The 111,719-nt window shown below is 61.8% G+C and carries 118 protein-coding genes and 3 pseudogenes (2 of these 121 only partly in view); 47 read left to right on the forward strand and 74 right to left on the reverse strand.

Features of this window, described 5'->3' with window-relative positions; genetic code table 11:
- The 11 genes and pseudogenes from JOH52_RS11880 to JOH52_RS11935 form a co-directional block, all read right to left on the reverse strand.
- Positions 1-653 carry the beginning of a phage portal protein gene (locus JOH52_RS11880; protein ID WP_014529184.1) on the reverse strand. Its footprint begins 766 nt before the window's first position, so the window shows 653 of its 1,419 coding nt (coding positions 1-653); its start codon is at positions 651-653; its stop codon lies off the left edge, out of view.
- A 3-nt stretch (positions 654-656) separates the two neighbouring features.
- Positions 657-971 carry a hypothetical protein gene (locus JOH52_RS11885; protein WP_014529185.1) on the reverse strand — a complete coding sequence of 105 codons (315 nt, stop codon included), beginning with the start codon at positions 969-971 and terminating at the stop codon, positions 657-659.
- Positions 972-1,046: 75 nt separating this feature from the next.
- Positions 1,047-2,984, reverse strand: a complete 1,938-nt coding sequence (locus tag JOH52_RS11890; protein ID WP_014529186.1) for a phage major capsid protein — start codon at positions 2,982-2,984, stop codon at positions 1,047-1,049.
- Between the two features lie 41 nt (positions 2,985-3,025).
- The gene (locus JOH52_RS11895) at positions 3,026-3,235 is read right to left on the reverse strand and encodes a helix-turn-helix domain-containing protein (RefSeq protein WP_014529187.1); all 210 of its coding nucleotides are present in this window, start codon (positions 3,233-3,235) and stop codon (positions 3,026-3,028) included.
- A 390-nt stretch (positions 3,236-3,625) separates the two neighbouring features.
- Positions 3,626-3,841: pseudogene (locus JOH52_RS11905) on the reverse strand (IS21 family transposase); the annotation flags it as partial.
- A 184-nt stretch (positions 3,842-4,025) separates the two neighbouring features.
- Entirely contained in the window at positions 4,026-5,258 is a 1,233-nt protein-coding gene (locus JOH52_RS11910) for a hypothetical protein (protein WP_014529190.1), read from the reverse strand.
- 374 nt (positions 5,259-5,632) lie between these two features.
- Complete coding sequence (locus JOH52_RS11915) at positions 5,633-7,579, reverse strand: RiPP maturation radical SAM C-methyltransferase (protein WP_014529191.1); 1,947 nt, start codon at positions 7,577-7,579, stop codon at positions 5,633-5,635.
- On the reverse strand, positions 7,576-9,033 hold the full coding sequence (locus JOH52_RS11920; protein WP_014529192.1) for a radical SAM family RiPP maturation amino acid epimerase: 1,458 nt from the start codon (positions 9,031-9,033) through the stop codon (positions 7,576-7,578). Before JOH52_RS11920 ends, JOH52_RS11915 begins: the two co-directional genes overlap by 4 nt.
- 49 nt (positions 9,034-9,082) lie before the next feature.
- The gene (locus JOH52_RS11925) at positions 9,083-9,442 is read right to left on the reverse strand and encodes a Nif11 family protein (RefSeq protein ID WP_088194192.1); all 360 of its coding nucleotides are present in this window, start codon (positions 9,440-9,442) and stop codon (positions 9,083-9,085) included.
- A 288-nt stretch (positions 9,443-9,730) separates the two neighbouring features.
- Complete coding sequence (locus tag JOH52_RS11930) at positions 9,731-10,090, reverse strand: Nif11 family protein (protein WP_017271704.1); 360 nt, start codon at positions 10,088-10,090, stop codon at positions 9,731-9,733.
- 288 nt (positions 10,091-10,378) lie between these two features.
- Positions 10,379-10,738: a Nif11-like leader peptide family natural product precursor gene (locus JOH52_RS11935; RefSeq protein ID WP_014529194.1), complete on the reverse strand. Its 360-nt coding sequence runs from the start codon at positions 10,736-10,738 to the stop codon at positions 10,379-10,381.
- A gap of 25 nt (positions 10,739-10,763) precedes the next feature.
- Here JOH52_RS11935 and JOH52_RS11940 point away from each other — a divergent pair, with 25 nt between their 5' ends.
- A complete protein-coding gene (locus tag JOH52_RS11940) occupies positions 10,764-10,988 on the forward strand; it encodes a hypothetical protein (protein ID WP_017275726.1) in 225 nt (74 codons plus the stop codon).
- A gap of 909 nt (positions 10,989-11,897) precedes the next feature.
- Here JOH52_RS11940 and JOH52_RS36480 read toward each other — a convergent pair.
- The 3 genes from JOH52_RS36480 to JOH52_RS11950 form a co-directional block, all read right to left on the reverse strand.
- On the reverse strand, positions 11,898-12,065 hold the full coding sequence (locus tag JOH52_RS36480; RefSeq protein ID WP_014529198.1) for a DUF6900 domain-containing protein: 168 nt from the start codon (positions 12,063-12,065) through the stop codon (positions 11,898-11,900).
- Between the two features lie 426 nt (positions 12,066-12,491).
- Positions 12,492-12,671, reverse strand: coding sequence for a hypothetical protein (locus tag JOH52_RS11945; RefSeq protein ID WP_014529199.1), 180 nt, complete (start codon positions 12,669-12,671; stop codon positions 12,492-12,494).
- Positions 12,672-12,697: 26 nt separating this feature from the next.
- Positions 12,698-14,332 carry a terminase large subunit gene (locus JOH52_RS11950; RefSeq protein WP_014529200.1) on the reverse strand — a complete coding sequence of 545 codons (1,635 nt, stop codon included), beginning with the start codon at positions 14,330-14,332 and terminating at the stop codon, positions 12,698-12,700.
- Positions 14,333-14,379: 47 nt separating this feature from the next.
- Between JOH52_RS11950 and JOH52_RS11955 the strand changes: the two genes are divergently transcribed.
- Positions 14,380-14,796: a DUF3489 domain-containing protein gene (locus JOH52_RS11955; protein ID WP_014529201.1), complete on the forward strand. Its 417-nt coding sequence runs from the start codon at positions 14,380-14,382 to the stop codon at positions 14,794-14,796.
- On the opposite strand, the gene JOH52_RS11960 is transcribed toward JOH52_RS11955, so the two are convergent.
- The 13 genes from JOH52_RS11960 to JOH52_RS12020 form a co-directional block, all read right to left on the reverse strand.
- Positions 14,786-16,021 carry a site-specific DNA-methyltransferase gene (locus JOH52_RS11960; RefSeq protein ID WP_020479476.1) on the reverse strand — a complete coding sequence of 412 codons (1,236 nt, stop codon included), beginning with the start codon at positions 16,019-16,021 and terminating at the stop codon, positions 14,786-14,788. The genes JOH52_RS11955 and JOH52_RS11960 overlap by 11 nt on opposite strands.
- Positions 16,018-16,473, reverse strand: coding sequence for a phage terminase small subunit P27 family (locus tag JOH52_RS11965; RefSeq protein ID WP_014529203.1), 456 nt, complete (start codon positions 16,471-16,473; stop codon positions 16,018-16,020). Before JOH52_RS11965 ends, JOH52_RS11960 begins: the two co-directional genes overlap by 4 nt.
- A gap of 275 nt (positions 16,474-16,748) precedes the next feature.
- Positions 16,749-17,147 (reverse strand): HNH endonuclease, encoded by a 399-nt coding sequence (locus JOH52_RS11970; protein ID WP_017271710.1) that lies wholly within the window; start codon positions 17,145-17,147, stop codon positions 16,749-16,751.
- An 84-nt stretch (positions 17,148-17,231) separates the two neighbouring features.
- Positions 17,232-17,624 (reverse strand): hypothetical protein, encoded by a 393-nt coding sequence (locus JOH52_RS11975; protein ID WP_017271711.1) that lies wholly within the window; start codon positions 17,622-17,624, stop codon positions 17,232-17,234.
- Between the two features lie 232 nt (positions 17,625-17,856).
- Positions 17,857-19,074, reverse strand: a complete 1,218-nt coding sequence (locus JOH52_RS11980) for an AAA family ATPase (protein ID WP_014529206.1) — start codon at positions 19,072-19,074, stop codon at positions 17,857-17,859.
- Positions 19,064-19,606 (reverse strand): hypothetical protein, encoded by a 543-nt coding sequence (locus tag JOH52_RS11985; protein ID WP_014529207.1) that lies wholly within the window; start codon positions 19,604-19,606, stop codon positions 19,064-19,066. Before JOH52_RS11985 ends, JOH52_RS11980 begins: the two co-directional genes overlap by 11 nt.
- Positions 19,599-20,840 carry a DNA cytosine methyltransferase gene (locus tag JOH52_RS11990; RefSeq protein WP_014529208.1) on the reverse strand — a complete coding sequence of 414 codons (1,242 nt, stop codon included), beginning with the start codon at positions 20,838-20,840 and terminating at the stop codon, positions 19,599-19,601. The genes JOH52_RS11985 and JOH52_RS11990 overlap by 8 nt, the downstream gene beginning before the upstream one ends.
- Positions 20,833-21,609: an adenine nucleotide alpha hydrolase family protein gene (locus tag JOH52_RS11995; protein WP_014529209.1), complete on the reverse strand. Its 777-nt coding sequence runs from the start codon at positions 21,607-21,609 to the stop codon at positions 20,833-20,835. Before JOH52_RS11995 ends, JOH52_RS11990 begins: the two co-directional genes overlap by 8 nt.
- On the reverse strand, positions 21,606-22,172 hold the full coding sequence (locus JOH52_RS12000; protein WP_014529210.1) for a RuvC family protein: 567 nt from the start codon (positions 22,170-22,172) through the stop codon (positions 21,606-21,608). Before JOH52_RS12000 ends, JOH52_RS11995 begins: the two co-directional genes overlap by 4 nt.
- Positions 22,166-23,137, reverse strand: a complete 972-nt coding sequence (locus tag JOH52_RS12005) for an MT-A70 family methyltransferase (protein WP_014529211.1) — start codon at positions 23,135-23,137, stop codon at positions 22,166-22,168. The genes JOH52_RS12000 and JOH52_RS12005 overlap by 7 nt, the downstream gene beginning before the upstream one ends.
- Before the next feature lies 1 nt (position 23,138).
- Positions 23,139-23,513, reverse strand: coding sequence for a hypothetical protein (locus JOH52_RS12010; protein WP_014529212.1), 375 nt, complete (start codon positions 23,511-23,513; stop codon positions 23,139-23,141).
- Positions 23,506-23,763 carry a hypothetical protein gene (locus tag JOH52_RS12015; protein ID WP_017271713.1) on the reverse strand — a complete coding sequence of 86 codons (258 nt, stop codon included), beginning with the start codon at positions 23,761-23,763 and terminating at the stop codon, positions 23,506-23,508. The genes JOH52_RS12010 and JOH52_RS12015 overlap by 8 nt, the downstream gene beginning before the upstream one ends.
- 62 nt (positions 23,764-23,825) lie before the next feature.
- Positions 23,826-24,050 (reverse strand): helix-turn-helix domain-containing protein, encoded by a 225-nt coding sequence (locus tag JOH52_RS12020; protein ID WP_014529214.1) that lies wholly within the window; start codon positions 24,048-24,050, stop codon positions 23,826-23,828.
- A 99-nt stretch (positions 24,051-24,149) separates the two neighbouring features.
- Between JOH52_RS12020 and JOH52_RS12025 the strand changes: the two genes are divergently transcribed.
- The 20 genes and pseudogenes from JOH52_RS12025 (at position 24,150) to JOH52_RS12115 (ending at position 33,955) form a co-directional block, all read left to right on the forward strand.
- Positions 24,150-24,563, forward strand: a complete 414-nt coding sequence (locus JOH52_RS12025; protein ID WP_020479477.1) for a helix-turn-helix domain-containing protein — start codon at positions 24,150-24,152, stop codon at positions 24,561-24,563.
- A gap of 141 nt (positions 24,564-24,704) precedes the next feature.
- On the forward strand, positions 24,705-25,013 hold the full coding sequence (locus JOH52_RS12030) for a hypothetical protein (RefSeq protein ID WP_234705625.1): 309 nt from the start codon (positions 24,705-24,707) through the stop codon (positions 25,011-25,013).
- Entirely contained in the window at positions 25,010-25,915 is a 906-nt protein-coding gene (locus JOH52_RS12035) for a YqaJ viral recombinase family nuclease (RefSeq protein ID WP_017271714.1), read from the forward strand. Before JOH52_RS12030 ends, JOH52_RS12035 begins: the two co-directional genes overlap by 4 nt.
- A complete protein-coding gene (locus tag JOH52_RS12040; RefSeq protein WP_014529217.1) occupies positions 25,912-26,466 on the forward strand; it encodes a hypothetical protein in 555 nt (184 codons plus the stop codon). Before JOH52_RS12035 ends, JOH52_RS12040 begins: the two co-directional genes overlap by 4 nt.
- Positions 26,466-26,936, forward strand: a complete 471-nt coding sequence (locus JOH52_RS12045; protein ID WP_014529218.1) for a hypothetical protein — start codon at positions 26,466-26,468, stop codon at positions 26,934-26,936. Before JOH52_RS12040 ends, JOH52_RS12045 begins: the two co-directional genes overlap by 1 nt.
- The gene (locus JOH52_RS12050; protein WP_014529219.1) at positions 26,933-28,039 is read left to right on the forward strand and encodes a hypothetical protein; all 1,107 of its coding nucleotides are present in this window, start codon (positions 26,933-26,935) and stop codon (positions 28,037-28,039) included. The genes JOH52_RS12045 and JOH52_RS12050 overlap by 4 nt, the downstream gene beginning before the upstream one ends.
- 2 nt (positions 28,040-28,041) lie before the next feature.
- Positions 28,042-28,722: a hypothetical protein gene (locus JOH52_RS12055; protein ID WP_014529220.1), complete on the forward strand. Its 681-nt coding sequence runs from the start codon at positions 28,042-28,044 to the stop codon at positions 28,720-28,722.
- Positions 28,715-29,194: a hypothetical protein gene (locus JOH52_RS12060; RefSeq protein ID WP_014529221.1), complete on the forward strand. Its 480-nt coding sequence runs from the start codon at positions 28,715-28,717 to the stop codon at positions 29,192-29,194. The genes JOH52_RS12055 and JOH52_RS12060 overlap by 8 nt, the downstream gene beginning before the upstream one ends.
- On the forward strand, positions 29,191-29,517 hold the full coding sequence (locus JOH52_RS12065) for a hypothetical protein (RefSeq protein WP_014529222.1): 327 nt from the start codon (positions 29,191-29,193) through the stop codon (positions 29,515-29,517). Before JOH52_RS12060 ends, JOH52_RS12065 begins: the two co-directional genes overlap by 4 nt.
- Positions 29,507-29,782 (forward strand): hypothetical protein, encoded by a 276-nt coding sequence (locus JOH52_RS12070; RefSeq protein WP_014529223.1) that lies wholly within the window; start codon positions 29,507-29,509, stop codon positions 29,780-29,782. Before JOH52_RS12065 ends, JOH52_RS12070 begins: the two co-directional genes overlap by 11 nt.
- Entirely contained in the window at positions 29,779-30,036 is a 258-nt protein-coding gene (locus JOH52_RS12075; protein ID WP_014529224.1) for a hypothetical protein, read from the forward strand. Before JOH52_RS12070 ends, JOH52_RS12075 begins: the two co-directional genes overlap by 4 nt.
- Positions 30,033-30,410: a hypothetical protein gene (locus tag JOH52_RS12080; RefSeq protein WP_014529225.1), complete on the forward strand. Its 378-nt coding sequence runs from the start codon at positions 30,033-30,035 to the stop codon at positions 30,408-30,410. Before JOH52_RS12075 ends, JOH52_RS12080 begins: the two co-directional genes overlap by 4 nt.
- The gene (locus tag JOH52_RS12085) at positions 30,407-30,682 is read left to right on the forward strand and encodes a hypothetical protein (protein ID WP_017271716.1); all 276 of its coding nucleotides are present in this window, start codon (positions 30,407-30,409) and stop codon (positions 30,680-30,682) included. Before JOH52_RS12080 ends, JOH52_RS12085 begins: the two co-directional genes overlap by 4 nt.
- Positions 30,666-30,824 (forward strand): hypothetical protein, encoded by a 159-nt coding sequence (locus tag JOH52_RS12090; RefSeq protein ID WP_020493252.1) that lies wholly within the window; start codon positions 30,666-30,668, stop codon positions 30,822-30,824. The genes JOH52_RS12085 and JOH52_RS12090 overlap by 17 nt, the downstream gene beginning before the upstream one ends.
- Positions 30,824-31,051 (forward strand): hypothetical protein, encoded by a 228-nt coding sequence (locus tag JOH52_RS12095; protein ID WP_014529228.1) that lies wholly within the window; start codon positions 30,824-30,826, stop codon positions 31,049-31,051. Before JOH52_RS12090 ends, JOH52_RS12095 begins: the two co-directional genes overlap by 1 nt.
- Positions 31,048-31,302, forward strand: coding sequence for a hypothetical protein (locus JOH52_RS35025; RefSeq protein ID WP_014529229.1), 255 nt, complete (start codon positions 31,048-31,050; stop codon positions 31,300-31,302). Before JOH52_RS12095 ends, JOH52_RS35025 begins: the two co-directional genes overlap by 4 nt.
- Positions 31,303-31,367: 65 nt before the next feature.
- Positions 31,368-31,646 carry a helix-turn-helix domain-containing protein gene (locus JOH52_RS12100; RefSeq protein ID WP_014529230.1) on the forward strand — a complete coding sequence of 93 codons (279 nt, stop codon included), beginning with the start codon at positions 31,368-31,370 and terminating at the stop codon, positions 31,644-31,646.
- The gene (locus JOH52_RS12105) at positions 31,643-32,842 is read left to right on the forward strand and encodes a tyrosine-type recombinase/integrase (protein ID WP_014529231.1); all 1,200 of its coding nucleotides are present in this window, start codon (positions 31,643-31,645) and stop codon (positions 32,840-32,842) included. Before JOH52_RS12100 ends, JOH52_RS12105 begins: the two co-directional genes overlap by 4 nt.
- Before the next feature lie 66 nt (positions 32,843-32,908).
- Positions 32,909-33,295: pseudogene (locus JOH52_RS12110) on the forward strand (type II toxin-antitoxin system HicB family antitoxin); the annotation flags it as partial.
- 417 nt (positions 33,296-33,712) lie between these two features.
- Positions 33,713-33,955: a putative metallopeptidase gene (locus JOH52_RS12115; protein ID WP_014526951.1), complete on the forward strand. Its 243-nt coding sequence runs from the start codon at positions 33,713-33,715 to the stop codon at positions 33,953-33,955.
- Between the two features lie 8 nt (positions 33,956-33,963).
- On the opposite strand, the gene JOH52_RS36120 is transcribed toward JOH52_RS12115, so the two are convergent.
- The 5 genes from JOH52_RS36120 to JOH52_RS12135 form a co-directional block, all read right to left on the reverse strand.
- Positions 33,964-34,572 (reverse strand): DUF6678 family protein, encoded by a 609-nt coding sequence (locus JOH52_RS36120; RefSeq protein WP_324603395.1) that lies wholly within the window; start codon positions 34,570-34,572, stop codon positions 33,964-33,966.
- Between the two features lie 95 nt (positions 34,573-34,667).
- The gene (locus tag JOH52_RS12120; protein WP_014529234.1) at positions 34,668-36,554 is read right to left on the reverse strand and encodes an HAD-IIIC family phosphatase; all 1,887 of its coding nucleotides are present in this window, start codon (positions 36,552-36,554) and stop codon (positions 34,668-34,670) included.
- Between the two features lie 38 nt (positions 36,555-36,592).
- The gene (locus JOH52_RS12125) at positions 36,593-36,841 is read right to left on the reverse strand and encodes an acyl carrier protein (RefSeq protein WP_010969848.1); all 249 of its coding nucleotides are present in this window, start codon (positions 36,839-36,841) and stop codon (positions 36,593-36,595) included.
- A 60-nt stretch (positions 36,842-36,901) separates the two neighbouring features.
- Entirely contained in the window at positions 36,902-38,131 is a 1,230-nt protein-coding gene (locus JOH52_RS12130; protein WP_014529235.1) for a hypothetical protein, read from the reverse strand.
- Positions 38,132-38,134: 3 nt separating this feature from the next.
- Positions 38,135-39,646: an MBOAT family O-acyltransferase gene (locus tag JOH52_RS12135; protein ID WP_337925550.1), complete on the reverse strand. Its 1,512-nt coding sequence runs from the start codon at positions 39,644-39,646 to the stop codon at positions 38,135-38,137.
- Between JOH52_RS12135 and istA the strand changes: the two genes are divergently transcribed.
- Both istA and istB read left to right on the forward strand, forming a co-directional pair.
- Positions 39,605-41,134, forward strand: a complete 1,530-nt coding sequence (gene istA / locus JOH52_RS12140) for an IS21 family transposase (RefSeq protein WP_014531024.1) — start codon at positions 39,605-39,607, stop codon at positions 41,132-41,134. The genes JOH52_RS12135 and istA overlap by 42 nt on opposite strands.
- 12 nt (positions 41,135-41,146) lie before the next feature.
- Entirely contained in the window at positions 41,147-41,884 is a 738-nt protein-coding gene (gene istB / locus JOH52_RS12145; protein WP_012477343.1) for an IS21-like element helper ATPase IstB, read from the forward strand.
- A gap of 127 nt (positions 41,885-42,011) precedes the next feature.
- Here istB and JOH52_RS35030 read toward each other — a convergent pair.
- The 3 genes and pseudogenes from JOH52_RS35030 to JOH52_RS12155 all read right to left on the reverse strand — a co-directional run.
- Positions 42,012-42,308 (reverse strand): annotated as a pseudogene (locus JOH52_RS35030) (MBOAT family O-acyltransferase); the annotation flags it as partial.
- A gap of 374 nt (positions 42,309-42,682) precedes the next feature.
- Positions 42,683-43,150: a VOC family protein gene (locus JOH52_RS12150; RefSeq protein ID WP_010969845.1), complete on the reverse strand. Its 468-nt coding sequence runs from the start codon at positions 43,148-43,150 to the stop codon at positions 42,683-42,685.
- Between the two features lie 48 nt (positions 43,151-43,198).
- Entirely contained in the window at positions 43,199-43,423 is a 225-nt protein-coding gene (locus JOH52_RS12155; protein WP_033052129.1) for a hypothetical protein, read from the reverse strand.
- Between JOH52_RS12155 and JOH52_RS12160 the strand changes: the two genes are divergently transcribed.
- The 3 genes from JOH52_RS12160 (at position 43,357) to JOH52_RS12170 (ending at position 45,772) form a co-directional block, all read left to right on the forward strand.
- A complete protein-coding gene (locus JOH52_RS12160) occupies positions 43,357-43,968 on the forward strand; it encodes a DNA helicase (RefSeq protein ID WP_013844672.1) in 612 nt (203 codons plus the stop codon). The two genes, JOH52_RS12155 and JOH52_RS12160, sit on opposite strands and share 67 nt — an antisense overlap.
- 196 nt (positions 43,969-44,164) lie before the next feature.
- Complete coding sequence (locus JOH52_RS12165) at positions 44,165-44,791, forward strand: hypothetical protein (RefSeq protein ID WP_010969843.1); 627 nt, start codon at positions 44,165-44,167, stop codon at positions 44,789-44,791.
- A gap of 180 nt (positions 44,792-44,971) precedes the next feature.
- Positions 44,972-45,772: a Stf0 family sulfotransferase gene (locus JOH52_RS12170; RefSeq protein WP_013844671.1), complete on the forward strand. Its 801-nt coding sequence runs from the start codon at positions 44,972-44,974 to the stop codon at positions 45,770-45,772.
- A 19-nt stretch (positions 45,773-45,791) separates the two neighbouring features.
- On the opposite strand, the gene JOH52_RS12175 is transcribed toward JOH52_RS12170, so the two are convergent.
- The 7 genes from JOH52_RS12175 to JOH52_RS12200 all read right to left on the reverse strand — a co-directional run bounded on the left by JOH52_RS12175 (position 45,792) and on the right by JOH52_RS12200 (position 50,855).
- On the reverse strand, positions 45,792-46,130 hold the full coding sequence (locus tag JOH52_RS12175; protein ID WP_014526947.1) for a hypothetical protein: 339 nt from the start codon (positions 46,128-46,130) through the stop codon (positions 45,792-45,794).
- A gap of 115 nt (positions 46,131-46,245) precedes the next feature.
- Positions 46,246-46,770, reverse strand: coding sequence for a GNAT family N-acetyltransferase (locus JOH52_RS12180; RefSeq protein WP_010969840.1), 525 nt, complete (start codon positions 46,768-46,770; stop codon positions 46,246-46,248).
- 102 nt (positions 46,771-46,872) lie between these two features.
- On the reverse strand, positions 46,873-47,508 hold the full coding sequence (locus JOH52_RS12185; protein WP_010969839.1) for an HAD-IA family hydrolase: 636 nt from the start codon (positions 47,506-47,508) through the stop codon (positions 46,873-46,875).
- A gap of 46 nt (positions 47,509-47,554) precedes the next feature.
- On the reverse strand, positions 47,555-48,124 hold the full coding sequence (locus JOH52_RS35035) for a P-loop NTPase family protein (protein WP_010969838.1): 570 nt from the start codon (positions 48,122-48,124) through the stop codon (positions 47,555-47,557).
- Between the two features lie 131 nt (positions 48,125-48,255).
- Positions 48,256-48,876: a hypothetical protein gene (locus JOH52_RS12190; protein WP_010969837.1), complete on the reverse strand. Its 621-nt coding sequence runs from the start codon at positions 48,874-48,876 to the stop codon at positions 48,256-48,258.
- Between the two features lie 121 nt (positions 48,877-48,997).
- A complete protein-coding gene (locus JOH52_RS12195) occupies positions 48,998-50,092 on the reverse strand; it encodes an alpha-hydroxy acid oxidase (RefSeq protein WP_013844668.1) in 1,095 nt (364 codons plus the stop codon).
- A gap of 133 nt (positions 50,093-50,225) precedes the next feature.
- Complete coding sequence (locus JOH52_RS12200; RefSeq protein ID WP_010969835.1) at positions 50,226-50,855, reverse strand: hypothetical protein; 630 nt, start codon at positions 50,853-50,855, stop codon at positions 50,226-50,228.
- A gap of 124 nt (positions 50,856-50,979) precedes the next feature.
- On the opposite strand from JOH52_RS12200, the gene JOH52_RS12205 reads away from it, so the two are divergent.
- Positions 50,980-51,216, forward strand: a complete 237-nt coding sequence (locus tag JOH52_RS12205; protein ID WP_003534173.1) for a hypothetical protein — start codon at positions 50,980-50,982, stop codon at positions 51,214-51,216.
- Between the two features lie 102 nt (positions 51,217-51,318).
- On the forward strand, positions 51,319-51,810 hold the full coding sequence (locus JOH52_RS12210) for a GNAT family N-acetyltransferase (RefSeq protein WP_014529241.1): 492 nt from the start codon (positions 51,319-51,321) through the stop codon (positions 51,808-51,810).
- Positions 51,811-51,959: 149 nt separating this feature from the next.
- Here JOH52_RS12210 and JOH52_RS36485 read toward each other — a convergent pair whose 3' ends face one another.
- Entirely contained in the window at positions 51,960-52,166 is a 207-nt protein-coding gene (locus JOH52_RS36485; RefSeq protein ID WP_107010514.1) for a nuclear transport factor 2 family protein, read from the reverse strand.
- Positions 52,100-52,918 carry an AAC(3)-IV family aminoglycoside N-acetyltransferase gene (gene aac(3)-IV, locus JOH52_RS12220; RefSeq protein WP_010969832.1) on the reverse strand — a complete coding sequence of 273 codons (819 nt, stop codon included), beginning with the start codon at positions 52,916-52,918 and terminating at the stop codon, positions 52,100-52,102. The genes JOH52_RS36485 and aac(3)-IV overlap by 67 nt, the downstream gene beginning before the upstream one ends.
- Before the next feature lie 558 nt (positions 52,919-53,476).
- On the opposite strand from aac(3)-IV, the gene JOH52_RS12225 reads away from it, so the two are divergent.
- From JOH52_RS12225 to JOH52_RS12240, 4 genes are all read left to right on the forward strand, one after another.
- The gene (locus JOH52_RS12225; RefSeq protein WP_010969831.1) at positions 53,477-55,303 is read left to right on the forward strand and encodes an AfsR/SARP family transcriptional regulator; all 1,827 of its coding nucleotides are present in this window, start codon (positions 53,477-53,479) and stop codon (positions 55,301-55,303) included.
- Between the two features lie 17 nt (positions 55,304-55,320).
- A complete protein-coding gene (locus JOH52_RS12230) occupies positions 55,321-55,536 on the forward strand; it encodes a hypothetical protein (RefSeq protein WP_010969830.1) in 216 nt (71 codons plus the stop codon).
- The gene (locus tag JOH52_RS12235) at positions 55,533-56,747 is read left to right on the forward strand and encodes a YcaO-like family protein (RefSeq protein ID WP_013844666.1); all 1,215 of its coding nucleotides are present in this window, start codon (positions 55,533-55,535) and stop codon (positions 56,745-56,747) included. The genes JOH52_RS12230 and JOH52_RS12235 overlap by 4 nt, the downstream gene beginning before the upstream one ends.
- Positions 56,748-56,871: 124 nt before the next feature.
- On the forward strand, positions 56,872-57,105 hold the full coding sequence (locus JOH52_RS12240; RefSeq protein ID WP_013844665.1) for a hypothetical protein: 234 nt from the start codon (positions 56,872-56,874) through the stop codon (positions 57,103-57,105).
- Between the two features lie 322 nt (positions 57,106-57,427).
- Here the strand turns inward: JOH52_RS12240 and JOH52_RS12245 are convergent, their stop codons facing one another.
- Positions 57,428-58,222 (reverse strand): DUF1194 domain-containing protein, encoded by a 795-nt coding sequence (locus tag JOH52_RS12245; RefSeq protein WP_013844664.1) that lies wholly within the window; start codon positions 58,220-58,222, stop codon positions 57,428-57,430.
- A gap of 234 nt (positions 58,223-58,456) precedes the next feature.
- Between JOH52_RS12245 and JOH52_RS12250 the strand changes: the two genes are divergently transcribed.
- Positions 58,457-59,770, forward strand: coding sequence for a glucoamylase family protein (locus JOH52_RS12250; protein WP_010969828.1), 1,314 nt, complete (start codon positions 58,457-58,459; stop codon positions 59,768-59,770).
- Between the two features lie 49 nt (positions 59,771-59,819).
- Positions 59,820-60,299, forward strand: coding sequence for an anthrone oxygenase family protein (locus JOH52_RS12255; protein WP_010969827.1), 480 nt, complete (start codon positions 59,820-59,822; stop codon positions 60,297-60,299).
- 52 nt (positions 60,300-60,351) lie between these two features.
- Here JOH52_RS12255 and JOH52_RS12260 read toward each other — a convergent pair whose 3' ends face one another.
- Positions 60,352-61,143, reverse strand: coding sequence for a crotonase/enoyl-CoA hydratase family protein (locus JOH52_RS12260; RefSeq protein WP_017266180.1), 792 nt, complete (start codon positions 61,141-61,143; stop codon positions 60,352-60,354).
- Positions 61,144-61,227: 84 nt separating this feature from the next.
- Between JOH52_RS12260 and JOH52_RS12265 the strand changes: the two genes are divergently transcribed.
- Complete coding sequence (locus JOH52_RS12265; RefSeq protein ID WP_003534197.1) at positions 61,228-61,824, forward strand: TetR/AcrR family transcriptional regulator; 597 nt, start codon at positions 61,228-61,230, stop codon at positions 61,822-61,824.
- Entirely contained in the window at positions 61,821-62,183 is a 363-nt protein-coding gene (locus tag JOH52_RS12270) for a glyoxalase superfamily protein (protein ID WP_003534198.1), read from the forward strand. Before JOH52_RS12265 ends, JOH52_RS12270 begins: the two co-directional genes overlap by 4 nt.
- A 258-nt stretch (positions 62,184-62,441) precedes the next feature.
- On the opposite strand, the gene JOH52_RS12275 is transcribed toward JOH52_RS12270, so the two are convergent.
- The gene (locus JOH52_RS12275) at positions 62,442-63,725 is read right to left on the reverse strand and encodes a cystathionine gamma-synthase family protein (protein WP_003534205.1); all 1,284 of its coding nucleotides are present in this window, start codon (positions 63,723-63,725) and stop codon (positions 62,442-62,444) included.
- Between the two features lie 236 nt (positions 63,726-63,961).
- Between JOH52_RS12275 and JOH52_RS12280 the strand changes: the two genes are divergently transcribed.
- Positions 63,962-65,641, forward strand: a complete 1,680-nt coding sequence (locus tag JOH52_RS12280; protein ID WP_010969825.1) for an alpha/beta hydrolase — start codon at positions 63,962-63,964, stop codon at positions 65,639-65,641.
- 228 nt (positions 65,642-65,869) lie between these two features.
- On the opposite strand, the gene JOH52_RS12285 is transcribed toward JOH52_RS12280, so the two are convergent.
- Positions 65,870-66,715, reverse strand: coding sequence for a LysR family transcriptional regulator (locus tag JOH52_RS12285; RefSeq protein WP_010969824.1), 846 nt, complete (start codon positions 66,713-66,715; stop codon positions 65,870-65,872).
- A 122-nt stretch (positions 66,716-66,837) separates the two neighbouring features.
- On the opposite strand from JOH52_RS12285, the gene JOH52_RS12290 reads away from it, so the two are divergent.
- From JOH52_RS12290 to JOH52_RS12300, 3 genes are all read left to right on the forward strand, one after another.
- A complete protein-coding gene (locus tag JOH52_RS12290) occupies positions 66,838-69,285 on the forward strand; it encodes a GcvT family protein (protein ID WP_017266242.1) in 2,448 nt (815 codons plus the stop codon).
- Positions 69,282-71,729 carry a GcvT family protein gene (locus JOH52_RS12295; protein WP_014529243.1) on the forward strand — a complete coding sequence of 816 codons (2,448 nt, stop codon included), beginning with the start codon at positions 69,282-69,284 and terminating at the stop codon, positions 71,727-71,729. Before JOH52_RS12290 ends, JOH52_RS12295 begins: the two co-directional genes overlap by 4 nt.
- 83 nt (positions 71,730-71,812) lie before the next feature.
- Positions 71,813-73,357 carry a trimethylamine methyltransferase family protein gene (locus tag JOH52_RS12300; protein WP_013844661.1) on the forward strand — a complete coding sequence of 515 codons (1,545 nt, stop codon included), beginning with the start codon at positions 71,813-71,815 and terminating at the stop codon, positions 73,355-73,357.
- 211 nt (positions 73,358-73,568) lie between these two features.
- Here the strand turns inward: JOH52_RS12300 and JOH52_RS12305 are convergent, their stop codons facing one another.
- From JOH52_RS12305 to JOH52_RS12320, 4 genes are all read right to left on the reverse strand, one after another.
- Positions 73,569-74,090 carry a hypothetical protein gene (locus JOH52_RS12305; protein WP_010969820.1) on the reverse strand — a complete coding sequence of 174 codons (522 nt, stop codon included), beginning with the start codon at positions 74,088-74,090 and terminating at the stop codon, positions 73,569-73,571.
- 106 nt (positions 74,091-74,196) lie between these two features.
- Positions 74,197-75,330 carry an ABC transporter substrate-binding protein gene (locus JOH52_RS12310; RefSeq protein WP_010969819.1) on the reverse strand — a complete coding sequence of 378 codons (1,134 nt, stop codon included), beginning with the start codon at positions 75,328-75,330 and terminating at the stop codon, positions 74,197-74,199.
- A 2-nt stretch (positions 75,331-75,332) separates the two neighbouring features.
- Positions 75,333-76,064 (reverse strand): siderophore-iron reductase FhuF, encoded by a 732-nt coding sequence (gene fhuF, locus JOH52_RS12315; protein ID WP_010969818.1) that lies wholly within the window; start codon positions 76,062-76,064, stop codon positions 75,333-75,335.
- 29 nt (positions 76,065-76,093) lie between these two features.
- Positions 76,094-78,268 (reverse strand): TonB-dependent siderophore receptor, encoded by a 2,175-nt coding sequence (locus tag JOH52_RS12320; RefSeq protein WP_010969817.1) that lies wholly within the window; start codon positions 78,266-78,268, stop codon positions 76,094-76,096.
- A 320-nt stretch (positions 78,269-78,588) separates the two neighbouring features.
- Here JOH52_RS12320 and JOH52_RS12325 point away from each other — a divergent pair, with 320 nt between their 5' ends.
- On the forward strand, positions 78,589-79,752 hold the full coding sequence (locus tag JOH52_RS12325) for an IS4-like element ISRm16 family transposase (protein ID WP_003537933.1): 1,164 nt from the start codon (positions 78,589-78,591) through the stop codon (positions 79,750-79,752).
- Between the two features lie 126 nt (positions 79,753-79,878).
- On the opposite strand, the gene JOH52_RS12330 is transcribed toward JOH52_RS12325, so the two are convergent.
- From JOH52_RS12330 to JOH52_RS12355, 6 genes are all read right to left on the reverse strand, one after another.
- Positions 79,879-81,306, reverse strand: coding sequence for a gamma-aminobutyraldehyde dehydrogenase (locus tag JOH52_RS12330; protein WP_003534222.1), 1,428 nt, complete (start codon positions 81,304-81,306; stop codon positions 79,879-79,881).
- Between the two features lie 27 nt (positions 81,307-81,333).
- The gene (locus JOH52_RS12335) at positions 81,334-82,149 is read right to left on the reverse strand and encodes an ABC transporter permease (RefSeq protein WP_010969816.1); all 816 of its coding nucleotides are present in this window, start codon (positions 82,147-82,149) and stop codon (positions 81,334-81,336) included.
- Positions 82,139-83,089, reverse strand: a complete 951-nt coding sequence (locus JOH52_RS12340; protein ID WP_010969815.1) for an ABC transporter permease — start codon at positions 83,087-83,089, stop codon at positions 82,139-82,141. The genes JOH52_RS12335 and JOH52_RS12340 overlap by 11 nt, the downstream gene beginning before the upstream one ends.
- A complete protein-coding gene (locus JOH52_RS12345; protein WP_013844659.1) occupies positions 83,086-84,084 on the reverse strand; it encodes an ABC transporter ATP-binding protein in 999 nt (332 codons plus the stop codon). Before JOH52_RS12345 ends, JOH52_RS12340 begins: the two co-directional genes overlap by 4 nt.
- 201 nt (positions 84,085-84,285) lie before the next feature.
- Positions 84,286-85,446, reverse strand: coding sequence for an ABC transporter substrate-binding protein (locus tag JOH52_RS12350; RefSeq protein WP_010969813.1), 1,161 nt, complete (start codon positions 85,444-85,446; stop codon positions 84,286-84,288).
- A gap of 123 nt (positions 85,447-85,569) precedes the next feature.
- Positions 85,570-86,478: a LysR family transcriptional regulator gene (locus JOH52_RS12355; protein ID WP_003536639.1), complete on the reverse strand. Its 909-nt coding sequence runs from the start codon at positions 86,476-86,478 to the stop codon at positions 85,570-85,572.
- A 119-nt stretch (positions 86,479-86,597) separates the two neighbouring features.
- Here JOH52_RS12355 and JOH52_RS12360 point away from each other — a divergent pair, with 119 nt between their 5' ends.
- Together JOH52_RS12360 and JOH52_RS12365 are read left to right on the forward strand one after the other, a co-directional pair.
- Positions 86,598-87,521, forward strand: coding sequence for an alpha/beta hydrolase (locus JOH52_RS12360; protein WP_010969812.1), 924 nt, complete (start codon positions 86,598-86,600; stop codon positions 87,519-87,521).
- A gap of 7 nt (positions 87,522-87,528) precedes the next feature.
- Complete coding sequence (locus tag JOH52_RS12365; protein ID WP_010969811.1) at positions 87,529-87,933, forward strand: ACT domain-containing protein; 405 nt, start codon at positions 87,529-87,531, stop codon at positions 87,931-87,933.
- Between the two features lie 140 nt (positions 87,934-88,073).
- On the opposite strand, the gene JOH52_RS12370 is transcribed toward JOH52_RS12365, so the two are convergent.
- A complete protein-coding gene (locus tag JOH52_RS12370; RefSeq protein ID WP_010969810.1) occupies positions 88,074-90,071 on the reverse strand; it encodes a CocE/NonD family hydrolase in 1,998 nt (665 codons plus the stop codon).
- 79 nt (positions 90,072-90,150) lie between these two features.
- The gene (locus JOH52_RS12375) at positions 90,151-91,740 is read right to left on the reverse strand and encodes an ABC transporter substrate-binding protein (RefSeq protein WP_013844656.1); all 1,590 of its coding nucleotides are present in this window, start codon (positions 91,738-91,740) and stop codon (positions 90,151-90,153) included.
- Between the two features lie 123 nt (positions 91,741-91,863).
- Between JOH52_RS12375 and JOH52_RS12380 the strand changes: the two genes are divergently transcribed.
- The gene (locus tag JOH52_RS12380) at positions 91,864-92,658 is read left to right on the forward strand and encodes a helix-turn-helix domain-containing protein (RefSeq protein WP_017272324.1); all 795 of its coding nucleotides are present in this window, start codon (positions 91,864-91,866) and stop codon (positions 92,656-92,658) included.
- A 29-nt stretch (positions 92,659-92,687) separates the two neighbouring features.
- Here JOH52_RS12380 and JOH52_RS12385 read toward each other — a convergent pair whose 3' ends face one another.
- The 9 genes from JOH52_RS12385 to bcoG form a co-directional block, all read right to left on the reverse strand.
- Positions 92,688-94,319 carry an ABC transporter ATP-binding protein gene (locus tag JOH52_RS12385; RefSeq protein ID WP_014529246.1) on the reverse strand — a complete coding sequence of 544 codons (1,632 nt, stop codon included), beginning with the start codon at positions 94,317-94,319 and terminating at the stop codon, positions 92,688-92,690.
- Positions 94,312-95,139 (reverse strand): ABC transporter permease, encoded by an 828-nt coding sequence (locus tag JOH52_RS12390; protein WP_003536650.1) that lies wholly within the window; start codon positions 95,137-95,139, stop codon positions 94,312-94,314. Before JOH52_RS12390 ends, JOH52_RS12385 begins: the two co-directional genes overlap by 8 nt.
- Positions 95,136-96,260 carry an ABC transporter permease gene (locus JOH52_RS12395; protein WP_017268503.1) on the reverse strand — a complete coding sequence of 375 codons (1,125 nt, stop codon included), beginning with the start codon at positions 96,258-96,260 and terminating at the stop codon, positions 95,136-95,138. Before JOH52_RS12395 ends, JOH52_RS12390 begins: the two co-directional genes overlap by 4 nt.
- Complete coding sequence (locus tag JOH52_RS12400; protein WP_014529248.1) at positions 96,245-97,834, reverse strand: ABC transporter substrate-binding protein; 1,590 nt, start codon at positions 97,832-97,834, stop codon at positions 96,245-96,247. Before JOH52_RS12400 ends, JOH52_RS12395 begins: the two co-directional genes overlap by 16 nt.
- A 340-nt stretch (positions 97,835-98,174) precedes the next feature.
- The gene (locus JOH52_RS12405) at positions 98,175-98,957 is read right to left on the reverse strand and encodes a carnitinyl-CoA dehydratase (protein WP_013844655.1); all 783 of its coding nucleotides are present in this window, start codon (positions 98,955-98,957) and stop codon (positions 98,175-98,177) included.
- A 5-nt stretch (positions 98,958-98,962) separates the two neighbouring features.
- The gene (locus JOH52_RS12410; RefSeq protein ID WP_010969805.1) at positions 98,963-101,026 is read right to left on the reverse strand and encodes an acetate--CoA ligase family protein; all 2,064 of its coding nucleotides are present in this window, start codon (positions 101,024-101,026) and stop codon (positions 98,963-98,965) included.
- Between the two features lie 317 nt (positions 101,027-101,343).
- Positions 101,344-102,504, reverse strand: a complete 1,161-nt coding sequence (locus JOH52_RS12415; protein ID WP_010969804.1) for an acyl-CoA dehydrogenase family protein — start codon at positions 102,502-102,504, stop codon at positions 101,344-101,346.
- Positions 102,505-102,755: 251 nt separating this feature from the next.
- Positions 102,756-104,246: a carnitine 3-dehydrogenase gene (locus JOH52_RS12420; RefSeq protein WP_003537893.1), complete on the reverse strand. Its 1,491-nt coding sequence runs from the start codon at positions 104,244-104,246 to the stop codon at positions 102,756-102,758.
- A gap of 175 nt (positions 104,247-104,421) precedes the next feature.
- Positions 104,422-105,324 carry a 3-dehydrocarnitine:acetyl-CoA trimethylamine transferase BcoG gene (gene bcoG, locus JOH52_RS12425; protein ID WP_010969803.1) on the reverse strand — a complete coding sequence of 301 codons (903 nt, stop codon included), beginning with the start codon at positions 105,322-105,324 and terminating at the stop codon, positions 104,422-104,424.
- Between the two features lie 109 nt (positions 105,325-105,433).
- Between bcoG and JOH52_RS12430 the strand changes: the two genes are divergently transcribed.
- Positions 105,434-106,405 (forward strand): GlxA family transcriptional regulator, encoded by a 972-nt coding sequence (locus tag JOH52_RS12430; protein ID WP_014526942.1) that lies wholly within the window; start codon positions 105,434-105,436, stop codon positions 106,403-106,405.
- 91 nt (positions 106,406-106,496) lie between these two features.
- Here the strand turns inward: JOH52_RS12430 and JOH52_RS12435 are convergent, their stop codons facing one another.
- The 5 genes from JOH52_RS12435 to JOH52_RS12455 all read right to left on the reverse strand — a co-directional run bounded on the left by JOH52_RS12435 (position 106,497) and on the right by JOH52_RS12455 (position 111,436).
- Entirely contained in the window at positions 106,497-107,258 is a 762-nt protein-coding gene (locus JOH52_RS12435) for an SDR family NAD(P)-dependent oxidoreductase (RefSeq protein ID WP_003536404.1), read from the reverse strand.
- A 4-nt stretch (positions 107,259-107,262) separates the two neighbouring features.
- Positions 107,263-108,081, reverse strand: coding sequence for an ABC transporter permease (locus tag JOH52_RS12440; protein WP_010969801.1), 819 nt, complete (start codon positions 108,079-108,081; stop codon positions 107,263-107,265).
- Complete coding sequence (locus tag JOH52_RS12445; RefSeq protein ID WP_010969800.1) at positions 108,081-108,947, reverse strand: ABC transporter permease; 867 nt, start codon at positions 108,945-108,947, stop codon at positions 108,081-108,083. The genes JOH52_RS12440 and JOH52_RS12445 overlap by 1 nt, the downstream gene beginning before the upstream one ends.
- A gap of 152 nt (positions 108,948-109,099) precedes the next feature.
- Positions 109,100-110,263, reverse strand: coding sequence for a polyamine ABC transporter substrate-binding protein (locus JOH52_RS12450; protein WP_010969799.1), 1,164 nt, complete (start codon positions 110,261-110,263; stop codon positions 109,100-109,102).
- Between the two features lie 51 nt (positions 110,264-110,314).
- Entirely contained in the window at positions 110,315-111,436 is a 1,122-nt protein-coding gene (locus JOH52_RS12455; RefSeq protein WP_013844651.1) for an ABC transporter ATP-binding protein, read from the reverse strand.
- A 142-nt stretch (positions 111,437-111,578) separates the two neighbouring features.
- Here JOH52_RS12455 and JOH52_RS12460 point away from each other — a divergent pair, with 142 nt between their 5' ends.
- Positions 111,579-111,719, forward strand: the 5' portion of a protein-coding gene (locus JOH52_RS12460) for a helix-turn-helix transcriptional regulator (protein WP_017266167.1). Its footprint extends 663 nt past the window's final position; only the first 141 of its 804 coding nucleotides appear in the window; it begins with the start codon at positions 111,579-111,581; its stop codon lies off the right edge, out of view.

The raw sequence follows: 111,719 nt of genomic DNA on the forward strand, positions 1-111,719 counted from the left end.
TGCGCGGCTATGGCCATTTCGGCATGGCGCAGCGGCGGAATGCCGACGAGCGGTTCGCCGGGTTTTGCTTCGAGCTTGATGTGCAGCACGTCGCGGGCAGGGGCGACGCCATATTCGCGGGCGCGGCCTTGGCTTTCGAGCACGTTGTTTCCGGCGAGTTCGTAAAAGATGCCGCCTTCCGTCGAGATCACCGGCTTCGACTGTCTCGGATCAAACGGGTGCAGCTGATCGACCTCGAAGCGGTTGTTGCGCTCGGCCAGATGGTAGGTGTTGCCTTCGATATAGAGATCGCGAACGAGGTTCATGACGAAGTCGGATCGCGACTGATATTCGTTCGGGCTTCTGAGGATCCGGGACAGCGCCGAATTGGTCACGCGCTCGCGCCCGCCGTTTGGCAGCGTCTTCCAATGGTCGCCGGGGCATTGAGCGATGGTCTGCGCATAGGCCGCGACGCATGCCTCGACGACGGCCCCGCGAGCGCCTGAGACGGGATCGTATCCCATCTGCCAGAAGTTCGAGTATTGCCCCCATGCCTGCGGCAGGACGCCATCGGGGTTCATGACCACCCAGGGCCCCTCGCGATATTCACCCTCGCGCGGCAGCTCGGACGACCGCCGGAATGGTTTCAGCAGTTGCTGAATGATCCCCGGCATCGATCATTCTTTCGTTTCGCTCTGGCGTGTCTTGTAGGTTGCGCCCTTCTCGGGCTCGGGCGTCGCCGCCTTTTCGGCTGCCGTCTGTTCCTGCTTTGCCTTCGGCTTTGACGGCTCGTCTTCGCCGCGCAGTTTGCGCGCCGCCTTTTCCGCCGCCGCTGCCGCCTTGTTGTGGTCGACCTGTTTTGTTTCGGCTGCCGGACCGTAAGGGTCGCGCGCCCATCCGTCCGAGATCGCCGACTTCGCATCGGCCTCGTCGAGCGCGATGATGCGACCGGCATAGGGGCCAAACAGCGCTTCGACATGTTTTGTCGCCATGATCGTTCCTCCAGAAAAGAACCGGGCGGCGCGTTAGGAGCCACCCGGCGAAGTGGGGGAGATTGGGGTTTCCCCTCACCAGGTCACATTTTCCATCCATGCGACCATGCCGGCACGGCGCATCGACCAGTTCATGTCGAGCAGCATGCGCACGCCGATGGAGGCCGTCTGCCACAGCGAGCGGACCGGGCTCGCGGTGACCGGAGTGCCGCCGCCGCCGACGATGGGCAGTGGCGTCGTGTCTTCCTCGTGGATCGTCGCCTGGTCGGAGACGTCGTATTCGGGCATGTCGCCGGTCGCCGAGGCGAAGTCGGCGGCATCGACGGCGATCACCGTGTTGACGGGCACGGTCGGCGAGACAATGAACCGCAGATTGAGACGGCGGCCTGCCTCATCGGTCGACGAGAACATGAACTCGCCGGTGTTCGTCTGCTGGAAGGCAATCGCAATCGCCTGTGCCGGATTGATCAGCACGGCGATGTTGCGACCGCCGCGGCTGGCGGTAATTGCGGTCACCAGTTTCTTGAGATCGGCGATCATTGCCAGCGGGTCGGTTTCGTCGTTTGGCGTCAACGGCGCGACGCCGTTCAGCAGTCCAGCCGGACGGATTGCCGTAGCCGGGTTTGCGTCGATCAGCGTCGTGTCGACGGTGACCGCCGTATCCTCGGCCATGGCCTCGCGCAGCACACCTTCAATCGACGGAGTCGAATGCGCGGCAAGCTCGCGGGTGAAGGTCGAGATGACGCCGAGTTTCTTCGGCACCAGGGTGATCGACGTGAAGCCGACCCGGCGGACCGGAATGGGTTCGCCTTCACCGACCCACGCGCCCGAGACGTTCGGCGTAGCGGCGCGCGACGGGATCTTGATCTGGCCGTTGCGCCCGAAGGTGAAACGCGCGCCCATTGACGACAGCGCCGGATAGATTGAGTCGCGCGGCAGCAGATCGAGATAGTCGCCGACGGCCTGCTGCACCAGTTCCTGTGCCCATGTCGGCACGTCGGTCTTGGCCGGGTTGACCGCTGCCCGGACCATGATCTGCACGGCATCGTCGTTCGGATAGACCGCCTTCAGAATAGCGTCCGGGGCCTGCTTGTGGACATGCGCCAGGAATTGCACGACCGCGCCGCGAACGAGCAGATCGCGGGGCTGAAATTTCTTTGCCGGGACGGCGTAGGGCCGTTTTTCCGACAACGCTGCCTGCTTGGTCTCTGGCGGCGGTTGATGTTCGATGGCGCGGACAGCAATCGCCTGTTCGATCTTCCTGTCGCGCTCCAATCCAGCTTCAAGGTCGGCGATCTGGTCCGGCAGTTCCGCCATCAGGCCGCTTTGATCCTCGTCGGGCTCGTCGAGATTCGACAGTTCGACGAGCTGGTCCTTCAGATTTTTGATGTGTTTTTGCGCGTCCTCGATGCGCTTTGCGAGTTTAGACATGGTATTTGCCCCGGACTTTGCGGGTGGCTGACTGGCGAGCTTGCCGGGGGAGGGAGCCGACGCGGGCAACGGCGCACGGGCGATCTTGCCGCGCAATTGTTCGCGAATTTCGGCGGAAAGTGCGAAGCTCCTGCCGACCTGCAGCGCGTTCGGATTCGCCGGAACGGCGACGAGCGAGCATTCGACGAGCTTGTTCTTGATGTAGCGGAACGGCCCCCAGTTGGGATCGGCCTTGGAATCCAGCGGCTCGGATTCGAGCGGATAAAAGCCGACCGAGACGGCGCGCAGGATGCCCTGGTCGCGCAGGCGGCGGACTTCGTCGACGAGCCTCGACGTGCCTTCGACGGCGAGCCGCAGTCGGCCTATCAGCCGTCCCTTTTCGACACGGACGTTTTCCCATGCGCCGACGATGGCGCTCTGGTTGTGGTTGAACAGGGCAATCGGGTTGCGCTTGAATTCACCGAGATCCCAGCCGTCGGCGGCGATCACGTCGCCGTAGCGGTCAACGGTCTCATCCGAGAGCACGTATTCGAGCGGGTCGGTTTCGGATTGCTTCGCAGCGCGGTAGACGAGACCTTGCATGGTGCCAAGCCTTGAAGTTGCTTGGCTGGTTCATTTACACCCTACCGGCGTAACATGTCCGTTACAGCGGTGCGGCGAACGGCGAGCGATTTCAGGCGGATCACGGTGTCGTAGGAGGGCCGGGAGGTTTCGCCATTGGCGATCCGCCACACGGTCATGCGCGAGAGACCCGATTCTCGGGCGATCTCGGTCGGCGTCATGCCTTGGCTTTCCAGTCCGGCAATGATGGCGGCGAATTCTTCCGGCTTCATAAATACCGAGTATAGCAGCGGAAACGTGTCAAGCGGAAATCGGTGTTATGATCGCCTTGTGCCTGAGAGGTACAGCGGAAGGGCAGGGAGGACATCATGGCCTCAGCGCTGGTTTATCTGCTGGTCGTCGCGGCAATCGCGGCACTGGTCTACTGGGCGGTCGACGCGATGCAGGTGCCGGAACCGATCAATGCATCGTCAAGGTGGTAACCGTCGTCATTGCCGTCGTCGTGGTCATCCTCGTCGTGCTGCAATTGTTCGGGCTGGCCACGCCGGTCGAAGTGCCGCCAGTAACGCAATAGCAAAAAAGAGCAGCTTTTGCCGCCCCGGATCATTCGGGTTATTCTCGGTTTGTTCCTCCCTAAAGGAACGCTCCTCTGGTTAGTTGTGCGGAACGACCTCCGCATCAAAGTCATGCTCAAGCGGGTCGGGGCGACGCCGACCGCGCGGCGGCTTGGTCTGCGACGGAAGGCGCTGCTCCTTCTCCATGCGGAAGGCCGTCGCCCGGCTGATCGACGCCTTCGCGGCGGCGAGCTCAACAGAATGCGTTTGTCGGTACTTCATGAATAATCTCATCTGATGATCGGTTACATGGCGACTCGGCACAAAGGTGGTTCTCCATTCCAGAAAACCGCCACCGTAGTGGGCGACCGCGATCATGAGACGCCTAAAAATTGCGCCGCGGCGGGGGTGTAACTCCGGTCGGGCTACGCCCTCCCTTGGTCACACCCCCGCCGCCGAGTCTCATCCTGATTGACGCTGAGTCTCACCTTGGTTGTCGGCCGCGCAATCAATTGTTCCCTTCAAGCGGCAGTGACCAGAGAAAATCTACCTTTGTGCTGTTTCTAAAGATGGGATCATTTGCAGGCGCAGCCCCCCTTGTGATGGGAAGGAAAGTGGCGTCCGGTTCAGTCCAGACGGCACGTTGGTGGCAGGTCATACAGTTCGAATTGACGCCGTTTTCAAAGTGGGCCTCGAGCCAAGGGTTGAATACGGCGTTGGGCGTGCCGTTTGTCTCTTTGGGAAGATCCATGTCATAGGCGACATCCATCAGGTAATTTCGCCAGGGTCCCCTGATCTTGGTGTCATCGAGCCGGTCCGCTGCATAGGGGCCGTCGTTCGGCTTGTCATGCCACCAAAACGTAGCCCAAAACCAATTTGGGATCTCCTTGGTTGTGTAGTGCATGGCCACCAAGACAGCATAGTCGCCTTCGTCGCCGCCGAACCTCGCTGCTTGTTCAGCGTCGAGTTTGAAGTGATGAAACGCGGTGAGCGGGACAACCCTTGATCCGGGAAATCCCGGCAGATCGGTTAGTTCGCCCTCGGGAACCGAACTTCGGCTCGGATCCACGGCCACCCGACGTTTCCAGGATGACGGGGGGAAAGCCCCGGCAACGTCCGTCACTGGCATTCCGTCCCAAATAGGCATCGCGGTCATGCCGTTCTTCGCCACTGGCATCCACACCAATTTGAGCGACATTGCGCCGCGTGGATAATCCTTCACCTTCCGGTTTTCGACCGGGGTTTGCGCTGGCCAACCATCGTTGATGGCTTTCATCGTTCTATGAAGATACAACTTCTCCGACCGGGTGTGATCCTTCAGCTCTTGATTGAACAGGGTGGATGATAATTGGGACTCGCCGACCGCTTTCAAATGTGCACCGCCATGCGGGGAGAATTGACGTGGCGCGACGAGATCTCTCTTCAGAGATCTGAGACCTTTTGGTGCGCCCGTTTCTGCAGAGAAAACCTCATCGCCCGTGTACCAGGTCTCCCAGACTGTTTCACTGTTCGGATCGTTCTGCCGAGTTTTTTGCGTCAATCCTGCAAATACCGCCCACGCATGCGTGCGCAATTGTTCCTCATCGGCCCTATTGACGGCGTCCAACAAGACGCGCTCATCTGCCGGGAAGTCAAAGCCGGATGGCACCGGAGTGTAGGAGAGGTCCTGCGGCAGAGTCAGATTTCCGAGTAATAACGACGTGTATATGGCAAAAACCGTAGCAATTTTTCCGCCGCTCATTTCATCGTCCCCCGGTAAATATTAGGTGGATCACAAATAGCCCCCAAACGATCTACGGAACCCGAGCAGCAAAGGAACAGAAGACTTACATAAACTGTCGAGTCCATGCTTCCCGGACGGCCCAGTCGGCTTGAGGCTGAGATTTTGGGCAAGTCTTAGTCTAAGTCTAAGAACGGATGAGCGACGCTGACCTTGCTGGCTCCCGCAGCGAATGCCTTGAGTATGCTAGGCACGATTGCGTCGACAGACCCCCGACGCGGTCTATGGCCTGGGTGGAGGTTCACTCGCACTTCCCTGCGCATTGATTAATGGTGCACCGTCGACCACCGACTGCGAATTGCACATTGCACTTGTCCTCGTTCACGTGGCGGCACTCATGGTCCCTTGTCGAAATAGCCTCCCGGAAACGCCGTGTGGGGGGGCATTGGTGTGTGGGGATTCCAAAGGGCAAGCCCAACCAGTCGCGCGTCCAGCCGCACGATCAGCTTGCGAGCAATCATGTCGGCTATTACCCCGTCAATCTCACTCTGCATCACATTCGCCGTGCTCAGCCGCCCGCGCAGGCGGGCCTCTGGCGTGCCTTCGTCAGCAGCTAGAAGAATTTCGCGCGCGAGGCCTTTGACCCGATGTTCACGCTCCACTGCTATGGGGCGCGTGTCCTCGACTGTTATCTCGTCGCCGCTGTCGCGCATCGATAGCATGGGTTCAGTCGGGTTGAGCCAGGCTTCCTTCCAGGCCTCGGCACCCTTGACAACGGCATCCAGCCCTGGGCGGCGGTTCGCGTCGAGCGCAGCGGAATAAGCGGCGACATCACTGTCTTCACTGTCTTCGAAGGAGTAAACCAGATTCGCGAGATCGGGCTCCGAAAGCGGATAGAGGTAACGATAGGCGGCGGCCGGGCGGAGCTTCAGCCCATGCTGTTCGGCTGCGCGATGATAGGGGCTGAAGCGGTGGTAGCGCAATGGCACCACACCTACCGGTGGCCGCAGATGATGCAGTAGCGGCAACAACGGGGCCATTTCCGCATACCAAGCGTCGCTCTCGCCGGGGAAGCCCCACAGTATGCTCCAAATGACCCAAACGCCATACTGGCGGCACCATTTCAAGAGCTGAACATTCTGGGCTGACGTCGTTCCCTTGCTCATCAGCTTCAAAGGACGGGTATCCAGGCTCTCGATACCCGGTTGGATCCAGCGGACGCCGCCTGCAGCCAGCTTCTCGATTTCACGGCGCTTCAGATTGGCTTTGACTTCGAAGAAGATGGCAAGCTTGTCGGGTAGGGCCATTAGGCGGGGCAGGGCTTTTTCGATGTAGTCAGTGGCCAGGATGTTGTCCACTGCTTCGATGCGCGACGAGCCGTAACGCGCCGACATCTCAATCATCTCCTCTGCGGCCTGCTCAGCTGGTTTCTGGCGGTAGGTCATCGATCCGCCGTTCAGCCCGCAGAACTTGCAGTGGCTGCGCTGCCCCCACCAGCAGCCGCGAGAGAACTCCATCGGCAGCCCGGGATAGACGCGGTCGGCGTAGAGCGACTGATCGAGTTCGGCAAAATAGTCCGAGAAATCGGGCAGCGGCAGGTCATGCATATTCTCGACCACTGCGCGGGGCACCAAGTCGCCCGTTGTGGTCGCAGGATAGCCGGCCTTGCGATGTGCTGGACCAAAGACGCCGAATGGTAGGTTGGCCGGCGGAATATCTTTACCGTGCTTTAAAATGTTGCGACAAAGCGGGCCGATCAGTGCGTCGGCCTCGCCCGACACGACGTAGTCGACCCACGGGAAACTCGCGTGAGTGGTACGTCCCATCACCGATTCGCAGTTTGCGCCACCCATGAGAGTAACCAGCCCCGGTGAGCGCTCTCTCAGTCGACGCAGCAAGGCGAGCGAGGGAACATGTTGGGCAAAAGTGGAGGTGCATCCGACGATGGCCGGCCGTTGCTCCAGTATCTTGTTGGATATCCAATCGATGAAGCCGCCGATGAGCGAGCGCAGCTCGAGGATATTGGCACGCTCGGCCATATTTTTATCGGGGTGTCTCGGATGGCCTTTCAGATACCGGTCGAGGAAGGCGTCGTCGTCCGCTTTCCAATCAGGGAAAGCGATACCTGCGAACAGCCACTCGGCAAGCGCAAAAGGGGAACGCTCAAGCAGCTGATAGTTGGCGAGACCGGCATATTCCAGGAACGAGATGTTGGCATACATTGTCTTGGATCGCAGTCCGGCCCGCGTTAGCACCGACTTTAGGAGACCAAGCGCTAGCGACGGCCGCTCAATTGCCGACATCGGCATATTGACTAGCACGATTGGCACATCGGCACTCATCTCGTGCCCTCGCTGGTCTGCCAAGCAAAGCGGTCATCGATGTCCTCTTCGAGGAGCCCCTCCGTGTGCAACTCTTCGAGCAGATTGGGGACTGCAAGGGCACTCGCTCCGTCCGCTATGACTCGCACAGCTATCTCCGACGCTGTGCAATCGCCGCACGCGATTAGATCACCAACGGAGATCGGAGCCACGTCGTCGAGGATCACATATTCATTGTAACGTGAGCGCAGGTGAAAGTGGCGGTTCCCGGCCTCGTAATGCAGGTCTCCGCGAAAGCGGATCGGCAGGTTGGGAGATGGGCTCTCGCGCATATGCTGGTCGATCATACTCTGGAGTTCCTCCCGGAATCCGTCTGGCGTCTTGAAAAAGCGTTCATCCAAGATGCGGTAGCCGAGTGGCCAGCGTTTGCTCGCTGGTACTGGCGTGACCAGCTGTACCCGTCTTTGCAGCATGTTCACGAGGAAGCCGGAAACGCAGGCGATTGTCGTGGAACGATACTCCGGTACCGCGATTGCATCCTTGTTGTTGACTGCCCTGAGTGTTACCTCGCGACTGCGCCCAGCGAGAGCTTTTGGGGCCTGCGCCTCCTTGCCCTGCTGGACGAGTTCGACCCCCATCAGGTCCTCGGGCGAAAACGCCGCGTGAATCTGATTGAGGTGATCGGTGCTTAGCACGGAGAAACGATTTGTAACGCTTCGGTAGCGGTCGAATAGTTGGAACAGGCGTTCAGTGAGTGCCCGATCCTTGAGGGGGGCCGCCGTCGTCGTTTGCGGCAGTGCGCCCGTGATTTGATAGTAGTCGGACAGAAAGCGGTCGTAGTCCGGGTTATCCATTGGCTCGGTGGCCCAGTAGCAGAAGCCGGTGCGGGCAGCCGAACCAAACATCTCGCTCGCGACACCGACCACGCCGCGCCAAAGCTCGGCATGCTCTTCGTTATATTCAAAGTAGCCCTTGAAGCGGCCAGCTGACAGGCCGCAAAACCAGCAACCGACGGTGCAGCCTTCGCTCAGCTCGAAAGCGATAATGGGGTGCGTGATCGCCCCCGCTGATCCGACGTGGCTATTGCAGCGGCGGATCTGGCGCTCGCGCCACACGTGAAAACGAGGGGCGACCATCGCCATTTGGCCCTCATCGCGCAGGATGTCGCGATGGCGGATCATCTCGTCGATATACTCATACCATATTATAGCCAGCGGCCAGGACGAACACTCGGGCTTAGAGCGATAGTTCATGTAGTCGCGGCGCCAGAGCGGTAGCATCTCCAGAGGGTCGACGTCGATGCCGTAGCGCTCGGTCACCTTTCGAGGGTTGTCGAGGTTCTCGTTGAGCTCGGTGCGGAACGCGAGGTCGCCGGTCAGGCGCTCCATGAAGCGCTTAATGTGCGCCAGCGTACGAAGCTGTTTGGGTGTGCGCCGGTCAAAGATCTTTCGGTAGTACTCCGCAGCGTTTGGCATCACTTTTGGTCCCCCTGTCCCACTTTCGTCACGGGTGAATGCCGCTTGCTCAGATCACCACCACAACGACGGTGACAACGGCTTCGGCTCCTGCAAGGACAGTCGTCGCTGCCTCCGCGGCCTGGACCGCGGTGGTAGCGACGACAGCCGCCTGAAAGACCTTGGTCGAGGTCGCAACGTCCGACTTTAGCTTGCCGTCGACGACCGCATTGACCTGCTTGACGTTCGGATCGCCTGGGCTTCGCGATTGGATGTAAGTTTTAGCTTCATCGAGCGTGAACTCGTAGCCGCGCTCGTTTGCGGCAGCTACCAGCGCCGCGAGACCCGTGGCCTTCGGCTTCACCGCTTCAAGCAGATCATCGTCTTTTTCCAGGTCGTCGACGAACCGATATAGGTCAGCTTTCGTCATTGCATGTCCCTCCTTTTAGGGGCGATAGGAAAAATTTGGCTCGAGGAATGGACACATGACTTGGCAAACAAGCCTGTCTCGCGGAACCGACAAAAGTGACTGCCACGCCAGAACGCACTCGAAGTTAAAAGCCACGCCGCGTGAGGAGCGGCCGGCGTGGCCAGCTGCGAAGCTGTTGCGGCGTGCGCCGGTCAAAGATCTTTTTCGGTAGTACTCCGCAGCGTTTGGCATGACTGTTTGGTCCCCCTCTCACACTTTCATCTTTCATCACGGGTGAATGCCGCTTGGTCAGACCACCACCACAACGACGGTGACAACGGCTTCGGCTGCTGTAAGCACAGTCGTCCCTGCCTCCACGGCCTGGACCGCGGTGGTAGCGACCGCAGCCGTCTGAAAGACCTTGGTCGAGGTCGCAACGTCCGATTTTAGCTTGCCGTCGACGACCGCATTGACCTGCTTGACGTTCGGATCGCCTGGGCTTCGCGATTGGATGTAAGCTTTAGCTTCATCGAGCGTGAACTCGTAGCCGCGCTCGTTTGCGGCAGCTACCAGCGCCGCGAGACCCGTGGCCTTCGGCTTCACCGCTTCAAGCAGATCATCGTCTTTTTCCAGGTCGTCGACGAACCGATATAGGTCAGCTTTCGTCATCGTTTTGTCCTCCTTTTAGGGGCGATAGGAAAAATTTGGCTCGAGGAATGGACACATGACTTGGCAAACAAGCCTGTCTCGCGGAACCGACAAAAGTGACTGCCACGCCAGAACGCACTCGAAGTTAAAAGCCACGCCGCGTGAGGAGCGGCCGGCGTGGCCAGCTGCGAAGCTGTTGCGGCGTGCGCCGGTCAAAGATCTTTTTCGGTAGTACTCCGCAGCGTTTGGCATGACTGTTTGGTCCCCCTCTCACACTTTCATCTTTCATCACGGGTGAATGCCGCTTGGTCAGACCACCACCACAACGACGGTGACAACGGCTTCGGCTGCTGTAAGCACAGTCGTCCCTGCCTCCACGGCCTGGACCGCGGTGGTAGCGACCGCAGCCGTCTGAAAGACCTTGGTCGAGGTCGCAACGTCCGATTTTAGCTTGCCGTCGACGACCGCATTGACCTGCTTGACGTTCGGATCGCCTGGGCTTCGCGATTGGATGTAAGCTTTAGCTTCATCGAGCGTGAACTCGTAGCCGCGCTCGTTTGCGGCAGCTACCAGCGCCGCGAGACCCGTGGCCTTCGGCTTCACCGCTTCAAGCAGATTGCCGTCTTTTTCCAGGTCGTCGACGAACCGATATAGGTCAGCTTTCGTCATCGTTTTGTCCTCCGTGGATCTCTAGGTGATCGTGTCGATCGAGGCGTTCGCCATCTCGCCTTTGGCGACATGGTCGAGCATGGGGCCGACTGGTGGGTCGGCTGTGGGCGGCGGCCATCAAGATCGCCCCTTGCTCGTGACGTGTCAGCACGAGCTCGTCCAGGTTTTCCTCGCCGGGGGCGCCGTAGATGCGATCGAAGAACGCCATCTTGCTTCCTTTCGTGCTTCAAATCGTTTTCATGAAATCTGATCGTGCAAAAGTCGTGCCAGGCCGCAGGAGCGACTAAAATAATGCTAATGGCTTTCTTTCAGATAGTTAGGTCTGGAAATTGACCCACGGTTGAAGGAACAATCTGTGTCGTTGATGCGACAAGGCGACGGACTATGTCGTATAGGCGCCGGCAGTCATCCGCTCGACGCCGGCATGGAAAGAGCAGGCATGTCAACTGCGGATAGCTGTCGCCTTCTCGCCTTCGCCGACATGGTCAAGCATAAGGCAGCCGGAGGCATTGCGGTGGGATTGGCGACACCTTTCCCGCATTTCCGGGGCCGAGCCGTGCACCGCCTAAAAGATAGCCGCACCCGGACCGCTATTGGCGCCCAGCGTCATGCCGAGGCCGGCGATTTGGTTGGCGCCGAACAGATTGGTGGTGATGGACATCGAACTGATCCGGCTTCATGACGAACTGCATGGCGCAGGCGTCGACGATGCGCTCATCCGTGGCTAGCCGACTCGCCAGCGCGGGTTCGAGGCGTAGCGTATAATCCGGCGGCATTCGGCCCTCGTGCTTATGTCGTGCGAGCTGGCGACCGCCTGACGATCGTCGCCGACTGCGATGAAGTGCTGGACGGCGACATAGAAGCCTTCGAGGTTCGGATTAGCACGATATCGATATCCTCGTGGCCCGCCCCGAAACGATGGTCTTTGCGGGGCGCACATTGGCGTAGGCGTCGAAGCTTTCGCGCAGCCACACGTTGACAGAGCGAAAGCCACCGCCGACTGCCGTTGTCAACGTGTCCTTAAGCGCCAGCTTGTGTAGCGGATCCTCTCGAGATCGCCTGCGGCATGGCCTCGCCGCTCTTTTCAATTCGGCGAGGCCGCCGAATTGACGACCTGACCTCCGTCAAACGTTTCTGCCAGAAAGTCCGAATTTCGGATTCAGGTGACTAGCGCGCTTTCGACCTGCCAAACGGAAACGTTGTGAAAATCGAGGGCGTCTGAATTTCTGGTCACCAGCGAACGGATGCCAAGAAAAGTCCTCTCGATTCTGTGGCTGAATTCGTATTCATCCATGCTCAAGGTGTGCCTGTACTTGTGTCGTGCCATAGTTCAATACTCCATGTATTTCGGCCAGATAGGGTAGGGGGTGAGCCTGCCGTCCTCTGCCGCCAGCCTTTGATGACGACGCCGTGGCGGCGCATACAAGCTTTGGCATCGACAATAAGGCCGGTCACGTCGACGTTCTCGAGGCCGTAGGCCATGGCCCGATTGGTGGCCTTGGAAGCGTTCCTCGCAGCGGGCCTTGGCATGGGCGAGCATGTTGGCCGGAACCGGTCCCGCCGGAAACCGATGCGAATTCAGCCTTGAGGCCTTGCGGGCTGGCGATACAATCGGCGAGCGGAAGGGCGGCGAAAACTGTAAGCAGCGGCTTTCCTCATTGATACTCTTTCTTGGCGAGTCGTTTGTGTGCGGATTTGGCGTGGCCGCTGACCACCTTGACGGTCATGAGGCGGGCGGCTGGATCCTTCCAATTCATAGCCTGTCCTTCGGATTAGGCTCTGTGGAGCAACTGCCTTGGTAGGACTTGCCGTCGAAGTCGGCATGATCGTCATAGATCGTGATCTGCTTGCCATCGGCGGTCCTGGCCGATCCGGAGACATTGCCAGCGAAATACCGGACCGGATCGGCCTTGCCGATTGTCAGGTAGCGCAAGGAGACGTCGGCAAGGCACGAACTTTTTAAGCGACCAAGTTGGCGATATCCAGCTCAGCTTCCGTTCTCAGCCGACAGGCGGCGACCGCCATCACCGCAGCGACGCCCGCGTCGATCCTGCCGAATGATTTGGCCTTGGTGAGCTTGCGGTTCCCGGCGGCGTCGCTGTCAATCACTGCGTTCGATATGCACCAGCGCAGCACCGGGTGCCCGCCATGGAACAATTTGCCTTGCACCGCCAGTTCCTCGAACGACTCGATGGCCGGTGACATCGATTTATAACCCTGACCAAACGGCGACAGCGGCACGTCGACGCCGAGCCGCGCGAACGACTGTTTCAGGACGTCGATCCGCCACATGTCGTAATTGACGTTGGCAAACGGAATGGTCGACGACAGTTCGCCGACGTCGGCTGCGAGAGAATCATAGTCGAGCACCTGTCCGGGCACCGGTATCAGAAACCCCTTGTCGGCCCAGACGCGGTAGGGCGCGCGGTCGCGTAAGCCGCGTTCGTCGAGCGTATCGCCAGGCGTCCAGATGCGCGGGACGAGGTGGATGTTGCTCTCGTCGTCCTCGACCGCCATGACGAAGGCGGAGAGGTCGGTGCGGGCCGACAGATCCAGCCCGCCATAGACCGGCCTGCCATCGTAGAGCAGATCTTCGACCGTCGGCTTTGCGCCACGCACCCATACGTTCGGCGACAGAAACGGTGCTTTGGCCTGGACGCGCTGGTTGAGGTAGAGATTGCGCAGCCGGTTCTCGAGCGACGGCACCTTTTCGGCCCGCTTCATGGCGGCGCGGAATTCGCCGATGTCGCGGTAATCGCCGAACGCCGGGTTGGCCTTTTTCCATTCTCTCTCATCCAGCAGCTTGCAGCCGGATTCGGCGGCATAGAGATGGACGGTAAAGGTATCGTCCTCGATCTCGCCCGCGCGGATCTTCAGACCGTAGTCGATCAGCTCCGACAGGATGTGGTCGTCGGCGGGAGCCTGGGTGGAGATAATCATCATCAGCGGCTCGACCTGCGCGCCTAGCGAGGTCATCAGCACGTCGTAGAGCAGCGCGTTCTTCGCCTGCGAAAGCTCGTCGTACACCACGAGGTCAAGCCCTTCGCCGAACTGGCCACCGGCTTCGGCGGCGATGGCCGAATAGAACGAGCCGTCGCGGCGGTGGGTGACGTGCTTGGTCGAGTCGACCACCTTCAGCCGCTTGGCGAGCACGACGTTCATTTTCACCATGCGGGCGACGAAGCGGTAGACGATCGAGGCCTGCTTGCGGGTGGTGGCAGCCGAGGCGATCACCGAGTTCGGCTTCTTGAACGGGCCTACCAGGTGCAGAAGGATTATCACCGCAGCCAGCAACGTCTTGCCGTTGCGCCGCGCCACCGAGAACACCGCCTGCCTTCGCTTGCGCTGGCCATCCTTGTCTCTCGGATTATAGACGTCGCGAATAAACTCGATCTGCGGCTTGGCCAGCCGGAGCGGCTTGCCGACGTGCTTGCCCGCCGGGACGATCAGCGAATGCGCAAACGCAATCGCCCTGCCGGACGGCAGGCCCCAGTCCTTTTTTGGCACTTGGCGCAGCACCATGAGATGGCGCAGTTCGGACGTCAGCCCGATCTGAGATTTACCAGCGGATGGCGCTTGCTTGTCGATAAACACAATCGTATGTCCACAACCACAACCACAACACGAGAACTAGCGTACAGATGATGCATTTTAAAATCGTAGGTGGTGGCGGCGAGGCGGACGAAGCCCGCGACACCAGCCCGGATGCGGTGGTCGATTTCGGCCAAGCGCAGGAAGCGGTAAAGGGCAAGCGCAAGGCCAAGGCCACGAAGACGGGTGGCGGCGACACCAAGGCGGAAAAGCCGAAGCGGGCGAAGAAGGAAAAGCCGGTGAAGGAGCCACGCGAAAACAAGACTGACGCGCTGGCGTTGATGCTGCTCGAAGCAAACGGTGCCACAGTCGCGGAAGTCGCCAAGGCCTTTGGCTGGCAGCCGCACACCACCCGCGCGGCGATCTCGACACTGCCGAAGAAGAAGCAGTTTCCCGAGGGCCACACGCTTTCCTCGGAAAAGGTCGAGGAGCGGGGCGGGCGGGTCTACCGCATCGTCAAGGTCTGATAGTACCAGCAACATCGTCGAACGAAGGCCCGCCGTCCAAGCGGGCCTTTTCTCCTGTGAAATCCTGCCAGCGCGCCACCGCGACGTCGACATAGGCCCGATTGATTTCTAGGCTGAGCGCCACCCGCGCCTCCATCTCCGCCGCGATCAGCGTCGTGCCGGAGCCGACGAACGGATCGTAGACCGCCTGTCCGGCGCTTGAATTGTTCTGCATCGGACGGCGCATCGCCTCGACCGGCTTCTGTGTCGAGTGGCCGTGGCCGGAGTCGTCGCGGCTCGGGATCGTCCATAGCGTCGATTGCGAGCGGTCCCCGCACCAGTTTCCCTTCTGCCTGACGGCATACCAGCACGGCTCGTGCTGCCAGTGATAATCGCCACGCGAAAGCGCGAAGCGGTCCTTGGCCCAGATGATCTGCGAATGGATCTGAAAGCCGCAAGCCTCCAGCGACGCCTGCACTTCGCTGGCGTATTTCCCGGCGTGCCAGACATAGGCGACCGCGCCGGGAAACAGGTCGTAAGCCTGCCGCCAGTCTGCGCGTTCGTCGTTGACGACCTCGCCCATCTTTTTCCGGTTGTTGTTGACGCCTGCCTCGGCCCGCCAGTGCGGATCGTAGTCGACGCCATAGGGCGGGTCGGTCACCATCAGGTTCGGTTTCACGCCGGACAAGAGCCGCTCGACGTCCTGCGCATTGCAGGCATCGCCGCAGAGGATGCGGTGCTGGCCGCACAGCCAGAGATCGCCTGCTTTTGACGTCGGGACGTCGGGCAGCGCCGGGGCCTCGTCGGGATCGGTCAGCCCCGGATTGCCGGTTAGACGGCCAAGGCGGCGAAGCTCGCTTTCCGAAAAACCGATCAACGCCGCCATATCCGGCAGCGTCTCCAGTTCGGCGGCGAGCAGCTTGACGTCCCAACCGGCATTCAGTGCCAGCTGGTTGTCGGCCAGCCGGTAAGCCTTGATCTGCTTTTGCGTCCAGCCGCGGGCAACCATCACCGGCACCAGTTCCAGGCCGATCTCTTGCGCCGCCAGCGCGCGCCCATGTCCGGCGATCAGTTCGCCCGCCTCGTCGACCAAGAGCGGGATGGTAAAGCCGAACTCACGGATCGACGCGGCGATCTGCGCCACCTGCTCGGGCGAGTGCGTGCGCGCGTTGGCGCCATAGTGCTTCAGGCTTGTAAGCGGTCTGCGCTCGACCGCGTCGGCGGGCCACGGCAGGTTCATCGTCATTCTCCCAGAAGCAGCGTGATCGGGTCGCTGTCCCATTTTTCGGGATGCGCCAGCCGCGCCCGACCGGCAGGCGTCAGCCCGAGTTCCGAGCCGGTGGACATCATCGCCTTGACGGCGTTGTTCATCACCACCAGCAGCGGATTGCGGACCGGCCCCTGCGGCGACTGGACCAGCAGGCCGGTCTTGTCGAGCTTCTCGCGGGCCTGCCGGAACACCGACCAGTTGACCGCATAGGCTTCCAAAGCCGCTTCATCCGCCCGCGTCAGCACGCCGTCCGGCAGCGAACTAACGGTGTACAGCCACATCTCCTCAGCCAGCTCATTTAGCCCCGGAGGCATGCGCGGATGGCCGAGTCCCTGCGGCTCGTCGTAGATCCGATGGATGCCGACATTGCTGCGGTTGCCTTCGGCCAGTTTGACTATTTTCGATTTCGGTTTTTCGCCTTTTGGCATTTTCGCCGCCTTTGCTTTGCGTAACCATCGAAAATATAGGCCAAAAAAACCCGTCCTGAAATTACAACGAGACTACGGGCGCGCCTCCGGCCCCCTTGGCGAGGATTTCTGGCCAGTCCCCCCCCCGGCCTGGGCCCCCGAGGGCCTGCGCTCCGAGCGGCGATGGTGAGCGGTCGAGGCCATGCCTCTCGGGCACGGCTCAAAGCAGGCACCAGAGCGCAGCGGCGACCACCAGCGTCAGAACGGTTGCGTTGAGCCACGCCTCGATGCTCATCTCACCGCCTCTCGCCACGCACATAGCCGCGCTTCAACCGTGCTGCCGTCTCGGGGTCGGCGACAGGCTCACGGTTGGCAGCGGCTATCGCTTCCCGCTGGGTTGGCTGCGCCCATGGGTGGTTGGGGTCGACAGGAAAACCGTCCTCGTCGCAGGCACCCGTCAGCCGTCCCTGATCGTAAGCATGTGTCAGCCTGGAATGGTGGCGGTGACAGAGCGCCTGCAGGTTCGTCCAGTCCAGCCTGCGCTCGGGCGCTGCCCTGACCGTGACGACATGGTCGACGTGCTCTGCGGGTCTACTGCAGCCTCTGACCGAGCACAGCGGGAACACCTTCAGGAACCGACGGGCCAGTCGGTGCCATTCGTGGTCGTAAGGGATGTTGCGTGGGCGCTTGCGCATCGCCTCATCCCGCCAGCAGCCACAGCGCCAGCAGCACCGCTGCGACGACGAGCACGGTGAAGGCGAAGGTGTCGTGGTGCTCGCTCATAGCCTTCGCCTTACCGTATCGATGGCTTGCAGCATGGCGTCGAGCTTCTTCTCGATGAGCGAAGCCTGCCAGTCGATCTGACCGGCGAGACCTCGGCTGCCATCGTCCTTGCCGGGATCCTGGTCGAGCGCCTGGACGCCGGTCACGTGCTGGCAGAGCGCCTGCGCCTCGGTAAGCACCGCCTGCGCCTTGTCGACGACCGGCGCGAGCCGCTTGCCAAGCGGCTCGGTCTTCACCGGTTCGCCATAGCCGAACAATTTCCTCGGAGGCGGTGGCGTCGAAGGCGTGGTGGTGATCGAACTCATTCTGGCTTCCTCCTTCGGTTTGAAGTCGTTCAACGCGGCTCCAATCGCCTTTTCGGTTGCGTTGTCGAGGTCTGGGTTTGGCATGGTGTTTTCCCTTTCCTGTTGTCATGGCGGCGTCCCGTTTGGTCGCGGGTTTTGCCCTGTCCTTCCCCTTCGTTCCCGTGTTCCCTTCCCGGTAGGGAAGAAGGGAACCGGGAGATACCGTTCCCGGTTCTCCCTCCCTCTCCGAAGGAGAGGGCAAAAAAGAAGAACCGGGACATGTTTTCAGAGCGGTTTTCCCGGTTCTGCCCGGTTCCCCGGAATGAGAACCGGGACATCACGTTTCAGCGGTCGCCGAGGGGCGCTTGCTGTTGTCGACGAACACTCCTTTTTTCAACCTTGACTTGCCGCCGGGGTATTCCTGCTCAAAGAGCAAACCCGACTTCTTCCAGCACTTGGCGATGCGGTCGGCGCGCTCCTCGCTGACGTCGAGCACGCGGACGATAAGGATGCCGACGTAACGGTCCCTCGATTGCGGCGCGAGCGTGTAACGCTCGTGTTCAAGACCGTCGGCGGACTGGATCAGGTCAAGCACCCGGTCGATCTGCTCATAAGCGAGATTCTCGAACAGGCCGGGTGGCTGCCACGCGACGAGAATGCCGACCTTGTCCGAGTCGGGGTAAGCGGGCGGGCTCTCGTTTTCGAGATCGATGGACAGGAATTTGAACCAGCTCGCCTCGCCGGGATCGGGCAGATAATTGCCTTTGGCAAAATCGACGCGGACGATGCCGCGCGGGTTTTCGACGCCGAGCGAAGCTGCGGCATCCGCCGTCATGTTGGTAATAGTGTGCGCCAGCCGGACGATGCCGCCGAGCGCACCAGCGCCGCGACCGGCATCGATATCGCCGGGGGTGACGAGGCCCTTCTTGACGTGGTGCATCAGCAGGCACCCGGCGTCGAGGCGACGGATGACGCCGCGAATGACGGCGACTGCCGCCTTGACCTGTCCGTTGTCGTTTTCCGCGCCCGACCATAGTTCGATGAAGGGATCGAGGATGAGCACGTCGACGCCATGCTGGCCGAGTTCCCATTCGAGGCGGCGAAGCTTCTCGGTGGCATGGATAACGCCTCGCTTGTCCACCTGCGCCAACAGCGGCGGATCGTCGATCTCGACGATGAAGACGCGGTCGGACTCGTCTTTGCCGAAGCCGAAATGCTTGGCGATGGCGGCGAGCCTGCGGTCGATCTCATCATCGTCCTCCTCGACCGTCAGGATCGCGACGCGTTTCGGGCCGTGGACGGTCTTGAACGGACCGAAGGAGATGCCCGCAGCGAGATGCAGCGCGACGCAAAGCCCGAAGATCGACTTGCCCGCGCCTCCGGCGGCGATGATCGAGGTGATCTGTTTTCTGAGGATGAGACCGCGCATGATCCATGGCCGTGGCGGGATGGTCTTGCCGTCCCGGAAACGGTAACGGCGTGCCTTCACCGGAAAGCGGACGACGTTTTCTTTGTTCGGCGGGCGGTCGCCGGGGAAATCGTCCTCACCCTTCATGGCGCGGACCCAATTCGTTGAAGCGCGCAGCACGGCGCACGGCCCAGAACAGCGTGTCGCGGCGCATGCGCGGAAAGCCGATGGCCTGGACGAAGACGAGAAGCGCAGTGAGGTCGTCGCGGCAAAAAGCCCGCATCTCGAAGTCGGGCTTATCTATCCGCCAGTCGCCGGGGAGCGGTGCCTTCAGCATCATGCGGCCTGTCGACAGATCGTAGCCGACGAGGCCGGAAAGCTCCGGGCATTCGCTCATGCAGAGATAGGCGTTGTACTGGTTCGGCAATGGCAGGCCGAGTTCATCGTGTTGCATCGGCTCGCGCCAGTCGGTGTCCTTAACCGGGCGCGCGGGCTTGCGGGCTGCGGCGATCCGCTGGTAGCGGTGGTGGTTCTTGCGGTACTCGGCGCAGAAACGGTGCAGCTGATAGCGGCGGGCGAGCACCTCTGCGCGGCCTTGCCAGCGGGCCTCGAAAGCGAGCTTCGTGCGGTGAACGCGGAAAAGAAGCGCATCGATGCGCTCGCGGCGCTCGTCATCCATGCCACACCTCCCATTCGGTGATGCGGCTGGCGATCCAATCAGCGACGTTCAATGGCCATGCATTGCCGATGGCGCGATAGCGCGGGCCGTCCGGTGCGTGGCGTGCACCGCGCCACGGAATGTCGGTCCAGTCGTCGGGCAAGCCCTGCAGCCGTTCGCATTCGCGCGGCGTTAGCCGCCGGACGCCCCAGTGCGCTGCCACCGCTTGGCTGTAGCCGTCCTCGTCCAAGCTACCAGGCACGTCACCAGGCACTGGATCCTGTCGCGCGTTGAAGGACACCGCGACCTGTCCGCCGGCATTGGCGTGGCTGCCGGAAAATTCCATCGCGCGCAGCGTCGGCGAGACCTCGCCGCCGGAGCGGTGGCTTTTCGAATCGAAGGCAATCGGGATCAGCGAGTCGTGCATGTCCGCGCCCATGGTTCCGGGCGGGCGGTCGCCACCGGTCCGGTTGGCAGCACCTGAAAGCGTCGGTGCCACGACCGGGATCAACGGCTGGCCTCTGCCGGTGCCGTCTATTTCGTATTCGCCGAAGGAGACGAGGCGGTCGGCAACGACCGGATCCTGTCCGCGCGGCTCGCCGGGACGCTCGACGCCGCGGCCACTTGCGACAAGGCTTTGAGCAACATCGGCGAAAGCGCCTTGCCCCGGCGTGCGGCGCGGCGGAGAATCCCCGCGCATGCTTTCGGGCTCAAGTAGTATTTCGGCGGGACCGCGCCAGTCTCCAAGACATCCGACAACGAAGAGACGCCGTCGTCGCTGCGGCACGGCGCGGGGAAGGCGTTGTGTTCGGACAAACTGAGCGTCAAGCACCCGCCAGGCACAGCAATACCCGCATTCTTCCAGGCCCCGGAGGAAGGTCGCAAAAGACCGACCATCGTTGTGCGACAGGGCTCCGGCGACGTTTTCCCAAACCAGCCAGCGGGGGCGGTAGCGGCGAGCCACGGCAAGATAATCGAGCATGAGGACGCCGCGCGGATCGGCGAGCCCCTGTCTGAGTCCGGCGACCGAGAAGGCTTGGCAGGGCGTGCCGCCGGTAACAAGGTCGATGTCGAGGTCGGGCCAGTCGCGGTAGCCATTGACGTCTCCGAAGTTCGGCGTGTCGGGGAAGCGGTAACGCAAGAGCGTCGCGGCGAAGCGATCGATCTCTGCATGGGCGACGCAGTGCCAGCCATAGGGCTCGAAGGCGAGCTTCGCGGTGCCGATGCCGGAGAACAGGTCGAGCAGCTTAGACACCGCACATGCCCTCGCACTCGTTGATGAACAGATTGAGCTGGCCGCGATCCTCGGCGTTGTCGAAAGTGACCTGATCGAGCGGTTGGCAGGAGCGGTGCAGATATGCCTTCTTCGACAGCGCCTTGAAGCCGGGACCGGCAGGCCGCATCAGCAGGTCGATCTCGACCGCGTCGGCGAATTCCTGCGGGCGGTTGATCTTCATGTCGCGCCAGAGCGCGTTGTCGTGGAACGGGCAGCCGATGCAGGACGACTTCGGCGGCTCGGGATATCCGTGGCGCTCCAGCCAGCGCAAGCAGTCCCACCGGCTCATGCGAAGCTCGATCAGCGGCCAGCGGTTGGCCCACCAGCGTTCGTAAGCCGGTTTCATCCGCGACGCCTCGTCCCATGAGATGCCGATCCATTGCGTGGCGGCTGGCTCCTTCGGCGAGCGCCTGCCGACGATGCCGAGCAGTTCGCGCACCTTCCGGCGGATAGGCACGATCTTGTATTCCTTGGTGCACTGGCGGCGGATCGAGGCGGGGATCGACGCCCAGCGGTGTCCCTTGGAACCGGCGACCAGGCCATCGCGGATGTTGCCTGCGGAGACGATGTGGACAGGGAAGGGCAGTTGCGGCATCAGCCAGTCGAGATGGCGGTAGACGGCGGCGGGCTCCCAGCCGGTGTCGGCGAAGATGGCGCAGTCGGGCATCGGCTTGATCCAGCCTTCAGCCGCCATCAGCGCCATGGTCGACGATTGCACACCCGCGCCAAGGGACAGGATCGTCATCATCCGGCCAGCCCCGCGCGCATCAGTTTCAGGCTTTGCGAGCAGCGCGACGCCCAGATGGCGACGCAGGCGGCTTCGGCCTCGTTGTGGTTCTTGGCCGTGATGCCGAGCCAGCGGCAATAGTCGCGGGCGCGACGCTTGGCCTCGTCCTTTCCAAGCGAGCCGCCGCCGCGCCCATAGAGAGCGGCCCGCCATGTCTTGACTGCGACCGTCTCGAAACCGATGCCCCGGTCGATGGCGAGCTGGCGCACATGACCCTGGATTTCCGGCAGCACCATCTGGTCGGCGTTCGGCGTCCAGTAGCCGGTGGTCTTGCCGCCAAGATCCGTCTTTACCCGCTTCTGGTAACCCGCGATCAGCCGCATCGCCGCTTCAAGGCAGATGAAATCGGGTCGGCGGGCCAAGCAGATGTCATGCAGGCGCAGGCCGAAGAAGGCGCATTTCTCTTCGGTCGTATCGCCTTGTGACGTAAACGACAGGCATTCGATCTCGCGCTCGGAACCGGGGAAGCGGTAGAGGGCCAGCCCGCATTGGGTGACGGAAGGATCGACGCCGAGGATCAGCATGGCTCGGCCTCGTTGCCCCATGCATCCCATCCGTTGCGAGGTGAGCCACGTCGGTTGAGTTCGATCTTTGGAATGTTCGGGAAGTAGCTTTCGAGGATTTCAAGGATCCGTTCCGGCTTGGCCGAATGCTGGATCGCTGGCGAATAGACGACGGAAGGAAACTGGTCGCCCATGGCCGGTGCCGGAACATCGCCGCGAGTTCCGATCAGCAGAAGTTCATGCTGATTGCGGAACCAGTAACCGGTGCCGATCTTGTCTTTTACCCAGACAAGATTGCTCTTGTACTCGAAGCCCCACGATTCCATGACGAACAGCGCCTGCGGCAGCATCGGCACGGTCGCCCATAATGCCAGCGTGCTATCGGCGGCGGCAATCCCGGCGATTGGCCTAGAGGCGATGATTTCTGTTGCTGATGTCGGATAGTGATTGTCGGCGGCGCGATCCATGCCGCTTTCCCGGCTATAAGGCTCAAAGCGCCATTCGGGATCGGCGAGGATCAAACCATAACGTTTTGCCGGCAGCGCTTCGATCTTTGCGGAAAGTTCTCGCTCGCGAACAGCGCGCTTTTTCTTCTTCAGGAATTGAGTGATGGTAGCGCGTTCGCATTCTGGATTGATCGTGCCGTTCTCGACGAGCATCTGAAACGTGCCATCAGGCAGTTTTGTCATTTCATAGAGCGTGCCCCACGACGGCGGTAAAAGCGACACATGTGTCGAATTTACTAATCGTTGGTCGCATGCGATTGCCATTAACCGTTCGGTTGTTCTGGGACTGAACGGCAGTTGCTCAACCACTGCCAGCCATTCGCCGTGCCGCAATTCTGCCTTGGCGGCGATCAGCAACCGTCCGGTCTCGAAAATGCCATGGATCGTCGATTGCCACGCCTCGGTGACACTAGTCACCCATCGCGAGACAGTTTCATACAGGATCAATTCGCTGTCATGATTGGATGCGACCCGCCTCATCTCAGCCGCCCTTGTAGAGTTCACGCTTGCGCTCGGCGATGGCGCTGTGGAATCGCCGCTGCATGTCGCGCGCCGCCTCGGTCGGATTGCTCGCGACATAATCAGCGACCGCCGGGATCGCCGCTTCGAGGCCATCGAGGATGATGTCGCGCTCGGAAACGAAATTCAGGAAGTAGGGACCGGGTGGTGGCAAATCCGATTGCGGCGCCGGTATGATCTCGCGCCCGCGTTCCTTGCCGTTCGGCTTGTCTTTCATGCCGTTGGCAACTTCGGCCACTCGACCAGCATTGATGCCGAAGAGCGCGGCGATATGGTGCTGGTCGTCGCCGCGGCGCAACATGCCTTTCATGAGGCCGATCTGATAATCGCTAAGCATGGCGGAGCCTCCGCCGCACCGGCTTCACCGGCTGACGGTCGAACGGCTCGTGTCTGCCGCGCCAGCAGAGCGCGTGGTGGTAGGGACAGAAGGTCTTGCCGAGCGCCGTAGGCAGCCCGCAGAACAGATGTTTTCCCGGCACGTTCGCCGCGACGATGGGATAGCGGCATTGCAATTCAGAGACCTTGAACAGCGGCACGAGGCGGGGCGCGGCGGGTAATCCGGCGGCGATCTGTGCTTCGTGTCTCATGACGGTCTTCCCCAAAGGTGGATGGGCGGTCAGCCGTCATCGTGGCGGGAGGCCGTCAGGCGTCAGCGGGCTTCATCTGGGGCGGGCAGAAAAATATCGGGGCGCAGGACATAGCGCGGGATGCCCGTAATCTTTTCGTAACGGTCGAGTTTCTCAGCGGGAATCTTGCGCTTGCCGGATTCGTAGCGCGACACCTGCGCCTCCGTGACGCCGAGCCGACCGGCGACCGCCTGCAAGCTCCGTTGGCCTTCGGGAAGGCCCTCCCGCCATTTTTTCAAAGGATGCATGCGGCCAACTTACCTCATAGGCACAAGCGGCGGCAATAAAATTCTTTAACAGACGTGTTGCAGAATATGGCGCGAATGTGAAATCTAGGAATGTTGCACATGAATGCTGAAGAGAAGGGACAGACAGCCATGAAGGCAAAGTCTCCAACCGGCCCCGTTTACTTCAAGGAATGGCGCATCCACGCAGGTTATTCGCAGGAGGAACTAGCGCTCATTCTCAACGTCAACGCCGCGACGGTATCCAGAATCGAAACACAAAAACGCGATTTTGTCGGGTCTTATCTGTTCAGATTCGCGAAAGCCTGCAATTGCCCCAGCCCCGGCGATCCGGTTGGCCGCCCCCCGTCGCAGATATCCATCGATGCCTTGTTTCGAGGCAACGCCGAGGATCGCAGGCGCGCCGAAGAGATCCTGACTGCCGCGATCCGCTCCTCGTTATGGTCTTCCGACGAGTCGTCGCTATGGAAGAATGACGGCAAGGGCGGCGAGGACGGGAACGACAAGCCAAGCTGATTCGGCTTGTCAACCTTGCCTCCTAGGTATATCGTCAATTTCCATATCGAATCTTCTTAATTACCACTTGCTGTTGCGTTTTGATCGCCCGCCGAATTTCGACGGGCGAATGGCTCTTTCATCGCGGGGAGGAAACTTGCGATGTCGACTGAACGAGGGAGCCGAGCGTTGCGCGTGCGGCTGCGCGACGTACCGGAAGAATTTCGGGAAGATCTTCATTCTTTCATTGAAGATGGGACATTGCCGTTAAAGAATGCCGTTTTGATGCAGATCCTTATCGGGCTCGACGTACTCGCGGCCCGTTCCCTGCACAATCGTCACCAGCATCTTTCAGCCATCCTTGCTGCGCTCGCCTATGAATGTCCCGACCATGCATGGTCGTCGATTGGCGCGTGCATCCGGTGGGAGCGGCGCGGAGGCCTGTCGGGCTGTCGCCGTCAGCTGCAATGATCGAACGTCGGGCAATCACAACCGTCCCGTTGTGGCTGGAATGGCGGCGGTCATTTCTCTGTGCCTCAGAGGTAGCCGCAGCCGTCGGCGTCGACGAGTATCGTTCGCCGTTGTCGCTCTACGCCGAAAAGCTGGGCTTAACCTCTGTCACCGAGACGCCGATCATGCGGCGCGGCAGGCACTTCGAGTCGGCGGCGGTTTCATACCTTGCGGAGGAGCACCACGACTGGCGCATCGCCCGCCCTCACGTCTTTGTCATGGACACCGAAAGGCGGCTTGCCTGTACCCCGGACGTGCTCGCCGAGGTGCCTGGAAAGGACGGCATCTGCAACGTCCAGATCAAGACGATCTCGGCACCGAAATTCGAGGAATGGCACGGTGTCCCGCCAGCGGGATACACGCTGCAGGTCGCGACCGAGAACATGCTGCTCGACGCCGCGCACGGCTATCTGGCAGTGCTGGCGGTGTCGACCTACGAGGCAAGCCTGCATCTTTTCGAGGTGCCGCGTCACGAAGCAGCGGAAAAAAAGATTGCCTCAGTGGCACAGGATTTCTGGCAAAACGTCGAGGCGGGCCGATTGCCGAAACCGGACTATCGCCTCGACGTCGACGTGATCGCCGAAATGCATCCGCAGGCGAAGAAAGGCGAGACCATCGATCTTTCCGGTGACAACCGGCTGGCGGAGATCCTGCCATACCGGCGGCACCTGAAAGAGCGCCAGAAGGCGGTGGCCGACGAGTTGTCGGCGCTCGACGCCGAGATCCGCGACAAGATCGGTGACGTCGAGGAAGCCGAGTTTCCCGGCTGGCGGATCACCTACCGAAACCAGACGCGCAAGAGCTACACCGTGCCGGAATGGTCAGGGCGCAAGCTCAACATTTCCGAAAGGGGCAGGGAATGACGCCGAGGATCTATCAGGTGGAGGAGGGCGCTGGCGGCATTTCCCGCGAGGCGCTGCACGAAAAAGCGGTGGCCTTCGTCGAGGAGCGTTATCCGAGAACCGGCGACGTGCCGTTCCTGTGGATCATCGACGACGGCGAGGCGCTGGTCTGGATCGAGACCGGCTGGGAAAGTGAAGCCGAGAAGCTCCTGTCCTATGACGCCATTGCGTTGGCGCTGATGATTTCCGAGGCGCGGCAATACGCGTCGATCGTCGAAGTCTGGATGGCGTCGCAGAAGCCCGCCGCCGACGGCTCCTTCGACCACGACGAACCGCTGCCATCGGAACGGCCCGAAAACGAGCGCGACGACGCAGTGATGATTTCCACCTTCGAGCGCAACGGCGCGTTCAGCCTGACGACGTTCATTGCCAAGCAACAATCGAAGCTGCTGGGCGCGCGGGTGGATGACGAAAGTTCCGGCCTCGGCCAATGGTCGGGTCGGATGTTCAACCTGTTCTCGCACGGCAGGAAGCTCGCAGTGGCGCTGGTCTCCAAGGAGAGGAGCGCCTGATGATGGACCTCCCGCAACATCAACGCCTCTGGCATATCCTGATCGACTGCACCCGGCAGTACCGCGTGCACGAACGCGAGATCCGCGAAGAGGACATTGGCGGCGTCGTGCATGTCATCACTTACGAGCCGCTGGCGCATGCACGTGAAGCGCCGGAAACCGAAACCGTCGTCGATTGCGTGTTGCTGAAGATCGGCGTCGACAGACCGAAGGCCGAAAGCTACCGCGACGAATTCGCAAGCCTGATGAAACCGCTTGGCCGGCTGCTTGAACAAGGCCCGTCCTACATCACGCTCGGAGCCGAGATCGGTGATCAAGGTGCGGCCTTCTGCCTGATGGCGCTCGGCCAGGTGCTCGGCCTGTGGCGGGTAATAACCCCGGTTGATCTCGGCATTACCGGCGCAAAGGCCATGGATGCCGCTGGCCTCGGCTACGTCATGCTCACCGGTTACAAGGAGGAAGTCTCATGACCGTGGAAGAAAACCGTGAGGGACGCCGCTCGGCGCTCGATGAATTCGCGGCGGCGCAAATCACCGGGCCGACGAGTTTTCTGCCAGCGGCCCAAACGCAGTCGTTCGAAGTCGTCTCGGCGCAGGCGGTGGCCGTGCATCGCGACGAAGGGCTGGTGCTCACCCGGCTGCGCACATTGGCGCAGGCCGCAGGCACCGACTGGTACTATCGCTTTCCGGTGAAGAACCGCAAAGAGAACCGCACCGACTGGATCGAAGGCCCGTCGATCAAGCTCGCCAACGATCTTTCCAGACTTTATGGCAACTGCGCCGTCGATTGCCGCGCGCAGGATTTTGGCGATTTCTGGCTGTTCCATGCCCGCTTCGTCGATCTCGAAACCGGCTTTTCGCTCATTCGCCCGTTCCAGCAGCGCAAATCCGGCGGCAAGATCGGCGGCTCAGATGACGAGCGGCGGCTGGACATCGCCTTCCAGATCGGCGCAAGCAAAGCGATCCGAAACGTCGTCGTCAATGCCTTGCAGACGTTTTCCGATTTCGCCTTCGAGGAAGCCAAGGGCGCGCTGATCGACCGCATCGGCAAGGATCTCGACGGTTACCGTCAACGCACCATCGAGCGGGTCGCCGCCCATGTCGACATCGAACGCGTCGAACGGGTGATCGGCAGGCCGCGTCAGGACTGGTTGGCGACCGACGTCGCCAAGATCATCGCCATGGCCAAGGCGGTCACCGACGGCATGGCGACATGGAACGAAACCTTCCCGCCGCTTCAGGGCGCGGACAATGAGACCGGCGAAGTCGAGACGAGCGCTGCTGTCAGTAAAACGCTTGAAACCTTCGCCGCAGGTTCCGGCACGGATCAAATCGCGGATCCGCAGGAGGATGCCGGGGCCGAGACCTCCGCCAGCGGGACGCCCCCCCCAACGCTGGCGGAGGACATCTACGATACCATCACCCGCCGCATGGCCGCCGCGCCGTCGAGCGAGGCGGTGCATGCGGTATGGGAGCAGATGGAGCTGGACGCCTATTTCGACGGCGACAAGAAGGGCCGCGACAAGGCCTGGAAGATCGCTTCGAAAAGGCTCGAGCAATTCAAGGGCAAATGAAAATGACCGAGCCCCGCTTCAAGGATCTGCCGCCGCGCATCGCCAAGCTGCCGACCGACGAGCGCGGCTATCCGGTGCCGTACTTCGTCGAGTGGATCGACGGCAAGCCGGACTTCCGGGTGATGTCGTCGAAGAATCTCGCTCGCGCCGTCAAATACCGGCGCTGCTGGATCTGCGGCGAGGAACTGGGCCGGTTCCTCTGCTTCACCATCGGGCCGATGTGCGGCGTCAACCGGATTTCGTCGGAACCACCGTCGCATTACGACTGTGCCCGCTTCGCGGTTTCGGCCTGCCCCTTCCTGACACGACCACTGGCCCGCCGCAACGACCGCAACTTGCCGACCGGCGCGACCATAACCGGGATCGGCATTGAGCGTAATCCCGGCGTCACGCTGTTGTGGGTGACGAAGCGCTACCGTGTGATGAACGAACCAGATGGTGTGTTGTTTCGGATCGGCGAGCCGGAGCGGGTGCAGTTCTTCCGCGAGGGCAGATTGGCGACGCGCGCCGAGGTCGACCATTCGATTGCGACCGGCATCTACAACCTCGACCGCTTGGCCAAGCGCGAAGGTGCGAAGGCGGTCAATGAACTGGAAAAGTGCAAGCAGCGGTTTTCGGCGCTGCTCGACCAGCTGCTGCCTGCTCAGGCTGCGGCTCTGAAAGGGAGGAGAGAAAATGCATAACGTCCGCTTCACCGAAAAGCAGATCCGCTTGCTCGATCTCGCCAGTTACATCGAGCGATTGCCGCCGGATCACCGTTTCGACATGGAATGCTGGCTGGACGACAGCTACAGGCCGTCCTGTATTGCCACATGGGCGTTGTGGCGGATGCTCGGCGATTTGCCGGAGGGAAGGAAGATCGATTGGCTTCGCTGCTGCCCGAGCCTTCCCGGAGCCGCCGGTCAATATCTCTGCGTCTATGGCGACGATCTGCGGCAGCTGTTCATGCCGCTCTGGGTCGCTATCGTGGATACGCCGCCGTCGCGGAGCACGTCCGAAGCCACAATCATTACCCGCCACAACATCTCGAAGGAATGGGCGGCGTCAACGCTGCGCCATCTGGCGGCGACCGGCAAGGTCGACTGGAAAGCGGCAGAGCGTGAGATGCGTCCTGCTACCAGGCTGCTTGCGTTTGCGGAAATGGTGACGGCATGAACAAGCGACCGGAATGGGTAAAGGCGGTTCATGCAGACGCCTCCGAGACGATGCGCAAGGTCTCCGACTGGCTGCTAAATAAGGCAGAGGTGATCTCCGCCGAGGAAAGCAGCGTGAGCGATCATGGCGTGATCTATATCCCGATCATCGTCATGGCCGCAGTCCATAAGGGTTCGCTGATCGGCTCGCTTTGCCAGTTCGGAACCAAGAGTTCGAGCGATTCGGTGGCGCAGCTGTTGCGGTTCACCGCCGAGCATCTCGATGGCAAGGCCATCGACGGCCAATTCGTCGCCGAGCGGGGAATCATCAAAAATGACTCGTGACAGGCATAAACACACGCTCGGCGACGGCCCGATCCAGTCCGATCTTCGTCAAATGATGAACGGTCTGGCGCACGGTCTCGACGAGATCCTGAACGGCCACGGCAGCGGCAAGAAGAACGGCTTCGTGCTGATGGTGTTTCCGTTCACCGGTCATGACGGGCGCTGCAATTACATTTCCAATGCCCGTCGCGAGGACATCGTCGTGCTTCTGAAGGAGCAACTGGCCCGCTTCGAGGGCCAGCCGGACATGGAGGGAAAGGCATGAACGACGACGCGACAAAACAGGCGCTGGAGCATCTGGCCAAGCAGGGATTGCTGGCGGTCGGCAAGGATGGCGTCGTCCAGCTGCGCCAGCCGAAGCAATACGTCTGGCAGCCGAAAAAGGACATCAAGCCTTATGAACTGGCCCGTGCCATCGAGGTGATGTTCATGCCGATCCTGCAACAGGGCGACTGCGACAGCGCCTTCGAAAAACTGCCGGACGAGGCCAAGCGGCATTTCCAGGTGGTCGAACGATGACCAGCGAGCAGAGTATTCCCTATCTGGCGATCTTTCCCGGCAGGCGCGAGGGTGAGCGTTGCGTCGCGCACCTGCCCGATTTTTCAAGCCCGCGCTTCTGGCCGCGGCTGCGGGAGGTGATCGAGGCGGTGGTCGGCGATTCCTGCGAGCACGTCAACGTCTACTGGAATTTTCCGGGCGAGGAGCAATATTGCTACCGCGACTTGTTCGTTAACGAGCTGGGACACGTCCGCCGGTTACAGAGAAACGAACTGGCGACGGCGATCTACCGCAACAATGTGCTTGTCCACGATCCGGCCCGCAATCCGATACCGGAGGCGCTGCCGTGGATCGCCGGTCCAGCGGTGTTGTTTCGCGAAAGGGTTTGGCATTGACCGATGACCCGCGCGTTTTGCTGATCGAAAAGATAAAGGCGCAGATCTGGCCTTTGATCGAAGGTCATGGCCCGGAGATTCAGAGCGCGATCATCGCCGACATGCTGGCGACGCTGCTGGCTGGCCACGCGCCGCCGATCAGGGAACAGGCGCTTGTTTCAATCATCGTTCTGACAAAACAGCTTATCCCGATCAACGAGGTGCTGCTGTTTCATGGGAGAGGCCACCCATACAGTTGGCCGGAGGAGACGAACGATGGAGAAAAACTTTGATGACGCACTTATGGATTTGATCGATCAGTACATGCTTGTCGCCGAACAGAATAACGGCGACCTCGATGAATTGCGCGAGGATATTATCTCGGCGCTGGAACTGCGGCTGATCGCGTTGAGAGAAGAAATGAACAACGACTGATGGCGACGATGAATTGGAGCGAGACCGACACGAGAACGATCGTCCAGGCGGTCACCGAATCGGATGATCCGGTGATCGGGGCCTGCGCGGTGATCGGTGCGATGGTTGGTATCCTCGCTCACTACGAGGGCGACGATTTCGCGAGGCAGATGCTGAACGAAATCGTCGTCATGAAATTTCCGCCGGACGCCGCCAATTCGAACTGCAAGAAGGATCGCATGTCGTGATCAAGGAGGGTGGTTCATTTGCCTATCCGCCGCGCGGCTTGAGCCGCGAGGAGGCTGCGCGATATGTTGGCGTCGGCACGACGTTGTTTGACGAGCTTGTTGCCGAAGGTGCGATGCCGAGGCCGAAGCGGCTGCACAATCGTGTCGTTTGGGATCGCGTTGAACTTGATATGGCTTTTTCGTCAGCGCCGCAGAATGGCGGCAGCGACATCCAGAGGGCGCTGGAACGCGCTCGGTCGCAGCGAAGATAGGACTTGCATTACTGCGCATGGTGCGCAATTGACATGAGCGTTGCAAACACCTGGAGAAAACGCTCTTGGCCCGGAAGAAGAATTCAGACGCGCCCGCCATCTGGCGTGAATTTTCCAATTCCCTTGATGATCCCAAACATCTCGCCGAGATGGTGCGCGGCTGGCGTGCCTACTTGGATATCACTGCCGATTTTGCTGCTACTCTGCTCGGCATTTCGGTGCGCACGTTGAACGGCATCGAGCAAGGCAGGGGCTTTCGTTATCCGCTTATGCTCATGCAAGCCATGACTGCTATCGATCACGATGTACAAAACCATCGTGCCTCGCACGGAGCCGCAAAATGACGCTCGACGAAATCAAGAAACAGTATCCCGGCATCACCCGGTGGGAGGACCGCCTCGGCAAATTGCGCTGGCGGTTCCAGAAAAAAGGGATGAAGACGACTCTGATCCCGGTCGGCATCGAGCCGGGGACGAAAGCCTTCGACGTCGCTTACCGAGCGATCATTGAGAACCGCGCACCGCGCAAGGCCGACGTCGTGGTCGATATCCCCAACAATGCGTCATTGCCCGAAACCTTCAACGCTGGTTGGAAGCTCGTCTTGAAGTCACAAGCGTGGCGCGATCTCGCTCCAGCGGGCCAAGCGAAGCCGGAACGCATGGCGCGAGAATTCTTGGCCATGCCAATTGTCGTAGGTGAGAAGCTGACATGGGGTGACGTTCCGGTCGCCGACATGACTTACGAGGATCTGGAACTGCTAATCGAGCGCTGGGAGGTCACGCCGTCGAAGCCGTGGCACATGAAGGTAATGCTCAAGAAGATCTTCTTTGAGGCCCGCCGTAAGGGATGGCGCAACGACGATCCGACCGAGCTTGTCAAATGGAAGCGTGGCGGCGGCAAGAAAGGCGGCTACATCGGCTGGAAACGGTGGCCGGAAGAAGTCTGCCTCCAATTCGAGGCCCGCCACAAGATCGGTTCGGCGGCGCGCACCTGTTATGCTCTCGCCAAATGGATGGGTGGTCGCCGGGGCGATATTGCCCGGATCGCATGGGACCAGCTGATCACCGTCGAGATCGACGGTGAGGTCGTCGAAGGCTTCGAATATGAGCAGCACAAGCAAGTCCATAGCGACGAGGACATGACTCAGTTCCGACCGATGACTTCGATGCTCGCCGAGGCGCTCGCACCGCTTGATCGATCTTTAGGGGGCACAGTCTTGAAGACAGCCTATGGCAAGCCGTTCTCGGAAAAGAGCCTGACCGGGATGATGGCGCATTGGTGCAAGCAGGCTGACATCCCGGTCTCGAACAGAAAAACCGGTGAGGTTGGCTACACGCTGCACGGCCTGCGCAAGAGTTATGCGACGATGGTCGCCGAGAGTGGTGCCAGCTTCCAGCAGCAGAAAGACATGCTCGGCCATACCACCATGCAGCAGGTGGCGCTCTATGCGAAGGGCGTCGACAAACGCAAGACAACGGCGGCAGGCAGTCGCCTACTTGAGGAAAAGCATGGTCAGCCGCGCCTGCGTCTCGTCAAATAATAAGTAAGAGCGACCTGCCGAACCGCGCAATCGATTGCTCGGGCAGGCTGCTGGATGGAGCGACGAATGAAAACCTATCTGGCACTCATCCAGCCCGGAGACGAGTGCCGTGCGCATGGTGTTACGTTCCCCGATCTGCCCGGTGTGCATTCAGCTGCCGACGACGAGAACGACATTCTCCCGCAAGCCATCGAGGCGCTGCAATTGTGGGCCGAGGACATGGACATGCCGGAGCCTTCGGACGTGGCCACCGTTACCAGCCTGAAGGAAGTGCGCGAGCGGCTCAACGCTGGCCACTATCTCATCGCCATTCCGTTCATCGAGAACGACACCGCTGTTGTGCGCGTCAACGTCACCTTCGAGCGCGGTCTGCTTAGGGCAATCGACAAGGCGGCGAAGGATCGCTCTCTGACCCGCTCGGCCTTTCTGGCCAATGCCGCGCGCCGCGAGATCGAAGGCGCGCACTACACAATCTATTCAAATAGACGGCGCAATTTTAATCGCCGACCAGCTACGGCAGACGCCGCAGTTATTAGAAAACCCGCACGAGAAGATACGGGATGCGGCGAGAAAACCCGAGAACAAATAGGGAAATGAGCGTTAGAAAACCTGAAAGGTTTCAAAACGTTAATTGGGCCCTCCGGGCCCACCATTTATTTTCAGTATGTGATGATGAATGGCGGCATTCCAATCTCCGTTTGTCGTTGCATCAGCGGGAACGATGAATGTGGGCCGATTCGCAACCTAAGAACGACCTTCGTGAGAGTTGCACTCGAAACTCACAGGGATTGGGGATAACCGGTGAGACCTCAGCCGCCTCATTCTCTCTTCGCTGACATCAACTCTCCGGCCTTCGTCCCGGCTGAAGACATGCCTGAATGGATAGAGGCAACCTTCCTCGATCCGTCGTCTCCGCTCCGCAAAGAGGAGCATGCGCACCTGGCCCACGCCGAGATCTTCACCATCCGCGGCCATGACGTGGAAGAGCTCTTGGGTGTCGTTTGTCGCTATGGGGCAGACGCTGCTGATGTCCGAGCGATCGTCGATGCAGCCAACCAGCCGCCAGTGATCGCGAGAGGGCAGATCGCCATGCTTGCGGCACCTGCCAGCTAAGGGTGGCCTTAGGTCAGAGGTATTCTAAGGTTTGGCCCTTCTGGCCGTAGCCGAAGACTCGGAATCCACTTTCGGTCTCTTCCCCGGGGAGGTGAATCGCCTTTAGGGGCAAGCCTTGATCGCTGTCTCGGTGAGCGGGACTCTGAGCGGTGATGTCCCACCCCGAAGTTGCTGGCATATCGACCCGTTTGAAAATGATGGAACCACTCTCGGTCATCGCCGGAGTAGTGGCCATTGACGTCCTTGCAACGCCAGAGCGGCGGCCGATCAAGCGCCTCCATCGCGAAGCGCAGTTCACCCCACTTCGTGTTTTTTATTACGGGATGTAGCGGATACACTGATTTCGCTTCGCGTGAAGAGTCGACCGCGCCGGAGACTGATAGAGAAATGGCAAAGGAAGATTCAGCAAAGAGGTGAAGACCGTCATCGTGCAATGCTCGCCTGCTTCGACACGCCTTAGAACGCGTCGATGCGATCAGGAAGGAATACGGCGGACGATCACGCAGTCTGTAGAAGGCTACCAGCCGACGAAGAAGGTCGGCAGCAACCCGGCAGCGAAGTGGAAGGTGCTGCTCGAAGACCCGCAAGATCTTCAGATCTTCCTCGCCATCAGCCATAGCGGTTCGCCTGCTCGCTCCAACGCAAGGCAGAGAACCGGGCAAGGTGCCGCGGCGTCATTGCTTGAGCATGCCGGCAATGAAGGAGGAGACAGCTACACACCCAGGTTTATGTTCATGGACACGGAATGGGGTTCATACTGCGATATGACACAGACGAAATCCACTGACCCGTTGCCATTCGTACCCGCAAGGCCGAAGCCAAGCCGCGGATAGAAATCCGAAACCATTGCGTTGCGCTCTGTTGGTATATAGCGCCCGCGAATGCTGACCACACCGGCAGACACCGCCTCCTCGATCAGGCTGTTCATCAAGCCCTGTTCAACGCCCCGCTCAAGGACGCGGCACGATTGCAGCCAGGTGTCGATCTCCCATTCGGACCCCTTCTTGATGACAATGACGACTCCGATCGTGCCGTGCTGCGCAAACTTATCGTCGAGCCTTATCTGCCAACCGATAAAATTTGGGTCTCCCTGCATGCGCCGAACGTCTTCATCGTTGTAGCGGCGCGTGGTGAGGTTGAACTGGTTGGACTTGTTGATGAGTTGAACGATGCGCGGACGGCCTACCTCGTCGAAGGGTGAGATGGTCATCCGCATCTCTAGGGACTTCAGATACTCCTCATAATTGCCTACCCGCGCGCGGATCTCCGCAACTGCCGCACGCCCCCCGTAGCTGTTTGCCCGCGCCAGATCGTCGCAGTTCAGCGGCAGATGGTCGAAAAGACCTGAACCCGCGACGCGATCGATGAAGAAGGACGGATCCTCGCCTACCTCAATTGTGGAAACGAGCGGAAGCTCCCGTCGGACGCGTTCGCGTTCGGCAGGATTGTCGTCAACATAGGCAAGTGACTCAAGACCGAGACCGAGTTTTTCGGCGATCGCACGAATATTAGTGGCCTTGTCGTCCCAATTGGCCTGAAACACGGCGATGTGCTCTTCTTTTAATAGCATATCAGGGTGCCGCCGGAACGGCTCACGCGCAACGGCATCGGTGTTTTTCGAACAGACGGCGAGGACTACTCCGCGTTCCCTGAGCCCCAGGACGAAGTTTTGGAACGCGATGAAGGCCTCTCCCTCTGCCGAATTCTGGCCGATCCGGATACCAGCAAGGCCGTCGTCACCAATGACGCCGCCCCAAAGGGTATTGTCGAGATCGAGCACGAGGGCGCGGGCGCTCTTGCCGGACTTGGCCGCGAGGAGAGAAGCAATGTTGTCCGCCGCCAGTGGGCAGAGCTCAACATTGAAGGGCACCTTCGCCGAATGATAGGCCACCGGGTCGAACCAGCGCTCAATGCCGATCCGTGAAGCAAGGGCGGCTTGGTCCCACATCAGCCACCGCCCCTCAGCAGCGCCATCACCAAGCATCATGTTGACCCGCAGCCGGAACCGGGCGATCGAACCCGGCGTTGCGATGTCTGCGGAGGTCAGTTGTATGCACGGCGGCAGCGTCGCAATGATTGCCGGGCATCCGGTCTTCGATCGCGCCGCCTCGGCGATCGCGGAAGCGATCCTTTCGGCCTCAAGCACAGCCTCATCCTCCGCGACCCTGTCCAGCAGTGGCCTTTCCCCGTGAAGGGCGCTCTCATCCAGAACGGCAAGCACGGCATCGAGTCCTCGCTCGAAACAATTTTTGGCGGAGAAAGCGAAGCCAGCTACCCCGTCGTATGGCGCTTCATGCGCCGAGACGAGGAGACCACGCGCCAAACCTGCCGCACCCAAGGGATCGCAGAGATAGCTCAGCGTCCGGTTTCCGAGGAGGCCGAGTTCGATGCGGGTGAAGCCGTTTCCCTTAATTTTGCCCAGCCGCTTGCCGAGGCGCTCGATCCTGAGCTGTTGGCGTGGGCCCAACTGCTGGTTGGCCACCGATCTGGTGGCGGCGTAGTCGGGCATTTCGCCGCCGGCGGCAATTGCCTCGAGCTCGGCCACGCGTGCGGCCCAGTTCTCCTCAAGCGGCCGTCTCCACGGAAAGAACGTGTTCATAAAGCCGTGCCTCCCCGCGCCGGGGCGTTGATGATCGATCAGTTCTGCTTGCGCTTGACCACGGCATCGATAAGGCTGCCGAGGTTCTTGAAACCTTGCACCTCAGCCGTGCTGAAGCGGACTGCGAGCTCCTGCTCGATCAGAACCATCAGTCTGACATTGGACAGGCTGTCCCATTGCGGAACGTCGCGGGCCGTCGTCTCCAGCGTAATCGGGCCGTCGTATTCATCGAACAGCTCACGGATCACGTCTGCGACTTGAGATAGATAAAGTTGATGGTCAGACATTTGTTCAACCTTGATTTGACAGCAGTATTTGGCCGTCGACAGCGCTATGCGGTGCGCGATTCATTTCCTTGCAGTTCGTTCGAGATAACTGTTTCGAAGCCGATAATTCTTCACCTCGGTCCGGATACGGCGCTCATAGGCCTCGACGTCTGCCGCGGTAAGCCTGTTTTCGCCCGTCGAAAGTGACGTAAGCGTTCGCCTGAGTAGCCCCGGGTTATAGACGTGCCCAGGATCACGAAAGTTGCCGAGGTCACCGGCAATCCTGGGGTCATCATCCCATGCAAAGACGCGCACATTTGGCAGGGTGTCTATCGATTTGACAAAGCACCGCCGCGACAGCAGCACCTCATCCAGCAACGTCGCGCTTATGTCGCTCATGCGAAAATAGTAATTGGCGTAGGAGAGGATGGGCATGATGACGTCGACCTGCGCGCCCTTCTCGACGAATTTCCGAATCCTCGGCACGAGCTGCTCATTCACGGCATTGAAGCTCGCACACGTCCTGCCGCTCGGGGCGTCAACAACCGACCGATACTCTTCGATCAGGGCCTGCAGTTCAGCCATTTGGGCGGGCATCTGAAAGGACCGGTATTGCCTCTCCGTGAACTTGGCGTACCTTTTGTCGTCTTGCGCTTCGTAGCTCGTTTCTCCCAACAGGACCTTCCATGTACGCCGCAACGATTTCAGGTCGACCATTCGGATGTCGTCGCTGATTTCCTCGTCATAAAGATACTCCGGAAAGCCCTGACGCATCTTTTCCGGGTCGAGAATGTACATCCAGTCAAACGTGATGATGATCCGTTTGGCTTGCGCGTTGATGGCGAGTTGATCGAGAACGATGTCGCGGTCCAGCGGTCGCGGCCCGCCATAGCTGAGATTGTAGGCTACGACACTTCCGCCCAGCGCTGAGGATATGTCATCGGGGGAATACATGGCCGTGGTCGAGCCGCCGACAAGAAACGTGTTGATTCCCGATTGCTTCGACACGACGTCTACCCACCGCACGACGACATCGCGCGGGACGTCATTGCGCGTCAGTTTGAGCCTCGCTCCCCAGCGGTAGATGTCGTATGGATCCGTCGCAATGACGATCGTCACGATCGAAAGATACCCCAGCCAGACAAGGCAAAAGGTCACGATCATTGGAAGGGCGGCGCGCCAGCGTGGCGAGAAGCTTGGTTTCTTGCGGAGCGTGCCCCTCCGGCCATGCACATGCTCCGCTCCCATCCACCGACCTGCGGCCGACGGTAAATGTGGATTTGTCGACGCGACAAGCATCTTTCCGATCATGGCTTAAAATCCCTGATAGAGGAAAGGCGGCTGCCGCGAGACATAGTGCAGCGACGAGATGGTGAGGATGGCGGCAAAAGCAGCCCAGCCCCAGGAAGGTCGCCAAATGCTGCGCAGGAACGCGAAGCCGTAGCTCTCGTTTTCATAGGTCATCATGGCCGGCCGATAGCGGCGCATCAGTTCCACGGCGTTTGGCATGAGATAGATGATTGAAAATGCACAGAACAGCATGAGCACGGGCTCACGCATTTCGAAGGCCGATGGGGCATCGAGTGATGCGCCGAACATCTGCGCATAAAGATGAAACGCGGCACCGACGCTTTCGGAGCGGAACATCGCCAGGCTGAAGCAGATCAGCATAAAGAATATGACGCGTTCCACCAGCAATCGGATGAACGGCGATGTAACCTTGCACATGCGCTTGTATTTCTTGCTGCCCCTTATCTGCGCCTCGGCCGCAGACCAAACGCCTTGCATCAGGCCGAAGGCCACGAAGGTCCAGGCGGCGCCATGCCATAGGCTGAGAACCTGAAAGTTGATTAGCATCGGCAGCCAGAGGCCGAGGATCTGTGTCGGCAGCGGTGAAAGCCGATGCACCGCGCAGTAGCGCGTCCCCGCGATTGAAAGCGGCGTAAATAGGAAACGCGCGATCACGCGCGTCAGAGTCATGTTCCAGCGCCGGTAGTAATCGAGGATACCATTGGCTTTGAACGGCGAATAGAAGTTGAGCGGGTATCGCAGACCAAACATGCGCGCGAGGCCGAGCGCCATGTCGGAATAGCCTGAAAAGTCAAAATAGAGCTGCGCCATGTAGGAGAGAGCGCCGATCCAGGCATGTGCGGGATCCATCACCGCTCCGGCTCCCGCAGCACCAAAGACAAGATCGACGGTTGGTGCAATATTGTCGGCGATGACGACCTTCTTGAACATGCCGATCGAGATAAAGGCGAGTCCCACGGCGATATCGAGGGGGTCAAAACTGATGAACTTCCTGGATTTTACCTGGGGATGGAATTCGTGCAGATAGGTAATTGGGCCGATAATCAACTGCGGAAAGAAGCTGACGAAAGCGCCATAACGGCAAAACGCCCAAAAACCGGACCTCAACGAACGAGTCCCTTCGAAAAATTCGACCACGCTCTTTTCGCGAACATAGGCATCCGCCAGAAAGGCCGCCTGATGGAACGTGTAGAATGAAATACCAGCCGGTATCGCCACGCCGGCAATATCGGTCAGGAAGTCACTATTTTCGCCAAGGAGAACTGTAACGATCTTGTATTTTGCAAATTCCGAGGCAATCCGCCCCCTGATTCCGAAATGATCTCGCCCCCCAATTCCGAGAAATAGTCGCCCCCTGATTCCGAGATGATGCCGCCCCCATCGGAAAGCATCTGGCGTGGGTGTTCTGCTGGTGTGAAGTTTCTTCCTTCGACGTGACGAGGAAGGAACGGGATGCCTGCGGAGAGACTGGAGATGCGGCGTGTCCGCGAGATATTGAGATATCGCTTCGAACAAGGACTTGGCCACAAGTCGATCGCGGTTCGGGTTGGAGCTGCGCCATCGACGGTGCGCGAGACGCTTCGGCGTGCGGCCATTGCGGAGCTATCGTGGCCGTTGGGTGACGACATCAGCGATGCAGTCCTGGAAGCGGCGCTTTACAAGGCAGCCGGGACGAAGACGGGTCATCGTCGGAGCCCTGAGCCGGACTGGACGCAGGTCCACCGCGAGCTGAAGCGCAAGCATATGACGCTGCAGATCCTTTGGGACGAATACATCAGCCGTTATCCGGAGGGCTATCGTTACAGTCGCTTCTGTGACCTCTACCGCGGCTGGGCGATGAAGTTGCCTGTGACGATGCGGCAGGATCACGCGGCCGGCGACAAGCTGTTCGTCGACTACGCCGGCGACACGGTCACGGTTGTCGTTGATCGGCTGTCCGGCAAGACACGGCAGGCGCACCTGTTCGTGGCGGTTCTGGGAGCATCCAGCCTTTCATATGCGCAGGCACGTTGGAGCGAGACGCTTCCCGACTGGATTGAATGCCATATCCTGGCGCTGGAGTTCTTTGGCGGTGCGCCAGCCTTGCTGGTTCCCGACAATGCCAAGGTAGCGATCATCAAGGCCTGCCACTTCGATCCCCAGGTCAACCGGACGTATTGCGGGATGGCGGCCCATTATGGCAGCGCCGTCTTGCCGACGCGGCCGCGACGCCCGCGGGACAAGGCGAAAGTGGAAGCTGCGGTTCGTATCGTCGAACGTTGGCTGTTGGGCCGGCTGCGCCATCGCATCTTCTATAGTTTGGCCGAGGTCAATGCGGCGATTGGCCAATTGCTCCATGATCTCAATGATAAGCGCGTTCTGCGCCGTGTCGGCGCCACGCGCCGCCAATTGTTCGAGGAGCTTGATCGTCCGGCTTTGCGACCGCTGCCTGTCGAACGTTATGTCTTTGCCGAATGGCGTATCCGGCGCGCCGGGCTGGATTATCACGTCGAGATCGAGCGGCACTATTATTCCGTTCCCTATCGCTTTGCCCGCGAGCAGGTCGAGGCTCGTATCACCGCCAATACGATCGAGATCTTCCACAAGGGCGAGCGAATTGCCGCTCACCGGCGCTCCAGCGGCAACGGCAAGCACACGACGATCCCCGATCATATGCCCTCTGCGCATCGCCGCTTTGCCGACTGGACGATTGAACGGATTCAACGCGAAGCCTCTGCGATGGGGCCGGATGTTGCGCTGTTGTGCGAGCGCATTCTTGCCGACAGGCCTCATCCCGAGCAGGGCTTTCGAGCTTGCCTCGGCATCATCCGCCTCAACAAGAGCTTCGGCCGCGACAGGGTCAATGCCGCTTGCGGCCGTGCGTTGGAGATTGGCGCACGAACCTATGGCTCGGTGCGATCCATCCTCGACAATCACCTTGACCGGACGGCTGCCTCAAATGGAGCGGCGCCGCATGAACCGATCCATCACGCCAACATCCGCGGACCTCGCTATTACCACTAAGGAGAACGAAAGATGCTTGCCCATCCAACACTGGATAAATTGAATGCCATGGGCCTGGCCGGCATGGCAAAGGCCTTTGGCGAACTTGTTGCCAACGGCGAAGCCGAACATCTCTCGCACGCCGAATGGCTCGGACTGCTGCTCGAACGGGAGTGGAGCTCCCGTTACGATCGGAAGCTTGCGGCACGCCTCAGGTTTGCCAAGCTTCGCCACCAGGCCACCCCAGAAGATGTCGACTATCGCGCCGACCGCGGCCTCGACCGTGCTCTCTTCATGAAGCTGCTCGGTGGCGACTGGATCAACGCCCATGACAATCTGGCCATTTGCGGACCCTCGGGTGTCGGAAAGAGTTGGTTGGCTTGCGCTCTCGGCCACAAGGCTTGCCGAGACGATCGCTCAGTTCTCTATCAGCGTGTCCCAAGGCTGTTTGCCCAGCTTGCGCTCGCGCGTGGTGATGGCCGCTACGCCCGCCTGCAACGAACCTTGGGCCATGTTCAGCTCCTGATACTGGATGATTGGGGGCTCGAGCCGCTCAACGAACAGGCCCGCCACGACCTGCTGGAAATCCTCGAAGATCGCTATGGACGCAAATCAACGATCATTACCAGCCAACTTCCCGTGTCCGCATGGCACGGCGTCATTGGCGACCCAACCTACGCCGATGCCATACTCGACAGGTTGGTCCACAATGCCCACCGCATCGAATTGAGCGGCGATAGTCTGCGCCGAAATCTACCGCGCAAAGCTTGACACCTCGCCTGAATGAACTGACAACAATCATCGCCTGCAGACCCCACTAAACAGGGGGCGAGATCATCCCGGAAACCGGGGGCGCAATCATCTCGGAACAAAGGGGCGGCTTCATCGGAATCGGCATGTATTTGAAGTAGCACAGTGAGGCTATGTTGTATCCCTGACCGCACCCATACAGCACTCGTCGATATGGATTACTGTCGTCCGTAGCAAGGAGTGCGTTGGAGACTCCGAAATTGACAAGCAGGGCGACCAGCAGAAGAAATACCGAAGATATTCCATAAGGGGCATAAAAGATAATTGACGCCGTGAAAATGACCAGTAGTGCTTCATTCCTGCCTCGCGTCAAAAGCGCAAGGTAAAACGCAATAAGTGTCACCGGCAGGAAGAGAAATAGGAAGAGTGGATCGATAAAGATCATATCAAACCCAACCAATGTCAAAATTGGTCCGCAGCCACTTATCTGAGGCTGCGAATCCTACATGTGATGTAATTCGTCTTTGTCTTGCGATGCCAACGCAGCTCGCTGCGGAGCCCGAATGTCAATAAGTTTTGACAGCCTTATTTGACGCTGCCGAACAATGAAGAGATAACTATAGGTTATGCACCGAAACACGAGGTTATCGGCAGAGTCTTCTATTGCAGCTAAAATTCAGGGGTAAAAAAAGCACGCATTGAAAGAGATGTAAATAGGATAGTAATGCCTTCGGCCTATGTGACTGCGATTCAAAATTAAAACCTACGGGGTGTTGACGAAAATGCGTTGGCGCCGCTCTCCTGAAGCCGGTGCTCCTTTCACGCGTGACCGTTGAGCGGCGCGAGCGGATCTCCCTCGGCGCCCTCCACGGTCGCTCTTGTCATGAGTTCGACAACCAAGCCGGCCCGAGTGACTACGAAAGCAAGACGCCTCTTGAAAACCGCGCCATAGCAGGGGGCAACCACCACCATTCCGCCATCTGCCTCGAGTTTCGCCACGTCGTGCTCCAGATTGTCTGAGAACAGGCAGACGTGATCGAGACCGCCGCCCTTGGCCAGCCGACTCGCGACGGGATTCGGCCCGTCACGCAACGGAGCCACCAGTTCGATCGGAACACTGTCGAGATAAATAAGGAGCGCGCAGGACACATTCTGGGCCGGATCGATTGCAGGCGGCACAACCAGCCTAGCTCCCTGCTGCGTCCACGTTTTCAGCGCACGATCCATGTTCGGCACGACGAACCCATAGTGGAACACTTTACGCGGGTCGAAAGTGATATCTGCCATAGCTGGTGGCCCTGCTTGGGTTTAATGGCGTGATTTTTGCACGGGACGTTAACCGACCCGGCGCGGCTGCGCGAGCAGTTTCTTGCGGAAGACCCCGAAGGCTTCGATAGCGGAAGCAGGAGCGGCAAACGCCGCTCCGTTGTTGAGTAGTACCTTATTGATGACATCGATCTGCGCAGGAATTTGCGGATAAACGCGCCAAGCCAGTGACAGGGTTGGCAAGATGGAGCCTGCTCTCGTCCCAAGTCGCAGCGGCGTCACTGTCCAGATCAATCCTTGCTCGGCTGGATGAGGGTGATTTGCTCTTGGTGGCCGGCCGCCCAGGGCATGGCAAGACCACGCTCGGCCTTCAGCTGTTGCTCGACGCTGCCCGAGACGGCAGAAAAGCGGTCTTCTTCACGCTGGAGTTTACAGAACAGCAGGCGAGGCGGCACCTTCGGTCTTTGGACGAGGGGCGCCACGGTCTCTGCGATAAGCTGCAAATCTTGACGTCTGATGATATCAGCGCGGACTACATCATTCGCCATTTATCGGGGTCGGAGCGCGGGACGGTTGCCGTTATCGACTATCTGCAGATACTGGATCAGCAGCGAAGCAAGCCAGCACTCTCGGATCAGGTTCTGGCTCTTGGCGACTTCGCCAGACAGACCGGAGTTGTATTCGGGTTCATCTCGCAGGTAGATCGGTCGTTTGATCCGGAAAGTAAGCGCTTGCCGGACATTCGGGACATTCGTCTTCCAAATCTCGTTGATTTGCGGCTCTTCAACAAAGCCTACTTCCTACACAATGGTGAGGCCCGGCTTCAAGACGTTGCCTAATGCGCTCAACTGCCGCGATGTCCTGGAAGTGTCGCGGCAGTCGGTCCGGCAGTGACGGGTGTTGGCGCGATGCCTGAACAGAGCTTGCACGAACGTGGCTTTACTCATCGGTTGCCGCTTGCAAATCACAGGATTTCGATTTTACGCCAGCCGTTTTCAGCAATACGCTTCACCGACGAAATGCTGGAGAATCGCTATGAACCGCGCGCTTGCATTCACAGTAGCCGTCCTGACCTGCTCTCCGCTGTCGGCACAGGCCCAGGACACCTCCATGAGCTTCTTCGTCACCAGCGCAAATCCGGGCAGGGGTGGCGACCTCGGAGGCCTGGCCGGAGCCGACGCATACTGCAATTCTTTGGCGACGGCGAGTGGTTCGACGGGCAAGACCTGGAGAGCCTATCTATCCACCGACACCGAGAACGCCAGGGATCGGATCGGAAATGGTCCCTGGTACAACGCCAAGGGCGAGAAGATCGCTGACGATGTCGCCTCGCTTCACAGCGACAACAACAACTTGACCAAGCAGTCGGCTCTCAACGAGAAAGGCGAAGTCATTCCCGGCCGTGGCGACAGCCCGAACCGCCACGACATCCTGACCGGCTCGAAACCCGATGGAACCGCCGCACCGGAAACCTGCGGAAATTGGACAATGGGCGGTGCGGAAGGCGCGGCGATCGTCGGCCACAGCGACCGCACGGGCCTGGACGATTCCGATGCGGCGAAATCCTGGAACTCGTCGCATTCGACAAGAGGCGGCTGCTCGAACGAGGCATTCAAGGGAACCGGCGGAGACGGTCTCTTCTACTGCTTCGCAAGCAATTGACGGCAACAGGACTGCGCAACGGCTGCCGGTCCCATCGTTGACTATGTCGCGCGGACGACCCAAAGCTGCTCACGGCCATTATCAGGCGGCGACCTAGCATCAATTCATCCGCGCCGACGAGGGCGTTTTGGGATGCTCGCAACCAGAGTTCACGCACTTGCAACATGAGGCAATTCGGGCTTGAAATTCGTCAGGATTCCCTTTGTCTCTGAAGCAGCCATGCCAAAATTCGACTCCTACGTGATCTGCACTTCTCCGCGCAGCGGCAGTACGCTTTTGTGCAAGCTGCTGGCGGCGACGGGCATCTCCGGGAACCCCGGGTCCTACTTTCATCGCCCCTCGATTGCCGAATGGCTGGCCTACTTCGAACCGGCCGCAGACGCCTCAAGGCCCGAGGCCGATATTCTGGCTACGATATTTCGAGCGGCAATCGCCAAAGGAAGCGGTGATACAAGCATGTTCGGCCTGCGGCTCCAAAGACATAGCTTTGATTTCTTCGTCCAGAAACTGGCAGTCCTGCACCCGGAACGCTCCAGTGATTTGCAACGAATTGAAGCGGCCTTCGGACAGACACTTTTTCTCCATCTCACTCGGCTCGACAAGGTTGAGCAGGCTGTCTCGCTGGTAAAGGCCGAGCAAACCGGGCTGTGGCATGCAGCTCCGGATGGAACCGAGCTGGAACGGACCGCGCCGCCAAGTGCACCTGTTTACAACTCCGATGAAATCCGAACCTGGTACGAGAGATTTGCAGCCTATGACCAGGCCTGGAACGACTGGTTCGAAATGCAAGGAATTGAGCCCTTTCGGATCGCATATGAGGCGCTTTCAGCCGATCCCCTGGGGAGCCTGCGCAAAGTACTGAGCCGACTGGGATTGAAGTGCGAGGGCGCGAGCGGCATCACACCCGGTGTGGGAAAGCTAGCCGACGCCACCAATCATGAATGGGCAATGCGTTTCCGTTTGGAGCACAATATCGCTTGAATGGTTGACCCGAAGGAGTTCAGGTCAAAAAGGGCATGATATCTACGCCGTCTCCTGGAAAGACTGTAATATGCGGGTGGTCCTGGAACAGCCGCGCCGCGGCCTCGATGCTTTCCGCCTCGACGACAAGGTAGCCGCAAAAGGGGTTCACGGCAGCGGCGACACCGTCCTTGGTCACGCGCGTCGTCTTGCCCACCATGCCACCACGATCGAGGATGGATGCGGCGTTTCTGTCCTCCCACGCTGCCCACTGTTCCAGGCCGACGGCATCGACCGCGTCCTGCTCGGCCTTGGGCAGGCTGCGGAAAGAGGCGAGGTCTTCGGGCTTCATGGTGTACACGGCTAGAAAACGGGGCATCGGCGCTCTCTTCGTGGTGGTAGATGGGTACAAACTTACACTCTGTGCGGCCGAAGTCACCCGCTTGCCGCCACCAATCGTGGTCGGGAGATAGGCAGCTTCCGGCCCAAACCGGTCATTTAGGTAGTCCCGCTTCCCATTCCGAACGGAGCATGCTCATGATTGCGGTGTCCCATCTCTCGTCACCAACTTTGACAGACGACCGCCTCACTCCCTCGTGAAAAAAACCGACCTTGTTGTAGGTTCGGATAGCGGCACTGTTCCAGCTATATACGTTTAGCTCAGTTCTCTCGATTTCCGGATGAGAGAATGCCTGTTCCAATGCCGCTTCCAGCAACGATTTAGCTAGTCCTTGCCCCCGCATTGTTGGCGCGACCATGACGCGGCCAATCCTTGCAACGCCATTTCTCCAGTCCACAGCTAATTGGATATGGCCTACCAGAGCTTGAGTGGCGTTAACAGCCATCCAAGATAGCCGCTTTGGTGGTGCCGTTGTCCCGTCGATGATCATCTGTTCAAGCTGATCGTCGGTGATCGGATAAGTCAGATCAGGTCCGCCCCACTGCACCACATCGCGCTCGCTGCTGAGCCAACTGCGAAGGACTGGAAAGTGTTTTGTTTCGAAATCGATTAAATTCATCATCTGCTCATTACAAACCGAACCGAGATTAAGCCTATAGCTTGAGACATCCACAGCGCAATGACCGCTGTTGGCGCATAAAAGCCATGCCGGAAGTGGGCTCTAGTCTGTATTCTTCGGGCATAAATCTTCAATCGCTGCCAACCTAGCGAAAAGCATACTTCCCTGTTGCCAGTGTATGGCATTCCAGCCGCAGAGTCGTGCGGCATCAATATTTGCGGGCGGATCGTCGACTAGAAGTAATTGGTCTGGCCTAAGACCTGAAAGGGCAGCCACTTGTTTGAAAAAGGCTTGATCGGGTTTGCGGCTTCCTAAGGCTGCCGAATAATAGATGCCGTCACAATGGCTGCCAAGCCCAAGTGCTTCAACGAGATGCGCCGCCCGGACGTGCTCTTGGTCAGTTGCCAGATAGACTCTTTTTCCGGCCTTGCGCTGCTGACGGAGTTCTTCAAGCAGCTTAATATTCAGCCGTGCATCGTTCTCGAACCAGTAGGCAATGAAGTCATCGTAGGGGAGATGGGGAGCAATCTTTGCCAGGACCGGCTTCAGATGATCGACCGGCGCCGCCCGCCCAAGAACGATCTCGTTCCAGTAAGGAGAGAAAAACTCTTGCTGAAGGGCCGCAACTGACAGCCCGAGATCATCCTCAATGGTCGATGCCCACGGCCTTCCGTCGGAAGGGCGGCCGCAAACCAAGACGCCTTCCACATCGATCATCAACGCTCTGATCAAGGACATCTACCCCTCCGACGGTTCGGTGGTATTATGTGATTGCCCGAAGCCGTCATCGCTGTTGAGTGAAAGGCTGAAGCATTAAATCCATCTCGCGATGAGACCGGAGCACGGCCACAGGAACAGTAGGCCCGTGTTGGTCGATTTGTTTGATAAAAAGAGGCGCGTAACGCTTTTCGAAGTTCCAGATGTAGGAGAGAAAATCCATATCAGGCAAGGGCTCTGGACAACCCTCAGCCATTTCCGGTCGGACTGACCCATAGTATCGGAAAACACGCTTAAATAGCCCGAGAAGAGCGACGCGTCTTGGGACTCGAACCCACAAGACTAAATCGGTTCGCACAAGTCTGATGTCGAACGAAGATGCTCCACTGCCGTCCATGACCCATCGCTCGCGCCGAGCCAACTGCTCAATTATCGCTCGTTGTCCAGCTCGATCACGCTCTACCCATCCCGGAAGCCATCGCACGTCTCGGTCCAGCGACTGAAATTCAAGGTCGCGACACGCTGCGATCTTCGCAGAGAACGTCGTTTTGCCGCCGCCTGAACACCCGATTACCAATACGCGCTTGGCGTTCGCAAGTAGGCTTACCGCTTCCTCGGAAGAAACGTGCCGTGGCATCTACGCGACCTCCAAACACACGTGCTACAAGGTTTGTTTATTCGTTTAGCGGGACGAAGCAATGTCCTGTGTTGGCGCTGTACTACTGAGGCGGAAGTCGATTGAAGGCAAGCCTCATGTGCAACGAGGGGCTACTTCGTTTTGCCTTCTAACGAAGAAACGAAGCGATCAAACACGTTGATGTCGTAGCGGAGTTCATTGAGCGGAATAACGTCGGGAGGCAGGCCGTCATCCGGCAACGTCAAAAGCACTCGACCACCTAATGCCTTTTCCAGAAGTTCATACCAGTGGACGAGGAATGGCTGTAAGCGAAAGTGCAGTTCGAAACGATCCCGCACGCGGCAGGTGTCTTCCTCACATTGTTGTTTAGCTGTCTGGTAGTCGATGACCTTGACGAAATAAGCATCGGCGAACCCCAGCTGTTTTTCCTGGAGCGCGGTTCTCGTTGCCTGGAGTTGAAGTTCCCATTGGCGTTTCGGGAGTGCGCCGATCTGGCAAAGGCACCAGGAATAGTGCAGCTTCAAGGGGTCTGTGTCGCAGATAGCCAGACCCTTCCCCCGTTCCATCTGGAGCGCATCGCCCCATCTTTTCGCATTCCAGTCCGTCCAGTACTGAGCGGTTTCTATGCCAGTAAGGGGCTGAGCCTTTCGATCGGCCGGAAACGTCTCGGGTATCAGGTTCGATTGACCGTGCGATTTGCACCAGGTGGTCTTACCAGCCGCACTGATGCCTTCCACGACAATAATCATCATCTAGCTCCGGTCACCACTTCGACCATATCGCCTTCCATCGCAGGGCCGCAATGGCTGGTGATGGCGCAATCCGGCCGACGTGCTCGTCATCTGTCCGCCGCAAGCGGTCAATCAAGCCGGATCAATTTATGAGCGGAAATGCGCTCAAGGCGCTTGGGATCGTGACCGGGACCGCTGGATACAGATATGATCGATCCAAGTCGCCAATAGTCGGCACACCAAGCAGAGCCATGGAACGCAGCATCTCGTCTTCAATCAGCTCAAGCATGCGAATTATTGCTGCCTCGCCCCCCGCCGCCAATGCATAGCACTGCATGCGACCAAGACCAACGAGGTTTGCGCCTATTGCTAGTGCCTTTATGATGTCCGTCCCACGACAGAACCCTCCGTCGACCATCACCTTTGCTTGGCCGCCCACGGCGTCGATGATTTCTGGCAGTACATCCATCGTACCTCGGCCATGGTCGAGCTGGCGGCCACCATGGTTCGAAACATAAATCCAGTCCACGCCATGATCGACTGCGATACGAGCGTCCTCGACTGTGGCAATTCCTTTCAGCACGAGTGGAATGTCGTAGGAGTCCTTGATCAACTTGACGGTCCGCCAATCGAGACCGGCCTGGTACGCCTGACCAGGCCACTTTCCTAATCCAGCCGTCCGATGTCGATTGGCAATATCGCGGTCGCGGCGAGCGAGGACGGCGCTATCGACAGTTAGGCAGATTGCGGCACAGCCGGATGCCAGCGCACGACCAACGTATTTATGGACGGAGGCATCGTCGCCTCTGACGTAGAGTTGCGCCATTCGTAGTGCTGAAGGGGCCGCCTCGGCGACGGACTCGAGTGGTGTGCATCCCGAACTGAGCATATGGGCGACCCCGAACACCTGAGCGCCTGATGCCACGGCTGCCCCTCCACCTGGGCCGAACAGGTTCAGCGGACCGGTGGGAGCAAGAAAGATTGGCAAGCGCAACCTTCGACCGAAATGCTCAATCGAGAGGTCTACCACGCTCACATTACGCAGCACACGCGGCTTGAAGGCAATGGAATCGATTGCCAAGCGGTTGCGTTTGAGGGTCGTTTCGGTTTCCGCCCCACCTACGAGGCTATCCCATTTTTCCTTTGATAGAGCTCCTTGGGCCTTCTGTATGATCTCTTGCAAGCTCTCGAAGTCGCCCAAATGGGGAGGGCATGTAGCTTCCTCGCCTTTGCTCATCGCGCACCCCGATCGAGTGATTCCGGAGACAATTCGCCCAATACGACGTGGTGTTCAATTCGCAAGATCGCAGACGAGGCCAGAATTTACAATCTGCTATGACCGCTGTTGGTGCAATCCGGTCGGTTACCGATTATCGAAGAAGTCCATCGCGTCCGAACTCCTCCCACCCGGCCAGGTTGGAGGCGGCGTCGCCGTGTTCGGTTTCGGAATTTGACCCGCCCTTGGTGGTGTTTCTCAACGTCCGCGTCAACTTCGCCTTGTACGCAGCCCGTCTGCGATTTTCGGCGGCAGCCGCCGCGTCTTCCTCGCGCCAATCTTCGACGACGCCTCGATCGAGAATGTCTCCGACAATCCTCGGGTCGAAGACGTGAAATGTTATCTTCCTGGCGCGCCCGCGCAGCTTGACCGTTCGCGTTCCGGCGCTTGGCAAGCGACCGTCGGCCAGCCAGCGATGTCTTTCGCTCGTCTTGATCGCAAGGATGTCCTCGATCTCGCGCGGAATCACCGGAAGGGTCTCGATGTCTACCAACGCCTTGACGACGACAGCCGATGCGGCATGGAATTCAGCCTTCTCGCTTGCGGGCATCATAAGCGTGAGCTCGCGACCATCGAGATTGAGCGACTTCTTCGTGGCATGCGGAAGCCGCGCGCGAATTTCCAGAAGGATGCCCTTCATGCGGACAGATGAACCCAATGTTGCCGCTGGCGGCAGCACCCATGTCTTAAGCAGCTCGATGTGGTTCTTGTCGTGTTTCGGCATGACGCCTAGATGGGTCGCTTCCTTTAGATCGTCAATGACGTCATGCTGTTGGAGACAGAGCGTCCTCTAGGGTCAAGCCGAAAAATGTGGTAAGCGCCAGCCAACCAGCAATAACAGGAGTGTAATGGTGAGCGAACCGACCGTCGCGGATGCAACAAACCGCATTTATGAATCGCTCCAAGCGGACAATGCCGACCTCGACGCGCATATCGCGACCCTCAAGGCAGCGTTGGCGCGGGAGGGGTTGAAAGAGGCCGTCTTTGACCCGGCTAGGCTCGCGCAGAACAACCGTTCTGGCAGGAAGCTGATGCAGGCCTACTTTCGGCAGCGCGGCGTAACGGTCAAATACTCGGCTTCGTGAAGCCGTCCCATGTCGTCAGACAGGCCGTAGTAGACGGTTGACCTGATCACCCAGCTTTGGCCTTCGAACGCGAATTGCTGACCGATCAGCAAGCAAGGCTTCATGACCATCATGTCCCAACCACAGCGGCAGCTTTACGCCATCTCTGACCTTCGTGATCAGCCTGCCTTCTGCGCAACGGTCGCGGACCGGATTTGGAGGGCCTGGTGGCAAGGAGCAGGCCATCCACTGGAACACGTGACAGACCACATGCAGGAAATGCTGAACGACAACGCGCTGCCCTTCGGTCTCGTGGCCCATGATGGGGGGCGATATCTCGGATCGACGCTCATTATCTCCTGCGACCTGGACGAGCGCCCGCAATACGCTCCTTGGGTGGCTGCCGTGTGGGTCGAGGCCGAACATCGGGGTAGGGGAATAGGCAGAGCTCTCGTCGGACGCGCAGCCGAGGCGGCGTTCGATCTGGGCCACGACATCGCCTATCTCTGCGCGTTGCCGGGAAGGCGTTCCTTCTACGAAGGATTCGGATGGCGTCGCCTCGAAGAAAACGTCGGTCCGCATGGACTGACGGTTCTTACGCGTTCCCGCGAGTAAGCTCCAATTTCGACCCGTTGGAGACGTTCCCCCAAAGCAGCTTATCGCTGCGAACGCGGCGGTTACCCACCACGCCTCGATGCAGGCCATGGATGGGCCAAAACGACGATGATCTTGTGCTCGCTCGTTCGCGGATGGAGGAGAACTTCCTAACCTAAGCTTCCCCGTAACCTTCCGGAGCGATGACGCTGAGGGAACTGGCTTAGATGTTCGTGAATGATCTTCCAGACATTCGCTTCTCTACGAAGGATAATTGTTCCTCGCCCACCGCCTTCCAGAGCGCTACCATTTAAAACTGCCCTCCACCGGAAGTGCTGCGGGGAGCGCAGCCTGCCGATTGGCGTGCTGCATCGCATTCTTCGCACCCTGCCTCTATCGGATGCAGGAAGACGAGTGGATCGCGGGCCAGTCGATCCGAGGCTATCCTCACGATGTCGCGGGAGCGGATCAGGCGAGCATGGGCATGGCCGACCTGGCCTTCCCGCTGCAAGCCCTCTCGCCTCAGCCAGGCGTCGGCGAGGTTAAAGTTCTGGCAGCAGTGATCGTTCTCGCGATAGTCGACGCGGATCGGCTTGCCGTTATCGAGGACCGTACAGTGTCTCGGCACCCCATAGGGAACCTTCGCGATCAGCTCGGCGAGATGCAGCGTGGTGTCCGAATCGTGTTCGACACCGAGGAGGAGCACTTGTCCATCGAGTTCATGGATACGCCCTATCGGACTTGCGGGAGCGTGCGGGGGCAGGGGCAGGCTGTCTGATGTGATGCGTGCGGCAAGCGGGCCCGTTGCCGCAAACGCGAACGGATGGTCGCTGCGCGTCACATTCTCCAGACGCCAGAAGGTGTCGGCGACTATTCCAAGGTCGGGTGTGGCAGGTGTCGCCGCCGGGTCGAACGGCTCGTCGTCGAGACCCGACCATGATGGCATGACGAGCGTGCCCTCCGGACCAATGGCGGCGCGCAGAGCGGCAATCACGCCAGGCGGCCCGCCTTCGACAGGCCGGACGCTGCGAAAGGAACAGTGAACGAGCAGGACGCCTCCAGGCTTCACCCCGAGCGCAATGAGTTGGTCAACGATTTCCGAAGCCCGCCATTCATTTTGTTGCGTCATGGATTGCCTATTGGTAACCAGCGTGGGCTGGCATTCGACAGCAAAAAGCGCGCTTGTTTGGGCCAAGCGCGCTCCGGCGAACGATCTGCAGCGGGGTTACGGCACCCTCGATCGAGCCCGTTGATAATAGCATCAAAACGGCCGGCGAACAACGATGCGGAAGCTCCGCGGACGCCGCTCGGGTTGCGCCCTTTGCAGATATAGGCGGCCATGAGTTGCCATGTTCCGGCTTTTCGAGCATCTTCGCATTCGGGCTGCATGCGTTGCCGCATCGGGCTGGGAAGTGAACAATGGGACGGGCAGGTATGGCTCCGGGCGTCGCAGCCGCACATCCGGAGGTATGAACCGTGCCAATCGGTGGCGGATGCCTGCAGAGATCGCGGGCATGCTCGGCGTCCTCTTTCCATTCTCCAGCGATGAGCCGTGGGGCGGGGATTGGTTGCAGCGTGCGCTTTGATGTTCGTGCCGAAGGGGCAGGAGAGGGTTGGGTGAACGAGATGTCGACGGTCTCGCCGGTCGCCGGCGGCGCTTCCACTATTCGAGCCATTTGAGGTTTTCGTGGCGGGGCCGCATTATCGTCTGCAGACATTCGGGGAATTGCGGCTGGTCAATTCCGGCGGCGTGGCTGTGGCGTGTCCCGAGCGGGGCGCGCTGATACTCGCCTATCTCTGCGTGTCCGGGGAGAAAACGGCTTCCCGTGAAAAGCTCGCAATGCTGATCTGGCCCGAGCGGGAAAAGAGCGTCGCCTTCAAGAACCTGCGGTCGACCTTGTGGCGCATGCGCCACCTTGCTGCGGATTTGGGACCGCTCATTACGGCAACGGAAGCCGAGGTTACGCTAGGGGAGATTGCCTGCGACGTCGACGGTTTCCAGGCGCTGGAACATTCGGAGGAGGCGTTCCGCACCGGGCTTCGGTTATGGCGCGATGGGTTTCTCGCAAGCGCGGATGTGCCGCCGGGCCGCTATGCGGATTGGGTGGGAGAACAGCGGCGCCTGTTCACGCAGTTGCTGCGCGCGGCGCTTATCGGCGGCGAAGAGCGGTTTGCCGACAGGGCGCTGCTGCGGACCGCGTGCATGCACTTCCTCGAGCTCGATCCGACGGATACGGCCGTGCGTCCGATCCTGGAGCGGATGACCGGCGGGGGTCTGGTCGTCGGGAGCGGTCAGCCGGACAGGGCCCGGCTGCGGCAGGGTGCCTTTGCCGGAGAGCCCGCAAGGGAGGCGAGTGCTCCGCCGGTTGCGCCGGCACCCCGTGTCGCGCTGCTTCCGCCGGCGGCCTTCGGCAGCGATCCGATGCTTCACGCGGTCAGCGTGGCCGTGGTCGAGGACATCACGATCGGGCTATGTGCGCAACGATCGATGTCCGTCGTTGCTCCCTACACGGCGGAGCGCATACGGGATGCCGCGGACAAGGCTGCGTTCTTGGAAAAGCATGGCGTTACCTATGCGCTCGACTGCCGCATGTCGGACCAGGGGCTCTTCACGCAGCTCATTTTTCTGCCGTCCGACGCGATCGTCTGGGCGGAGCGGTTTGCGATATCTCCGGTCGGTCTCCTGCAGCAACGCCAGGAAATCGCCTTTCATGTCGCCCGGGCGGTGACGGAGCAGGTCGAGACCGGCCGTGCCGCGCGTATCGACTATCTGGCCCATCCGGAGGCCTATTACGCCTATCTCGCCGGCCTGCGAAACCTCTCCAGCGTGGGTCTTCCCGAAATCCGCAGGGCACGCGGCGATTTCAGGGCCGCGCTCAAGCACAAGCCGGATTTTGCTCCGGCGCTGAGCGGGATGGCGCGCACCTATGCAATCGAGTGGATCCTGACTGCCCGCGGCGACCGGGAACTTCTTTCGGTGGCGGAGCATCACGCCAAGGGGGCGATCGAAAGCAATGAGGACCTGCCCGGAGCACACCGCGAGTTCGGTGTCGTCAAGCTCTATCAGGGTGATCTCGACGAGAGCCTTGCGGCGCTGGATCTCGCCGAAAACCTGAGCCCGCATTATGCCGACGTGCTTTACAGCCACGCCGACACGCTCGTTCATGTCTCCCGCCCGCGCGAGGCGCTCGACAAGCTCGGCAAGGCGCTTTCGCTCAATCCGCTGGCGCCCGACACCTATTTCTGGAGCGCTGCCGGTGCCAGCTATTTCCTCGAAAACTATCAGGACGCGATCGGCTACGTTCAGAGAATGAAGGACAAGTCGCCCGGCGACAGGCTGCTTGCGGCAAGCTGGGCGATGCTCGGCGACCAGAAGAAAGCACGGGCGTACCGGATGCGGGCGTTGAAGAGCAATCCGACGTTCGACGTCGATAAGTGGCTTGCCGTCGTTCCCATGAAGGAACAATGGCAGAAGGACCTCTATCGTGAGGGGCTGAAAAAAGCGGGGTTTTGAGGATGAGGGATAGCGATATGGCGAAAGTTGTTGTGATAGGCATTCCCGGCGAGCCGGGTCTGTGGCTGGCGGACCTGGGGAACGGAACCGTCAGGCCGCTCGATCAGGTGACGGGCGACCTGGCCACGGCGAACAAGCTCCGTGCACAAGGGGGGACGATCGTCAAGAATGTCGACCTCGCAGTGGCTGTGTCCTCCGCCGACAAGGTGTTTTCGGGTCATTTCGACGGGTGACCGGTCCCGACATCGGGGGTGGGGCCGACTTGCGCAATGAATATTCCGATCGTGTGCTGAGCCCGGAAGAGACCTTCGAACGTGTAAGGCCTCTGCTTTCCGGTTTCGGCATAGCCCGCATCGCGAGGCACACGGGACTCGACAGGACCGGAATCCCGGTCTGGTGCGCCTACACGCCGAATGCACGATCCATCGTGGTTGCACAGGGCAAAGGGCTGACGGATGCGGACGCGAAGGTTTCTGCCGTCATGGAGGCGCTGGAGCGCGCTGTTGCCGGCGAACCCGCGGTCGAAACCATAATGGCCACAACCCGGGCCCTGCGGGCGTCCGGACGGACCGCGGACCCGCTTCCGGGGCTGATTGCGGCCGGGCAGGAGGAAATCGGTCCGGAGGAGGAATTGCCATGGGTCGCCGGCTCCGATCTGATCTCCGGCCCCGAGGTGCTCGTACCGCTCGCAGCGGCGCTGCTGGACCGTACCCGGCCTTCGCGTTTCTGGATGTCGTCGGATGGGCTCGCATCGGGAAATTCCATCCAGGAAGCGACATTGCACGGGCTGCTGGAGCGCATCGAGCGTGACGCCCATGTCCTGTGGGGCGTGTCTGGGCCGGAGAGCCGTTACCGGCAATGCGTTGCTCCCGAGGGGTTCGGCGATGCAGCGCTGAATAGTCTCGTCGAGCGCATAAGAGCCGCGGGTCTCGATCTCCGGCTTTTCGACATTACCAGCGACATCGGTATTCCCTGCTTTCTGGCATTGCTCGGCCCCTCCGACATCGCCATCAGGGACGATGGTCGTTTCGTCGATGTGACAAGCGGCTGCGGGGCGCATGTCTTTGCCGTTCGCGCGGCGATCAGAGCGGTGACCGAAGCGGCGCAGTCGCGGCTCACCTTCATGAGCGGCGCTCGGGACGATGTCTTTCCCGAAACCTTCAGCCGGCCTTTGCCGGACTCGACCCGCCAGGCCTTCCTCGCGGGACCGTGCCGGCATGCGCCGGCGGCGCCGCCTGCGGGCGGCGATCTGGACGCGCTCATGCGCCACACCATCGATCATCTAAAGGATGCCGGTGTGCAATCTGCAATTGTGGTTCGCCTGTCAGCCGAAGCTCTGCCGTTCGCGGTCGTCAAGATCTTCGTCCCCGATCTTGAGAACCCCGACGGTGAAAGAGCACGCCGTTTCGGTCCGCGCGCGCTATCCAAAGCGCTCGCATTTTGAAGGAGCAGACCCGCAAGGCGCCTGGCGAGATCCGGCGCGGAACTCTACCGATGCGTGTGCAACGCTCGTGCAACGCGCGGAAATTCCGAAGTCGTTTATAGTCGATGTCAGGGAAGCGCACGGAATGGGGGTTCAAATGGGTAATCATCCTTCGTCCTTGACGGACACCGAAACGGAACTTGCGAGCATCGCCAGAATGCTGAGCCACATTCGCGATAGCGCCCGCGCATTGGACGCTCAGGCCGTCGAATATTGCGTCGAGATGGCTCTGCAGGCCGTTGCCAACGAGTTGCGGGATCGCAGCGAGCTCGTCATCGCGGCCGCGGGCTTCAACGCCAGAACGCACTCGTTGCAATAGCAGCGGTCGCGGGCTCGCCTCGCAAAGCGCGGTGCGGACAATGTTGCCGAGCGCGTCGATCAGCGCGGGGAGGACTGCAATCTCTTCCTCATCTCTGTGCTTGTCACAGAGATCCAGCAGCGCCGCGTCTGCGGCGCGGGGAAGAGTTCTTTCAGCCCAACGACTTGGGCTGGCTGGATTCCTGTGACGAGCACAGGAATGAGGAGATCAAAAAAGCCGCGGCGGGTATCCCGAATCTCAACACGCCTTGGAGCGGAGGCGATCTATGGTCGGGCGGGGGAAAAAGCGCGCTGCGGGAAGACCCGCGGCGCGTTGCTCACATCTAGCGATCCAGCTCCGGGTAGACCCTGTCGAGAAAACCAGGCCGCAGCTTCTCGCCTATCATGCAATCTGCCGCAGCTTCGCCGGCCGCCAAACGGAGCGCCGGCTCGGGTGTCAGGCCGCTTACTTCCAGGATAAGCTTCTGGCGGATTGCGATCGCGAAATCCTCGGGTTCATGGACGGGCAGGACGAAGGAGCCGGGGCCGCCGATGACGCATTCGGCGTAATACTGGTCGAGCGGCCCGGTCGAGACCGACGGGCGGATGAGGATCGCAAGCCCATTGATGATGATCCCGCGCGATACGGCATCGTTGCGGGCAGGCGTGACCGGCGGCCCGGTATTGTTGGGCCCGTCACCGGAGACGTCGATGACCCGTCGCGCGCCCGAAAAGGCGTTCGAATCGATGAGGCCCGTGCCGAAAAGAATCGCATTGGAGATCGAGGTGCCGCGCCGCGTCCCGATCGGCCGCGCCTCCAGCTTGGCGGCGAAGGCTTCGGCGTCGGCAGCATTTTCGATCACCTGCCAGTTTACGACGGAGGCCTCGTTTACGAGCCCTGCCCATTCGAAATAGCCGATGGCGATCCGCCCGAGGAGCCCGCCCTGGACCGCATTGATGAAATCGGGGTGCCGCAGCGCCTGCAGATAGCCGGAGCGCTGCACGCGTGCCTCCTCCATGTCCATCGAGCCGGACATGTCGACAGCCAGCAACAGCTCCACGTCGACGTCGGCGGCCATGGCTGCCGTCTGTATCGGGCTCCCGCTCAGAGCCAGGATCAATGCTATCGTGCCTAACATCGCATCAGCCAATCATCGTGGATCACGCGTCGGGCGTTCTGCCCCTCTATCCCGGGCACCGCGATTTGCCGTAAAACCGGCCTCGGCCTCCGGGCCGATGTAATCCGATGAATGTACCACAGGATTGGAAATCGGCGACTGCCGGCGCGACGCGGGCCTACAATATTCGGTGATCGCGGCAAGAGCTGCGCGACCCGCCGCACCGTCACCGACGTCACCGAAGAATAGGCCACCATGTTTCACACCAGGCGGAACTCGGATATCGCATGCGTCGAGCGGCTGCAGCGCGCGGCGTTCGGCTACTTTCTTCGATATTCCGACACGGCAACCGGTCTGGTGGCCGATACGTCTCGCAAGGGTTCTCCGTCGAGTATCGCCGCCACGGGCTTCGGGCTCGCAGCCTATCCGGTCGCGGTCGAGCGCGGCTGGATCGGTCGGGCGGAGGCCGCGCGGCGTGTGCTGACCGCCCTCGCATTCTTCGCGGCGAGCCGGCAGGAGAGCGACGCGCGGGCAACCGGCTATCGCGGCTTCTATTATCATTTCCTCGATATGCGGTCGGGAGAGCGCGCCTGGCGCAGCGAACTCTCGACGATCGACACCGCGTTGCTCCTCGCCGGTGCCCTGGCCGCGGCGGCGTATTTCTCCGGCTCCGGCGAGCAGGAGAGGGAGATCAGGAGCCACGCGGCGTTTCTCTACGAAAGGGCAGACTGGAACTGGGCGCTCAATGGCGGCGATACCGTCACAATGGGTTGGCGCCCGCCCGGACGCTTCCTGAAGCACCGCTGGCGGGGCTACAGCGAGGCGCTGCTTCTTTATGTTCTGGCGCTGGGTTCGCCAACACGGCCGATCGTGCCGCAGAATTACGACGCCTACACCGCGGCGCATGAATGGCTCACGCTCGATGGGGTGGCGCATCTCCACGCCGGCGCGCTCTTCGTCCACCTGTTTCCGCAGGCCTGGATCGATTTTCGCGGCGTTCGCGACCGGGGGATGCGTGAAAGGGACAGCGACTATTTCGAAAACTCCCGCCGCGCCATCAGGCTGCAGCGCGCCCATGCCGAGGAAAATCCTCATGGCTTCGCAGGTTACTGCAGCGATCTCTGGGGGTTCAGCGCCTGCCACGCGCCGAAAGGCTGGCTGAGGCTTCGCGACGGGCGGCGGCAGAGATTGCTCGGCTACGAGGCACGTGGCGCACCATTCGGCGCCGATGACGGTACGCTCGTTCCATGGGCGTCGCTCGCCGGTCTGCCGTTCGAGCCGGACGCATGTCTCGGCAGCCTTTCTCACCTGATGTCGCAATATCCCGCGCTCGTTAATGAGGGTTGCCTTCCCGGCGGCTTCAATCCCAGCCTGCCGGGGGACGGCCCCGAGGGCTGGGTGGACGACAGAATCGTCGGACTTGACCAAGGGCTCGTGGTCATGATGATCGAGAACTGGAGAAGCGGCCTGATCTGGGAACTGACGCGCAGCATTCCGGCCTTCAGCCAGGGGTTGAGCAGGGCCGGCTTTGCGGGCGGCTGGCTTTCGTCGACGCTGCCTCGAGTCTGAAACGAGGGAAGCGGCCCGTAGCGGCTTCGTTCCCGTCTGGAGTGCCGCAATGGTTGCCCTTGTTCCTGCGCTGGCTTTTGCCGCCGCGATCGGATCCGGTCTGATGGCCGGGCTCTTCTTCGTCTTCTCGGTCTGCATAATGCAGGCGCTGTCGCGGCTCCCGCCGGATCAGGGGGTCGCCGCGATGAACGCCATCAACGTGGTCATCCAGAATCCGCTGTTCCTCTTCGCCTTCATGGGAACGGCGCTGCTTGGCCTTATCCTCCTCGTCATGGCCTTCATCTGGGGCGGGCAGGGGAGTTATCTGTTGGCAGCCGGCGGGCTCGTCTATCTCCTCGGCACGCTCGCGGTGACTATCGTAATCAATGTCCCGCTGAACGACGCGCTTGCCGCCGCCCCTGCCGGCCAGGCAGCCGCCGAGCTCTGGCAGCAGCGCTACCTGACCGACTGGGTCCGCTGGAACCACGTGCGCACCATCGCCTCGACAGGCGCGCTCGCCCTTTTCGTGCTCGGCTTCGCCCGGATCTAGCGCACTGCCGGACGGTTTTCCGTCCGGAGCCGGGTTGTTTTGAAGAACCGGATCAGCGCCCGGCATAGCGTGGCTCTCGCCGCTCTTTCCAGGCGGCAAGCCCTTCCTTGAGATCATGGCTCGGAACCATCCGTGCGAATTGCTCGCTTTCGCACAGCAGACCTTCTCCGATCGCCATGTTGAGGCCACGCGTCACGGCGGTGATGATGGCGGCGGTGGCAAGAGGCGAATGGCGAATGGTGCGACCCGCAAGCGCTCGGGCCGAGGCGATCAGTTGCTCATGCGGCACGACGGCATTGACGAGCCCCATGTCCAGCGCGCGCTGGGGCGAGAACGCATCCCCGGTCAGAAGCAGCTCGAGCGCACGCTTCCGACCCGCCAGGCGAGGCAGTCTCTGAGTGCCCCCGAATGTCGGCGGCATGGCAAGCTTGATTTCCGGCTTGGCAAAGCGCGCCCGCTCGCTCGCGATCGCGAGGTGCACCGCTTCGGTCACCTCGCAGCCGCCACCATAGGCGAGACCGTTGACGGCAGCGATCACAGGCTTCGGAAAGGCCTCCAGGCGGTGCGTGAGCTGTTGGCCCCGCCGGACAAAATCGCGGGTGGCAGCGTTCACGCCCTTGGCCACGCTGCCGGAAAATTCGTGGATGTCGCCGCCTGCGGAAAAGGCGCGATCGCCGGCGACGGTGAGGATGACCGCCTGCACCGTCTCGTCGATCTCGATACGGTCGAGAAGGGCTAAAAGCCGATCGATCAGTTCGTAGTTGAGCGCATTCAGCTTTTCGGGCCGGTTGAGGGTCAGGAGGGCGATGCCGGCCGAAATTTCGATGAGAACCGTGTCGGACATGAATTGTCTCCCATCATGTATTGACGAGCGGAGGCTAAGTCGGCGACACAGGAATGTATATTCACTAGTCGGTATACATGGCTCATGACGACGGCACCGAACACACGCGAACGCATCGTTTCCGCCGCTTCCAAGCTGTTCTATGCCGAAGGGATCCGCGCCGTCGGTGTGGACGCAGTCGCCGAGGCGGCCGGCGTGACGAAGCGAACGCTCTATTATCACTTCAAAAGCAAGGACGACCTGATTGCCGCCTATCTCGAAGGGCGTGATCAGCCGAACCTCAAGCTCTTCCAGAAATGGTTCAGCGAAGCCGAGGGCGGCGTGGCATCGAGGGTCGAGGGCATCTTCTTCAATCTCGCCCGCGCCGCCCGACATCCGAAATGGAAGGGCTGCGGCTTCCTGCGCACCTCCGCCGAACTCGCCAGCATGCCGGGGCACCCGGCGATCCGTATCGGCGCCGCGCATAAGAAAAAATTCGAGGACTGGCTCCGGCAGGCGTTCGAGGCGGAAGGGATCGTGGAGGCGGAAGAGCTCGCGCGGCAGGTCCTGTTGCTCCTCGACGGCAGCTTCGCCGTCGTTCTGCTCCACCGTGATCCGAGCTATATGGAGACGGCGGGTGCGGCGGCGGCCTCGCTCGTCAAGCTGGCGCTGTCGGAGCGGACAATCGGGAGGGTCAAATGACTGTACGACGCATCGTGCCAAATCTTCAGGTGTCCGATCCGCTTCAGGCGCATCGGTTCTATGCGGACCTGCTCGGCATGGAGGTGGTGATGGATCACGGCTGGATCGTCACATTTGCGGCGGTAGGCCGCACCGCCATGCCGCAGGTGAGCTTCGCCACCGAAGGCGGGTCCGGAACGCCGGTCCCGGCGCTCTCGATCGAGGTGGATGACGTGGACGAAACCTATCGCCGCGCCGCGGCCGCGGGTGTGGAGATCGTCTACGATATCACCGACGAAAGCTGGGGCGTGCGCCGGTTCTTTCTGCGCGATCCGTTCGGCAATATCGTCAACGTCCTTTCGCACCGGCCGAGGACTTAGAGCGGGACGGGGAAATTGCGTGCGGTTTTCCTTCCGCATCCCGCGTCACAACCAATTAGAATCGGTCACGTTCGGAACCGGTTGCTTCCTTCCTCATCCCTGTGCTCGTCACAGGGATCCAGCAGCGCCGCGTCTGCGGCGCGGGAAGAGTCCTTTCACCCCAAGGACTTGGGCTGACTGGATTCCTGTGACGAGCACAGGAATGAGGTTCAAGCCCTTGCCATACCGCGACAGACGAGGGGCCAAAGCCCTGACGCCTCAGATCATCGTCAGCGCGTTCGCGACGTCGGCGACGAGATCGTCCGGATGCTCGATGCCGATCGACAGGCGGATCGTGGATTCGAGCACGCCGATCCGGGCGCGGACCTCGATCGGCACGCCGGAATGCGTCATCGCCGCCGGGTGGCTAGCGAGCGATTCCGTACCGCCGAGGCTGACGGCGAGCTTGAAGATCTGCAGTGCGTTGAGGAAGCGGAATGCCGCCTCCTGGCCGCCGGCGATGTCGAAGGAGAAGGTCGATCCCGCCCCGGTGCATTGCGTGGCGAATACACGGCCGACCGGCGTGTCCGCGTCGTGGAACGGCAGATAGTGGATTCGCTCGACCTTGGGATGGTCGCGCAGGAATTCGGCGACGATGCGGGCGTTGTCGTTTGCCTTTTCCATACGCACAGACAGGGTTTCGAGCGAGCGGCCGATCATCCAGCAGGAATGCGGGTCGAGCTGCGTGCCGATCGAGCCGCGCAGGGCCTTCACCTGCCTGATCAGCGCCTTGGAGCCGAGAACGGCGCCGGCGATCAGGTCGGAATGGCCGCCGACATATTTGGTCAGCGAATAAAGGGAAAGGTCCGCCCCGTGTTCGATCGGGTGCTGAAAGACGGGGCCGAGCAGGGTGTTGTCGCAGGCGACGATCGGCCGATGCGCCTGTCTTTCTCCGATCCTTTCGGCAATGCGGCGGACCAACGCGACGTCGACAAGGCTGTTGGTGGGATTGGCCGGCGTCTCTATCAGGATCACGGAGACCCGTCCCTTACTCATCGCCTCTTCAGCCGCGGCATTGACGGCCGCCTCGTCTGTACCGTCGGCAAAGCCGACGGCGGAGACGCCCAGATTGAGGAAGGTCTTGGCGAGCAACGTTTCGGTGCCGCCGTAAAGCGGCTGCGAATGCAGGATGGAATCGCCCGGCCGCACGAAGGCGAGAAGCGTGGTGGCGATCGCCGACATGCCGGAGGAAAAGAGCGCGCCGGCTTCCGCTCGTTCGAAAATGGCGAGCCGGTCTTCGACGATCTCGCTGTTCGGGTGATTGAAGCGGGAATAGACGAGCCCGGCACCCACGCCAGCGGGCGGTTCGCGCCGCCCGGAGACGAAGTCGAAGAAGTCGCGGCCCTCCTCGGCGGAGTGGAAGACGAAAGTCGAGGTGAGAAAGATCGGCGGTTTGACAGCACCCTCCGAGAGCTCGGGGTCGTAACCATAATTCAGCATCAGCGTTTCGGGATGCAGTTTGTGGTTGCCGATATGGGTCTTGGAAGGGTGCGGCGCGGTCATGGGTTTTTCTCCTTGGCGCAGGCAGACTCTACTACCGGCTTGAATATACCAAACGTCTGCGCACGATCCTTGCTATTTGCGATCACTTCGTTTTGATGCCCGCAATCTCTTGCCGGTGCAAAGAACCTCTCCAGTGCCTCCGCTGCACGTTTTTGTCCTTTGCAGCAGGCTCGCGGGAATTGACTGCGCGCCCGCGGAAAGCGACATTGCCGCCAGCGCCCGAAGTGGAGTCCGCCATGGAACACGTTCAGCAGACGGACCTGCCAAGACCGGTGTACCGTCACATCTCCACCTTCCTGCGTTCGTTTTCCACAAGCGGCCTCCTCGTCGGCATTCTGTTCTTTGCAGTTTCGCTGACGCCAAGTCTGATACCCAGGCCCTATCTCATTCAGGCCGTGATCTCCGGATTTTCTCTTGCGGCCGGCTACGCGGCCGGTGTGTCTCTGCGCTGGCTCTGGTCCTTCTTCGAACTCCCCGAGCCGACGGTGCGGCGCGCGCGAACATTGAAGATCGCCGCTGCGATCGTCTCGATAGCGGCTGCGGCCGTATTCCTGTGGCAGGCGGCGCATTGGCAAAACACGGTTCGGCACATCATGGGCCTTGAGCCCATCGAGAGCGCCGAGCCGGTCAAGCTCGGTCTGATAGCCGTGCTCATGTTCATCGCCCTGGTCCTCCTGGCGCGGCTGTTCCGGCTGACCTTTCGCGTGCTTTCCCGATGGCTGCAATATTTCCTCACGCGGCCGATCGCCAATGCTCTCGGCGGGCTGGTGGCGCTCGCGCTGTTCTGGTCCGCTGCGAACGGCGTGATCTTCAAGTTCGCGCTTCGTGCCGCAGACAGTTCTTTCCAGCAACTCGATGCGCTTATGGATCCCGAGATCGCACCGCCTGCCGACCTCGCCAGGACGGGGAGCGGCGCGTCGCTCGTGCACTGGGACGAGCTTGGGCGCCAGGGGCGGCAGTTCATCGCGTCCGGACCGACCGGCGCTGACATCGGCGCCTTCTTCGGGGCTGCAGCCCCTGATCCCGTGCGTGTCTATGTCGGACTGAATTCCGCCGAGACCGCGCGGGAGCGGGCGAAGCTGGCGCTGGAGGAGCTGAAGCGTGCCGGGGGCTTCGAGCGCAAGTCACTGATTGTCGTCGTGCCGACCGGCACCGGCTGGATCGACCCCGAGGCGCTCGACACGGTCGAATATCTGCTTCACGGCGACGTCGCGAGCGTGGCCGTGCAATATTCCTATCTCACCAGCTGGCTCTCCCTGCTGGTCGAGCCGGGCTACGGCGCCGACGCGGCCGACGCCCTCTTCGACGCGGTCTATGGCTACTGGACGACGCTGCCCAGGGATCGTCGGCCCAAGCTCTACCTGCACGGCCTGAGTCTTGGCGCGATGAATTCGCAAGGATCGGTCGATCTCTTCGACGTCATCAGCGATCCCTTCCAGGGCGCGCTCTGGAGCGGACCGCCGTTTCCGAGCGCGCTCTGGCGTTCGGTGACGGCCGACCGCGTCGCCGGCTCGAGCGCCTGGCTTCCGCGCTATCGCGACAGCTCCGCCATCCGCTTCACCAGCCAGGAGAATGCGCTCGACATTCCCGGTGCGCATTGGGGCGCGATGCGGATCGTCTATCTGCAATATGCCAGCGATCCGGTGACCTTTTTCGATCCCCATTCCTTCTACCGGGAGCCGGACTGGATGAAGCCCCCGCGGGGGCCGGACGTTTCGCCGGCGCTGAACTGGTTTCCCGTGGTCACGGGGCTGCAGCTGCTTGCCGACATGGCATTGGCGACGACCTCGCCGATGGGCTACGGCCATGTCTACGCACCGGAACATTACATCGACGCCTGGATGGCGGTCACCGATCCGCAGGGGATTACGGCCGAGGATGTCACGCGGTTGAAGGCGCGATTCTCCGTGCGGTAGGTGCACGTCAGCCCCTCGAACCGGGTGGTACCCCGGGGTTTGCCCCTCACCCTAACCCTCTCCCCGCAAGCGGGGCGAGGGGACGAGTTCGCTTGGGATCCGTTGAGGCCGAAGCGCCGCACAACGGTGTCCCCTCTCCCCGCAGGCGGGGAGAGGGTTAGGGTGAGGGGCAGGCTTGGGTTCAGACCGGGTTGATTGTCAACCTGGTTGAACCTTCTCCACGGGACCCTACAGACCGACCAATAGTCCCTCCATTGCGCCGATGATCTTGCGGTGCTGATGGGCATGGCGGGTGCGGAGACTCGTTGCCGCATAGACGGTCTGAGGGATGACCGGCGCGTCGGCCACGACGGCAACGCGGTCGGAGAGCCGATCGGCTGTCGCCTGCGTCACGTAAGCGGCGCCGCCGAGCGTGCGCAACAGGTCCGTGACGGCCATGTTCTGGCCGGCGGCAAGCGAAGCGCCCGAAAGGTGCGGAAGTGCCAGGCGGTGCGCCCGGTCGAAGGCCGGCGAGTAACTCGAACGGATATAGGTTTCGGGCTTCACCCCGGCCATCTCAGGAGCATCGGTGGTGACCAGCACGTAATGCAGTTCACCGATCCGTTCATAGTGAAGGTCGGGCAGGAAATGCGGTGTGTAGAGGATCGCGAGATCGAGCTCCCCGGCGGCGAGATCGCGGTTCATCTGGTTCGAATAATCCGCCTCCATATAGATCTCGGTGGTCGGCAGATCGCGGCGGATCGCAGCCACCCAGCGGCCGGCAATGGTCTCGGCCAGGTCGTGCTGAATTCCGAGCCGCATCGAACGTTCCAGAGCGCCGGCACTCGCTACTGCACGGGTCGCTTCATGCCACTGATTCTGCAAGGCTTTCGCATAATCCAGAAAGCGCAGTCCCGCGGCGGTCGGAAGGGTTCCGCCCTTGTTGCGGGTGAAGAGCTTGCGGCTGAACTGCGTCTCCAGGGCCTTCACCCTATGGGAAACCGTGGATTGCGTGATGTTGAGCCGCTCGGCCGTCCGGTTGAAGCTGCGCGTTTCCATCAGGTCAAGAAAGGTTTCGATCAGGTCCACCTGCATTTGTGTCGCTCCTTGCTCCTACCGGGCAATCTAATCGAATTCTTCGATCAATAAAGCTCAATCGCCGCGCTTGATGGCATCAGGCTTCCCCGTCAAAAATCGCCGTAACAGAGGGAGCCAGCATGTCGAATTTGCCGTCTCACGCGCGCGTCGTGATCATTGGTGGGGGAGCCGTCGGTGCCTCCTCGCTGTACCATCTTGCCAAGGCCGGTTGGACCGACTGCGTGCTTCTTGAAAAGAACGAGCTCACGGCCGGCTCCACCTGGCATGCGGCCGGCAACGTGCCGACCTTCTCCTCATCCTGGTCGATCATGAACATGCAGCGCTATTCGGCCTCGCTCTATCGCGACCTGGGTGCGCTCGTCGATTACCCGATGAACTATCATGTGACGGGCTCCATCCGCCTCGGCCATTCGAAGGAGCGGCTGCAGGAGTTCAAGCGCGTCGTCGGCATGGGCCGCTACCAGGGCATGGACCTCGATATCCTGACGCCCGGGGAAATGCGCAGCCGCTATCCCTTCCTCGAAACGCATGACCTGACGGGCGCGCTTTACGATCCCTATGACGGCGACATCGATCCGGCGCAGCTGACCCAGGCGCTCGCCAAGGGCGCGCGCGACATGGGCGCGAAGATCATCCGCTTCTGTCCCGTGACCGGTGCCCGGCGCGAAAGGGATGAATGGGTGGTCGAGACGGCGCAGGGCGAAATCCGCTGCGAATATGTCGTCAACGCCGCTGGCTACTACGCCCGCGAGGTCGGGAAGATGTTCGGCCGCGACGTGCCGATGATGGTGATGAGTCATCAGTACATTCTTTTCGACGAGATCCCGGAGCTTGCCGCCTGGTCGAAGGAGGTTGGGCACAAGCTGCCGCTCCTTCGCGATGTCGACTCCTCCTATTATCTCCGGCAGGAGAAATACGGCATGAATCTCGGGCCATACGAGAAGAACTGCCGCGCTCATTGGGCAACACCGGATGACCCGATGCCGGAGGACTTCTCCTTCCAGCTCTTCCCGGACGATCTCGAAAGGCTGGAATGGTATCTGAACGATGCGGTCGAGCGCGTGCCGATCCTGGGAACGGCAGGTCTTTCGCGCGTCATCAACGGACCGATCCCCTATGCGCCGGACGGCAATCCGCTGATCGGGCCCATGCCCGGCGTGCCGAACGCCTTCGAAGCCTGCGTCTTTACCTTTGGCATCTGTCAGGCCGGCGGGGCGGGCAAGGTGCTCGCCGAATGGGTGACCGAGGGCCGGACCGAATGGGACATGTGGTCCTGCGACCCGCGCCGCTACACGGACTATACCGACCAGGACTATTGCATCGCCAAGGGCATGGAGATCTACGGCCACGAATATGCAATGCATTTCCCGAAGCACTACTGGCCTGCCGGGCGCGGCAGGAAGCTCTCGCCGATCCATGATCGCATTGCGGCGCTCGGCGCTCAGTTCAAGCCCTATAACGGCTGGGAACGCGCCATGTGGTACGCGAAACCGGGCGACGACACGTCAGAGGCTGCGACGCAGACCTGGGGAAGGGAAGGCCCTTGGGCGAAGCGGATCGAGGAGGAGTGTCTCGCCGTGCGCGATGCTGCAGGCATTCTCGACCTGCCGGGCTTCTCGCGCTTCCGGCTGAAAGGCGAGGGCGCGCGCGAGTGGCTCTCCGGCCTCATCACCGGCCGCGTACCGAAGCCCGGCCGCATCGGGCTGGCCTATTTCGCCGACGACAAGGGCCGCATCCTCACCGAAATGTCCGTCATGGCGATCGAGGAGGATTTCTTCTTCCTGATCACCGCGGCGACGGCGCAGTGGCATGATTTCGAGTGGCTGCGGAAGCATCGCCCGGCGGACGCCGCCTTCACGCTTGACGACGTGACGGTGAAATTCGCCTGCCAGATCCTGACGGGGCCGAAATCGCGCGCGATCCTGGCCGAGGTCTCGGATGCCGACCTTGCGAAGGGGTGGCTGACGCATCAGACGGCGCAGATCGCCGGCCGCTATTGCCAGCTTGTGCGGGTCTCCTTCGCCGGCGAACTCGGCTGGGAGATCCACACGAAAGTGGAGGATACCGCCGCGGTCTTCGATGCCGTCTGGGACGCCGGGCAGAAGCACGGCCTCAAGCCCTTCGGCATGGAGGCGCTCGACAGTCTGCGCATCGAGAAGGGCTACCGCGCCTGGAAGGGCGATCTTTCCACCGATTACACGGTTTTGCAGGGCGGGCTCGAACGCTTCGTCGACTGGGCGAAGCCGGATTTCAAGGGCAAGGCGGCGCTGGAGCGTGAGAAGCAGCAGGGCGTCGCGAAGCGCTTCGTGACGCTGACGGTCGAGGCCGGCGACTGCGACGCGCCCTACATGTCGACGCTCTGGTCGGGCGGCGAGGTCGTCGGCGAGACCACGTCCGGAAACTGGGGCTACCGTACCGGCAAGTCGATCGCACTCGGCATGCTGCGCGCCGATCTGGCCGTTCCCGGCCAGGAGGTCGAGGTGGAGATTTTCGGCGACCGCTTCAAGGCTATCGTCCAGCCGGACCAGCCGCTCTGGGATCCCTCGAATGAAAGACTGAAGGCATGACGAAGCCCATTCCCGCAAAAGCGCGTGTCGTCATCATCGGCGGTGGCGTTTCCGGCTGCTCGGTCGCCTATCACCTGGCGAAGCTCGGCTGGACCGATGTGGTCCTGCTCGAGCGCAAGCAGTTGACCTGCGGCACGACATGGCATGCGGCCGGTTTGATCGGCCAGCTGCGCGCGTCGCAGAACATGACACGGCTCGCGAAATACTCGGCCGATCTTTACGTGAAGCTCGAGGCGGAAACCGGCATCGCCACCGGCATGCGCCAGAACGGCTCGATCACCGTCGCACTGACGGAAGAGCGCAAGGAAGAGATCTACCGGCAGGCCTCGCTGGCGCGCGCCTTCAACGTCGATGTACGCGAGGTCACGCCCGACGAGGTCAAGGAGCTTTACCCACACCTCAACGTTTCCGACGTGAAGGCGGCGGTCCACCTGCCGCTCGACGGCCAGTGTGATCCGGCCAACATCGCCATGGCGCTTGCCAAGGGTGCGCGGCAGAACGGCGCGACGATCGTCGAGGGCGTGAAAGTCACCTCGGTCCTGAAGAAGGACGGCCGAATAACCGGCGTCACCTGCGAGCAGAACGGCGAGAGCTTCACGATCGAGACGGAGAATGTCGTCAACTGCGCCGGCATGTGGGGCAGGGAGCTTGCCCGGCAATCCGGCGTCACCGTGCCGCTGCACGCCTGCGAGCACTTCTATATCGTCACCGAGGCGATACCTGGTCTCAGCCGCCTGCCGGTGCTGCGCGTGCCCGACGAGTGCACCTACTACAAGGAAGATGCCGGCAAGATGCTGATCGGCGCCTTCGAGCTCAAGGCGAAGCCGTGGGGCATGGAAGGCATCCGCGAGGATTTCTGTTTCGACCAGCTGCCGGAGGACTTCGACCATTTCGCCCCGATCCTCGAAATGGCCGTCAACCGCATGCCGATGCTGGAGACGGCCGGCATCCACACCTTCTTCAACGGCCCGGAAAGCTTCACGCCCGACGACCGTTACTATCTGGGCGAGGCGCCGGAACTCAAGGGCTACTGGGTGGCAGCCGGCTACAATTCGATCGGGATCGTCTCCTCGGGAGGCGCCGGCATGTCGCTGGCGCAGTGGATGAACGACGGCGAGCCGCCCTTCGATCTCTGGGAGGTCGATATCCGCCGGGCGCAGCCCTTCCAGAAGAACCGTTCCTACCTGAAGGAACGGGTCAGCGAAACGCTGGGTCTGCTTTACGCCGATCATTTTCCCTATCGCCAGATTGCGACCGCCCGCGGCGTTCGCCGCTCGCCGATCCACGAACAACTGAAGGCGCGCGGAGCCGTTTTCGGTGAGGTCGCCGGATGGGAGCGGGCAAACTGGTTCGCAAGGGACGGCCAGGAGCGCGAATACCGCTATTCGTGGAAACGGCAGAACTGGTTCGAAAACCAGCGGGAAGAGCATCTCGCCGTCCGCAGCGGGGTTGGCCTTTTCGACATGACCTCCTTCGGCAAGATCCGCGTCGAAGGCCGCGATGCGCAGGCTTTCCTGCAGCGGCTTTGCGCCAATGAGATGAATGTCGACCCCGGCCGTGTTGTCTACACCCAGATGCTGAACGCCCGCGGCGGCATCGAGAGCGACCTGACCGTCACGCGGCTTTCGCAGACCGCCTTCTTCCTCGTCGTGCCGGGGGCCACGCTGCAGCGCGATCTTGCCTGGCTGCGAAAACATGTGCGCGACGAGTTCGTGGTGATCACCGACGTCACCGCTGCTGAAAGCGTGCTCTGCGTCATGGGGCCAAGGGCACGCGAGCTCATGCAGAAGGTGAGCCCGAACGATTTCTCCAACGAGGCGCACCCCTTCGCCACCGCCCGCGAGATCGAGATCGGGATGGGCCTCGCCCGCGCCCACCGCGTCACCTATGTCGGCGAACTCGGGTGGGAGCTTTACGTCTCCACCGACCAGGCGGCGCATGTGTTCGAGACGCTGGAACTGGCGGGGGCCGATGTCGGGCTGAAGCTCTGTGGACTTCATACGCTCGATAGCTGCCGGATCGAGAAAGCCTTCCGGCATTTCGGCCACGATATCACCGACGAGGATCATGTGCTCGAAGCGGGGCTAGGCTTTGCGGTGAAGCCCGGAAAAGGCGAGTTCATCGGACGTGAGGCGGTGCTTGCAAAGCGCGACAACGGACTTTCGCGCCGGCTGGTGCAGTTCCGGCTTTCCGATCCGGAGCCGTTGCTCTTCCACAACGAAGCGATCGTGCGCGACGGAGAGATCGTCGGCACGATCACCTCGGGCAATTACGGCCACCATCTCGGGGGTGCGATAGGGCTCGGCTATGTGGCGTGCAAGGGTGAAAGCGACGCCGATGTGCTGGCTTCGGCCTACGAGATCGAAATCGCCGGAACGCGGGTCAAGGCCGAGGCTTCGCTGAAGCCGATGTACGACCCGAAGGCGGAGCGGGTGCGGGCCTGAAAAAGACTGCCCCTCATCCTCGCGCTAAACCCGAGGAGAGTGGCAAAGAACAAGACGACGACAGCGCCATTGGGAGATGAATGATGGCTGAGGAATGCGCAGTTGCGGGTTCGAGACGGTCCGGCGGACGGGCGGCGCGCGTTGCGCTTCGTTCGTCGCCGCTTGCCGAAAACATCCGCCCCGTCCGTCCGGGCCTTTCCGGCGGACAGTACAAGCCGCTGACGGAGGCCAACGTCAGACGGATTCACGAGGCGGCGCTCGATGCGCTGGAACAGATCGGCCTTGCCAACGCGCCGCAATCCGGCGTCGAGATCATGACCGGCGCCGGGGCCATCCTCGGCGAGGATGGACGACTCCGCTTCCCGCGTGCACTGGTCGAGGACATGCTGGCCATCGCCGCGCGCGACATCACCCTTTACGCGCGTGATCCGAAACAGGATCTCGAACTCAGCGGCACGCGCGTCTATTACGGTACGGCCGGCGCGGCGGTGCACGTGGTCGACGTCGAGAAGCGCGAATACCGCGAATCGACCGCCAAGGACCTCCTGAATGCGGCGCAGCTCGTCCATCACCTGGACAATGTCCATTTCTTCCAGCGAGCCATGGTCTGCCGGGACGTTTCCGACAATTTCCTGATGGACATCAACACGCTCTATGCCTGCTGCGCCGGAACGACGAAGCATGTCGGGACGAGCTTCTCCGATCCCTCGCATGTGGAGGGCTGCTTCGATCTCATCCACATGATCGCGGGCGGCGAGGACAAGTGGCGGGCGCGGCCCTTCGTTTCGAACTCGAACTGCTTCGTCGTGCCGCCGATGAAATTCGCCGAGGAAAGCTGCATCACCATGGAGAAGTGCATCCGTGGCGGCATGCCCGTCCTGCTGCTATCCGCCGGACAGGCGGGGGCGACTGCCCCGGCGCCGCTCGCGACCGCCATCGTGCAGGCGGTTGCCGAGTGCCTTGCAGGCGTCGTCTACGTCAATGCGCTTTCGCCCGGCCATCCAGCCGTCTTCGGCACCTGGCCGTTCGTCTCCGATCTGAGGACCGGCGCCATGTCCGGCGGCTCCGGCGAACAGGCATTGCTGACGGCCGGCTGCGCGCAGATGCACCAATTCTATCGCCTGCCTGGCGGCGCCGCCGCCGGCATCGCGGATGCGAAGCTTCCCGACATGCAGGCCGGCTGGGAACAGGCGATCTCCAACGTGATGGCTGGGCTCTCTGGGCTCAACATGGTGTACGAGGCGGTCGGCATGCATGCATCGCTCCTCGGCTTCTGCCTGGAGTCGCTGGTGCTCGGAGACGACTTGCTGGGCCAGGTGCAGCGCTGCATCCGCGGCATCGATGTCACCGAGGATTCGGTTTCGCTCGAAACCATGCGTTCGGTCTGCCTCGACGGCCCCGGCCACTATCTCGGCCATCCGCAGACGCTCGGCCTGATGCAGACGGAATATATCTATCCGGCGGTCGCCGACCGTACGAGCCCGAAGGAATGGGTCGAGATCGGCCGGCCGGATCTCGTCGCCCGCGCCATCGAGAGGAAGAACCGCATCCTCGCCGATGCCGCTCCGTCGCTGATCGCGACGGAGGTCGACCGGGCGATACGGGAGCGGTTCGGGATCTATTGCTGAGACGATTGTTCATGCGTTTAGTGGCAGCGATTTGCCCCCTCTCCTCGGGTTTAACCCGAGGACTAGCCCTCTCCCCGCAGGCGGGGAGAGGGGACGACCTCCAGCAGCGGTGAGGTGGAATGGGTCGGCGCCGCGCGTCCCTTCGCCCCGCTTGCGGGGAGGAGGTGCCGGCAGGCGGATGAGGGGCGGATGCAGGCGAGACCGTCGTAAATCACCGTCGGCTCGAGCCCCTGACCTCGCTCACCCTAAAGCTCCATTTCGGAGCGGTCGGCGCTTCATCCGGTCGGAAGGGAAAGGTGAGGAACGTCTCGAACGGGCGGCTCTGGCCGCCCGGCACTCTCAGCAGGATGAGCGCGGTGTCGTCACCGATGTGCCTGCAGGCGTCCTGCGGGCAATCCTCGAGCGTTACGGTCAAGCGGAAATATTCGAGCGCCAAGTCCGACGCATTGGCGGCAGTGCCGCGAACGCGATAGCTGCGCCTCGTCTGGCTTGGCTCGACAGTCATATTCTCGAGCACGATATCGTCGGCGGTGAGCCCGGTTTCAGGCTGGTCCGGAGCAGGCGCTGGGATCTCGTCCGGAGCACTCTCGTTCAGCCAGACGAGGAAGGCGGCGCTGAGGGCGAGCGCGACCGCAATCGAAAGAACCGGTTCGATCCAGCTGCGGAAGCGACCGTAACGAGCCGCGAGATACACGATCGCCAAGCCCAACGGTAACGCAATCAGCCATGCCATGAAGATCCTCCTGGGAGAACCTTATATAGGGACGCGCGGCGCTGGCAATCGTTCGCGCCTGCCTCGACCCTTCTGCCTCGCAGAGGCCGCAACACTCAGCCGAAGCTCATTTCTTCAAGCTTATCCAATAGGAACCTTCGAAAGGTACCGCCGCGAAACGCCGGTTGATCTCGGCGAGCGTGGCGGCGGGATCGACATCGGGGAAGAGATCGGGGCGCAGCCACGAGGCGAAGGCCTCCGCCGCGACGATGTTCAGCGGAACGGCGTTGAAAAAATTCCAGAGGCCGTGGACACGCCCGTTGCGAACGGCGGCTATGCTCGCCATCACCGGCTTGTCCACGGATTCGGTCAGGGTCGTTTCCGCCTCTTCCGCCGTGACGCCGGGGCCGATCGAAAAGCCGCTGTATTTGCCGCCGGGCGACGAGGTGGCGATATAGACATCCGGATTCTCGGCCATCACCGCTTCCGCGTTCATCATGCCGCCCGGACGCGGCAATGCGCCCTCGGCGATGTTGCGGCTGCCGGTGATGGCGATGAACTCGCCGAGGCCGCCGACCCCATAGGCCCAGCAGCAACGGTCGGGCGCCGGGAAAGCTTCCATGAGAACTTTCGGCCCCGGCTCGGAACTCCCGGCAACGCGCTCGCGGATCCGGGCAAGACGCTCCTCGTAGAAGCGGGCGAAGTCTTCCGCCTGTTCTTCTCTCTCGAAGACCTTGCCGAGGAGACGCATGTTGTCCGGCGTGTTCTTGAGCACCTCGTTGTTGAAGTCGACGACGATGACCGGCACGCCGGTGCTTTCGAGATATTCCATCGCGCGCCGGCCCGCCTCGGTGTCCGCCTGCCAGTTGGCGAGGACGGCAAGATCGGCCTTGAGCGTCAGGATGGTCTCGAAGGAGAGCCCGGGGCCGCTTCCGTCGTCGATCAGCGGCACATCGGCGAGCTTCGGGAACTTGCGCAGATAGCTCTCGTATATCTCGGGATTGTCGGCCTTCATGTCGCCGGACCAGCCGGCGAGAAGGCTTACCGGGTCCGGATGAATGAGCGAAAGGGCCACGAGATTGAAGCCCGTGCCGAGCAGTACCGCTTTGGGCGGTGCGGGGATCGTAACCTGTCGTCCGACGGCATCGGTGACCGTCATCGGCCATTGTGCCTGCGCCAGAGCGACGAGCGGCGAGAAGGCGATCGCCAGGAAGGCAAGGACGCGAACGAGGCTTCGGCGGCAGAGCAGCAGACGAGACAAGGCTATTGTTTCCTTTGGCTTGGAAGGGCGCAGAGGCTGCCGCAGCTCGGGATGCCCGGGAGGAGATATCTCAGGCAGCAGATCTTGCGCCGGCAGACGCGCGTCCCGTCCTCTTCCTCCTGGCGCAGACAGTCGAAGAAAGGATTGGGAGCGCCGTTGGGCATCAGCCGGCGACCGACCATCGCATCGGCCTGGTCGCTCATGGGGTCGGTCCCGGCGGTTCGAAGCGCATAATCGATGTAAACGGCGGCATTGTTCCAGGCGAGCCTGGGCGATATGCCGCCAACCGCCTTGAGATGCGGCACTACTTTGGCAAGGTGCTCGTCCATGAGCGAGCCGATCAGGGCGAAGATGTCACGCCCGTCATCGTCGCGCCACTGACCTGCAGTCGCGACCCCGAAGGCGCGCGGCAGCCCGTCGTCGGAGAGCGCCACCGTCATCTGGTCGAAATCCGCCGGCAGCGCCTGGTGGTCCAGCACCCGGGCGACGACATAGGGGATGGTCAGGGCGGAGAAATAATAGAGCGACCACATGGAGGCCACGGCGCGGCGGTCCGTGCCGCCGGAGGCCCCGGCATAGTGCGAGAGCGTCCGGTCGAAGGCGCCGGAGGCGAAGAAGTCGGACAGCGGAATGCCGTCGGAAAGATTCTCCGACAGCATCATCTTCTCGTTGCACCAGGCATGCGGTCCCGCAAAGGCCGCCGACAGACCTTTCGGCTCGTCGATTACCGCCATGCTTTCATGCCGGGCTGTTGTCATGTCGCTTACCAGTTATAGCGCAGCGAGCCGATAACGGTGCGGCCCTGATCGCGATGGCAGTAGCCGGCGGTGCACACGGCCTCGCGGCGGTCGAACAGATTGGTGGCATTCACCTGCAGATGCAGACCCTCGTATTTCTGGTCGATCGCTGCGAAGTCGTAGCCGACGGAAGCATCGAAGAGAACACGCGAACTATTCTTGAAGGTGTTCTGGTCGTTACCGTAACTTGATCCTACGAAACGCGCGCCCCCACCCAGGCTGAATCCGTAAAAAGGACCATCCTCCGGCAATGTATAATGGGCCCAAATCGACGCCATGTGCTGTGGAGCGGAAGAGACATAATTTCCAATCGTTCCCGAAGGACCCTGAATGATCTTCACATCGGTATAGGCGTAAGAAGCTATCAGCGAAATGCCGTTGTCAAGGCTGGTGTTCGCTTCGATCTCAAAGCCGCGCGAACGCAGTTTTCCGCGCTGTACCTGGATAGCGGTATCGCCGGACGCTTCGAGGTAGAGGCCATTCTTCTGGTCGATGTTGAAAAGCGCGGCGGTGATCAGCGTGTTGCTGTTCGGCAGGAGGTATTTGACGCCGATTTCCTGCTGCTCGCTTTCGGTCGGCTTGAAGGGCTGGTTCGTTTCCTTGTTGATGCCGGCATTAGGCGCGAACGCCGTCGAGTAGCTGATATAGGGAGCAAGGCCGAAATCGGTCTGATAGGTAAGCCCTATGCGGCCGGAGAACTCCTTGTCCTTCTGCGAGACCGTCGTCAGCGAGTCGGTGGCGAGATCCATGGTATCCGTGTCGGTGGACACCCAATCGTACCGGCCGCCCACCGTCAACGTCCAGGCGTCGTAACGGATCTGGTCCTGAAGATAGGTACCGAGCTGCCACTGGTCCTGGACGGTGCGCGTGTTGAAATCGATCGCATCGACCGGGCGGCCCTGAGTCGGATTCTTCGTGTCGAGCGGCGGCGACACGCCGCGCCCGTCGAGTGCTCGGAAACGCAGCTTCGTATAATCCACGCCGGCAAGCAGCGTATGCTCGAGTGCGCCCGTATCGAATTTGGCTTCGAGCTGGTTGTCGATCACGAATGCGGTCAGCCGCTCGTCATATGTGCCTGCGCTGCTGTCGAGCAATGTCGGATCGGCAGCGTTCGGCGCATAGGCAAAGGCCCAGTCCGCGTCGATGTTCAGAGTGGACACGCGCGCGTTCTGGCGGAAGACAAAGGTGTCGTTCAGCCGGTGCTCGAACTCATAGCCGACACGCCCCTGCTTCTGTACCGAGTCGTTGAAGTCAGGATTGCCGGCAAATATGTCGGTTGCTTCGCCGGTGAGCGGGTCGTTGTAATAAGTTGCCGTGCCCCCCGAATTGGTGCGCGAATACTCGCCGAGAACGGTCAGCTTCGTGTCTTCGTCCGGCTTCCAGGTGAAGGCCGGCGCGATATAGGCACGGTCGTCTGCGAGGCCAACCTGTTCGGTGTCGGCATCGCGCAACAAACCGGTCAGGCGGTAATAGACAGGGTCGTTCTCATTCACTGGACCTGAAAAGTCGAACTGGCCCTGATATCGGTCGTGGCTGCCATATTGAACCTGCACCTCTCTGAGCGTGTCCTCAGTCGGCCGCTTGGTGATGAGGTTGTAAAGGCCGCCCGCTCCGGTTGCGCCGTAAAGGGCAGAGGAGGGGCCGCGCAGGATCGAAACGCCTTCCAACCCGTAGGGCTCGTTCTTGAAGATCGAGTCCACGGCGGCCGGTTGGCGCAGATTGTCACGGAATACGCCGCTATAGGTCACGTCGAAACCGCGGACGAAGAACGCATCGAAACGGGGATCGAAGCCGTAGGCTCCGACGCGCGTGCCGGGCGTATAGGCGAGCGTCTCCAGCAGCGTCTGCGGATTGCGATCCTTCAACTGCTGTTCGGTCACCGTCGAGATCGACTGCGGTGTCTCCAGGAATGGGGTGTCAATCTTCGCTCCCGTGGCGCTGCTGGTTCCGACATAGCCCTCGGCGGTGATGACCCCGCCGCTGCCGTTGACCACCAATGTTTCGAGGGCGGTGGAGTCGCCATTGGAAACGGTCTCCTGCTCTGCTTCCTGCGCCTGTGCGGTAGCGACGAGGGCAAGGGCCGACGTGCCGGCGAGGGCAAGGCGGATCAACGGCAGGCGGAGGGCGGACTTCGAGGGCATGCGACGCAACCTTAAACATTATATTTGATAAGGTGAGCTAATCACTCATGATTATGCTGAACGCAAGCCGTTTTCATGACTTTTTAAGTCATGTTCACAATGTTGTGGGAAATGTGCAACAGCAACGTGCGGGTGCGTGCGTCGGAGCGCGCTTTTGCCCCTCTCCTCGGGTTAACCCGAGGACTAACCCTCTCCCCGCGAGCGGCAGGGCTGTCCGGGGAAAGTTCCGGGTGAATCGAAATGTCGCAGGCGCATGCCCCGTCAGACGGCGTTTTTCCGTCTATTTTCTGGTTGTCGAGACTCAGAAAAGGAGACGGAGCATGCGGTTCACCCCTAGCATTTTCGCCCAGCTGCTGAAAGCGATTGATCGCCGCAGCTTTCAGGCGATTGTGGATCGTCATGCCGGGGATGCCTACGACAAGTGCTTTACCAGCTGGGATCATCTGGTGGCACTGATCTATGCCCAGTTGAGCGCCACGACCAGCCTGCGCGGGTTGGAGGCGAGCTTCAACGCCAACAGTCAGCATCATTACCATCTCGGCAGTGGCCGGCTGATGCGCTCGACGCTGTCGGACGCCAACCGCCGCCGCCCGGTCGCCGTCTTCGCCGAGACCTTCGCGCTTCTGGCCGGTCAGCTCGACCGGCAGACGCGCCGGGAGGGCACCAAGATGCTGCGGCTGATCGATTCGACCCCGATCCCGCTGGGTAAGCTGTACGATTGGGCCAAGTCGAACGGCCGCATCCGCGGCATGAAGCTGCATGTCGTCTATGATCCCAAGGCCGATTGTCCAGGCATCCTCGACATCACCGACGCCAACGTCAACGACGCCCAGATCGGCCGCACGATCACCATCGAAAAGGGCGCAACCTATGTCTTCGACAAGGGCTACTGCCATTACGGCTGGTGGACGGCGATCGCCGAAGCCGGCGCCAGTTTCGTCACCCGGCCGAAGACCAACATGGGACTGGCTTTGGTCGCTGAACGCCCCGTTGAGCAACCTCAAGGCGATGGCTTCCTGGTCCTCGAAGACAGCCAGGTCAGCCTCGCCAGCAAGGGCGATTCCAAGCTGCCGATCGGCTTGCGCCGGGTAATCGTCAAGCGCCAGGACGGCGATACGATCACGCTTCTGACCAACGACCTCGAGCGCTCCGCCGTCGAGATCGGCCAGCTCTATAAGGATCGCTGGCAGATCGAGCTTCTGTTCCGCTGGATCAAACAGCACCTCAAGATCCGCAAGTTCCTCGGCAACAACGACAACGCCATCCGCCTGCAGATCTTCGCCGCGATGATCGCCTATGCACTGTTGCGCATCGCCGCCCGCCTCGCCCGCGTCCCTCTACCGATCCTGCGCTTCACCGACCTCGTCACCCAGTGCCTGTTCCAGCGCAAAAGCATCGCCGAAATCCACAAGCCGCCGCAGGTCAATCCAAGCCGACCAAAACCCCGGACCATCCCAAACCAAATGGTCTTCCGCTATGCATGAATTTTCCCCGGACAGCCCTGCGCGAGCGGGGCGAGGGAACGAGTGCGAGGCTGCCGCGACTTCCCCTTCGCCCCGCCTGCGGGGAGAAGGTGGCCGGCAGGCCGGATGAGGGCTTCGCCGGCAAATTCAGCCGTGATTGATCATGATGTGCCGGACGGCGGTGTAGTCCTCCAGCGCATAGACCGACATGTCCTTGCCATAGCCGGACTGTTTGATGCCGCCATGCGGCATTTCGTTGGTCAGCATGAAATGTGTGTTGATCCAGGTGCAGCCATATTGGAGGCGGGACGCGGCCCTCATCGCCTTGCTGATGTCCTTCGTCCAGACCGATGAGGCGAGGCCGTAATCGCTGTCGTTCGCCCAGGCCACGGCATCGTCCTTGCCGGTGAAGCGCGTGACGGAGACGACCGGGCCGAAGACTTCGCGGCGGACGATCTCGTCCTCCTGAGTGGCGCCCGCGACGACCGTCGGCTGGAAGAAGAAGCCTTCGTCGCTGCCCGTGCGGCCGCCGGTGGTGATCTCGATGTGCTTCTGGTCGGCGGCCCTTTCGACGAAGCTTGCCACGCGGTCGCGCTGGCGCCTAGAGATCAGCGGACCGATCTCGTTTTCAGTGTCGTCGTCGAGATTGTAGCGGATTGTGGAGACCGCCGAGGTGAGGTCGGCGACGAGTTTCTCGTAGATGCCGGCTTCGGCATAGATGCGGCAGGCGGCGGTACAGTCCTGCCCGGCATTGTAGTAGCCGAAGGTGCGGATTCCGTTGACGACCGCCTCGAGGTCGGCGTCGCCATAGACGATGACCGGCGCCTTGCCGCCGAGCTCGAGATGGGTGCGCTTTACCGTCTTGGCGGCGGCCGCGAGCACCTTCTTGCCGGTGGCGATGTCGCCGGTGATCGATACCATGCCGACCTTCGGATGGTTGATCAGCGCGTTGCCGACGGTCTCGCCGCGGCCGGTGATGACGTTGACGACGCCTTCGGGGAGAATGTCGGCGATGAGCCGCGCAAGTTTCAGCGCCGTCAGCGGCGTCTGTTCGGATGGCTTGAAGACAACGGTGTTGCCGCCGCCGATCGCCGGCGCCAGCTTCCAGGCCATCATCATCAGGGGATAGTTCCACGGCGCGATCGAGCCGACGATGCCGATCGGATCGCGGCGGATCATCGACGTGTGGCCCGGCAGATATTCGCCCGCCGCCGGTGCATGCAGATTGCGCACCGCACCGGCGAAGAAGCGCCAGCAATCGATGATCGCAGGCAGCTCGTCGTTCTTCACCGCATTGATCGGCTTGCCGCAGTTCAGCGCCTCAAGGGCGGCGAATTCGTCGGCTTCTTTCTCGATCGCATCGGCGATCTTCAAAAGGGCGTTGGAGCGTTCGGCCGGCGTCGTCTGCGACCAGCCGACGAAGGCGCGCTCGGCAGCGTCGACGGCTGCGTCGATCTGCGCGTGGGAGGCCTCGGCGAGGTCGATGATCCCGGCGCCCGTCCGCGGATTGAGGATGTGTTCCTCGGCCTCGGTTCCGGCTTCGAAGCGCGATCCGATCAAGAGCTGGGTGTCCATGTCTGTTCTCCCTTCAAGTGCGAAATGTCATTTGCCGGCGCCGGCGATCTGGTCGCCGTCGCGGGTCAGGTAATAGGCGCCGAGGATCGGCAGGAAGGTGGCCATCACGACGACCATCGCGACGACGTTGGTAACCGGGCGCTGGCGCGGGCGGATCAGCTCTTCCAGCATCCAGATCGGCAGGGTCGATTGCTGCCCGGCCGTGAAGGTCGTGACGATCACCTCGTCGAAGGAAAGCGCGAAAGCGAGCATGCCTCCGGCAAGCAGGGCCGTGCCGATGTTCGGCAGGATCACGTAGCGGAAGGTCTGGAAACCGTCGGCGCCGAGATCCATGGAAGCCTCGATCAGCGAGCCGGAAATCCGGCGGAAACGGGCGACCGCATTGTTGTAGACGACGACGATGCAGAAGGTCGCGTGGCCGAGCACGATGGTCCAGAAGGAGAAGGGGATGTCGGCCATGGAGAAGGCGGAGCGCAGCGCAATGCCGGTGATGATGCCGGGAAGCGCGATCGGGAGGATGACGAGGAGCGAGATCGTCTCGCGGCCGAAGAAACGGGTCTGGCTGACGGCAGCGGCGCAGAGGGTGCCGAGGACGAGGGCTACCGCCGTCGCGATCGAGGCGACCTTGACGGAGAGCGTCAGCGCCGCCCAGACATCCGGCCGGTTCCAGGCGACGGCGAACCATTGCGTGGTCAGCCCCGGCGGCGGAAACTGGTAGCTCTTCTCCTCGGTCGTGAAGGCGTAGAGAAAGATCAGCAGGATCGGCAGATGCATGAAGGCGAGGCCGGCGGCGGCAGCGATCTTCAGACCCAATGGAGCGGAGTTCGCCTTCTCAGAGCGCATCGAAGGCCCCCATGCGTTTGGCCATCCAGAGATAGGCGCCCATGATGACGATCGGCACGACCGTGAAGGCGGCGGCGAGCGGAATGTTTCCGGCGGTGCCCTGCTGCGCGTAGACGGCCTGACCGATGAAGAGCCGCGACGAGCCGACGATCTGCGGGATGATGTAGTCGCCGAGCGTCAGCGAGAAGGTGAAGATCGATCCGGCGACGATGCCCGGCAGCGCCAGCGGAAAGAGCACATGGCGGAAGGTCTGGGCGGGCGTTCCGCCGAGGTCCGACGAGGCTTCGATCAGATTGGCCGGCACGCGCTCGAGCGCCGCCTGGATGGGCAGGATCATGAACGGCATCCAGACATAGACGAAGACGATGAAGGTGCCCGTATAGCTGACGGACAGCGAATTGCCGCCGACGACGGGAAGAGAAAGCCAGGCATCGATCAGCCAGAGAAGGTTCAGCTTTGCGAAGAACCAGGTCAGGATGCCTTCCTTTGCGAGGATCAGCTTCCAGGCATAGATCTTGACGAGATAGCTCGACCAGAGCGGCAGCATGACGGCGAGATAGAAGAGCGCCTTCCATTTCCCGCGCGCGTAGCGGGCGGCGTAATAGGCGATCGGAAAGGCAATGAGCGCCGAGACGAGCGTCACCAGAGCGGCCATCGAGACGGTGCGGATGATGATGTCGAGATTGGATTCGCTCAAGAGCTGCCGATAGGTGGCGAGCGTGAACTCGTAATTTATGAGCCCGGAGAAGTCGTCGATCGAGAAGAAGCTCTGCAGAAGCAGCGCGAAGAGCGAACCGAGATAGACGATCCCGAGCCAGAGGAGCGGGGGTGCGAGAAAGATCGCAAGCAGCACATGCGGGTGCCGCCAGAAGAAATCCGAGAGGCGGCCCGCCGTGCTGCGGCGTTGCGGAAGCATGATGCTTTCGGCGACGATCGTCATGCGTCCTCCATCGGGTGGAGGTCGTGCGCGGCGAAGCTGATCGTGACCGGACTGCCGACCGCTGGAACGCCACGCGCCGCCGGGCTCGCCACGGCGATGCGGGCACCCTCGACGTCGATCAGGATTCGGTTGGTGGCGCCGAGGAAGCTCTGCGAAGCGACAGTGCCGGAAAGGCTCAGCGCTCCGTCGCTCGGCGGCGCAATGGCCACAGCCTCCGGGCGCAGGCTCGCGAAGGAAGCCTTCAGCCCCAGTCGGCGGCAGAGGTCCTCGGAAAGCACGTTGGAGGAGCCGACGAAATCGGCGACGAAACGGGTCTGCGGACGGTTGTAGACCTCCTCCGGGCTTCCCAGTTGCTGGATACGGCCCTCGTTGAAAACGGCGATCCTGTCGGCCATCGAGAGCGCTTCGCCCTGATCATGGGTGACGAAGACGAAGGTGATGCCCAACGACTTCTGCAGCGTTTTCAATTCCTCCTGCATCTGTTCGCGCAGCTTCAGATCGAGCGCGCCCAACGGCTCGTCGAGAAGCAGAACCTTCGGCTTGTTGACGAGCGCGCGGGCGAGCGCCACGCGCTGGCGCTGGCCGCCGGAAAGCTGTCCGGGCCGGCGCGTGCCGTAGCCCGGAAGCTTCACCATGGCGAGCGCATCCTCGGCCGCCCTGCGGCGCTCCTCGCGTCCGACGCCCTTGACCATCAGGCCATAGGCGACGTTGTCGAGAATGGAGAGATGCGGGAAGAGGGCGTAGTCCTGAAAGACGGTGTTGACGCTGCGCCGGTAGGGCGGCACGCCTTCGGCGGTCTCGCCGAAGATCTCGATGTGGCCTCCGGTCGGCTGCTCGAAGCCTGCCATCAGCCTCAGGCAGGTGGTCTTGCCCGAGCCCGATGGACCGAGCATCGCGAAGAACTCGCCCTCGGCGATCTCGAGGTTCACGCGATCGACGGCACGCACGGCGCCGAAATAGCGGGAAACATTGTCGAAGAGGACGGCGGCGTTCATTGCGATACTCCAGGAGATTTCGGCGAGATTTCGGCCCCTCATCCGGCTGCCGCCACCTTCTCCCCGCTTGCGGGGAGAAGGCGACTCGGGGCTCCCTCTCGGGCTTCATTTCATCGAGCGGGCGCGGCTTACTCGTCCCCTATCCCCGCCTGCGGGGAGAGGGCTAGGGTGAGGGGCAAACGCTTGCGCTGAAGGCAGGGCTTACCGCCCGCCGATCACACCGATATAGTCGGAGACCCAGCGATGATAGGGCACGCACTCGCCCTGGCTTTCGCATTTCGTCACCGGCGTCTTCCAGAACTTGACCTTCTCGAAGTCGTCGTAGCCGTTGGTCTTGCAACCTTCGTCGGTCAGAAGCTCGTTGCCCTTGCAGGCGGCACCGACGGAGGGGTTGGCACCGAACCAGGCGGATACATCTCCCTGGACTTTCGGCGAGAGCGAATGCTCCATCCACATATAGGCGCAGTTCGGATGCTCGCTGTCGGCATGCAGCATTGTCGTATCGGCCCAGCCCGTCACGCCTTCTTCCGGGATGACGGAGGCGATCGGCTGCTTCTCGGCCTGCATCAGGTTGACCTGGAAGGGCCAGGAGCCGGAGGCGACGACGCCCTCGTTCTTGAAGTCGTCGATCTGGATCATCGCGTCGTGCCAGTAGCGGCCGACGAGGGTGCGCTGGGTGCGCAACAGATCGAGTGCGGCCTTGTACTGATCTTCGTTGAGCTCGTAAGGGTCCTTGATGCCGAGATCGGGCTTGTGCGCCATCAGGTAGTTGGCGGCGTCCGCGACATGGATCGGGCCGTCATAGGCCTGGACGCGGCCCTTGTTGGACTTGCCGTCGGGCAGCGTCATCTCCTCGAAGACGACTTTCCAGCTCTTCGGCGGCTGATCCTTGAAGGCTTCGGTATTGTACATCAGCACGTTCGGGCCCCAGACATAGGGGGTGCCGTAGTGGACGCCGTTGGCGGTGTGCCACGGCGCGTTCTGCATGCGCTCGTCGATCGTCTTCCAGCTGGGGATGAGATCGGTATTGATCGGCTGGACGCGCTTTCCAGCGACGAGGCGCAGCGATGCGTCTCCGGAGGCGGTCACCAGGTCGAAACCGCCTTCGTTCATCAGCGCGACCATTTCGTCGGAGGTGGCCGCCGTCTTGACGCTGACCTTGCAACCGGTCTTCTTCTCGAAATCGGTGACCCAGTCGTAATTCTTGTCGGTCTCGCCGCGCTCGATATAGCCCGCCCAGGCGACGATCGAGAGCGCACCTTCGCCCTGACCGAGCTCTTTCAGCGGCTCCTGCGCCAGCGCAGGGGCGGCGAGGCCCAGCGACAGGGTAAGTGCGGTGCAGGATTTCAGGATCTGCTTCATCGGAAGTCTCCCCAGTTTCATGCCGTTAGCGGCTTTGTTCCCGGATCGAAGCGTGCCTTGGTTTCTCCGTATTCGCAAATTCATTAATCAGAATGCCGACATCGGTATTTCCGATATCTGAGTTCATCGCGGGCGGGCGCTGCGCAGCGCTTCGGCGACGCCGACGAAATCGCGCGCGGACTGTGGCAGGCTCGACCCCTTGCGCCAAACCATGCCGACCTGCACCACCGGCAGCGCCCCGGAAACATCGCGGCTTTCGATCCGGTCGCCTTCGAGCGACCAGGGGCGGTAGACGAGGTCAGGCAAAAGCGCGATGCCGGCGCCGGTCGCGACCAGGCTTCTGACCGCTTCCACCGAACGGGTGCGAAAGGCGACATGCGGACGCGCGCCGAGCGCCGTCAGGAGTTTGCCGGTATTCTCCTCGATCTCGTCCACGGTCAGCATGATCAGCGGCTCACGGGCGATGTCCTCGACCGAGATGATGTCGGCGCTGACGAGCGGATGGCCGATCGGCAGCCACAGGCGGTAAGGAGAGGTTTCGAGGATTTCCGCTTGCAGCGCCATGCGGTCGCGCAGATTCGAGATGACCATCACGGCGACGTCGAGCTCGCCGCCGATCAGGAGGTGCTCGAGATAGGAGCCATTGTCCTCGATGGCGCTCACCTCCACGCCGGGGCAGGCGCGGCGGTAGCGCGCAAGCAGGTCGGAGAGCACGTAGCCGGCAACGAGGGACGTGACGCCGAGATTGAGCTTGCCGCCGCGTTCCTCGCGGCTGTCGGAGAAGCTGCGCCGCGCATCGGAGACATCGGCGAGGATCTTGGTCGCGTGGCGCAGAAACTGATGCCCGTTATGGGTGATCGCGAGGCCGCGGGGGTGCCGGTCGAAGAGCTCGACGCCGAGATCGGTTTCGAGCTCCTTGATTGCCTCGGTGATCGATGATTGAGAGATGGAGAGGTTCTGCGCCGCGCGGGTGACCGAGCCCTGCTCGGCGACGGCGACGAAATATTGCAACTGCCGGAGTGTGAATGCCATGTGCGAATTAACACCGTGCGCCGCAGGGAACGCAAGCACGGCGTGAACGGCAGCAGGGCTGACGCATTTCGTCGTGCACGCCAGCGCGACGCTGTTAAGGTGCGGTGAGGGGGAACAGGATGGATTCGAAAACGACAAAGCCAATGCCGACGGAAGCGGGGATTCGCGCCTTTCACGAACGTTGCGAGGCGTTCTATCCCGCCGATGCGGTCAATGCCTCCGTCGAGCAGCAACGGCAATGGTATGATGCGCTCTGCGCCGAATTCGACGCGCCGTCTCCCGAAGGGCTGACCCGGCGGGACGAGCGGGTGGCTGGGCGAATTCCGGTGCGGTACTACCGGCCGGCGGAGGTCGCGAGCGGGACGCGCGTCTTCTATATCCATGGCGGCGGCTTCGTCGTCGGCTCGCTTGAGAGCCACGATGCGATCTGCGCCGAGCTTGCCCATGGTGCGCAAGTGGAGCTGGTGTCGGTGGACTATCGCCTTGCCCCCGAACATCTTTGGCCCGCAGCCTTCGAGGACTGCTGCGATGTGCTCGAAGCGCTTCTTGCCGATGGGCGCCCGCTCGTCGTCGCCGGCGATAGTGCCGGCGGCAACCTGTCAGCCGGTATCGTACTGAAGGCGAAGGCTGAGGGGCTCGCCGGCATCGTCGGCCAGGTCCTGATCTATCCCGGCCTCGGCGGCGATCTGACGCGCGGCTCCTATATCGAGATGGCCCAGGCGCCGCTGCTTTCCACCGCCGACGTCGACTATTACCGCGAGGTGCTGAAAGCACCGGCGGATGAGCCCTTTGCGCACCCGTTGCGGGCCGCGGACCTGTCCGGGCTTCCCCCGGCCTATGTTTCCGGCGCCTATTTCGATCCGTTGCGCGACGATGCGCGCGCCTATGCAGCCCGGCTCGCCCAGGCGGGCGTGGACGTCACCTACCGGGAAGAGCCGCAGATGGTCCATTCCTGGCTCCGGGCGCGCCGCATGAGCCCCGGCGCACGGGAAGGCTTCGTCCGTCTCGTGCAAGCTGTGGCGAGATTGGCCGGTACGGCTTGAGGCGGCGATGAGCGGCGAGACGGATCTCAAGCGACTGCTGGCAGAGATGGAGCCGATGCTGCATGACGGCGAGTATGTCTATTGCACGGTTGAAGGTCGCGCTGCGGCCTGGTTCGCGCTTGAGCCGATCGGAACCTTTCGCGAAAATGAGGGGATTACGCTCATCCTCGAGCGGGCCCGTGCCGAGGCGGCGGGACTTTCCTATGGACCGGTGCTGCGGCTGATTACGCTCAGCGTCCATTCCGCACTCGAAGCCGTAGGACTGACGGCGGCGGTTTCCGGCGCACTGACGCAGGCGGGCATCAGCGCCAATGTGGTGGCGGCCTATTACCACGACCACATCTTCGTGCCCGCGGCGGACGCGAAAAGGGCCGTCGAAGTGTTGCAGACGCTCAGCCGCAGGGACAACTGAACGCAGTGAGTTTGAACCTCTCCCCGTACGCAAGATCGGGGAGAGGGGCATAGAGACGTCTTCCCGAGTCCCCGTCAAAACGCGTCAAAACGGGGAGAAGGTGCCGGCAGGCGGATGAGGGGCGGTCGCGCGCCGATCCCTCACATGAAATCCCGCCGGATCCGCTTCTCGAAGGTCTTCTCGAAGATCTTCGTTTCATCCTCGAAAGCCTCGACCTTGGCGGAGGTGATCCACTCGGTTTCCGTACAGCCGAGGCGGGAGGTCGAGACGGTCTTCAGCGATTGCTGCCCACGCCGCGCGATGCAGGTCCAGGTCGAAACGCCCGTCATGGAGTGCGGATCGTCCGGTGCGATCGTCCAGGTTTCGTCGCGGATGTCCTGCGTCGCATTGCCGGTGCCGGGATGCTCGACGAGGCCGGTATTCTCGTAGATCCGATAATGCGTCCGGCACTTGGTCATGTCGCGTTCGACGGTGCGGCGCGTTTCGGCCGGTGAATGCTCGATATAGTGCGGCAACGGGTCGGGATTGGCCGGCTGCGGCACGACGATCTCGCGATGGTCGCCGAGAAGCGGCAGGGAAAGCGAGACGCTGGCCGTGTCGATCGTGACGCCCGGATCGGTCGGCGACGGCAGGATGATCGGCCAGTAGGATGTCGACAGCGACAGCCGGATGCGGTGGCCGGCACGGAAGCGGTAGCCGCAGGCATCGAGCACCAGCGTGACGCGCGTCTTGCGGTTCTTCTCCATCGGCACCGGCTTGGCATTGCCGTTGCGGTGCGCCAGGTTGAGAACGCCGAAGGCGACGCGGGTCGACGTTCCGTCCGGATGGACATCGACGATACGCGCGGCGAGATTGGCGGTTTCGGCACTGCAGGAAAGCTCGAGGTCGAGCACAGGCTGGCCGAGATAGTCCTCCGCCTCGAGCAGCGGGTGCGTGTCGAAAGTGAGCGAGCCCGCATCGTCGATGCGCTGGTCGCCGGGCATCTCGGCGTCGGGTTTCAGCGTGAAATACTCACCGGCAGCAGTGCCGGTATCGAGCGGCGAACGCAGGTAAACGTCGCCGATCCCGCGCCTGGATGGGGAACCGGCCGCCAGGCCTCCCTCGCTCGAAACCGCGAAGGTCCGCATTTCCGGCGTGGTCCAGACGTCCTTGGCGATCCAGCGGCCCGGGTCTTCATTGCGCCTGACCGCGGGCCTCGGACCGTCAAGGATATAGGCGCGCATCTGCGGCAATTGCTCGGCATCGTTCTTTTCGTCGCGAAGCCAGCGGTTCCACCAGCGGATCGCCTCTCCGAGAAAGTCTGCTCGCGGCTTCGGCCAGGCGAAATGCGGATATTTGTGGACCCACGGGCCGATGAGCGCCTTGGCCTTGCCGCCGAGCCCCTCGACCGCCTTGATCGGTGTGTTGCGGTAGCCGTCCGCCCAGCCGGCGATCATCAGCGCGGGGATCGGAAAGCCGTCGAAATCCTCTGAGATCGAGCCATGCCGCCAGAAATCGTCGCGGCGCTGGTGCTCCAGCCATTCCTCCAGGAAGAAGGGCTCGTTCTCGAGGCGCTCCAGCCACATCTCCCGCCAGCGCTCGCCGACGAGTTCCGGGTCGGGCGATCGGGACTGGTAGGCGAGCATGGTTGCCGCCCAGGAGAGTTGCGCCGAGAGATGGCAGCCGTTCTTGTAGTGGATGTCGTCATTGTAGCGGTCGACGGTCGAGGCGATCGAGATCACCGCCTTGAGGGCCGGGGGCTTGAGGGCCGCTACCTGCAGACAGTTGAAGCCGCCCCAGGAGATGCCCATCATCCCGACCTTGCCGTTCGACCAGGGCTGTGCCGCAATCCATTCGATGATCTCGCAGCCGTCGGAGAGTTCGCGCGGGGTATATTCGCCGTCGATCACGCCCTCGGACTCGCCCGAGCCGCGGATGTCGACGCGAACGCCGGCGATCCCGGCGGCCGCGAAGGCAGGGTAGGTGGATTCGTCCCGTGCACAGGTCCCGTCGCGCTTGCGGTAGGGCAGGTATTCCAGGACTGCCGGCACCGGCTTCTGCTCGGTGCCCTCAGGCATCCAGATGCGTGCGGCAAGCCGGGTCCCGTCCTCCAGGGTTATCCATTCGTTTTCGATGACGGTGAAATTACGCTCGGCCATGTTGGCTGCCTCCGATCGGTGCTTGACTGTTGAGACGCGAGGCGCAGGCGGAGAACCACCTGCACCTTCTCATTGCACTTTAGCTGTCGAACCAGACGCGGCTTCCGACGTAGCCGTTGGAAAGGTCGTTGCCGATGTCGTGCACGAAGCCTTTCAGCGAAGCGGAGGCGGCGTTCACATAATCATTGAAGACCGGCAGGATGAGGCCGCCTTCGTCGCGCACCATGAGTGCCATGGTGTGGTAGAGCTCCTTGCGCTTGGCTTCGTCAAGTTCGGAGCGCGCCTGCAGGAGCAGTTTGTCGAAGTCCCCCCGCTTGAAACGCGTGTCGTTCCATTCCGCACTCGAAAGATAGGAGGTGGAATAGCGGGAATCCTGCGTCGGGCGGCCGCCCCAGTAGGAAGCGCAGAAGGGCTGGACATTCCAGACATTGGTCCAGTAGCCGTCTTCCGGCTCGCGGCGTACTTCGATTTCGATACCGGCCTTGCGGGCGCTTTCCTGGAAGAGGACCGAGGCATCGACCGCGCCCGGGAAGGCGGCATCGGAGGTACGCAGCAGGATCGGCCGGTCGTGGCCGGACTTCTTGTAATGGAAGGCGGCCTTGTCGGGGTCGTAGGCGCGCTGCTCGATGCCTTCAGGTGCCAGCGCGTAGTTTTCGTTGACCGGATAATCGTTGCCGAGCGTGCCATAGCCGCCGAGCACGCGGTCGAGAATAGCCTGCCGGTCGATCGCATATTTCAGCGCGAGCCTTAGGTCGTTGTTGTCGAAGGGGGCCGTGTCGCAATGCATGAGGAAGCTGTAGAAGCCCTTGCCCGAGGTCTGCAGGATCTCGACGCGGGGCGCACGCTTCAGAAGCGGCACGGTCTTCGGATCGACGCCGTTGATGAAATGCACCTGCCCGGAGGAAAGTGCCGCAATGCGGGCCGTGTTGTCGTTCATGACGATGATCTCGACGCTGTCGACATAGCCGCGGTCCGAACGCCAGTCGGCGGTGTTCTTCTCGAAGGTTGCCCGGATGCCGGCCTCATAGCTTGCAAGCTTGTAGGGCCCGGTGCCGATCGGCGAGGCGGGGTTGTCGCCGCCGCCGCCGGGCTGGATGATGAGATGATAGTCGGTCAAGAGGAGCGGCAGGTCCGCATTGCCTTCCGTCAGCGTCAGGACGAGGTCGCCGGCTTTTTCCTCGATCGTCTTGACGGACCGCATCAGCCCGAGCGCTCCCGACTTGGAGCCTTCGTCGGAATGCCGCTTCAATGTTGCGATCACGTCCGCGACGGTCAGTTTCTTGCCGTCGTGGAAAGCGATGTCGTTCCGGACCTTGAACGTCCAGACCGAAGCATCTGCCGACGACTCCCAGGAGGAGGCGATCGCGGGCAGCGGAGCGCCGGTCTCGGGGTGGGACTCGACCAGCGTGTCGCCCCAAAGATGGCCGATCACGAAGGATACCGAGCCGCTATAGCTTGCCGGATCGAGCGAATCGGTCGTCGCTCCGCCGTCGAGGCCGAGCTTCAGGTGGCCGCCGCGTTTGGGCTCCTGCGCTCGTGCCTCGCCCAAGCCGATGGAGCTCCCGATGCCGGCGGCGAGGCCGAGCGCTGCCGTGCCTGCGAGGAAGCCGCGCCGGTTGATGCCGGCCGGTACGATGAGGCCGTCGGGACGCTTCGTGAATTCGGTCATTTCCAGTTCCCCTTGCGTGTTTTGTTCGAGAGAAACCTAGCGCCTGCCGGGCACCAGACAATTTCGCGACTTGACGCGTTTTTTCGCTGGTTTACGCTACCCGCAATCCGAGGGGTGGAGCACTTGCAGCAGGACGACACATTCGCAACAAATCTGCGTTTTGCCTGTGCGACGCGGCGCTCGATCTCGCAGATTTGCCGGGAGATCGGCATCAACCGTCAGCAGTTCAACCGCTACATCAATGGCGAGGCGCGGCCTTCCGCTCACAATGTAGCGCGGATCGCGGCGTTCTTCGGGCTTTCGGCCGAGGATTTCTCACTGGCGCCGAAGCTCTTCGAAGCCCGCATGATCCGCCCCGAGCGGCACCGCCTGGAAGCGGGTCAGCTTCTGGAAGGATTCCCCGGCGATGCCGCAGCCCTTCGCCACCATTTCGGCTACTACCAGACCTATCACCTTTCGCTCTCCTGGCCCGGTTTCGTCGTCTGTTCCTGCGCGCATATCTATGAGGAAGGTGGCTCGATCCGGGTGAAGTCGATCGAGCGCATTCGCGATAAGGCGAACGAGATCGAGCAGTTCTCGAAATATGTCGGCCTTGTCACCTTCTGGCGAAACCGCATCTTCATAGCCGAGCGCACGGTGGGGCAGGCGTCGATGCTGGCGCAGACGATCCTGATGCCCTTCGAGGTGCACCAGCGGGTCTATCTGCGCGGCACCACGATGGGGGTCTCGTGGCGCAAGGAGAACCTGCCCTACGCCTCGCGGATGATCTGGCGGCATATCGGGCTGGATCCGGACAAACGCCAGCTGCTTTCGCGTTGCGGGCTGCTTCCGTTCGGATCGCGGCATCTGCCTTCTGCGGTCCGGCGCTTCCTGGAGGCGCCGGAGGCCGAGGTGCTGACCATTCCGGCGGAATATTGACGGATGCGCGTGGCGGCCGCCACGCGCATTCAATTGCCGGCGCTCTCCATCCGCCGCGTCTTCAGCACCTTTTCCAGCCAGCCGATTTCCATTTCGGGAACCGACTTCAGGAGAAGATCGGTATAATCGTCGAAGGGCGGCGAAAGGACCTTCGATTTCGGGCCGAAACGCACCGGCCGGCCGCGATGCATGACGGCGACGCTGTCGGCGATTGCCCGGACGATGGCGATGTCATGGGTGATGAAGACATAGGAAACCGCGGTTTCCTCCTGCAGCTTCAGGAGCAGGTTGAGGATGCCTTCCGCCACCAGCGGATCGAGCGCCGAGGTCGGCTCGTCGCACAGGATGAGCTCCGGTTTGGCGGCGAGCGCCCGGGCGATAGCGACGCGCTGCTTCTGTCCGCCGGAGAGCTCGGCCGGGTAACGATCGAGGAAGCGCGTCCCCATTTCGATCTGGTCCAGCAGTTCCTTCACCCGCTCGGTCTTTTTGGCGCCGTGCATGCCGAAGTAGAAGGAGAGCGGCCGGCCGACGATCTCGCGCACCGTCTGGCGCGGATTCATCGCCGTGTCGGCCATCTGATAGATCATCTGGATCCGGCGCAGCTCATCGTTCGTCCTGCCTTTCAGCGCCTTCGGCAGTTCCTTTCCTTCGAAGGTGATGCGCCCTTCGCTCGGCGGCAGCAGGCCCGTGATGACGCGCGCGAGCGTCGATTTGCCTGAGCCCGATTCGCCGACGATTGCCAGTGTCTGGCCCTTCGGCAGGTGCATCGAGACGTCGTGCAATACCTTGAAGCCGTTGGCGTAACCGGCATGCACATGTTCGATCTTGAGAAGCGTGTCGGTCTGGTCCGGAGCTTCGTCGCGTTTCGCCTGGCGGACGCTGACGAGGGCGCGGGTGTATTCTTCCCTCGGAGCCTCGATCACCTGCTTGGTGGTGCCGTACTCGACGGTCTTGCCGTTGCGCAGAACCATGATGTCGTCGGAGATCTGGGCGACGACTGCAAGATCGTGGGTAATGTAGAGGGCCGCGGTATCGGTCTCCTCGATCGCGTGCTTGATCGCGGCGAGCACGTCGATCTGGGTCGTGACGTCGAGCGCCGTGGTCGGCTCGTCGAAGACGATCAGTTCCGGGTTGGGGCAGAGCGCCATGGCGGTCATGGCGCGCTGCAACTGTCCGCCCGATACCTGATGGGGGTAGCGGTCTCCGAAGGTTTCCGGATTGGGAAGGCCGAGCACCCGGAAGAGATAGAGCGCACGCTTGGTCGCCTCGTCACGGTTCATTATGCCGTGGCGCAGAGACGCCTCGATCACCTGGTCGCCGAGCTTGTGGGCGGGATTGAAGGCTGCGGCGGCGGATTGCGCCACGTAGCAGACATGACGTCCACGAACCGAATTGATTCCGCCCCGGCCGAGCTTCAGGATGTCGCGGCCGTTGAGCAGCACCTCGCCGCCGGTGATGCGGCAACCGCCGCGGCCATAGGCGAGCGCCGAGAGGCCGATCGTCGACTTGCCGGCGCCGGACTCGCCGATCAGACCCAGCACCTTGCCCTTTTGAAGATCGAAGGAAACGTCCTCGACCAGCGTCACCACTTTCGGCGGTTCGCCCGGCGGATAGCTCGTCGCTTCGATCTTCAGGTTCTTGACGGAAAGCAGCTCAGGCATCGCCGCGGCCTCCTTTCAGGCTCGAGGTGCGCTTCATCAGCCAGTCGACGACGAGATTGACGCAGATGGCGAGTGCGGCGATCGCGGCGCCCGGGATGAGCGCGGCCGATATGCCGAAGATGATGCCGTCCTTGTTGTCCTTGACCATGCCACCCCAGTCGGCGGCAGGCGGCTGAATGCCGAGGCCGAGGAAGGAGAGGGTGGAGAGGAACAGGATCGAGAAGGCGAAGCGCAGACCGAACTCGGCGAGCAGCGGCGACAGCGTGTTCGGCAGGATTTCCCGGAAGATGATCCAGACATTGCCTTCGCCGCGCAACCGCGCCGCTTCGACGAACTCCATCACCGCGACATCGAGGGCGACGGCGCGGCCGATGCGGAAGACGCGCGTCGAGTCGAGCACGGCCATGACGAGGACCAGGATCCAGAGATGCTGTGGCAGCACCGCGAGAACGACGAGTGCGAAGATCAGCGTCGGCACCGCCATCATCAGATCGTTGAAGCGGGAGAAGAACTGATCGACGAAGCCGCCCGTTACTGCCGCGGTGAAGCTCAGGATCATGCCGAGAGCGAACGACAAGACGGTTGCCGCCAACGCCACGAAGATGGTCGTACGGGCTCCGTAGATCAGGCGCGAGAGCAGGTCGCGGCCGAGATTGTCCGTGCCGAGCAGGAAATCGCCGCCTGCCGGCAGCCAGATCTCGCCGACCACCTCACGCTCGCCGAAAGGCGCGAGGACGGGTGCAAAGAGGGCGCACAGAAGTGCGACCGCAATGCCGATGATGCCGATCCAGGCGCTGAAGGGAATAGATCTCAGGTTCATCGCGGGTGCCTCAATCTCGGATTGGCGAGAATGGCGAGGATGTCGGCCGCCATGTTGAGGAAGATGTAGAAGGCCGCAAAGATCAGCCCGCATGCCTGCACGACGGGCATGTCGCGCACCGTCACGGCATCCACCATGTATTGCCCCATGCCGGGATAGACGAAGACGACTTCGACGACGACGACGCCGACGACCAGATAGGCGAGGTTCAACGCTATGACGTTGATGACCGGCGCCACGGCATTGGGGGCGGCGTGGCGCGCGATGATGCGGAACGTGCCGAGCCCCTTGAGTTCGGCGGTTTCCACATAGGCGGACGACATGACGTTGAGGATGGCCGCGCGCGTCATGCGCATCATATGGGCGAGGACCACGAGCACGAGCGTCGCGACCGGAAGTGCGATCGCCGAAAGCCGCTCGGTGAAGCCCATGCTGTCGTAAACGGTCGCCGGGAAAGTGGCGACGCCCCATTTGACGGCGAAGAACATGATCAGGAGATAGCCGATGAAGAACTCCGGCAGCGAGATCGCCGCAAGCGATATCACGTTGATGATCTTGTCAGGCAGGCGGTTTCGGAATTGCACCGCGAGCATCCCGAGCCCCACGGCGAGCGGCACGGAGATGAGCGCCGCGAAGAAGGCGAGGAAGAGCGAGTTGCCGAGGCGGTTGCCGATCTGCTCGCTGACGGAATTCCTGCTCGCCCAGGACGTGCCGAAATCACCCTGCACGGCGCCGCCGAGCCAGCTGAGATAGCGCTCGCTCCAAGGGCGGTCGAGCCCGAGATCCTCGCGGATGTTCTCGACGGCCTGCGGCGTCGCCGACTGACCGAGATAGGTGGTGGCGAAATCGCCGGGCAACGCCTCGATGCCGCCGAAGATCATCAGCGACACGGCGAAGAGCAGGCCGACGCTCAGTCCCAGGCGCTGAAGGATCAGCGCCGCGAGAGGACGGCGAAAGGCGAAGCGCCGCCAGAACGTGCCGCCGAGCTCGTCGGCGGCCGGGTTGGGTTTGGCTGGGACACCGGAAAGATCGGGGGACCGCAGGGCTGTCTCGCCTGCGGTCGCATCCGTCACGACCGGACCCGTGATCGGTCCGCTTTCCATCATCAGGCGTCCAGCCATACCCTGGTCGCGACATAGCCGTTCGACATGTCGTTGCCGATGTCGTGGACGTAGCCCTTCACCGTTTTACCGGCCGCGTTCACGAAGTCGTTGAACATCGGCAGAATCAGGCCGCCTTCGTCGCGCACCATCATCGCCATAGTGTGGTACATGTCCTTGCGCTTCGCTTCGTCGAGCTCGGAACGTGCTTCGAGCAGGATCTTGTCGAAATCCGGACGCTTGAAGCGGGTGTCGTTCCAGTCGGCTGTCGAGAGATAAGCGGTGGAGTACATCTGGTCCTGGGTCGGACGCCCGCCCCAATAGGATGTCGAGAAGGGTTGGACGTTCCAGACGTTGGACCAATAGCCGTCGCCCGGCTCGCGCTTGACCTCGATCTCGATGCCCGCCTTCTTGGCGCTCGCCTGGTAGAGGACAGCGGCATCGACCGCGCCGGGGAAAGCGACGTCCGAGGTGCGCAGCAGCACCGGACCGCTGTGGCCGGATTTCTTGTAGTGGAATGCCGCCTTGTCCGGATCGTAGGCGCGTTGCTCGATACCTTCGGGGAAGAGCGCATAGGTGTCGTTGATCGGGAAGTCGTTGCCGACCTTGCCGTAGCCGCCAAGGATGCGCTGGACCAGAGTCTCGCGGTCCATCGCGTATTTCAGCGCCATGCGCAGGTCGTTGTTGTCGAACGGCGCCGTGTTGCAATGCATGATGAAGACGTAATGTCCTCGGCCCGACGTATTGAGGATTTCGACGGTCGGCGCCTTCTTCAACAGGTTGACCGTCTTCGGGTCGACGCGGTTGATGAAGTGGACCTGGCCGGAGGACAGCGCCGCGATGCGCGCCGTCGCATCGTTCATCGCGATCAGTTCGACTGAATCGACGTAGCCGCGGTCGGTGCGCCAGTCGTCGGCGTTCCTTTCGAATGTGGCGCGTACGCCCGGCTCGAAGCTTGCGACCTTGTAGGGGCCGGTCCCGATCATCGCGTCGGGATTGTCCGTGCCGCCGTTCGGCTGGATGATGAGGTGATAGTCGGTGAGCAGCAGCGGCAGGTCCGCATTGCCCTCCGTCAGCGTCAGGACGAGCTTGTCGCCGTCGGCCTTGATTTCCTTGATTGATTTCATCACGCCGAGCGCGCCGGACTCGGACTTTTCGTCCGTGTGTCGCTGCAGGGTCTTGATGACGTCGTCGATCGTCAGTTCCTTGCCGTCGTGGAATTTGACGCCCTTGCGGATCGTGAAGGTCCAGGTGGCGGCGTCGGCGGAGGGTTCCCAGGATTCTGCAAGCGCCGGCACCGGTTCGCCGGTCGTCGGGTGGCTCTCGACGAGCATGTCGCCCCAGTTGCGGCCGACCACGAACATGAATTGCGACAGCGCCTTTGCCGGGTCCCGCGAGTCGGTGGCAGCGGCCCCTTCGAGGCCGAGCTTCAGGTGACCGCCGCGCTTCGGCTCCTGCGCCGCGGCGCTGGACGCAAAGAGCGTATTCGCCGTCGACGCGGCAATGCCGAGGGCGGCAGCGCGTCCGAGAAATTCACGCCGGTTCATTTTGCCGAGCATGACCTGACGTGCCAAATAGTCTTTGTAATCGCTCATTCCCCTGTTCCCTTCTTCAGCCGGCATTCGCCGTTCGTTGTGATTGGTAGAGTGTTCGCGTATTGCCATCGGTCGAGATGGCCGGAGGTGGTTTGCAGTCCACCGTGATCGTCTCTATCCTGACCTCCTCATTTGGTCTCTTTGCGCGTTATCCGCGCTGTTCATCCATAAGGCTAACCGCTTGGACGGGGCTTGTAACGTCCTAAATTATAAATCTTTTCCATAAGCATGTCTTATGGAATGACTGCTCAGCCGCAAGCGCCGGTGCTCGCGGCGCGTCACGCTGAAAGGCCGGCATCCCCGGCTTCCACTCTGTCCGCGGCCGAAGCGGCCGCGTATCTCAGCGTCCCTTCCAGACCGGGTCGCGCTTCTCCGCAAAGGCGCGGGCGCCCTCGAGCTGGTCCTCGCTCGAATAGAGGACATCAACTGTCCTGAACTGGCGACGGGTGACCTTGTTCATGGTCGTCTGGAAGTCCCGGCCCTCGGCATCACGGACCACTTCCTTGATTGCGGCATAGACGAGCGGCGGGCCGCTTTCGAGCAGGCGCGCCAGTTCCCACGCGCGGTCCATCAGCCGTCCGGCCGGCAGGATCTCGTTGACGAAGCCCCAGCGGTTCGCTTCGACCACGTCGAGCCAGCGGCCGGTGAGCAGCATGTCCATGGCGATATGGTAGGGGATGCGCTTCGGCAGCTTGATCGAAGCGGCATCGGCGAGCGTACCCGAGCGGATTTCCGGGAGTGCGAAACTCGCATGTTCGGCTGCGAGGATGATGTCGGTCGAAAGCGCGATCTCCAGGCCGCCACCGCAACAGATGCCGTTGACGGCCGCGATGATCGGCTTGTTGAGGTCGCGCAGCTCCTGCATGCCGCCGAAACCGCCGACGCCGTAATCTCCATCGACAGGGTCGCCTTCCGCCGCCGCCTTCAGGTCCCAGCCGGGGCAGAAGAATTTCTCGCCGGCGCCGGTGATGATCGCGACCCGAAGCTCCGGGTCGTCCCGGAAATCGCGGAAGATCTCGCCCATGACGCGGCTGGTCTTCAGGTCGATGGCATTGGCCTTCGGCCGGTCGATCGTGACTTCGAGAATGCCGCCTTCGCGGCGCGTAAGGATCGGTCCGGTCATGGGCGTCATTTCCTCCGGCGGATCAGGGCGTCGGCGGCAACGGCTCCGTGGCCGTCCGGCAGCACCATTATAGGATTGATATCGAGTTCTTCGAGTTTGGAAGCGTTTGCAACGACATAGGATGCCGCGGCAGCGACAGTTCGTATCAAGGCGGCGATATCGCCCTTCGGATTGCCGCGATAGCCATCGAGCAGCCTGCTGATTTTGAGCCCCGCAATCGCATCGCGGATACTCTCTTCGGTGACCGGCAGCGTGAGGATCGCGGAATCCTCCAGCAATTCGACGAGAATGCCGCCGGCGCCGATCGTCAGCACCGGACCTGCGACCGCGTCGCGCGCCGCCCCGACGATCAGTTCCGCCACCGGCTTGGCGATCATCTTCTCGACGAGGTAGCCGGAGGCGACCGATGCCATGCCGCGCGCCGCCTCGATGACCTCGTCACGGTTTGTCAGATTGAGCCTGACCGCACCGGCTTCGGTCTTGTGCGCCACGCCGAGGCCCTTGAGGGCCACGGGGAAGCCGAGGGACTCGGCCGCCGCCGCGGCTTCCTCGACTGTCGCGGCGCTCCTGCCGCCGGGAACGATGACGCCCGCGGCTGCGAGCTCATCCTTCGCCTCGGCTTCGCTCAGGGTGACGATCTCGCCTCCCTCAGGACGCGAGCGAAGGAGGGGAGGTGCTGCGGGCTTCGCCCACACGGCGCCGATCGCAGCGGCGGTCTCGACGGCGCCGAGCGCTTCGTCGATACCGAAGAAGGGCACGACGCCCGCCGACACCAGAGAGATCGCGGTTTCCTCGGGCATGTTCTCGCCGAGGCTGGCGACGATGCCGGCGACCGCGCCGGTAGCCTTCGTCGAATCGATGACCGCCTCACAGGTCGTGACCCAGTCGGCCGCGTCGCAGCGATCGAGCCGCGGGAAATCGAGCACGATCAGGTTGAGCGCGTAGCCGCCGTGCATCATGGCCGTGAAGGCGGCCGTCTGCTTCTCGCGATTTCCCCAGACGAACGTGTGGTAGTCGAGCGGATTGGCGATCGTCACCATTTCGCCGAGGCTTTCGCGCAGCGGCTGGCGTTGTTCCTCCCTGAGTGCCCGGAAATTGACTTTGCGCCGGACGCCGGCATCCGCCACCAGCGATGCCTCGCCGCCCGAACAGCTCATCGAGGAGATATCGGCGCTGGGCAGCGGCCCATGAAGATGCAGCAGCTTCAGGGTTTCGAGCAGCTCGGGCAGCGTGTCGACGCGGCCGATGCCGAGGCGGGCGAGCAGGGCCGAGGAGACCCGGTCGTTGCCGGCCAGCGAGGCGGTGTGGGAGACGGTGGCAAGCTGGGCGGCTTCCGATTTCCCGACCTTCAGCGTGACCACGGGTTTGCGCAGCTCGCGGGCGCGGGCGGCAAGCCTTTCCAGCGCCTCGATGCTGTCGAAGCCTTCGATATGGAGACCGACGGCGGTGACGCGCGGATCCTCGAGCACGGCGCAGGCGATGTCGGAAAGGCCCGTCTGCGCCTGGTTGCCTGCCGTCATGACATAGGCCAGCGGCAGCCCGCGCTTCTGCATCGAGATATTGCATGCGATATTCGAGGACTGCGTGAGGATCGCGACGCCTCGTTCGACCCGGAGCATGCCGTGCTGGTCGGGCCAGAGCAGCGCGCCGTCCAGCATGTTGATGAAGCCGTAGCAGTTGGGGCCGACGATCGGCATGTCGCCGGCCGCCGCGACGAGCGCCTCCTGCAGGTCGTTGCCATCGGCAAGCTCGTTTGCGGCCTCGCGGAAACCGGATGCGTAGCAGACGGCACCCCCGGCGCCCCGCGTGGCGAGATCGCGGATGATCTCGATCGTGAGCGCGCGGTTGACCCCGACGAAGGAGGCATCGGGCGCCTCCGGCAGGTCGGCCACCGAGCGATAGCAGCGGCGGCCGAGGATCTCTTCTTCGCGCGGGTGGACCGGCCAGATGTCACCGGCAAAGCCCATCTTGTCGCATTGCTCGATGACGCGGCGCGCCTCCTTGCCGCCGAAGACGGCGATGGAGCGTGGGCGGATGAGACGGTCGAGGGAGCGGGGAGGGGTGGTCATTGCGTCACCTTCCGAACGCTGCCATGCCCCTCATCCGGCTGCCGCCACCTTCTCCCCGCAGGCGGGGAGAAGGGATATGCCGCGCCATTCTGCTCAACTGCAGCCACTGCGCAAAGGGCGTCCCCTCTCCCCGCGCGCGGCAGGGGAATCGCATATGCGGAACAGGCATGGAACATCGAAGGGTTTGTTCTCGATGCGATTCCGTTCTGTTCGCCATTCGATTCCTCGAAATCGGCCATATGCGAAAGCCCTACCGCGCGCGGGGAGAGGGCTAGGGTGAGGGGCAAACTGCCGAAACTAAAGCGCTGCCGCATCACTCAAGCCCCCAGCGGCCGGAGCAGATCGCGGCTGATGATGTGTCGTTGAATCTCCGACGTCCCATCCCAGATGCGCTCGACGCGTGCGTCGCGCCAGAAGCGGGCGAGCGGCAGGTCGTCCATGAGCCCCATGCCGCCATAGATCTGGATCGCCTCGTCGGTGACGCGGGCGAGCATTTCGGTGGCAAAGACCTTGGCCGAAGCGATCTCGCGGTTGGACGGCAGGCCCTGGTCGAGCCGCCAGGCGGCCGAGAGCGTCAGGAGGTCGGCCGCGTCGATCTCGGTGATCATGTCGGCAAGCTTGAAGGAGACGCCCTGATTGGCGCTGATCGGCTTGCCGAACTGCTTGCGCTCGGCCGCGTAGGAGAGCGCGTAATCGAAGGCGCGACGGGCGCGGCCGACGGAGGTGGCGGCCACGGTCAGGCGGGTGGCGTAGAGCCAGTCATTGGCAATATCGAAGCCTTTATGAACCTCGCCGAGGATCTGGGCGGAAGGCAGCCGACAGTCGTCGAAAGTCAGGATGCAGTTCTTGTAGCCGCGATGCGAGACGGAATTGTAACCCTCGCGGATTTCGAAGCCCGGGGTGCCGCGGTCGACCAGGAAACAGGTGATCTTCTTCTTCGGTCCGCGCGGCGTCTGCTCCTCGCCGGTGGCGATGAAGACGATGACGAAATCGGCAATATCGGCATGACTGATGAAATGCTTCGTGCCGTTGACGATCCAGTCGTCGCCGTCCGGCCGCGCGAAACACTTCATGCCGCGCACGTCGGAGCCGGCGTCCGGCTCGGTCATGGCGAGCGCGTCGAACTTGTCGCCGCGGACGGCCGGGAGCAGGTATCGCTCTCGCTGATCCTCGTTGCAGGCCATCAGGATGCCGGACGGCCGCCCGAAGAAGACGGTGAGGCCCATGGACCCGCGTCCGAGCTCGCGTTCGACCAGCGTGAAGGTCAGATGGTCCAGGCCGGCGCCGCCGACCTCTTCCGGGAAGTTGCAGGCGAAGAAGCCGAGCTCCTTGCACTTGCGGGCGATTTCCAGCCCGAGTTCGCGCGGCACCACTCCGGTCCGCTCGACCTCGTTCTCATGCGGATAGATCTCGGTCTCGACGAAGGTGCGGACCGTGTCGACGATCATCTGCTGTTCTTCGGTCAGTGCGAAATTCATTGTTCTCCCTCGTCCATTCTGGTCCGCGCGGCAGATCGCTCCTCAACGATCCACTGCGGAGCTCTCGGGCAGTGTCTGCCCCTCTCCTCGGGTCTGCCCCTCACCCTAACCCTCTCCCCGCTCGCGGGGAGAGGGTACGTGCCCCACGGTAGATGGGGTGCAAGCGGCTGCGGCATATCCCTTCTCCCCGTCAGGACGGGGAGAAGGTGCCGGCAGGCGGATGAGGGGCTCTTATCCCGCCAACATCTCCGTCACCGCTTCTGCCCTACATGCCGCCCGGCGCCATCAGGCGCGTCCAGCTTCGCATGACCTTCCGCGATCGGCTTCAGCTTGGCCATCACCTCCGCCGGAGCCGGCACGGACTTGCCGGCCTTGGCGTCGACATGCAGCATCATCTGTTCGGCGGTGGCGATGACATCGCCCGAAGCCGCATCGTGAATGCGCGTGAAGAAGTGGATGCGCTTCTCGTCCGACGAAAGGAGCTGCAGGGTCGTATAGAGCGCCTGTCCGAGCTTGGCTTCGCCGAGATGGCGGATGTGGGTTTCGACCGTGTAGTAGCTGTGGCCGGCCTCGACATAGGCGAAGTCGACGCCGATCACCTTGAGCAGTGCATCCGAGGTGTCGCCGAAGAGCTGCAAGTAGCGATGCTCGGTCATGTGGCCGTTGTAGTCGACCCAGGCGGCGTTGACCTTGGTATCGACCAGACGCAGCGGCCCGGACGCGTCCAGGCTCTTCGACGGGCTGCCGCCCTTTTCCCAAAGCCGCTTCTCGAAATCGGCGAGCAGCTTGCCGGCACCCCAGCCTTTGCCGCCGTCGCCGGCCTTCAAGGCATGCATGATACCGACGAGGTTTTCGTCCCGGATGCGTTCGAGTTCGCGGATGGAGCGACCGGCGGCCTGCGCGTCCGATTGTGCCCCGATCTTCTCGACAAGCGCGTCGTCGAGATCGACCACGTCGGTGAATTTCGTCCAGGGCCATTTGAGGCAGGGGCCGAACTGGGCGAGGAAGTGGCGCATGCCCGCTTCGCCGCCGGCGATGCGATAAGTCTCGAAGAGACCCATCTGTGCCCAGCGCATGCCGAAGGAATATCGCATGACGTCGTCGAGCGTCTCGGTATCGCAGATGTCGTCCTGGATCAGCCAGAGCGCTTCGCGCCAGAGCGCTTCGAGCAAGCGGTCGCCGACGAAGGCCTCTATCTCCTTGGCGATGACGACTCCCTTCATGCCGATCTCGGCGACCGCTTCCTCGGCGCGTCTGATCGTTTCCGGCGAAGTCTTCCTGCCGCCGACGAGCTCCACCAGCGGCAGCAGATAGACCGGGTTATAGGGATGCGCCACGAACATGCGTTCGGGATGCTTCATCTCGGCCTGCAGGTCGGACGGGAGCAGGCCCGAGGTGGAGGAACCGATGAGGGCGTCGGGCCGGGCGGCCGCATCGATCTCGTTGATGACGCCGCGCTTCAACGGCAGCCGTTCGGGCACGCTTTCCTGAATCCAGTCAACGCCCTCGACCGCTTCCTGAATGCTCCTGCAGAAGGTGAATTTGCCGCGCGGCGGCAGCGGCGCCATGGTCAGCATGCCATAGGCGCGTTCCGCATTCGCCATGACCTCGCCGATGATGCGCTCGGCTTCCGGATGCGGGTCGAAGATGTTGACGTCTATTCCTGCAAGCGCAAAACGCGCAGCCCAGGCCCCGCCGATGACGCCGCCGCCGATACAGGCGGCCTTGGTGATTGTGGTCATTCCCCTCTCCTCGATTCCTTGGAATCCTAGTCTACCCCTCCAGTCGAGTATGCCCCTCACCCTAACCCTCTCCCCGCAGGCGGGGAGAGGGGACTGGGCGCCTACGGCTTGCGTCCTTCTCCCCGTTTCAACGGGGAGAAGGTGCCGGCAGGCGGATGAGGGGCCGAACTGACTCTTACCGCTTCGTCAGCTTCAGCTTCCTGCGGACCTCTTCCGGACCGATGATCTTCGCGCCCATGCTCTCGACGACGGAGACCGCTTTCTCCACGAGCTGGGCATTGGTCGCGAGCTGGCCCTTGCCGACATAGAGATTGTCTTCCAGGCCGACGCGGACGTTGCCGCCGGCAAGGACCGCGGCGGCGGGATAGGCCATGGCGTTCCGGCCGATCGAGAAGGCGGAGAAGGTCCAGTTCGAGGGCACGTTGTTGACCATGGCCATGAAGGTGTTGAGATCGTCCGGCGCGCCCCACGGAATGCCCATGCAGAGCTGGATCAGCACCGGATCCTCGATCAGGCCTTCTTCGGCGAGTTGCTTGGCGAACCACAAATGCCCGGTGTCGAAGGCCTCGATCTCCGGACGCACGCCGAGTGCGGTCATCTGCCGTGCCATCTCGCGCAGCATCGACGGCGTATTGGTCATGACGTAATCGCCCAGCGAGAAATTCATCGTGCCGCAGTCGAGCGTGCAGATTTCCGGCAGGCATTCGGCGACATGCGCGACGCGTTCGGTGGCGCCGGCCATGTCCGTGCCCTTCTCGTCGACGGGGAAGGGGCTCTCGACGTTACCGAAAACGAGGTCTCCGCCCATGCCGGCGGTCAGATTGAGCACCACGTCTATATCGGCGGAGCGGATGCGATCGGTCACTTCCCTGTAGAGATCGAGCCGCCGGGCAGGCGCGCCGGTCTCGGGATCGCGGACGTGACAATGGACGACGGCGGCACCCGCCTTGGCGGCCTCGATCGCCGACTCGGCGATCTGTTTCGGCGTGACCGGAACGTGGCTGGATTTCGAGACGGTGTCTCCGGCGCCGGTGACGGCGCATGTGATGAACACCTCGCGGTTCATGCTGAGCGGCATTGATGTCCTCCCTTTCGTTGTCCGTATTACGAGCCAGAAAGTGCGGCGCTGCTTTTCATGGATAGAACCATCCTATACATTATCGGAATTCTCTGGAGGAAGTTTTGCCTTGGACAGCAGCATCGCGCAGGCGCAGCATATCGATCTTCTGATCCTGCCGGAGACCAATCTCATCCTTGTCGCATCGGTTATCGAACCGCTGCGCGCCGCCAACCGCATCGCCGGGCGGACGCTTTACAGCTGGAGCCTGTTCAGTCCGGACGGGAGGGCGATCGAAACGAAGAGCGGCATTCCCGTTCCGGTGGCCGGCGCCTTCCGTCCGCAGCGCGAGACGGCGCCGCTCTTCGTGCTTTCCAGCTACCACTGGCAGCGCAGCGCCACCTCGCAGCTCAAGATGCTCCTGTCGCAGACGGCGCGGCACCGCGAGATGATGGCCGGCATCGAATCCGGCTCCTGGCTGCTGGCGGAGACGAGCCTCCTCGACAATTTCTCGGCCACCACCCATTGGGAGGATTTCGAGGATTTCGCCGCCGCCTATCCGCAGGTGACGATGGTGCGCGAGCGTTTCGTCATCGACCGAAAACGCATCACCACCGGCGGCTCGCTGCCGACGCTGGACCTGATGCTGGAACTGATCCGCCGCGCGCACGGCTATTCGCTGGCGCTCGAAGTGTCGCGCCTCTTCATCTACGAGCAGGAACGCACCCGCGGCGACCTCCTGCAGGTACCCGCAATCGGCAACATGCGCATTCTCGACACCCGCGTCGGCGCCGCGGTCAAGCTGATGGAAGAAACGGTCGAGGCTCCGCTGACGCTCGCGCGGCTGGCGCGGCGCGTGGGGGTCAGCGCCCGGCACCTTCAGGATCTCTTCAAGGAAACCATGGGCGTCGCGCCGCACGAACACTATCTGGCGCTGCGGCTCAACGCTGCACGGCGCAAGGTCATCGAAACGCGGATGGAGTTCGCCGACATAGCGGCGATTTCCGGCTTCAACTCGTCGTCTTCATTTTCGCGCAGCTATCGCGCGCATTATCGGGAAAGCCCCAGCGAGACGCGCCGGCGGCTCAAGCTGAAAAACTGAGTCAAGGGCTTCACGCGGCAACTGAGCGAAGGTGAGTTTTGCGAGTCGAATCAGCGATCTGCCGCAAGTCCCTCGAGAAAGGATTCAGCGATCAGACCACCGTCTCGCCCCCGTCCACCACGAGGATCTGTCCGGTCATGTAGGAGGAACGGTCGGAAACAAGGAAGAGGATCGACTCGGCGATCTCGTCGACGCTCGCCCAGCGGCCGAGCGGAACCCTCTCGCGGATATAGGCTTCGATGGCCTCGCGCCCGCCCATCTGGTCGATGAAGGGCTCGTTGAAGGGCGTGTCGACCCAGCCGGGGCAAAGAGCGTTCACCCTGACGCCGTATTTCGCATAGTCGCCCGCCATCTGCCGGGTCATGGCGATGACTGCGTGTTTCGTCGTCGTATAGGCGATCATCTCACGATCGTAGAGAACGCCTGACGAGGAAGACGTGTTGACGATCACGCCGCGGCCCGCCTTCTTCATCGAGGGCATGACAAGGCGGGCGGCCATGAAATGGGCGCGGACGTTGAGGTTCCAGGACCGGTCGAAACCCGCCACCTCGACCTCTTCCAGGTCGCCGGCGACCTGCGCGCCGGCGTGATTGTGCAGGATGTCGATCCGTCCGTGCCGGTAGAGGATATCGGCAATGCCGTCCGCAAGCGCGTCGTCGTCGGTGACGTCGACCGCGAGCGCTTCAGCGCTGCCGCCCCCGGCGGCGATCGCTGCCACGGTGTCCCCTGCGGCTTCCACGCTGCGGTCGACGACCACCACATGTGCGCCTTCGCGGGCCATGATGGCGGCACCCGCCCGGCCGATTCCGGAGCCCGCTCCGGTCACGATCGCGATCCGGTTGTTCAGGATCATTGTTTCACTCCCCGGATTTGCTTTTCTTTTCGCGCATGAGCACGCGGGCGGTCAGGATAAGTAAAAGCGAGGCGACCAGGACCAGGGTCGCGATCGCGTTGATTTCCGGCGTCACCCCGCGGCGGATCGAGGCGAAGACATAGATCGGCAGGGTCGTCTTCGAGCCGGCGACGAAGAAGGCGATGATGAAGTCGTCGAAGGAGAAGGTGAAAGCGAGGAGAAAGCCCGCGAGGATCGACGGCAGGATCTGCGGCAGCACGATCAGCCTGAAAGTGGTGAGCGGCGTCGCATAGAGGTCGCCCGACGCCTCGACGATGTCGCGGCCGAGGCTCGCGATGCGCGCCTTGACGATCATGGTGACGAGCGCCATCGAGAAGAGCCCATGGGCGGCGATGATGGAGCCGTAACCGAGTCCCAGTTGCGGCGGCTGCTCGCCGGGCCAGAGGGCTGCGATCGTCGGGTTGACGAAGGAGAAGACCGCGACGAGCGCGACCAGTGTCGCGATGCCGATGACGACGCCCGGGACGACGATCGCCGCGGCGAAGAGTGCATCGAAGAGCGCCCGCATGCGAGAGCCAAGCCGCTCCATGCCCAGTGCGGCCATGGTGCCGAAGACGGCGGCAAGCGTGGCGCTGGTGAACGCGATGATCAGGCTGTTCTGCAGCGCCGAGACGAGAAATGTGTTGCCGAGCGCCTTGCCGTACCAGGCGAGCGAAAAGCCCGTGAACTCGCTCGCATTGCGGCCGGCATTGAACGAGAAGAGCACGACCAGCGCGATCGGCGCATAGAGGAAGAGATAGACGGAGGAGATGAAGGCGCGCATCAGACGAGATCCACCTGTCTTGTTCCGGCGACCTTCCAGGCGATCCGCATCGCCACCATGAGGACGACGACGACGACGGCGACGAGGGTCACCGCGATCGCCGATCCGAAGGGCCAGTTCCGCGACTGCAGGAAGAGATCGACCAGCGCATTGCCGATGAAGAAGACCTTGCCGCCGCCGAGCAGCTGCGGGATCAGATACTCGCCGAGAAGCAGGATGGTGACGAGCGCGACGCCCGTCATGACGCCCGGCAGCGACAGCGGCAGAGTGACGCCGAGAAAGGTGGAGACGGGCTTGCCGCCAAGATCGGCGGAAGCCTCCAACAGGCGGCGGTCGAGCTTTTCCAGGCTCACATAGATCGGCATGATCATCAGCGGCAGATAGCCGTAGACGATGCCGAGCAGCACGGCGCCGGGCGTGTTCAGCATGCGGACGTCCTCGATGCCGATCATCGACAGGAGATTGGGAATGCCGCGCGAGCCGAGGATGTACATCCAGGCATAGGTACGCACGAGCAGGCTCGTCCAGAACGGAACGACGACAAGCGAGACGAGGATGAGTCGGTAGCGCGGGTTTGCCTTGACGGCGAGGTAATAGGCGACCGGATAGGCGACGACGAGGCAGAGCAGGGCGCCGGCCGGGGCGAGCATCAGCGTATTCCAGAACGCGGCCGCCCGCGTCGGCAGATTGGCGAACTGCGCAAAGGTGAAAGCCGGCTGGTATCCGCCTTCAGGCGCCCGCTCGCCAAAGGCGAAGACGAGCATGGCGATGAATGGGAGAACCAGGAAGACGGTGAGCCACACGGCCGCCGGCGCAATCAACGCCGCCGTAACCAGGTTCCTCTTCGTGTTCGTTGCCACGCGCATGATTTGTCCGTGAACTGGAATGAAACTGCCCCTCACCCTAACCCTCTCCCCGCAGGCGGGGAGAGGGGACTGGAGCGGTGCGGCATATCCCTTCTCCCCGCAGGCGGGGAGAAGGTGCCGGCAGGCGGATGAGGGGCAGGTTACATTCTGCCTCAAGCCGATTTGAAACGCGCCATCAGCTCGGCGCGGCCCGGATCCGTCAGCGTCACCGCGGCGCCGAACTCGAGCGGGGTGAGGGCCGCTTCGTCCGGATAGACGATCTTGTTCGAGGTGACATCGGCCGGAAGCAGCTTCATGACGCGGCTGTCGGTCGTCGGCGCGCCGTTGGCGATGTGTTCCTTCACGGCGTTTGCCGGGGTCATCAGGTAATCGAGCAAGGCGTAGCCGGCGGGTTTGTTCGCTGCACTCTTCGGGATCGCGTAGAAGTCCGACCAGATCTCGCCCCCGTCCTTGCCGAGCACGAACTTGATCTCCGGCATGTCGCGGTTGAGTTGGGCCCCGTCATTGGTCCAGCACATCGTCATCCAGGCATCGGTCGCGCGCATCGACGGCTGATAGTCGCTGTTGATGGCATAGAGATGCGGCTTGACCTTGATCAGCAGCTCTTCGGCCTTGGCGAGCTCTTCGGGCTTGATCGAATTGAAGGAGAAGCCGAGCGAGACCAGCGCATTGCCGATCGTCGTGAGCTGATAGTCGTGCACCATGGCACGGCCATCGGCTTCCGTCATCGCAATCTCGAAGAAGTCCTTCCAGCTCGCAACCGGCGCCTTGATCTTGTCGGAGTTCACGGCGATCCCGGTGGTTCCCCAGTTCTTCGGCACGGCATAGGTCTTGCCTTCGACAATGCCTTCATTGGTGAAGCGCGCATTTTCCGTCGAGGCGTCGTAGTTGGGCAGCTTGGAAAGATCGAGCTCGTCGATCAGGCCGAGCTTCACATAAGTCGAGATCGTGTAGTTCGTGGGCACGAAGAGGTCCCAGCCGATGCCGCCCGCCTGCAGCTTCGCCAGCATTTCCTCGTTCGAGCCGAAGACGTTGACTTCGACCGCGACGCCGGTCGCGGCGGTGAAGGCTTCGAAGGTGGCGGGATCGTGATAGTTCGGCCAGGTGGCGATCGACATCTGCGTGCCGAGGTCGCCGGCGGCGTAAGCGGCGGAGTTGAAGAGGCCGGGCTGGCGCGCCAATACGGCCGTCGCGAGGCCGAGGCCGGTGACGCCAAGGAAGTGGCGGCGCGAAACTGAGCCGCGCTTCAGGCGCATCAGCTCGTCGGCAAGCTTGTCCGCGGTGATCGGGGCATTCTCTCTGTACCACTTGGTCATGATGCTGTTCCCTTATCGTTGACGTCAATTGATTGCGGCAGATCGGGCCCCTCAGGCCGGAAAGACATGCATTGCATTCGGGTCGAAGCTGAGCCCGATCCTTTCACCGGGTTCGGCGAGATCGCTGTCGTTCAGGCTGCGGCGGTCGGCGGTAACGAGAAAATCGCCGAGGCCCTCGACCTCGACCGAATATTCGACGGACGAGCCCAGGAAGATGCGGTGGGTCACCGTGCCCCGCAGCGCAGCGCTGCCGTCGCGCACCAGGCTTATCGCCTCCGGGCGCAGCGCCACCATGACCGGGCCTGCCGTGCCGTTGGCGCGGGCGGGCTTGGCAAGTCCGACGCCATTGGCGAGGAGGACCGCGCCGGCGCCGGGTTCGATCGTCCCGGCGATGCGGTTGGTCTTGCCGACGAAGTCGGCGACGAAGAGGCTTGCCGGGCGGTCGTAGATCTCCTGCGGCGGCCCGATCTGCACGATGCGGCCAGTGCTCATGACGCAGACGAAGTCGCTCATAGAGAGCGCCTCTTCCTGATCGTGCGTGACGAGCACGAAGGTGATGCCGAGCTCGCGCTGCAGGCTCTGCAGCTCGATCTGCATGGCGGTGCGCAGCTTCTTGTCGAGCGCTGCGAGCGGCTCGTCGAGGAGCAGCACCTTCGGCTTGTTGACGATGGCACGGGCGAGCGCCACGCGCTGCTGTTGTCCGCCGGACATTTCGTGGATGCGGCGCTTGCCGAAGCCGCCGAGTCGGACCATCTCCAGCGCCTCCTGGGCGCGCCGGGTGATCTCGGCCGCCGGGATACGGGGACGCGTCTGCTTCAAGCCGTAGGCGACGTTCTGCTCGACATCGAGATGCGGGAAAAGCGCATATTGCTGGAACACCATGTTGACCGGCCGGCGATAGGCAGGCACGCCGTTCATCGGCTGGCCGCCGATATAGACCATGCCTTCGCTCGGCTGCTCGAAGCCGCCGATCATGCGCAGGCATGTGGTCTTGCCGCAGCCGGATGGGCCGAGCAGCGCAACGAAGGCGCCCTTCGGCACCGTCAGGTTGATGTCCGATACCGCCGTCACGCTGCCATAGCGTTTGGCGACCGAACGGAATTCGATGTCGTTCGTCGAAGCGGATGTCACGTCTGTTCCCTGCGGTCGTTCTTGGAATTGCTCGCGGTTCATGCACCGCCGCTTCCACCGTCATTATCGGATAGCCTAGTCAAAAGCGCCCGGGCCGGTATATACCCCAAGAGAGGTATTTCAACCCAAAGCGCCCTGTGGAAGGAGTATACCCCAGAGCGGCGGAGCGAGCCGGGAGAACCGTTTGGGCATCGACCTCGACAGACTTTTTCAGGCGATGGCGCGGCTGGTGAACGGCGCGCCGATGGATGACGAGGCTGTCGGCTGCACATTCCGGGGACTGATGTCCACCTTGATGACGTTCGATTATGTCGTCGTCTTCGCC

Origin of the sequence: Sinorhizobium meliloti, from assembly GCF_017876815.1 — a bacterium.
Classification (GTDB): domain Bacteria; phylum Pseudomonadota; class Alphaproteobacteria; order Rhizobiales; family Rhizobiaceae; genus Sinorhizobium; species Sinorhizobium meliloti.

Coding starts and splice junctions, on each gene's coding strand:
- JOH52_RS11920 (WP_014529192.1), bottom strand. CDS start 9,033: ATGCCAAACGCTGCGGAGTACTACCGAAAGATCTTTGACCGGCGCACA.
- JOH52_RS12060 (WP_014529221.1), top strand. CDS start 28,715: ATGCATAACGTCCGCTTCACCGAAAAGCAGATCCGCTTGCTCGATCTC.
- JOH52_RS12165 (WP_010969843.1), top strand. CDS start 44,165: ATGAACCGCGCGCTTGCATTCACAGTAGCCGTCCTGACCTGCTCTCCG.
- JOH52_RS11895 (WP_014529187.1), bottom strand. CDS start 3,235: ATGAAGCCGGAAGAATTCGCCGCCATCATTGCCGGACTGGAAAGCCAA.
- JOH52_RS12120 (WP_014529234.1), bottom strand. CDS start 36,554: ATGAACACGTTCTTTCCGTGGAGACGGCCGCTTGAGGAGAACTGGGCC.
- JOH52_RS12350 (WP_010969813.1), bottom strand. CDS start 85,446: ATGAAGCAGATCCTGAAATCCTGCACCGCACTTACCCTGTCGCTGGGC.
- JOH52_RS12105 (WP_014529231.1), top strand. CDS start 31,643: ATGACGCTCGACGAAATCAAGAAACAGTATCCCGGCATCACCCGGTGG.
- JOH52_RS12075 (WP_014529224.1), top strand. CDS start 29,779: ATGAACGACGACGCGACAAAACAGGCGCTGGAGCATCTGGCCAAGCAG.
- JOH52_RS12010 (WP_014529212.1), bottom strand. CDS start 23,513: ATGCTTAGCGATTATCAGATCGGCCTCATGAAAGGCATGTTGCGCCGC.
- JOH52_RS11960 (WP_020479476.1), bottom strand. CDS start 16,021: ATGACGATGAACCTGCCGTGGCCCGCCGACGCGGTCGAGCGCAGACCG.
- JOH52_RS12115 (WP_014526951.1), top strand. CDS start 33,713: ATGCCTGAATGGATAGAGGCAACCTTCCTCGATCCGTCGTCTCCGCTC.
- JOH52_RS12130 (WP_014529235.1), bottom strand. CDS start 38,131: ATGATCGGAAAGATGCTTGTCGCGTCGACAAATCCACATTTACCGTCG.
- JOH52_RS12300 (WP_013844661.1), top strand. CDS start 71,813: ATGGCTGAGGAATGCGCAGTTGCGGGTTCGAGACGGTCCGGCGGACGG.
- JOH52_RS11885 (WP_014529185.1), bottom strand. CDS start 971: ATGGCGACAAAACATGTCGAAGCGCTGTTTGGCCCCTATGCCGGTCGC.
- JOH52_RS12445 (WP_010969800.1), bottom strand. CDS start 108,947: ATGCGCGTGGCAACGAACACGAAGAGGAACCTGGTTACGGCGGCGTTG.
- JOH52_RS11975 (WP_017271711.1), bottom strand. CDS start 17,624: ATGCCAAACCCAGACCTCGACAACGCAACCGAAAAGGCGATTGGAGCC.
- JOH52_RS12375 (WP_013844656.1), bottom strand. CDS start 91,740: ATGACCGAATTCACGAAGCGTCCCGACGGCCTCATCGTACCGGCCGGC.
- JOH52_RS12040 (WP_014529217.1), top strand. CDS start 25,912: ATGACGCCGAGGATCTATCAGGTGGAGGAGGGCGCTGGCGGCATTTCC.
- JOH52_RS12390 (WP_003536650.1), bottom strand. CDS start 95,139: ATGAACCTGAGATCTATTCCCTTCAGCGCCTGGATCGGCATCATCGGC.
- JOH52_RS12190 (WP_010969837.1), bottom strand. CDS start 48,876: ATGATGATTATTGTCGTGGAAGGCATCAGTGCGGCTGGTAAGACCACC.
- JOH52_RS35035 (WP_010969838.1), bottom strand. CDS start 48,124: ATGCCACGGCACGTTTCTTCCGAGGAAGCGGTAAGCCTACTTGCGAAC.
- JOH52_RS12185 (WP_010969839.1), bottom strand. CDS start 47,508: ATGTCCTTGATCAGAGCGTTGATGATCGATGTGGAAGGCGTCTTGGTT.
- JOH52_RS12005 (WP_014529211.1), bottom strand. CDS start 23,137: ATGAGGCGGGTCGCATCCAATCATGACAGCGAATTGATCCTGTATGAA.
- JOH52_RS12080 (WP_014529225.1), top strand. CDS start 30,033: ATGACCAGCGAGCAGAGTATTCCCTATCTGGCGATCTTTCCCGGCAGG.
- JOH52_RS12230 (WP_010969830.1), top strand. CDS start 55,321: ATGGCGAAAGTTGTTGTGATAGGCATTCCCGGCGAGCCGGGTCTGTGG.
- JOH52_RS11955 (WP_014529201.1), top strand. CDS start 14,380: ATGATGCATTTTAAAATCGTAGGTGGTGGCGGCGAGGCGGACGAAGCC.
- JOH52_RS12055 (WP_014529220.1), top strand. CDS start 28,042: ATGACCGAGCCCCGCTTCAAGGATCTGCCGCCGCGCATCGCCAAGCTG.
- JOH52_RS12175 (WP_014526947.1), bottom strand. CDS start 46,130: ATGCCCCGTTTTCTAGCCGTGTACACCATGAAGCCCGAAGACCTCGCC.
- JOH52_RS12410 (WP_010969805.1), bottom strand. CDS start 101,026: ATGACCACCCCTCCCCGCTCCCTCGACCGTCTCATCCGCCCACGCTCC.
- JOH52_RS12070 (WP_014529223.1), top strand. CDS start 29,507: ATGACTCGTGACAGGCATAAACACACGCTCGGCGACGGCCCGATCCAG.
- JOH52_RS12015 (WP_017271713.1), bottom strand. CDS start 23,763: ATGAGACACGAAGCACAGATCGCCGCCGGATTACCCGCCGCGCCCCGC.
- JOH52_RS12355 (WP_003536639.1), bottom strand. CDS start 86,478: ATGGCATTCACACTCCGGCAGTTGCAATATTTCGTCGCCGTCGCCGAG.
- JOH52_RS12240 (WP_013844665.1), top strand. CDS start 56,872: ATGGGGGTTCAAATGGGTAATCATCCTTCGTCCTTGACGGACACCGAA.
- JOH52_RS12440 (WP_010969801.1), bottom strand. CDS start 108,081: ATGCGCGCCTTCATCTCCTCCGTCTATCTCTTCCTCTATGCGCCGATC.
- JOH52_RS12325 (WP_003537933.1), top strand. CDS start 78,589: ATGCGGTTCACCCCTAGCATTTTCGCCCAGCTGCTGAAAGCGATTGAT.
- JOH52_RS12285 (WP_010969824.1), bottom strand. CDS start 66,715: ATGCAGGTGGACCTGATCGAAACCTTTCTTGACCTGATGGAAACGCGC.
- JOH52_RS12205 (WP_003534173.1), top strand. CDS start 50,980: ATGGTGAGCGAACCGACCGTCGCGGATGCAACAAACCGCATTTATGAA.
- JOH52_RS11970 (WP_017271710.1), bottom strand. CDS start 17,147: ATGCGCAAGCGCCCACGCAACATCCCTTACGACCACGAATGGCACCGA.
- JOH52_RS11995 (WP_014529209.1), bottom strand. CDS start 21,609: ATGATGACGATCCTGTCCCTTGGCGCGGGTGTGCAATCGTCGACCATG.
- JOH52_RS11935 (WP_014529194.1), bottom strand. CDS start 10,738: ATGACGAAAGCTGACCTATATCGGTTCGTCGACGACCTGGAAAAAGAC.
- JOH52_RS12345 (WP_013844659.1), bottom strand. CDS start 84,084: ATGAACGCCGCCGTCCTCTTCGACAATGTTTCCCGCTATTTCGGCGCC.
- JOH52_RS12290 (WP_017266242.1), top strand. CDS start 66,838: ATGTCGAATTTGCCGTCTCACGCGCGCGTCGTGATCATTGGTGGGGGA.
- JOH52_RS11910 (WP_014529190.1), bottom strand. CDS start 5,258: ATGAGCGGCGGAAAAATTGCTACGGTTTTTGCCATATACACGTCGTTA.
- JOH52_RS12065 (WP_014529222.1), top strand. CDS start 29,191: ATGAACAAGCGACCGGAATGGGTAAAGGCGGTTCATGCAGACGCCTCC.
- JOH52_RS12405 (WP_013844655.1), bottom strand. CDS start 98,957: ATGACCGGACCGATCCTTACGCGCCGCGAAGGCGGCATTCTCGAAGTC.
- JOH52_RS12275 (WP_003534205.1), bottom strand. CDS start 63,725: ATGACCGCGCCGCACCCTTCCAAGACCCATATCGGCAACCACAAACTG.
- JOH52_RS12090 (WP_020493252.1), top strand. CDS start 30,666: ATGGAGAAAAACTTTGATGACGCACTTATGGATTTGATCGATCAGTAC.
- JOH52_RS12255 (WP_010969827.1), top strand. CDS start 59,820: ATGGTTGCCCTTGTTCCTGCGCTGGCTTTTGCCGCCGCGATCGGATCC.
- JOH52_RS36120 (WP_324603395.1), bottom strand. CDS start 34,572: ATGGCTGATGGCGAGGAAGATCTGAAGATCTTGCGGGTCTTCGAGCAG.
- JOH52_RS12320 (WP_010969817.1), bottom strand. CDS start 78,268: ATGCCCTCGAAGTCCGCCCTCCGCCTGCCGTTGATCCGCCTTGCCCTC.
- JOH52_RS12340 (WP_010969815.1), bottom strand. CDS start 83,089: ATGACGATCGTCGCCGAAAGCATCATGCTTCCGCAACGCCGCAGCACG.
- JOH52_RS12395 (WP_017268503.1), bottom strand. CDS start 96,260: ATGGCTGGACGCCTGATGATGGAAAGCGGACCGATCACGGGTCCGGTC.
- JOH52_RS12265 (WP_003534197.1), top strand. CDS start 61,228: ATGACGACGGCACCGAACACACGCGAACGCATCGTTTCCGCCGCTTCC.
- JOH52_RS12150 (WP_010969845.1), bottom strand. CDS start 43,150: ATGGCAGATATCACTTTCGACCCGCGTAAAGTGTTCCACTATGGGTTC.
- JOH52_RS12050 (WP_014529219.1), top strand. CDS start 26,933: ATGACCGTGGAAGAAAACCGTGAGGGACGCCGCTCGGCGCTCGATGAA.
- JOH52_RS12020 (WP_014529214.1), bottom strand. CDS start 24,050: ATGCATCCTTTGAAAAAATGGCGGGAGGGCCTTCCCGAAGGCCAACGG.
- JOH52_RS11985 (WP_014529207.1), bottom strand. CDS start 19,606: ATGGATGACGAGCGCCGCGAGCGCATCGATGCGCTTCTTTTCCGCGTT.
- JOH52_RS11915 (WP_014529191.1), bottom strand. CDS start 7,579: ATGAGTGCCGATGTGCCAATCGTGCTAGTCAATATGCCGATGTCGGCA.
- JOH52_RS36485 (WP_107010514.1), bottom strand. CDS start 52,166: ATGCGATGCAGCACGCCAATCGGCAGGCTGCGCTCCCCGCAGCACTTC.
- JOH52_RS11925 (WP_088194192.1), bottom strand. CDS start 9,442: ATGACGAAAGCTGACCTATATCGGTTCGTCGACGACCTGGAAAAAGAC.
- JOH52_RS11965 (WP_014529203.1), bottom strand. CDS start 16,473: ATGCCAAAAGGCGAAAAACCGAAATCGAAAATAGTCAAACTGGCCGAA.
- JOH52_RS12365 (WP_010969811.1), top strand. CDS start 87,529: ATGAGCGGCGAGACGGATCTCAAGCGACTGCTGGCAGAGATGGAGCCG.
- JOH52_RS36480 (WP_014529198.1), bottom strand. CDS start 12,065: ATGGCACGACACAAGTACAGGCACACCTTGAGCATGGATGAATACGAA.
- fhuF (WP_010969818.1), bottom strand. CDS start 76,064: ATGGCGGTAATCGACGAGCCGAAAGGTCTGTCGGCGGCCTTTGCGGGA.
- JOH52_RS12180 (WP_010969840.1), bottom strand. CDS start 46,770: ATGAATTTAATCGATTTCGAAACAAAACACTTTCCAGTCCTTCGCAGT.
- JOH52_RS12305 (WP_010969820.1), bottom strand. CDS start 74,090: ATGGCATGGCTGATTGCGTTACCGTTGGGCTTGGCGATCGTGTATCTC.
- JOH52_RS12045 (WP_014529218.1), top strand. CDS start 26,466: ATGATGGACCTCCCGCAACATCAACGCCTCTGGCATATCCTGATCGAC.
- JOH52_RS12260 (WP_017266180.1), bottom strand. CDS start 61,143: ATGTCCGACACGGTTCTCATCGAAATTTCGGCCGGCATCGCCCTCCTG.
- JOH52_RS12035 (WP_017271714.1), top strand. CDS start 25,010: ATGATCGAACGTCGGGCAATCACAACCGTCCCGTTGTGGCTGGAATGG.
- JOH52_RS12385 (WP_014529246.1), bottom strand. CDS start 94,319: ATGCCTGAGCTGCTTTCCGTCAAGAACCTGAAGATCGAAGCGACGAGC.
- JOH52_RS12250 (WP_010969828.1), top strand. CDS start 58,457: ATGTTTCACACCAGGCGGAACTCGGATATCGCATGCGTCGAGCGGCTG.
- JOH52_RS11930 (WP_017271704.1), bottom strand. CDS start 10,090: ATGACGAAAGCTGACCTATATCGGTTCGTCGACGACCTGGAAAAAGAC.
- JOH52_RS12030 (WP_234705625.1), top strand. CDS start 24,705: ATGTCGACTGAACGAGGGAGCCGAGCGTTGCGCGTGCGGCTGCGCGAC.
- JOH52_RS12295 (WP_014529243.1), top strand. CDS start 69,282: ATGACGAAGCCCATTCCCGCAAAAGCGCGTGTCGTCATCATCGGCGGT.
- JOH52_RS12245 (WP_013844664.1), bottom strand. CDS start 58,222: ATGTTAGGCACGATAGCATTGATCCTGGCTCTGAGCGGGAGCCCGATA.
- JOH52_RS12000 (WP_014529210.1), bottom strand. CDS start 22,172: ATGCTGATCCTCGGCGTCGATCCTTCCGTCACCCAATGCGGGCTGGCC.
- JOH52_RS12330 (WP_003534222.1), bottom strand. CDS start 81,306: ATGGACACCCAGCTCTTGATCGGATCGCGCTTCGAAGCCGGAACCGAG.
- JOH52_RS11890 (WP_014529186.1), bottom strand. CDS start 2,984: ATGCAAGGTCTCGTCTACCGCGCTGCGAAGCAATCCGAAACCGACCCG.
- JOH52_RS12095 (WP_014529228.1), top strand. CDS start 30,824: ATGGCGACGATGAATTGGAGCGAGACCGACACGAGAACGATCGTCCAG.
- JOH52_RS12210 (WP_014529241.1), top strand. CDS start 51,319: ATGACCATCATGTCCCAACCACAGCGGCAGCTTTACGCCATCTCTGAC.
- bcoG (WP_010969803.1), bottom strand. CDS start 105,324: ATGCCGCTCAGCATGAACCGCGAGGTGTTCATCACATGCGCCGTCACC.
- istB (WP_012477343.1), top strand. CDS start 41,147: ATGCTTGCCCATCCAACACTGGATAAATTGAATGCCATGGGCCTGGCC.
- JOH52_RS12270 (WP_003534198.1), top strand. CDS start 61,821: ATGACTGTACGACGCATCGTGCCAAATCTTCAGGTGTCCGATCCGCTT.
- JOH52_RS12280 (WP_010969825.1), top strand. CDS start 63,962: ATGGAACACGTTCAGCAGACGGACCTGCCAAGACCGGTGTACCGTCAC.
- JOH52_RS12420 (WP_003537893.1), bottom strand. CDS start 104,246: ATGACCACAATCACCAAGGCCGCCTGTATCGGCGGCGGCGTCATCGGC.
- JOH52_RS12195 (WP_013844668.1), bottom strand. CDS start 50,092: ATGAGCAAAGGCGAGGAAGCTACATGCCCTCCCCATTTGGGCGACTTC.
- JOH52_RS11980 (WP_014529206.1), bottom strand. CDS start 19,074: ATGAAGGGTGAGGACGATTTCCCCGGCGACCGCCCGCCGAACAAAGAA.
- JOH52_RS12360 (WP_010969812.1), top strand. CDS start 86,598: ATGGATTCGAAAACGACAAAGCCAATGCCGACGGAAGCGGGGATTCGC.
- JOH52_RS12415 (WP_010969804.1), bottom strand. CDS start 102,504: ATGAATTTCGCACTGACCGAAGAACAGCAGATGATCGTCGACACGGTC.
- JOH52_RS12455 (WP_013844651.1), bottom strand. CDS start 111,436: ATGAACCGCGAGCAATTCCAAGAACGACCGCAGGGAACAGACGTGACA.
- JOH52_RS12435 (WP_003536404.1), bottom strand. CDS start 107,258: ATGATCCTGAACAACCGGATCGCGATCGTGACCGGAGCGGGCTCCGGA.
- JOH52_RS12450 (WP_010969799.1), bottom strand. CDS start 110,263: ATGACCAAGTGGTACAGAGAGAATGCCCCGATCACCGCGGACAAGCTT.
- JOH52_RS12025 (WP_020479477.1), top strand. CDS start 24,150: ATGAATGCTGAAGAGAAGGGACAGACAGCCATGAAGGCAAAGTCTCCA.
- JOH52_RS12335 (WP_010969816.1), bottom strand. CDS start 82,149: ATGCGCTCTGAGAAGGCGAACTCCGCTCCATTGGGTCTGAAGATCGCT.
- JOH52_RS12400 (WP_014529248.1), bottom strand. CDS start 97,834: ATGAGCGATTACAAAGACTATTTGGCACGTCAGGTCATGCTCGGCAAA.
- JOH52_RS12370 (WP_010969810.1), bottom strand. CDS start 90,071: ATGGCCGAGCGTAATTTCACCGTCATCGAAAACGAATGGATAACCCTG.
- JOH52_RS12200 (WP_010969835.1), bottom strand. CDS start 50,855: ATGCCGAAACACGACAAGAACCACATCGAGCTGCTTAAGACATGGGTG.
- istA (WP_014531024.1), top strand. CDS start 39,605: ATGCGGCGTGTCCGCGAGATATTGAGATATCGCTTCGAACAAGGACTT.
- JOH52_RS12125 (WP_010969848.1), bottom strand. CDS start 36,841: ATGTCTGACCATCAACTTTATCTATCTCAAGTCGCAGACGTGATCCGT.